Source organism: Methylocaldum sp. 14B (genome assembly GCF_002005105.1).
Classification (GTDB): domain Bacteria; phylum Pseudomonadota; class Gammaproteobacteria; order Methylococcales; family Methylococcaceae; genus Methylocaldum.
The window spans coordinates 1-85,996 of the sequence record NZ_MSCV01000028.1 but is presented as its reverse complement, the minus strand read 5'-3'; the positions used below and the strand labels follow the sequence as shown (position 1 = coordinate 85,996).

Annotated in this window: 64 protein-coding genes and 4 pseudogenes; 49 read left to right on the top strand and 19 right to left on the bottom strand. The window is 58.8% G+C overall.

Annotated elements, in window-relative coordinates; genetic code table 11:
* Together B2A78_RS26395 and B2A78_RS18745 are read left to right on the top strand one after the other, a co-directional pair.
* Nucleotides 1-499, top strand: a 499-nt coding sequence (locus B2A78_RS26395) for an HGGxSTG domain-containing protein (protein ID WP_205780829.1), incomplete at its 5' end; no start/stop codon positions are given.
* Between the two features lie 98 nt (nt 500-597).
* Nucleotides 598-885 carry a hypothetical protein gene (locus B2A78_RS18745; RefSeq protein WP_077731553.1) on the top strand — a complete coding sequence of 96 codons (288 nt, stop codon included), beginning with the start codon at nt 598-600 and terminating at the stop codon, nt 883-885.
* Nucleotides 886-2,379: 1,494 nt separating this feature from the next.
* On the opposite strand, the gene B2A78_RS18730 is transcribed toward B2A78_RS18745, so the two are convergent.
* From B2A78_RS18730 to hsdR, 5 genes are all read right to left on the bottom strand, one after another.
* Nucleotides 2,380-3,255 carry a restriction endonuclease gene (locus B2A78_RS18730; RefSeq protein ID WP_077731550.1) on the bottom strand — a complete coding sequence of 292 codons (876 nt, stop codon included), beginning with the start codon at nt 3,253-3,255 and terminating at the stop codon, nt 2,380-2,382.
* Between the two features lie 148 nt (nt 3,256-3,403).
* The gene (locus B2A78_RS18725) at nt 3,404-4,438 is read right to left on the bottom strand and encodes a restriction endonuclease (RefSeq protein WP_077731549.1); all 1,035 of its coding nucleotides are present in this window, start codon (nt 4,436-4,438) and stop codon (nt 3,404-3,406) included.
* A 179-nt stretch (nt 4,439-4,617) separates the two neighbouring features.
* On the bottom strand, nt 4,618-6,153 hold the full coding sequence (locus B2A78_RS18720) for a restriction endonuclease subunit S (RefSeq protein WP_077731548.1): 1,536 nt from the start codon (nt 6,151-6,153) through the stop codon (nt 4,618-4,620).
* The gene (locus B2A78_RS18715; protein ID WP_077731547.1) at nt 6,150-7,592 is read right to left on the bottom strand and encodes an N-6 DNA methylase; all 1,443 of its coding nucleotides are present in this window, start codon (nt 7,590-7,592) and stop codon (nt 6,150-6,152) included. The genes B2A78_RS18720 and B2A78_RS18715 overlap by 4 nt, the downstream gene beginning before the upstream one ends.
* 107 nt (nt 7,593-7,699) lie before the next feature.
* Complete coding sequence (hsdR, locus tag B2A78_RS18710) at nt 7,700-11,044, bottom strand: type I restriction-modification system endonuclease (protein WP_077731546.1); 3,345 nt, start codon at nt 11,042-11,044, stop codon at nt 7,700-7,702.
* A gap of 891 nt (nt 11,045-11,935) precedes the next feature.
* On the opposite strand from hsdR, the gene B2A78_RS18705 reads away from it, so the two are divergent.
* Entirely contained in the window at nt 11,936-12,847 is a 912-nt protein-coding gene (locus B2A78_RS18705) for a hypothetical protein (RefSeq protein ID WP_077731545.1), read from the top strand.
* A gap of 1 nt (nt 12,848) precedes the next feature.
* On the top strand, nt 12,849-16,436 hold the full coding sequence (locus B2A78_RS18700; protein WP_077731544.1) for a DEAD/DEAH box helicase: 3,588 nt from the start codon (nt 12,849-12,851) through the stop codon (nt 16,434-16,436).
* 1,072 nt (nt 16,437-17,508) lie between these two features.
* Here B2A78_RS18700 and B2A78_RS18695 read toward each other — a convergent pair.
* Nucleotides 17,509-18,396 carry an alpha/beta fold hydrolase gene (locus tag B2A78_RS18695; RefSeq protein ID WP_168175479.1) on the bottom strand — a complete coding sequence of 296 codons (888 nt, stop codon included), beginning with the start codon at nt 18,394-18,396 and terminating at the stop codon, nt 17,509-17,511.
* Between the two features lie 506 nt (nt 18,397-18,902).
* Here B2A78_RS18695 and B2A78_RS18690 point away from each other — a divergent pair.
* From B2A78_RS18690 to B2A78_RS26725, 7 genes and pseudogenes are all read left to right on the top strand, one after another.
* The gene (locus B2A78_RS18690; RefSeq protein ID WP_077731542.1) at nt 18,903-19,310 is read left to right on the top strand and encodes a hypothetical protein; all 408 of its coding nucleotides are present in this window, start codon (nt 18,903-18,905) and stop codon (nt 19,308-19,310) included.
* Between the two features lie 1,056 nt (nt 19,311-20,366).
* Nucleotides 20,367-22,073 carry a methanol/ethanol family PQQ-dependent dehydrogenase gene (locus B2A78_RS18685; protein WP_240502583.1) on the top strand — a complete coding sequence of 569 codons (1,707 nt, stop codon included), beginning with the start codon at nt 20,367-20,369 and terminating at the stop codon, nt 22,071-22,073.
* Between the two features lie 16 nt (nt 22,074-22,089).
* On the top strand, nt 22,090-22,944 hold the full coding sequence (locus tag B2A78_RS18680; protein ID WP_086134850.1) for a substrate-binding domain-containing protein: 855 nt from the start codon (nt 22,090-22,092) through the stop codon (nt 22,942-22,944).
* Entirely contained in the window at nt 22,914-23,300 is a 387-nt protein-coding gene (locus B2A78_RS18675) for a c-type cytochrome (protein WP_077731539.1), read from the top strand. Before B2A78_RS18680 ends, B2A78_RS18675 begins: the two co-directional genes overlap by 31 nt.
* Nucleotides 23,301-23,430: 130 nt before the next feature.
* Nucleotides 23,431-24,045: a guanylate kinase gene (gene gmk, locus B2A78_RS18670; protein ID WP_077731538.1), complete on the top strand. Its 615-nt coding sequence runs from the start codon at nt 23,431-23,433 to the stop codon at nt 24,043-24,045.
* Between the two features lie 45 nt (nt 24,046-24,090).
* Nucleotides 24,091-24,231 (top strand): annotated as a pseudogene (locus B2A78_RS25750) (IS3 family transposase); the annotation flags it as partial.
* A gap of 475 nt (nt 24,232-24,706) precedes the next feature.
* Nucleotides 24,707-24,940, top strand: a pseudogene (locus tag B2A78_RS26725) (IS3 family transposase); the annotation flags it as partial.
* A 51-nt stretch (nt 24,941-24,991) separates the two neighbouring features.
* Here B2A78_RS26725 and B2A78_RS18660 read toward each other — a convergent pair.
* The 6 genes from B2A78_RS18660 to B2A78_RS18630 form a co-directional block, all read right to left on the bottom strand.
* On the bottom strand, nt 24,992-26,335 hold the full coding sequence (locus B2A78_RS18660) for a TolC family outer membrane protein (protein ID WP_077731536.1): 1,344 nt from the start codon (nt 26,333-26,335) through the stop codon (nt 24,992-24,994).
* Nucleotides 26,336-26,338: 3 nt separating this feature from the next.
* The gene (locus B2A78_RS18655; protein WP_077731535.1) at nt 26,339-27,661 is read right to left on the bottom strand and encodes an HlyD family type I secretion periplasmic adaptor subunit; all 1,323 of its coding nucleotides are present in this window, start codon (nt 27,659-27,661) and stop codon (nt 26,339-26,341) included.
* Nucleotides 27,661-29,430, bottom strand: a complete 1,770-nt coding sequence (locus B2A78_RS18650) for a type I secretion system permease/ATPase (protein ID WP_077731534.1) — start codon at nt 29,428-29,430, stop codon at nt 27,661-27,663. Before B2A78_RS18650 ends, B2A78_RS18655 begins: the two co-directional genes overlap by 1 nt.
* Nucleotides 29,431-29,660: 230 nt before the next feature.
* Nucleotides 29,661-32,645 (bottom strand): hypothetical protein, encoded by a 2,985-nt coding sequence (locus B2A78_RS18640; protein ID WP_205780828.1) that lies wholly within the window; start codon nt 32,643-32,645, stop codon nt 29,661-29,663.
* A 619-nt stretch (nt 32,646-33,264) separates the two neighbouring features.
* Complete coding sequence (locus B2A78_RS18635) at nt 33,265-33,891, bottom strand: hypothetical protein (protein WP_077731532.1); 627 nt, start codon at nt 33,889-33,891, stop codon at nt 33,265-33,267.
* Nucleotides 33,892-34,587: 696 nt separating this feature from the next.
* On the bottom strand, nt 34,588-34,836 hold the full coding sequence (locus tag B2A78_RS18630) for a hypothetical protein (protein WP_156881065.1): 249 nt from the start codon (nt 34,834-34,836) through the stop codon (nt 34,588-34,590).
* 784 nt (nt 34,837-35,620) lie between these two features.
* Between B2A78_RS18630 and B2A78_RS18625 the strand changes: the two genes are divergently transcribed.
* The 5 genes from B2A78_RS18625 to B2A78_RS18605 all read left to right on the top strand — a co-directional run bounded on the left by B2A78_RS18625 (nt 35,621) and on the right by B2A78_RS18605 (nt 38,517).
* Entirely contained in the window at nt 35,621-36,667 is a 1,047-nt protein-coding gene (locus tag B2A78_RS18625; protein WP_077731530.1) for an RES family NAD+ phosphorylase, read from the top strand.
* An 80-nt stretch (nt 36,668-36,747) separates the two neighbouring features.
* Nucleotides 36,748-37,434, top strand: coding sequence for a hypothetical protein (locus B2A78_RS18620; protein ID WP_077731529.1), 687 nt, complete (start codon nt 36,748-36,750; stop codon nt 37,432-37,434).
* Nucleotides 37,435-37,770: 336 nt separating this feature from the next.
* Nucleotides 37,771-38,052 carry a type II toxin-antitoxin system HigB family toxin gene (locus B2A78_RS18615; protein WP_077731528.1) on the top strand — a complete coding sequence of 94 codons (282 nt, stop codon included), beginning with the start codon at nt 37,771-37,773 and terminating at the stop codon, nt 38,050-38,052.
* The gene (locus tag B2A78_RS18610) at nt 38,052-38,291 is read left to right on the top strand and encodes a hypothetical protein (RefSeq protein ID WP_077731527.1); all 240 of its coding nucleotides are present in this window, start codon (nt 38,052-38,054) and stop codon (nt 38,289-38,291) included. The genes B2A78_RS18615 and B2A78_RS18610 overlap by 1 nt, the downstream gene beginning before the upstream one ends.
* A 28-nt stretch (nt 38,292-38,319) precedes the next feature.
* A complete protein-coding gene (locus B2A78_RS18605; RefSeq protein ID WP_077731526.1) occupies nt 38,320-38,517 on the top strand; it encodes a DUF2283 domain-containing protein in 198 nt (65 codons plus the stop codon).
* 270 nt (nt 38,518-38,787) lie between these two features.
* On the opposite strand, the gene B2A78_RS18600 is transcribed toward B2A78_RS18605, so the two are convergent.
* Nucleotides 38,788-39,387, bottom strand: coding sequence for a TIGR00730 family Rossman fold protein (locus tag B2A78_RS18600; RefSeq protein WP_077731525.1), 600 nt, complete (start codon nt 39,385-39,387; stop codon nt 38,788-38,790).
* Nucleotides 39,388-39,475: 88 nt separating this feature from the next.
* A complete protein-coding gene (locus B2A78_RS18595) occupies nt 39,476-43,123 on the bottom strand; it encodes a hydantoinase B/oxoprolinase family protein (protein ID WP_077731524.1) in 3,648 nt (1,215 codons plus the stop codon).
* A gap of 115 nt (nt 43,124-43,238) precedes the next feature.
* On the opposite strand from B2A78_RS18595, the gene iscR reads away from it, so the two are divergent.
* The 16 genes and pseudogenes from iscR to der all read left to right on the top strand — a co-directional run bounded on the left by iscR (nt 43,239) and on the right by der (nt 60,280).
* The gene (iscR, locus tag B2A78_RS18590; protein WP_077731523.1) at nt 43,239-43,727 is read left to right on the top strand and encodes a Fe-S cluster assembly transcriptional regulator IscR; all 489 of its coding nucleotides are present in this window, start codon (nt 43,239-43,241) and stop codon (nt 43,725-43,727) included.
* 12 nt (nt 43,728-43,739) lie between these two features.
* On the top strand, nt 43,740-44,900 hold the full coding sequence (locus B2A78_RS18585) for a cysteine desulfurase family protein (RefSeq protein WP_077731522.1): 1,161 nt from the start codon (nt 43,740-43,742) through the stop codon (nt 44,898-44,900).
* Between the two features lie 61 nt (nt 44,901-44,961).
* Nucleotides 44,962-45,285, top strand: coding sequence for an iron-sulfur cluster assembly accessory protein (locus tag B2A78_RS18580; protein WP_077731521.1), 324 nt, complete (start codon nt 44,962-44,964; stop codon nt 45,283-45,285).
* A gap of 809 nt (nt 45,286-46,094) precedes the next feature.
* Complete coding sequence (locus tag B2A78_RS18575) at nt 46,095-50,594, top strand: RHS repeat-associated core domain-containing protein (RefSeq protein WP_077731520.1); 4,500 nt, start codon at nt 46,095-46,097, stop codon at nt 50,592-50,594.
* Between the two features lie 469 nt (nt 50,595-51,063).
* Nucleotides 51,064-51,282 (top strand): annotated as a pseudogene (locus B2A78_RS26925) (RHS repeat-associated core domain-containing protein); the annotation flags it as partial.
* Nucleotides 51,268-51,696: a DUF4329 domain-containing protein gene (locus B2A78_RS26715; RefSeq protein WP_276205409.1), complete on the top strand. Its 429-nt coding sequence runs from the start codon at nt 51,268-51,270 to the stop codon at nt 51,694-51,696. The pseudogene B2A78_RS26925 and the gene B2A78_RS26715, both read left to right, overlap by 15 nt.
* Nucleotides 51,693-52,016 (top strand): YbbC/YhhH family protein, encoded by a 324-nt coding sequence (locus B2A78_RS18560; RefSeq protein ID WP_077731517.1) that lies wholly within the window; start codon nt 51,693-51,695, stop codon nt 52,014-52,016. The genes B2A78_RS26715 and B2A78_RS18560 overlap by 4 nt, the downstream gene beginning before the upstream one ends.
* A 288-nt stretch (nt 52,017-52,304) precedes the next feature.
* On the top strand, nt 52,305-52,727 hold the full coding sequence (locus B2A78_RS18555) for a hypothetical protein (RefSeq protein WP_077731516.1): 423 nt from the start codon (nt 52,305-52,307) through the stop codon (nt 52,725-52,727).
* A 323-nt stretch (nt 52,728-53,050) separates the two neighbouring features.
* Nucleotides 53,051-53,152 (top strand): annotated as a pseudogene (locus B2A78_RS25745) (iron-sulfur cluster assembly protein IscA); the annotation flags it as partial.
* A 216-nt stretch (nt 53,153-53,368) separates the two neighbouring features.
* The gene (ndk, locus tag B2A78_RS18550) at nt 53,369-53,800 is read left to right on the top strand and encodes a nucleoside-diphosphate kinase (RefSeq protein ID WP_077731515.1); all 432 of its coding nucleotides are present in this window, start codon (nt 53,369-53,371) and stop codon (nt 53,798-53,800) included.
* A complete protein-coding gene (gene rlmN / locus B2A78_RS18545) occupies nt 53,775-54,875 on the top strand; it encodes a 23S rRNA (adenine(2503)-C(2))-methyltransferase RlmN (protein ID WP_077731514.1) in 1,101 nt (366 codons plus the stop codon). Before ndk ends, rlmN begins: the two co-directional genes overlap by 26 nt.
* Entirely contained in the window at nt 54,872-55,642 is a 771-nt protein-coding gene (pilW, locus tag B2A78_RS18540) for a type IV pilus biogenesis/stability protein PilW (RefSeq protein ID WP_077731513.1), read from the top strand. Before rlmN ends, pilW begins: the two co-directional genes overlap by 4 nt.
* A 40-nt stretch (nt 55,643-55,682) precedes the next feature.
* Nucleotides 55,683-56,951, top strand: coding sequence for a histidine--tRNA ligase (gene hisS / locus B2A78_RS18535; protein WP_077731512.1), 1,269 nt, complete (start codon nt 55,683-55,685; stop codon nt 56,949-56,951).
* A gap of 15 nt (nt 56,952-56,966) precedes the next feature.
* Nucleotides 56,967-57,614, top strand: coding sequence for a tetratricopeptide repeat protein (locus tag B2A78_RS18530; RefSeq protein WP_077731511.1), 648 nt, complete (start codon nt 56,967-56,969; stop codon nt 57,612-57,614).
* Nucleotides 57,614-58,885: an outer membrane protein assembly factor BamB gene (gene bamB, locus B2A78_RS18525; RefSeq protein WP_077731510.1), complete on the top strand. Its 1,272-nt coding sequence runs from the start codon at nt 57,614-57,616 to the stop codon at nt 58,883-58,885. Before B2A78_RS18530 ends, bamB begins: the two co-directional genes overlap by 1 nt.
* Nucleotides 58,886-58,888: 3 nt before the next feature.
* A complete protein-coding gene (gene der, locus B2A78_RS18520) occupies nt 58,889-60,280 on the top strand; it encodes a ribosome biogenesis GTPase Der (RefSeq protein ID WP_077731509.1) in 1,392 nt (463 codons plus the stop codon).
* Between the two features lie 227 nt (nt 60,281-60,507).
* Here the strand turns inward: der and B2A78_RS18515 are convergent, their stop codons facing one another.
* The gene (locus B2A78_RS18515; RefSeq protein WP_077731508.1) at nt 60,508-63,012 is read right to left on the bottom strand and encodes an AMP-binding protein; all 2,505 of its coding nucleotides are present in this window, start codon (nt 63,010-63,012) and stop codon (nt 60,508-60,510) included.
* A gap of 339 nt (nt 63,013-63,351) precedes the next feature.
* Between B2A78_RS18515 and B2A78_RS18510 the strand changes: the two genes are divergently transcribed.
* From B2A78_RS18510 to B2A78_RS18475, 7 genes are all read left to right on the top strand, one after another.
* Nucleotides 63,352-63,732, top strand: a complete 381-nt coding sequence (locus tag B2A78_RS18510; protein ID WP_077731507.1) for an antitoxin Xre/MbcA/ParS toxin-binding domain-containing protein — start codon at nt 63,352-63,354, stop codon at nt 63,730-63,732.
* A 258-nt stretch (nt 63,733-63,990) separates the two neighbouring features.
* A complete protein-coding gene (locus B2A78_RS18505) occupies nt 63,991-64,614 on the top strand; it encodes an RES family NAD+ phosphorylase (protein WP_077731558.1) in 624 nt (207 codons plus the stop codon).
* A 336-nt stretch (nt 64,615-64,950) separates the two neighbouring features.
* Entirely contained in the window at nt 64,951-66,582 is a 1,632-nt protein-coding gene (locus B2A78_RS18500) for an ATP-binding protein (protein ID WP_156881076.1), read from the top strand.
* Nucleotides 66,583-66,642: 60 nt separating this feature from the next.
* Nucleotides 66,643-67,026, top strand: coding sequence for a VOC family protein (locus tag B2A78_RS18495; RefSeq protein WP_077731506.1), 384 nt, complete (start codon nt 66,643-66,645; stop codon nt 67,024-67,026).
* A 61-nt stretch (nt 67,027-67,087) separates the two neighbouring features.
* The gene (locus B2A78_RS18490; protein WP_077731505.1) at nt 67,088-67,471 is read left to right on the top strand and encodes a DUF427 domain-containing protein; all 384 of its coding nucleotides are present in this window, start codon (nt 67,088-67,090) and stop codon (nt 67,469-67,471) included.
* Between the two features lie 775 nt (nt 67,472-68,246).
* Nucleotides 68,247-69,350: a DNA polymerase IV gene (gene dinB, locus B2A78_RS18480; RefSeq protein WP_240502580.1), complete on the top strand. Its 1,104-nt coding sequence runs from the start codon at nt 68,247-68,249 to the stop codon at nt 69,348-69,350.
* 99 nt (nt 69,351-69,449) lie between these two features.
* Nucleotides 69,450-69,884, top strand: a complete 435-nt coding sequence (locus tag B2A78_RS18475; protein ID WP_077731503.1) for an NUDIX hydrolase — start codon at nt 69,450-69,452, stop codon at nt 69,882-69,884.
* Nucleotides 69,885-70,234: 350 nt separating this feature from the next.
* Here the strand turns inward: B2A78_RS18475 and B2A78_RS18470 are convergent, their stop codons facing one another.
* Both B2A78_RS18470 and B2A78_RS18465 read right to left on the bottom strand, forming a co-directional pair.
* Nucleotides 70,235-70,576 carry a zinc ribbon domain-containing protein YjdM gene (locus B2A78_RS18470; protein WP_077731502.1) on the bottom strand — a complete coding sequence of 114 codons (342 nt, stop codon included), beginning with the start codon at nt 70,574-70,576 and terminating at the stop codon, nt 70,235-70,237.
* A 172-nt stretch (nt 70,577-70,748) separates the two neighbouring features.
* Nucleotides 70,749-71,219, bottom strand: a complete 471-nt coding sequence (locus tag B2A78_RS18465) for a hypothetical protein (RefSeq protein WP_077731501.1) — start codon at nt 71,217-71,219, stop codon at nt 70,749-70,751.
* 265 nt (nt 71,220-71,484) lie between these two features.
* Between B2A78_RS18465 and B2A78_RS18460 the strand changes: the two genes are divergently transcribed.
* From B2A78_RS18460 to B2A78_RS18435, 6 genes are all read left to right on the top strand, one after another.
* Nucleotides 71,485-72,450 carry a CvpA family protein gene (locus B2A78_RS18460; RefSeq protein ID WP_077731500.1) on the top strand — a complete coding sequence of 322 codons (966 nt, stop codon included), beginning with the start codon at nt 71,485-71,487 and terminating at the stop codon, nt 72,448-72,450.
* Nucleotides 72,451-72,642: 192 nt separating this feature from the next.
* Entirely contained in the window at nt 72,643-76,389 is a 3,747-nt protein-coding gene (locus tag B2A78_RS18455) for a chemotaxis protein CheB (protein ID WP_077731499.1), read from the top strand.
* Nucleotides 76,386-76,820: a phosphate-starvation-inducible PsiE family protein gene (locus B2A78_RS18450; RefSeq protein WP_077731498.1), complete on the top strand. Its 435-nt coding sequence runs from the start codon at nt 76,386-76,388 to the stop codon at nt 76,818-76,820. Before B2A78_RS18455 ends, B2A78_RS18450 begins: the two co-directional genes overlap by 4 nt.
* A gap of 30 nt (nt 76,821-76,850) precedes the next feature.
* Nucleotides 76,851-77,096 (top strand): GlsB/YeaQ/YmgE family stress response membrane protein, encoded by a 246-nt coding sequence (locus tag B2A78_RS18445; RefSeq protein ID WP_077731497.1) that lies wholly within the window; start codon nt 76,851-76,853, stop codon nt 77,094-77,096.
* A gap of 127 nt (nt 77,097-77,223) precedes the next feature.
* Nucleotides 77,224-78,399 carry a fatty acid desaturase gene (locus B2A78_RS18440; RefSeq protein ID WP_077731496.1) on the top strand — a complete coding sequence of 392 codons (1,176 nt, stop codon included), beginning with the start codon at nt 77,224-77,226 and terminating at the stop codon, nt 78,397-78,399.
* Nucleotides 78,400-79,250: 851 nt separating this feature from the next.
* Nucleotides 79,251-80,303 (top strand): AI-2E family transporter, encoded by a 1,053-nt coding sequence (locus tag B2A78_RS18435; RefSeq protein ID WP_077731495.1) that lies wholly within the window; start codon nt 79,251-79,253, stop codon nt 80,301-80,303.
* Between the two features lie 52 nt (nt 80,304-80,355).
* Here B2A78_RS18435 and B2A78_RS18430 read toward each other — a convergent pair whose 3' ends face one another.
* A complete protein-coding gene (locus tag B2A78_RS18430; protein WP_133718698.1) occupies nt 80,356-80,757 on the bottom strand; it encodes a hypothetical protein in 402 nt (133 codons plus the stop codon).
* 297 nt (nt 80,758-81,054) lie between these two features.
* On the opposite strand from B2A78_RS18430, the gene B2A78_RS18425 reads away from it, so the two are divergent.
* The 4 genes from B2A78_RS18425 (at nt 81,055) to B2A78_RS18410 (ending at nt 84,700) form a co-directional block, all read left to right on the top strand.
* Nucleotides 81,055-82,074, top strand: a complete 1,020-nt coding sequence (locus B2A78_RS18425) for an efflux RND transporter periplasmic adaptor subunit (protein WP_077731493.1) — start codon at nt 81,055-81,057, stop codon at nt 82,072-82,074.
* The gene (locus B2A78_RS18420; RefSeq protein ID WP_077731492.1) at nt 82,074-83,318 is read left to right on the top strand and encodes an ABC transporter permease; all 1,245 of its coding nucleotides are present in this window, start codon (nt 82,074-82,076) and stop codon (nt 83,316-83,318) included. The genes B2A78_RS18425 and B2A78_RS18420 overlap by 1 nt, the downstream gene beginning before the upstream one ends.
* Entirely contained in the window at nt 83,315-84,004 is a 690-nt protein-coding gene (locus B2A78_RS18415) for an ABC transporter ATP-binding protein (RefSeq protein ID WP_077731491.1), read from the top strand. The genes B2A78_RS18420 and B2A78_RS18415 overlap by 4 nt, the downstream gene beginning before the upstream one ends.
* 207 nt (nt 84,005-84,211) lie before the next feature.
* Nucleotides 84,212-84,700: a low affinity iron permease family protein gene (locus B2A78_RS18410; protein WP_077731490.1), complete on the top strand. Its 489-nt coding sequence runs from the start codon at nt 84,212-84,214 to the stop codon at nt 84,698-84,700.
* A 667-nt stretch (nt 84,701-85,367) separates the two neighbouring features.
* On the opposite strand, the gene B2A78_RS18405 is transcribed toward B2A78_RS18410, so the two are convergent.
* Entirely contained in the window at nt 85,368-85,646 is a 279-nt protein-coding gene (locus tag B2A78_RS18405) for a DUF5666 domain-containing protein (RefSeq protein WP_077731555.1), read from the bottom strand.
* Nucleotides 85,647-85,996 lie beyond the last annotated feature (350 nt).

Here is an 85,996-nt window from a genome sequence, read left to right as displayed (position 1 = left end):
ACAGTACTTAGAGGTTTTGATGACGATCGATAGTGTGGCCGCAGCGTGTGCACATGAAGGGCTCGAGGACTTACCGGCGGAACCGCTTCAGCCGATTGTCACGAACGATCAGGCTTCGGAGTCAAAACCCTGTGGGGCCAAGCTGCGGAACGGCTCGGCATGTCAGCGTCCGGGACTGAAAAACGGCCGCTGTGAGTGGCACGGCGGCCTGTCAACGGGGGCCAGAACGCCCGAGGGCAAGCAGGTGGTCCGCCACGCCACCTGGAAACACGGCCGGCGATCGGCGGAAAGCCGCTTGATCGCGAAAGCCTTGAAGACCAGCGGCCAGTTGATCGAGGCGCTTTACGATCCCAAGGCACCGCCCCGGACGCGCGCCGAGCTGATGCAGCTGATTCATCAGGCCAAAGCCATGGCCGAGGCTGTTCCCGAAGCGCGCCGCCGCTTGGAAGAACGGCGAGCCTATATGCAGGCGCAGGGGAATGAGACTGAATCTTCATAACGCCAGGCTTCCTGAAAGGGCAGCTTGAACGTTGGGGCAAACGGGCGCTTAAAGCCATCGAGACCAACAGCTATCCGGCGGCGGTCGTCGGGCTGCTGGTGAAAGGCGAGCCGATCCGCGAGTGGCGCTTTACGTCCCGCGTACCGCTCGGGGTGCGTCTTCATCAAGATGACACCGCGCGCGTCATGGATAGAGCCATGCGTGATTTGCGGGCCGAGCATCCACGGTGCTGGCTCGTCCTGGCGTTGCATTACCTGCTGCCTTCACGGGATACCGACGAACAGAAGGCCCGGCTGTGCGAAGTCTCGACCGGCGCGTACAGGCGGCTGAAGCATCGGGGCCGGACGTGGCGGAAAGCGGCGCTCAACCATGGGTCTGGACTATAATGCCGCGGCCTCGGTCCTTTACCTGGAGATTCCGCTATGCTGCTCTATGCCCTCTTGATACTCGGCCTATCCGCGTTGCTGATTGGCTTCTTTCTGTACCGACGCCGCCGGGCCATCGAAAATCAAGATGATCATTACTGCATTTGGAGCCTAAAGCCTAAAGGCGACGATCCATATGGGAACCGCACCGAGTTTTTTTGCGTCAGACGGAATCACAGAACCCCCAACGCCGCGCCGTGAACGGCGGAAGAGCGTCTGGGGGGGCTGAGGCTTTCGTCACCGTCCAGAGTAGCGTCATCCGTTTCGGAGAAGGGTCGTTCATCGCCTTCGGGCTTAGGCAAGCCGGGGGTGTCGCCGGCGCTCGACCGCTCCGAGCAGTGCCTTTCCGACCGCAATTCGACTGCTGCGCCAGACGGAGTCGCGACGCCGGGAACCAACTTCAAGCGTCTCTTGCGTCGGCCGCCGATAGCACCTATGCTTGCTTCACTGCTTTGGCCGCGAGCGTTGGAATTGCCCTGACCGGATGTCTTTTCGGGCGCAATTGCGAATGCGGGCTGTTGTCCGGGAACAGTGAAGACGGGTTTGCTCCCTTCCCAAAGCGGCACGAGGACCCCTTTCGTTTTGGCGTGTTCTCTCGCCTGAAAGATCACCCTCGGCGTGACCTCTTGAGTTTAGAGCCTCGCGCGGAGTGAACAACCCCTGGCAATTGGAGCCCGGCAGTCGTACTCCACGCGGGGCTTCTTCGTTTGTTGAATCGATCCTTGGCCATGGACCTCTGTTTAACGAGATTTCGCCAGACACGTAATGTGTTATCGGAAGGCTTCCGTGTGGTGCGCTACTCCCGCTTTGGCTGCAGGGAAGCACCAGACTGGCGCGGGGGTCTTTCTTCTGTCCCCTAGTCTCTCATCGACCACTTGGGACACCCTAGACCGGTTTGACGGGGTTTCACCAGACGCCTAATCTGTGCTGGTCAGCGGAAACGGCTGCCGCTTCCGATTGGGTTGGAACCGCGTCACCGGTCCGCCCGCTGGTCCGTCATGGTGACTCGGCCGCATCCGTGGTTCGCGCGGCGCTCACTTAACAGTCTTAGCAGAATTTGGTTTGATGGGCCGAAAAGGTTGACTAGAGGGTTAAAGAGGGGCAGCTTTATCGAGGGCCCGAGCAATCAGCCGAGGCCCCTTCTTTGGGAAGGGCAGCGCAAGCCGAATCTCCGGGCTTTCTCCTCTGATTAAGAGGAGCCTCGCTATTTCTTTGGCCGTATGTGTTCGTGGTCTCCGGGCCGGCATTTTCCGGAGATACAGCAAAACGGGTCTGCTTGCCGGAAGCAGACGAGCGCTCGCGCCGCTCCCCATTCTCAAAAACCCGTCGCGATCGGTTTACTGGTTTGGTTTCGCGACGGAATCAAGAACGGACGAATGGCCCCGGATATCAATGCCCTGCTGCATTTGATTCCGGTGGAGATTGCAAATTCCGATCTCGATGGAGCGGAATGGCTTAGGCCGCGTTCGGCCGAACACCGCGGCAGTTCGGAAACTGAGAGCACCCCCAGAACGATTGGCCGGCGTTTGCGCCCTTCCGGGCGGTGCGCAGCCGCATCGAAGCCCCACATTTCGGGCACATGGGTGTCGAGCTAACTTCAGCGAGTGGCGAGGACGGCTCCGATAAATCGATTGAGAGCGTTGTCGTTCGGGGATGGGCATCCGCTCGTCGCAGATCCTTTATCATCGCGAACAATTTCTCGCCATCGATCAATTCAATATTTCGGCCGGAGGCGAATTGGCGGGCGTCGTCCGTGAATACGCCGGAGGTTACGATGAATCCACCGACGGCGCCCCGTGCGGCCATGACCCCATAGAGTTCGCGAACGATGTTCACGCTGACCTTGAAGGCCCGCCACTGCTTACATTGGACCAGATAGGTTTCGCCACCACGGGTCAGAACCAAATCGACCCCACCGTCCGCTATACCTCCGGTTTCGGTCACCGCGTAGCCTTGGCGCCGAAAGAACTCGCCCACCAACATTTCGAATTCGCGCCAGCTCATTCCGTTCAAGGCATCGGCTGCGGGCTGTCGAGCGACGACTTCATGCAGGTTGGCCCGTTTTCGCCGACCGATGATCGAGATCAAGGCACCCAGGGAAAAACAGAAGGGAACGATATACTGCCCGAATAGGGCGAAAGTCTTGGTTAATTGCTTCCCGACCGCATCCCCGATACGTCCGGGGACCATCGGCGCGGGTACTTCCATTACCGCATAATGATGAATGGCGAAATACGACACAATTGCCAACAGGAGCGCCAGCCACCAGGGCAACATGGCGGCGAGATCGATCACATCTTCGAGAGCACTGGTGCGGCGTCTTCTAGCCATTGTTCTCCTTTTTCGCTTTGTAAGCGGATTTTAGGCATTCCGGATCACCGATAAATTTAGACTGCTTCCGTAGATTTCGGCCTGATCGACGCCGAATCAGGTCATTGGCCCGGCCTATCCATAGCTGAGTCCAGTTCGAGGGTAAGGCTCAGCCCAAGTCTTGCGCCGCGACGGTCCAGATGCGCTTCAAAGGCAATTCGGCCTTCAAGTCTTCGTCGAGTTGATCGTAGTGAGCAAAGAGGTGTTCCAGCAGTTCCTTTTGGGTCCAAAGCCGCACTTTGAAGAAACTCGCCGCCAGTTCTTTTTGTACGTTGCTTTTGAAGCCGCTCCACGCCACGAACAATCCTTCATGTGCGCCGAACTTGGTGACCGCTCCGAGTAGCTTATCCACCGTCGGCCTGTCGATGGGTGACGCTTCCGATTTCACCTCGACGCAAAGCCGGGGAGCGCCAAATCCCAGTGGTCCTCCACCCGCGAGGATATCGGCGCCGCCGTCGGCTCCCTCCGGGCTGAGATAGGTGGTATAACCCTGAGCCCTGAGAATGGCTTCCACCAGGCGAGTCAAGCCATGGCCCTTGAAACGGGCGGAAATCAGTTGGGCGATCTGATCACGCGCCAATTCTTCGAGATCGGTATTCTCGGCGGCCTCGTTGGTGTCGGAGGCGGTAGCTGCGGTTGCCGCAGCAATCGTTTCCGGTTTCCAGCCGTTGGCTCGCATGGCGTTGATGCGGGATTCGGCATTATTTCGCTGCACCCGGCAAATGGTGAGGAATGCGCCGAAGGTGTAAAGCAGGTCCTTGCCGAAGTGTGAGCGGGGAATCGCTTCCCCAATCCATTTAACAGCTCGCCAGTGAAAATACGGGTTGGGTCCGCTCGATTCGAAATGATAATCGCCGGTCACTTCGCCGATGTTGATGGCAGGTTGCGATTTCAACGGCAGAATCACCAAATCGCCGATTTTGATTTCATGGGCGAAGGGCCATATCTGGCTGACATGGTTCTGAATCGCCTTGGGTTTGGCATCCGGATAACGTTCCGCCATGGCCGCCGATAGCGCGGCACGATTCGGCAACTTGGCCAAATCGACATCCAGATTGTCCCAAGTTACATAAACGCGACTTTCCTGAAGAAATTTTTGTTCGTATTCGCCGTGAGAACCGGCGCGGATTAACCAAATAGCCATTGTTCTTTCGTATTGTTATGACCAAAGTGTTTGTACGGTGTTATTCGACGGTCTAATCATGAGGACCGGTGTGCAAAGCCGAACTAATCACTTCACTGCGGCACGGCCCACGAATTTCATTTGGTTTTTGAGCGCCGCCACATCGAATGCGGCGGCCTGGATTTTGGGCGAAATGCGCATCAGGACGCGACGGCTTTGCGGTTCCGCTTGCCGGGGGCAGACAGTTCGGCACGGGCGGCGCGGATGCGTTCGAGCAATTTTTCCGCCGGCTCGTCGCTGGGGTCCTGCCGCACTAGTTCGCCGCGGAAGGCTTTCGCCAGCAGCGCTTGGGTCAGTATGTCCACCCGTGCCGAAATGGCCTTATATCGCGCTTCGATGCGGTCGGCGAGCGTGAAGAGGGTTTCTACGCGGCGGACGATTTCCGATTGTTCTGCAATCGGAGCAAGGGGAATTGGCACACGCCTAACATCTGCCAAATTTAGTCCTGGCATATCGATTCCACGATAGTGTTCGTGCAGCCATCTTTGCGTCGCCGGCGCAGCTAATACATAGGCTAGAAATCGAGTAGAGATTACTGAGGAGGGTCGGAAACGCGCCGTTCCTTGGGTAATGTTTGCGCCAGTAAGTTCTTCCGGAACTATCGCGACTTTAGTCGCGCGAATAATACCAAGGAGAATGTCGCCACCTGCTAGTGCTGAGCGTGAATATCGATCAGCAATCGATGGGCTTGTTTTCATAAGCTGATCGATCAGAATGCGCCCATTCTCGATATCCATTCCTCGAACATAAGGCACACCGGTTTCCAACTTTGGACCAGGTTGAACTACTCCGTAAACAATATCGGCCCCTGGTTCAACAATTTCGGCACCGGAACCCCATGACCAGGTTTCTGGAAGATCGGTTAGATCGTCCGCATCAACTTTTTCGGGCGGTTTATATCCCGCTGCTAAGCCATCGGCATTTAGAAGGCGTACAGCTTTTCCCTTAACCTTGGTCTGAGTTTGTTCCCATCGACGATAGTGGTCGTATCTGATTCTCTGAAGTAATACTGCCCCCGTTTCACTTATTGGATTGTCCCTCCGCCAATCCTCCGTCAACCGCCCCTCAGTCGCGGCGGCGAGGACGCTTTGGCGGAAACGCTTAAGGATATCCGGCACTCGGGCCAGCCGTGCCCGCGCCCGCTCAACGATGGCTAGGGTTTGGTCGAGTTTGTCGGCGATGCGTTTTTGTTCGTTAAGAGGAGCAATCGGAATTTCAATTGCCGACATTGCCTTTACGGAAATATTCGCAATATTAACTGTCTGGCTAGATCCACGACGAAGTGAACTTTGAACGCTATGCGTTTTTAATATGTAGTATAGGTATTTCCCATTAATATCTGAACACGCTCTTATTGAGGATAAAAAGGCGCCAAAGCTAGCCTTGTAAGGCAAAGTCCTTACAAGTGATACTTTTCCAACAAGCTCATAGCTGTTGGCCATAGACATTAAAATATCACCTTCACGAACAATTTGATTTTCACGTTTAACATATTCAGAGGGAACGAAATACGTATCTGACCAGTCAAGTTCATCTTGAATATTAGAGGTTCTTAGGCAACAAATATTTGAACTGGTCTGTTCATCTTCCTTAACCGATGCGGGAAACGTTATGCCCCTAATTATTTCGCATACTTCACCAAGGTTTGCGTTTGCCCAATTTATAGGAGTACTCATTCCAACTCCTCCACCCCCAAAGCCTCCATCAACTCCTTCAAATCCTCGAACACGCCTTCCAATTCCAGCATGGCCTCACGTGCCAGGGCTTCCGGTTCCGGCAGATCGGCGGCATCGGTGGCGGAATCGTCCTTGAGCCAGGCGATGTCCAGGCTGTCGTCGCGGGCGGCGATATCTTCCCGGCTGAAGCGCCGGAAGTGGCCGGTTTCGCCCTGATCGGTGCGGTCCGCGCGTCCGTTTGGATCGTCGCCGTAGGCATCGATGAATGCCTTGAAATGCTCGTGGGTCAGCACTGTGCGTTTGCCGAACTGCGGCATGTTGGCGCGAAGGTCGTAGATCCAGACGGCTTGCGTCGTACCCTTCGCGGCATCGCTCTTCTTGGTGAAGAACAGCACGTTGGTCTTGACGCCCTGGGCGTAGAAAATGCCGGTAGGCAGCCTCAGGATCGTGTGGAGATCGCACTTGTCCATGAGATCACGGCGAATATCGCGGCCCACACCGGACTCGAACAATACGTTGTCCGGCAGCACCACCGCCGCCCGGCCGCCGGGCTTGAGGCTCCGGTAGATGTGCTGAAGAAAAGCCAACTGCTTGTTGCTGGTGGGATAAGTGAAATCGTCGCGGGTCGGGAGTCCGCCGCCTTTCTTGGTACCGAAGGGCGGATTGGTGAGGATCAAGTCGGCTTTGGGCAGGCTTTCGCCGTCGGACGACAGGGTATCGCCGAAACGGATGCCAATGTCGCCGTCAGCCTCGAGGTCGTGCAGCATCAGGTTCATAAGCGCCAGCCGATAAGCGTCGTGGACGAATTCCATTCCGTAGAACTGACGCTGCACCCGCTCGAATTGTTCGTTGCTGAAGGCGTCGAAATCGTGGTGGTTGTACAGGTAATGGTAGGCGCCGATGAGGAAGCCTCCGGTGCCCGCCGCTGGGTCCTGGATGATTTCTCCGAGTTGCGGCTTCATCAGTTCCACCATGACGTCGATCAAGACGCGCGGCGTGAAATATTGGCCGGCGCCGGATTTCTTCTCGCTGGCGTTCTTTTCCAATAATCCCTCGTACAACTCGCCCAAACCTTCCCGCTTGGCGGAATACCAGTCCAGCGCATCGATGGCCGCCACGAGCTGCGCCAGGGTAGCGGGCTTCCGGATGAACGTGCTGGCTCCGGAGAAAATCTCGCGGGTGATGCGGCTGCCTTCGGTGCCGAGATGGAGCAGCAGTTCCTTGTAGTAGAGCAAATCGGAGGCGCGGGCATGGTCTTCCAGATCGTTCCAGCGGAAACCTTCCGGCAGTTTGTCCTCGGTGCCGGTTTCCTTGGCCATCTTGAGGAACAGGAGATAGGTCAATTCGGTGACGTATTGATGATAAGTCACTCCGTCGTCGCGGAGGATATTGCAGAGGTTCCAGAGCTTCTGGACGATGTCGAGAGTGGTTTGGCTCATTCGTGATGTTCTTAGGAAGATATGGGCTCGGGTGAGGGTCCAGGCCACCAATCAAAAAGCGAGGATTTTACGCGCGGGATTCTGCTGTTTTCCATGGCGGATTGACGTTAGCCGGCTTGGGATAGCCAAACCGCCTCATTCATCTCCGCCAGCAGTTCTTCCAATTGCCCATCGAATATCTTGTTGGCCGTCTTGAATCCCCCGTCCCGCTTCAGTGGCCCGCTGTCCAAGGTTTCCCGGTCCAGCACGGCATTGGTCTTGAGTTGCTTCGCCAGGCGCGCCAGCCACTGCTTTTGCACCGGACTGAAGTTGTGACGGGCTTCGAGCGCAGCGACCGCCTTATCCACCCGTTCGGCGAAAGGAATCAGGGCATCGCCCAGAGCAGCTTGGCGGATATAGCCTAAGATGCCGGCGGCGATTTCATGATTGGATCGAGCCTCCCAGGCGGCATCGAGATTTTTCTCGGTAAATCCGGCCGCATCCAGGGCAACAGCCAGTGCCTTGAGTTCCTTCCGGGTCAGCTCGCAGGGCTTTTGCAGCACGGTGATCAAGGCCGGTAGGGTATTCGCTTGCTCCCGAATGAAGCGCGAGAAATTATCGAGGTAATCCTCGGGGCGGCCGAAGTGATGGCCGACCTCGATGATCTTGTCCTCATGATCGGAAATAAAAATCGGATCGACTGGTCTGCCGGAACGGGTGTCCAGCAGTTCCGCCAGCCAAGGATTCGCGGTGAACCATTCGGCCACATTGGGCAAGGTCATGGTCTTGAGTTGTTTAGCGAAGGCTTTCGGCGACTGGCCGGTCTGCGCCTCGAACAGTGCCTTGGCCGGGTCGGACAGGTGCCGCATTTGCCGCTGGAACTTGGCGACGAACTGATCGCGGGCAAGGGTCTTGGCCTCGTCCGAAAGATCGCCGGCGAGTTCCCCGGCCAATTGGGTGAAACTGACTTTGGGATTGACGACTACGGGCCGCATGCTCGAGACCGCCTGCATGTCGGCGTAGGTGCCCACGGCGTCGAAGATGCGGAACACGTCCTTGCCGATGTCGTCGGCGCGCCGCGTGGCGCGGCCGAGCATTTGCTCGAACAGGATGCGGCTGTTGACCTTGCGCAGGAAGACCAGGCTCGAAATACTCGGGACATCAATGCCTGTGGTGAGCAGGTCAACGGTCACGGCGATGGTGGGCCAAATCTCGTTGCGGTAACGGCGGATGAGTTGCAGTGGCTTATCGCTGGCGCCGGTGATCTTGAGCACCATGTCGTCGGTAATGTCCTCGCCGTACTTTTTCTGGAACGCTTCCTTCAGCAAGCGCGTGACCAAATCGGCATGTAGGTCGTTAACGCAAAACACCAGAGTCTTCTCGGGGCCGAAGGGCGTCAGGTGATCCCTCAGTTCCTCGCAAACGGCCTGATTGAAGGATTCGGTTAAGACTTTTCGGTTGAAATCGGCGACATCGAAGTTTTGCTCGTCGGGCAGCTTGTACGTTTCCACCTTGCCGAGATCCGGCCGGTAAACCGCTGCTTCTTCACCGGCCTTGAATCGGATGCCGGCCTCGGCTAATTGGGTCCGGATGACGATCGGCGGCAAGTGGTCCACCAATACGCCGTCGAGCACGGCTTCCCGATAGGAATAGGTGTAAACCGGCGGCCCGAAGATTTCCGTGGTGTGCAGGGCGGGTGTCGCGGTCAAGCCGATCCGTACCGCGTCGAAGTAGTCGAGAATGCGGCGGTATTTGGAAATGTAGTCGGTCTGATCGCGGAAGGTCTGTTCGGTCTCGGAGAGCTCCTTATCCAGCAGATAGCCCCGGTGGCATTCGTCGACCACGATACAGTCGTAATCGTCCACGTTAAGACCGCGTTCGCTGTCATCGCTGTAAAGGATTCGCTTCACCAAGCCTTGCACCGTGGCGAGATGGACCTTGGTGTCGGCTTCGGGCGTTTGGTCGGTCAGTTCCTTGATGCCGAAAATGTCGGCGAAAGCTTGCAGACTCTCCATGCGGGTTTCCTTGAAGGCATTCGCCGCCTGTTCGCCGAGCGCCGACCGGTCCACCAGGAACAGCACCCGCCGAAAGCGTTGCGCCTTCAAGAGGCGATAAACGAGCGCGATGCAGGTCTTGGTCTTCCCGGTGCCCGTGGCCATCGCCACCAGACAATCGCGGCGACCGGACTTGATGGCTTGCTCCACAGCGAGGATGGCCTCGCGCTGGTAATCGCGGAGGGGAAAGTCGAAGTCAAACCCCAGCTTATCAAGCTTGGTTTCCGCTGCGGCGATGTCCTGTTTGAGCAGTTCCTTCAAGCCTTGGGGAGAATACCAGCCGTCCAGGGGCTTCCGTAGATTCTCCGGGCGGCGGAGATCGCAGAACCAGGTTCCGGAGAATTCCTTGAGCTGATTCAGATAGGGCCGCCCGTTGGTGGAGAAGACGAACGGGGCCTTGTGCTCCTGCCAAGGTCCGCCCACGAGCCTGGCCTCGTGCGGCTCGACATCGCGGGCGTAGCGCTTGGCCTGATCGATGGCGCCGGCAACGTGTTTGTTGGCGCGCTTGGCTTCCACGACACCGACGAAGTCGAGCCCGACGAACAGGGCATAATCGGCGGGGCCTGAAGCGGTCGGCCATTCCGCGATGGCGAGAAAGCGGCCGGGCTCGGGCCGGGTGCCGTTTGCGAAACGCAGATTCACGCTGTCGGCTTCCCAACCGGCGGCGCGTAATTGGCCATCGGTCAGGGTACGCGTGGCGGCCTCGTCCAATTCGACCTTTTGCCCCGCTTTTTGGGCCTGGATGACGAGTTCGTTCGCTTTTTCTTTCGGGGTGGTTTGGGCCTGGGCCTGTAGCGCGTTGAGCGTGGCCTTGAGTTGTTCCTTGGACAATTCGGCTTCGGTAGCCAGGGTTTCCCAGAGGCGGGCTTCTTCCTGAGCTTGTTCCGCGAGCTGCTGGGCTGTCCCGGCTTGCGCCTCCGCGGCGGCAAGGTTGGCTCGATGCTTTTGCAAGGCTTCCTGAAGCGCCGCGATCTCCTGCTTCAGACTTTCGGCTTTCGCTTTCGGTGCTTGTGGCGGAACGAAAGGGCCGGCAGCGTAATGCGGATCTCCGAAGGTTCGGTAAAACCACACCCCGAGCTGACGCGCGACCTTGAGGTTCTCCAGGGCGGTCTTATAGTCGTCTAAGAGCGAGTGACTGGCCGCATTGCCGGCTTTTCGGAGGCTGTGAAAGAGTTGCTTGATTTCGGGACTGAGCGCGCCGCTCTGATCGAGCTTCCGAATCAGATCGAGTTGGGTTTCGGCTTGGTCGGCCTGATACACGCCGAAACGAGCTGCCACTTCCTGGGCCAGCAGTTCGCCAAACTGGCGGAGCTTGAGCAGCGTGGTGTTAGGGTCGTCGCTAAAATAGTGCTCAGCTTTCTGGCCGAGCTTTGCCAGTTCCCGGCTGAGGTCGGCGAGATGGGAAAAATTCGAGTGCATCCGAATGAGGGTTCTGGTCGACCGTTCTAGCTAAGCGTAGAACGCGATCAGTCGGGCCAAGAAACGACAACGGGCTGCCGCACCCGAAAAGTATTGATCGTCCAGATTGGCATGGAATCCCCCCAATTCATCCCCTTTCATCTTCTTAAGATTGTTATTGAATATTCCCTGAAAAATGTAGCACCAGAGTCTTTCCCCGTTAAGCGGACGACGAACCTGACACTGCTGCACCGCTGGAGCTATCGTCACCCGGCGTAAACCATTGTGATTCGGTTACGGAATCATGCCGCACGTGACGCCAGTTGAGCCCTGCCGATTCTGAACTAGACTGAAACTCGGCGCTAGCATTGTTCAATGGCAACATATCGCCGATAGCGCGTCAAATGCCGGCATCAGATATCGGCAGAAATTTCACACCAGTATTTGCCAGGGTAATGCTGCGTGCGGCCTTGTGGACGAATATGAGGATTTGAATCGGCGCCGACAAATAGTGTCTGTTGGGCGAGCCCACTCATCCTTCTTCTCATCACCTACGAATTGATGATGCATATCAACGAACACGCCGCGGTCGACTGGATTCGCCAAAAATCGGCTGGCAGTCGCATCGGCGTTCTAGCGAAGAAGATTCTTCGGAAATACAGCTATCCGAACCTATGGGTTTCTGCAGTGCAACCGGTATTACAACGAGCCGTAGCGCTGTCTGCGGAGTGAATACGCGCGGCAGAGCGGGAAGATTGGCACAAGCCGACAAATACTACATTCATTCATTTGCTATTTTGAACTGAGAAAGCACTGACTGATAAGTATTCCGCCCTTCTCGTCAGGAGCGGCACAGCTCTGAAGTGGAAATTCCACCTAATCAAGAATTAAGAATAACAATCCGATTTCCTAATGATCCGCTTTCGGCGCCTGACCCCCAAGCTTTTGAATAACTGGCTGGTCGATCAACAAGTTCCTACCCCGCATCCACGCTACAGACTTAGGATGTGGCGCGAGAATCGGGCGAGACTAGCCACGATTCAGGATGAGCTCATCGCCTATATCGACGAGGCACTTGAAGATGCACGGAGAAAATTAAGACGCGGTTTCGAAGACGACCTTTCACCATTTAGCGATCCGGCCACTGATCCAGCCGCGAACTATCCCGCACTTCTCCATCGCGTGACGCTACAGGGCTATTTCGGTGAAACGCTCGCCGGAATGGCAGTCGAACACTGGGGTGCGCACAACCATACTGATTGGGTCGTACCTGCATTTCTATTCCGCTACCACTATCAAGAGTTTCAACATTTAGATGAAATTAATGAACGTCTACGGGAAGGTAACCCTCGCGACCCGGATCAAGACGCCGAAAAACGGCCAGGACGCACCGGAGATGACTGCCTAGCCTTCCGCATCAATGAGGAACAAACAATAACCGACGTTCTGACGCTTGAGGCGAAATGCTTAACTCGAAGTAATAACGACATAATCAAAGAGGCGCATGAAAAACTTGTTGCGGGTAAATTGCGACCGTCTGGAATTCACGAACTCATTAGCTTGCTCGACGAGTATGACTCACCCGAAGCCCACGTTTGGCAAGTAGCACTTCTTAAGCTTTGGCAAAGCGGCTACCGTGGTGCCGCACGCCATGATAGCGTTACCTACGCGTGCGGATGCATTCCCAAGCAGAAAGGTCGTGTCGCGTGGATGCCAACGGACGCGCCTCACCCCGCTTATACAGCAACACGGAATCTCGAAGGAATGGAGTTTCAATTTGAGGATCTAAACACCCTCGTCGATATGCTTTATCGGGGAGCCTAAGATGGCTAACCCAATAACCATCGAGGTCGCGCAAGAGGTGCGGTCTACCTTAGCCGGTAACGCGCTCACGGCATGGCAAGCCAAGCTCTACAGTCAACGGCTGCGCCGGGATATGGGGCGCGATGGCCTCGCCAGCTTTGGTCCCGGCGATGTTGATATCTATCTCGACCGGGCCATGTTGTTGCTTCAATGCGCTCTCCTTGAACGTCGCGCTGATCCATCGAGCGGATGGCGCGAAGGGCTCAAGCGCGCGGCGGAGATTCTAGAATGGCTATCCCAGCCAAGTCTGAAACCCGTTGGTGCACCATTGCATCTCCTATCTGCAGCCGCTTACCAGCTTGCCGGCTATCCAGCCATGGCACTGGGCCAACTAAAACGTATGCCGGACGAAGAGCCATCTTCTGCTCTCCTTCGTGAATTTCTCCGTGCGAATTTTCCTGCAACGCTCGAAGCAATCCGGAAGTTCTGGCATCGTCATCGCACCCTTACGGCTACTGGCCAAATCGATTCGACCGACCTGACGACACAGACCTTCACGCACATCATTATGTGCATCGGGACGGTTTGCGCCTATCTTCGGACAGGCAGTGATGGCATCACTGAACGTGCGCTGAAAAAGCTAGAGAATCTTGCAGCCAGTTTGCTCCACAGTCGTGATCCCTATTCATATTTGCTTGCACAACTCACGGCGGCCACATGCCGCCACTTTGTGGAAACTTGCCTTTGGCCGCAAATAAACAAACTCCGCGAATCTTCCAACGAAGCTGTTGGAGAAGCCTTAGTTCAGTTCGCACGATTGGCTTTTGTTAACCGGCGGGCGCTTGTCTGGCCGGCTCAAGCTGCAGGAATCGAACAATTACGTTCAAACACCTCGTTCGTGCTTTGCACTCCTACGGGCTCGGGCAAAACAACGGTGGCGACTCTGGCCGTGGTACAAGGCTTGTTCGCCGATCTCTCTAATGATCCATTTGGCTTGGCCGGCTTCGGGCCTGGAAACTTGGTGCTGTACCTTGTGCCATCACGGGCACTTGCGGCCGAAGTGGAAAGCCGGCTTGCACTGGATCTGAAAGGGATTACAGCGGAACGTATCGTCATAACTGGCCTTTATGGTGGCATTGATTGGGGGCCAACCGATGCCTGGATTCAAACCGATCATGCCACCATCGTCATCTGTACCTTTGAGAAAGCTGACGCGTTGCTGCGCTATCTCGGCGTTTTGTTCCTCAATCGGGTCCGTCTCGTCGTCATCGACGAAGCTCATATGGTTGAACAAGACAAAGCGCGTCTTGATGGGCTGAAGGATGGTTCTTCCCGTGCCTTCCGGCTCGAACAGTTGGGCGCCAGGCTTCTTCGTGCGCGCGATGAACATGGCTTTCGTGTTCTGGCCTTGTCGGCTGTCGCGGCGCGCGCGGCTCCTGCACTGGCTCGATGGATCAGCGGGAATGCCGAGGCTTTTCCGACAGTCTCGTCCTACCGCAGCACGCGGCAAATGCTCGGTCACCTTGAGGTCAGCACAATGGGTCAATACACCATTCGGTACGACCTTATGGATGGTCGGTCTCTAAGATTCGATGATGAGCGAAGGAACGACACACCTTACGTATCGCATCCGTTCCCGCCGTTCCCGAACGGCATCGACACAACCGAAGGTCCTGAAGTAAGCATGCGAGGTCCCACGCTGTGGGCCGCTCTGCAACTCGCCGCAGAGCGACCGGATGGCTCGAAGCCCTCTGTCCTGATTTCTCTTACGCAAAGTGTCGAAGCTTTCTCGGCCACCTGTGCAGACCTCATGGATAGTTGGCCAGAGGAGACTCTGCCTAACTATCGTACCTTCAACGAGGTCGACGATCTTTGGACGCGTTGTCTTGCGAGCGCAGCGGACTACTTCACCATAAACTCCGTCGAATACAGACTGCTGCAGCGGGGAATCGCTGTCCATCACGGTAAAATGCCCGGTTTGCTTGCTCGGCGGCTTAAAGCCGTGATTGATCGCGGCTCTGTGCGCGTGATCATTGCAACCTCGACCCTTTCCGAGGGGGTGAACATTCCCGTTAATTTCTTGCTAATCCCTAACATCTGCCGCGCTAATAAGCCTATTAGCCTACAGGAATTCACCAATCTGATTGGCCGGGCCGGACGGCCTGGTGTTGCAACCGAAGGCAGCGCTCTTGTCGTGTTCCCAGAGCGTATGATGAGGCTTGACCGCTCCGGCGGCAGACTAAGACAAACGCCGAATCGGCAAAAGGAAGGTTATCAAGAGCTAATCAAGCAAATCGAGAAGACGACGGCGGCAGCCGGAAAAGGCGCACCAGAGGACAAGGCATCTAGCCCACTCTCATCTCTGCTCCTCGAGTTAGCGAGGGCATGGGTCGATCTTACTGGCAGCAAAAGCGCCGAAGAATTCGCGACTTGGCTCGAGCAAACCGCGGTAATTAATACTCCTGATGATGCAGGCATAGCTTTCAACCACCTAGACTCACTCGACGCTTTTCTCATCGCAGCCCTCCAAGAGGTTGAAGAGCTGCGACGCGCGGAGCTGACGCCAGATCAAGTGGAAGGTGAACTCACCGCCATTTGGCGTCGTACCTACGCCTTCGCCGCCGCTCACGAGCAGGAACAACTCGCCAAGATTTGGCTGACGCGCGGGCGTGTGATTAAAACCCAGTATCCAGACGCCGGCCTGCGCCGTCGAATATACAGAACTAGCCTAGCGCCGCGCTCGGCAAACAGTCTTCTTCATATAGAAGAGGCTGTTCGCGCCAAGCTGCAAGAGGGCGCTGACTATCCACGCTGGTCTAGTGAAGAACGTTTTGCCTTCATTCGCGACGTTCTTGCGCTCTTATCCCAAGTCGCCGCTTTCCGAATCGATACAACATTGGGGCGGCAAAAGAACTTTAAGGATTGGCCAAAACTGCTCCGTTGGTGGCTCGCAAAAAACACCCTGTCAACTCAACCCACGCCGAAACAGATTACGAGTTGGTACGACTTCGTTGCCAAAAATTTCATCTATCGGGGCGTGTGGGGACTCGGCAGTGTGATAGGTCTTTTGCTTGACACTACCGATGGAGGTCAGCCGGTACAAGCACTCGAGATCGATGATTGGCCGCGAACCGGCCTTCCCTGGATCTCCTTTTGGATGAAGGAGCTCATCAATTGGGGCACCCTTGATCCAGTTGCGGCATTTCTCCTAGCACGCGGAGAGGCCGTTGATCGACCTCAAGCTGAAGCTGACGCGCAAGACTACTACGATGGCCTACCTGAAAACGCCGAAGCCAACGATATTCTTAATCCACGGCAGATACGTGACTGGGTCGCCGCTAGACGCGTTTATATCGAGCAGCCCGCGGCCGTTCGCGAGTTTGTGATTGAAGCTTCGCTTGTCCGGCCTGCAGCCGAATATGTGAAGACTCGCCTCACTGTCGAGCCACTTGATATTGAAGACACCTTGACCTGGATAGACCCAGCTGGCTACACGGTGGCTCGGAGCGAGAAACCAATCAATTGGCCGGATCACCCATCATTGTTCGATTTCGAACTGATAGTCGCAGACTCACTCATTCGGGGGGAGGCATATCTGCGCCACGCGTGAAGGTTATAAAGTGTGCATCATTCAAGCCGCTTTCATTTTATTTAGGATTAACCGGTGGAGGACATGGGACCGCCGTACGCAAGTTGCGAGTGATCCCGACAAGCGAGGAATCAATTAGCCGCTTATGCTAGTCACCTCGAAGCGATGCTGGTTGCCATTACCAGCGAGGGTTTTGATATATTCGAAACTATGAGCAGTAGCGCCAAGCACAATTACCTGTGGGGACTCGAATCGATGGCTAGTGAAATCAGCGAATTGGTGAGAATTGCGGGCTAAGTCTTTTACACCATCCCCACAGACCCGGCTCTGGCCGGGTTTTTGTTGGGTGGCGATCGCTATCGGCGTAAGATTGCCGGACCGGTATCTAAAGTAGCATAACGTGTCATGGCATCTCACTTTTTCTGTGTACCCATGTGTGTACCCACAGAAAAAGCACGGTTATAAAACTTCCAATTATTCAATGGTTTAAGCATTCACTCTAGTTTCAGACGCAATATTGAATGACGTATCGGGATGTTCCCGCATTGGGGACGCGGGAAGGTCTTGCACACAGTCGATTTTCGGCTAAGCTGGAGGGGACTGCACGGAATTGGGGGAAGATTCCGCTAAGAATCACCAAGAAGCAGTCTTGAGTGCCCGGCCTCGGCCGGGTTTCTTTTTTCTACACCTCAAGCCGATGTCGGGAAATCCGGCGTTCACTTGGCGAAAATTCCTCCATAAATAGCCGCATTTTTTTGCGTACTTCAAGTTGGTTTAGGGCTTGTGGGAGCAGGCTTTAGCCCGCGATTGAGCGATTATCGCGGGCTAAAGCCCGCTCCCACACTAATTCCAAATCGCTTTCAATAAGGCATTAATTTTTGTAGGTGGGTTAGGCCGCGAGGCCGTAGCCCACCGAGCGATCCCGAATCGGTGGGTTACGCTTCGCTAACCCACCCTACGATTAATGTTCACTCGAATGCCGAATGGAATAAGGCCATTTACAATCAATCCTTACATACGAACGGAAACTGCTCTGACAGCTGAGTTTACCAACCCAGTTTACGGAGCTATTTCGGCAATTCCGAAGAGGATTTCAAGACTTGAGATGCTTTTCGAGAAATCCCAAGAGATCTTGCCACGCCTTCTCGGTCTCGATGCGTTCAGCCGGTGCCGCGCCGTTCTTCAGGTGAGGTGTGTAAACCAGAAAGCCATGCCGGCAGCGGGGATAAATTTTCAATTTGGCCGGATGCCGGGCTCTGTCCAATTTCGCCTTGAATGTAATCGCCTGCTGGGCGGGTACGATGTCGTCCCGGCCGCCCTGGAGGATCAGCACCGGCGCCTTCAAGTTCGGGATTTGAGCCAGGGCGTGGCGGGTCGAGAAAGCCAGCGGTTTGTCCTCCGGGCCGTCGCCGTAGATTCGCCGGGTCAGTTCGTCGCGGCCCGAGATTCCATTTTGTTGAAGATGGCGCCACCAGGCGTAGATGTCCATCACCCCGTCGGCCGTGACCACGGCATCGACCTCAGACTGCCGCGCGGCTGCCAGCACGCTGATCAGAGCGCCGTGCGAGACCCCGACCATGGCCACTTTCCGGCCGTCGACGCCGGGTACTTGGGCCAGCAGCGGCAGAACATTCAGCACATCCCGCACTTCGCCGGCGGCTACTTCGATGTCTCCTTCCGATCCGTCCTCGCCTCGATAGGACGGGGTGAACACGGCATACCCCGCCTGCGCCAGACGCACACTGGCCCGCATGTGTTCCACGGAAATGCCCGAAACGCCGTCATGGTTGAAGAGAATCAGCGGCAGTTTGTCTTTGGCGCAGGGCAGGAACAGCAAGCCTTTGACCTTCAGGCCATCGCTAGGATAGGTCCAGACCGAGACGGGAACTCCGCCGATTTGGCCAGCCGATTCCTCGGCAACGCCGGGAATTTGAGCCGCGGCCGGACGGTACAGGTCCAGCGCCAAACAAAGGATCGACATCCATCTCAAGACGGCATGGCCGGGATTCGGTTCTCGGACGGCAGGCAATCTGTGCGCCTTGCTTCGATGTTTCCGCCACGTCCTCATTGTCATCAGCGTCACGGATGGGCAGTGCTAAACTGGTTCTGCCGCCGCTACGTCGGCTTGGGTCTTGGCGAGCGGGCTAGGGCAAGCGAGCCACAAGCAATAGTAGCCGAACGTATCGAAGCGAGCGACAAGACGATCCGGAATGTCCGTCATTGATCAATTATCCTAGAAACGGCAGTTGACCGCTTAGATGGAGTAGAAAAGCCCTATGAATTCTGACCGTCCTACCTTCTACCGATTTCACCACTCGGGTGAAGTCGCTACGCACCCGATTGCACGGCGGGCGAGCCGCCTGGCGGCGTTGCTCCTTCTTGTGGGGGACGGCCCCACGGCGGCGTCGCGCCTTGCCAGCCGGCCCGCCAGCCGCACACTTGGCCGCGTCCAACCGCCGTTTCTAGGATTATCAGTAGGGGAAGCGAATGACGAAACATAAGAACGCTATTTTGGCGCTGTTGATCGGATTTTCCACGTTAGCGGTGAACCAGGCCTGGGCGGAGAGAGGGGGCGGCAATGGACGGAAGCTCGATAGACCATCGGGTGGGCAATATCGGGAGCGGTATCAAGATCTTCGGCAGGAGCGAAAAAGTTTTCAGCAAGAATTTCAAGGCGAGGTTCAAGAACGTGCGCGGGACAGGGGCGTCGGGCGGGAGGGTGTGCGTCCGGGCGAGATGGAAGGCAGGCGTGAGCCGCTGATGATGCCGGAGGAGCGTGAGCGATATCAAGACCAGTACCGGGAATTGCGCGAAGAAAGAAAAGGACTGCGGGGTTTGACCGAGGATGCCGGCGCGGGAAGGGGCGGGCGAGGCATGAGGCAAAGGCAAGAATAAATAACCAACCAATCCGGAACGGATAGCGATATAACCCGGCCAGGCATTATCTCAGCCGGGTTTTTACAGCTTCCGATTCCGGCTGTTCCGGCTTATAGGAATAGTTAAGGACACCGATGGTCTTACATCTTACGAAAAAGGCTTGAATCCATTAAACGCTATTCCAAAGTAGCTTATCGGGTGGCCTCTCGTTTCGGTGCTCCGTAACGGTTTCACGACGCTGACGAGTGATGTCCAAACCGCTTTGGCAACCGTAGTCAACTTGGGGTGATTGCGGTATTGGGCGGAGATTCTTGAGGGTTTAGTATTACGAACCGTGGCGAATCGATCGGCCAGGCGTTTATGTAGCGCGGTTTACCCTCGGCTTCTTATGTTGGACGCTGTTCGGTACCGGTATGCCGCAGGAGCGATTTCCCCGTAAAGGGACGTTTGGAAACCTGGCGGGTTGTTTCGCGATCAAACAGACAGTGAATGCGAAGCCAAGATGGAATCGATGTGGGAGATTCGATTGAAAGCTGTCGGAATTTACGGTGGTGTCGTTTAACGCTGTTGGAGCAACGGAAATGAACCGACTTGAACCCTCAATTGCCGCCCGACAGGGGCAAAATGACCGCGCTCCGCCGATGCGGATCATCCGGTTGATTTACGACAGCAGCGGGTTACGGCGAATCATATCCCGCCAAGCAGGTTGCTTTCCCGACTTGGATGTCAAGAGAGCACAGGGAGAGAGCGAAGCGGCATTTCGTAGACGAGCCGGGTTGAACCGCTCCGGTTCGGAGCCGAGCTGAAAGCCTTGGCTTTTGTAAGCCAGGTTTCAGTTTTGGAACGCTCGCCGATCAGGTATGTCTCAAGATAAGACTCCACCTCCCATGAGCAGAAGGAGAAGCTATCTCAGCAGGAGGCTTGATGCGAACGTCACGGAGGCTATGTTCACCATCTTTTCATGAACGGTACGCCTACCGATTCCCCCTGCCGATAATTCTTTTCGCGTTACCGTTGTCTCTGCCTTTCGGCGGAGCGGCATACACCCAAAGAGCCGAGCCTCCGGTCACTGCTTTGCAAAAAGCGTCCGACGAAGACGGGCAATGGCTTATTTCGGCCAAGGATTACGCCAATACCCGTTTCAGCGCGCTCGACCAGATCAAAGCCGAAAACGTCCACGATCTGCGGTTGAACTTCACCTTCTCGACCGGTCTGTCACGCGGCCACGAAGCCGCGCCTATCGTGGCCGACAACACGATGTACATCGTGACCCCTTATCCGAACACTCTTTACGCACTGGATTTGACCCGTCCGGGCGCGCCTCTCAAATGGAAGTACGAGCCGAAGCCGCTGTCCGCGGCTCAAGGGTTGGCCTGCTGCGATGTCGTGAATCGAGGAGCGGCGTACTCGAAGGGACGAATTTTCTTCAACACGCTCGACGGGCAGACCGTGGCGGTCGATGCCAAGACCGGCAACGAAATCTGGAAAGCGCGGATCGGCAATATCAATCTGGGCGAATCCATTACGATGGCGCCGCTGATCGTGAAGAACAAAGTGCTGGTGGGCAACAGCGGCGGCGAGTTCGGCGTGCGCGGCTGGCTTACGGCGCTCGATGCCGGCAACGGCCGCGTGGTCTGGAAAGCGTACTCCACCGGCCCCGACAAGGACGTGCTGATCGGCCCCAGGTTCAAGCCGTTTTACCCCCAAGACCGTGGCGAGGATCTGGGCGTTGCGACCTGGCCGCCCGAGGCTTGGAAAATCGGCGGCGGCACCGTGTGGGGCTTCATTTCCTACGATCCTGCCTTGAATCTGATCTATCACGGTACCGCCAATCCCGGGCCGTGGAATCCGGAACAGCGCCCAGGCGACAACAAGTGGACGGCTGGGGTCTTCGCACGCGATCCCGACACCGGCGAAGCGCGCTGGTTTTACCAGTGGAGTCCCCACGACCTGTACGACTACGACGGCGTTAACGAAAACGTCCTGCTGGACTTGTCCATTAACGGGCAGATCCGGAAAGTTCTGGTCCATCCCGAGCGGAACGGTTACGTGTACGTCCTTGACCGAACCACCGGCGAGGTGCTGTCGGCCACGCCTTTCGTGCATATCACGACGACCAGGGGCGTCGATTTGAAAACCGGACGCCCCATCGAAGTGCATGAGAAAAGGCCCCGGTTCAACACCGTCGTGCACGATATTTGTCCCGCAGCGCCAGGAGGGAAGGATTGGCAGCCCTCGGCCTATTCCCCGAAAACCGGCTGGCTTTACATTCCTCATCAGAATATCTGCATGGACGAAGAGGGCGTCGAAGCCAACTATATCGCAGGCACGCCCTATGTCGGCGCCAACGTGCGGATGCACGCGGGTCCCGGCGGACACCGGGGCGAGTTCACCGCCTGGGACCCCGTTGCGGCCAAGGCGGTCTGGAAGATCAGGGAGAAGTTCCCGGTCTGGAGCGGCGCTTTGGCGACGGCGGGCGACGTGGCGTTCTACGGCACCATGGAAGGCTGGTTCAAGGCGGTGAATGCCCGGACCGGCGAGTTATTGTGGCAATTCAAGTGCGGCTCCGGAATCATCGGCCAGCCAATGACTTACCGGGGGCCCGACGGCAAGCAATACGTGGCGACTCTGTCCGGCGTCGGCGGTTGGTCCGGGGCTATCGTTGCCGGCGAGCTCGATTCTCGTGACGGTACCGGAGCGTTGGGATTCATCAATGCGATGACCGATTTACCGGAGTATACGACGCGGGGTGGGATGCTGTATGTCTTCGCATTGCCGTAGATCCGGGTTCTTCTCGATGCTTGCCTTGCTTGCGGCGTTTTGGCCGGGCATGGCGTCAGCCGTCGTGGATGATCATTCTCCAAAGCGTACTCTCCGCATCTGCTCGGATCCCAATAATCTGCCCTTCTCCAACCAGAGGCAGGAAGGCTTCGAAAACAAGATCGGCGATCTCATCGCCCACGAATTGAATGCCGAAGTCGAGTACACCTGGTGGGCGCAGCGGCGCGGCTTTATCCGCAATACGCTCAAATCCCATCGCTGCGACCTGGTTCTCGGCGTCCCGAGCAACTTCGGGCCCGCACTGACGACGACGCCGTATTATCGGTCCAGCTACGTGTTCGTTTACCGCCTGGACTCGGGGCTGAACATCCGCTCCTTCAACGATCCTACGCTGCACGACGTCAGGATCGGCGTGCAGATCGTCGGGGACGACTTCGCCAACACCCCGCCGGCCCATGCCCTGACCAGCCGAAAGATCATCGATAACGTGGTCGGTTACACCGTTTACGGCGATTACTCCAAGGAGAATCCGCCGGCCAGGATCATCGATGCGGTAGTGGCGGGCGACATCGATATCGCCGTCGTATGGGGACCTTTGGCGGGCTACTTTGCCAAGAACCAAGCGGTTCCGCTCGCCGTCGTGCCCGTCTCGCCGCCGGCCGACCGGTCTCTTCCCTTCGTGTTCGATATCGCGATGGGAGTGAGGCACGGCGATAAACGGTTACGCACAGAACTGGAACGCATCATCGAGCGCAGGAGCAAGGAGATCGAAGCCATACTCGACGAGTATGGCGTGCCCCGGATCGGAACCCGCCTTTCCAGCCGAAACGGACGGTCAGGATGGAAATCGGTCATAAGCTCTCGGCATTAGCCTGTGCGATTGCGGCAGTTCTTCTTCTGAATGCCTGCGATCGCCAGGAGGACCCCGCAGCGGTATCGGTAGCCGGCGGCGATCCCGCACAGGGGAGGGAAGCCATTTCACGGTACGGCTGCGGGTCCTGCCATGTCATCCCCGGAATCGAAGGCGCAAACGGTCTGGTGGGGCCGCCTTTGAGCGGAATCGCGAGCCGCGTCTACATCGCCGGCGTGCTGACCAACACGCCGGAAAATCTGATGCGCTGGATTCAAGATCCGCCCGCTATCGATCCCCTGACCGCCATGCCGAACACGGGTGTTACCGAAGCGGATGCCCGCCATCTTGCCAGCTTTCTCTATACGCTGCGGTAGACGGCTGATTCTCACGACCTCTACGGTATGACATGCTAAGCTAACGGTTTTCGGCCCCTGCTGCGGCATGGGTCGGAAACCGCCATTCGTCGGACAACCGTTAAGACCACTCCGGATCATTTCAAGGCACATGAGTATCGGCACGCTGTTCATCGTTTCAGCCCCGTCCGGGGCGGGAAAAACCAGTTTGGTCAGGGCACTGCGGGAAAACCTCGAGGGGTTCACGGTTTCGGTGTCGCATACCACGCGAGCGCAGCGTCCCGGAGAAGTCCACGGCCGGGATTATTTCTTCGTGAATCATGCCGAATTCGAAGGGATGATCGAATCGGGCGGGTTTCTGGAGCACGCCAGGGTGTTCGACAACTATTACGGCACGGCTCGGGCAACCGTGGAAAAAGCCCTATCCGAAGGACAGGACGTGCTGCTCGAAATCGACTGGCAGGGCGCCCGCCAAATCCGGAACTTGATGCCCGATTGCATCTCCATCTTCATTCTGCCGCCCTCGCGCCGCACCCTGGAAGAACGGCTCAAGGCGCGCGGCCAGGACGATCCTGACACCATCGCCCGCCGCATGCGCGATGCCATCTCGGAGATGTCGCATTACAGCGAGTACGACTATCTCATCGTGAACGACGACTTCGATCGGGCTCTCGCCGAGCTGCGCAGCGTCGTGGTCGCCAGCCGGCTCAAGACGGGGCGGCAGTCCGAAGTTCACAAAGATCTGATCGGCGGACTATTGGCCTAATTCCATTTTGTGTAACGCCTGCGGCAGCGGGCGTTACAGGCCCCGACCGGGGAAGGCTGGCTGTGCCGGGCCAGCCACAAGGACCTGTTTACCGGAGAGATCGTGGGCTACGCTCGCGGGGAACGCATGACGACGGCCTTGGTCAGCCAGTCTTTGTGGCGGGAGGTGTCGGCAAAGCGGCCCGCTCCAGGCAATGCCATTATTAACCCGGCCTATAAATATAGGCCGGGTTAATCCGGGGCAAGGATGCCCCGGCGCGGCGACAAGCCGCGTGAGCCCAGGCCGGGCGTGTACCGGCCTGGGCGGCGGCCCGAAATACCAGGAGGGTATTTACGGGCCTGACTAATAAGTTAAGCCGTCATTCCGGCAGGGATTGCTCACCCCATCCCTGGGGTTCGTCCTACGGACCGTGCTCCGCACGTCCAAATTTGCTCCTGGCAAATTTGTGCCGGACAAATCGGCAGGATGGCCGATTTGCACGCGAAGCGCCCGTAGGGTGCCGCACAGGGACTGTGCGGCATGAATCCAGTGCACAAGGAAGTGATAGGCCTCTGCCGTCCATGGCTTCTGGACCCCGGCATTCCAATCGCAAACGGGCCTTTAGTCGGCCCCTTCCCTGCCGGGGTGACGTTATTCGTCTTAACTTAACGGCATTGCCGCTCCAGGCCTGATTCACCATTCCGGTCAGGGGAGCCAGTGTTGTGCCCATGCCTATCGGGCGTTGCTGGAGCAGTTCGGTTTCAAGCCTCCAAATGCTCCTATGGAGAGCTTTTGGGGCACGCTGAAGAACGAACGGGTCCGTCACCGGCGGTTTGCTACGCGACAACAAACCATCGCGGACATCACGGAATGGATCGAGATCTTCTACAACCGCCAACGGCGCCACTGGCGGTAATGGAGGCCACCTTTGGACGCTGCTCTTCAAACGCGTGCCCCGCTCGCTGAATCACTTCCCGGCCATCCAGCCGTTGATCTCCTCCATGAACGGCGTGGACAGACTGCCGGCCCTGACCTGTAATCCAACAAGCCCGCGGATGTAGTCGTAGCGGGCCTTGGCCTGCTCGACGCGTGCCTTCAGCAGCCGGCGCCGGGCCTCGAGCAGGTCGACGATCGTCGAAGCGCCGAGCTCATAGCCGCGTTCCTGGGCCTCGGCGGCTTTCTCCTGCGCGCGCACTTCCTGGCGGGTGGAGTCGATCCGCGAGTAGCTGGCCATGGCATCCATGTATGCCGTTCGTGTTTCCTGTTCGATTTCTCGGCGCTTCTGCTCGAACTGCTCCCGGGCGATCCGATGCCTGGCTTGTGCATCCCTCACCCCCGCCTGAACCCGGCCGCCCTCGAAGATCGGGACGGTGAGCTGCACGCCGGCGGTGAACACGTTGTAAGGGGGCTGGGAACGGTTATCGAATCCGGTGTCCGCATAGGTCTCGGAGACCTGCAGGGTAAGCAGCGGAGCATGCTCGGCCCGGCTGCTGGTCACCAGTTTGTCTGTGGCGTCGATGCCGTGTTGTAGCGCGGTCAGGGCCGGGTTGTTACGGGTCGCTTCCTGCACCCATTCATCCGGAGCGCGCGGGACGGGGGGAAAGTGCTCCCGGCCGACCGGGTTGACATCCCGCACCGAACCCCCGGCCAGCTCGCGCAGTTTCTCCAGCGCCACATCCTTGGCATTTCGCGCCTCGATCCCGCGGGTGGCCAACGTTTGGTAATAGGCCTCGACCTCGTACAGATCGGTCACCTTCACCATCTGCCGCTCGTGCATCCGCTGCAGGCCTTTCAGCTGGCTTTCCACGGCTTTTGTTTCCGATGCCACGTAGGCGATGTTGTCGGTAGCCTCGACTGCCCTGAGATACCGGTCCACCAGGTCCCCCGCGACAGCGATACGCGCCGCCTCGAGTTCCTGCTCCGACTGCAAAATGACATTTTCGGCGCTCTGCCAGCGATAGAAAGAGGCCAGGTCAAACAAGGCCTGGCGCAACTGCACCGTTCCGCGCAGGCCGCTGTATTGCTGATCGATTGCGGGCAAGCTGCTCAGGCTCAGCGAGCTTTGTCCGGCCTGTTGATGCAGATCGTTGTAAGAGTAATTCCCGACCGCGAAAATCTGCGGCAGCAATTTGCTGAATGCCTGGTCTTTCTGGGCGTTGGCTCGATCCACCGAGTATTCGCGGCTTTTCAGCACGGGGTTGGTTTCCAGGGTGCGCTGGTACAGCTCCAGCAGGGACTCGGCGCAAGAGGCCGAAGGCAGAGCAAGTACCGCCAGGCACAGGAGGCCCTTTCCGAAACCGGCTAATGTCATGGATCAATCTTCGATAAAGGAGCGGGTGACGGTGTTCACGAAGGGGTCGGTCAGATACTCGAACAGGGTGCGCTCGCCCGTATTTATCAAGACCTCGGCCGGCATGCCCGGCACCAGGTCCAGTTTCTGGCGGGCCAGGTCCTGAAGCCCTTCCGGCGTGATTTCCACCCGCGCCAGGTAATAGGAAGTCTGGGTTTGTTCGTCCACCAGACGGTCGGCGGAAACAACCATCAGCTTGCCCTCGATTTTTGGGGTATCGCGGGATTTGAAGGCGGTAAACCGCACTTCCGCCATCTGGCCGAGCTGGATACGGTCGATGTCCTGAGGCGACAGCCGGGCTTCCACGACCAAGCGCTCATCCTGCGGAACAATGTCCAGGATCTTTCCCCCCGGCTGGATGACGCCCCCCAGGGTGTGCACGGACAGACCCAGGACCATGCCGGGCTCGGGTGCCTTGACGACCGTGCGCGCCACTGTGCTTTCCAGGGACTGAATCTTTTCTCGCAACTCGAACAGGGCCGCCTGGACCTCGCCTAGTTCTTTCGCGACCTCCCGCTGCAGCTCCTTCTCGAGCTGGAGGATCTTGAGTTCGGTCTCGCTGATCTGTAATTCGGTGGCTGCCAGCTCAGACGCCAATTCCCCGCGCTGGCCCTCGCTCTGTGCCAGATTGCGCTCCAGTTCCCGCACTTTCTGCCTCTCGGTGTAGCCTTCCTTGAGAAGGGCCTCGAAATCCTCCAGTTCGTGCCGAAATGACTTCACCAGGCGATCACGGCTGGTGATTTGGGCCTGCAAACCCTTGAGCTTGGCGCGGAGCTGTTCGATCTGCCGCCGGTACAGGGAAATCTCGCCGTCGTGGGCCGTCTTGCGGACGGTGAAAGTGTGGTTCTGTATGCGGATGGCGTCATCGATCCGGGGATCGTCTGCATGGGCGAGCAAATCGGGAGGATAGCGGACCTCATTCAGGCCATCGCGTTGCGCGATCAGGCGGGCTTCCCGTGCCGCGGCGATGTAATACTGCCCGCGCAGGACTTCGAGCTGGGCTCGCGGCTGGGTGTCGTCGAGGGTGGCCAAAACCTGGTCCTTTTCGACCGAATCGCCGTCGCGGACCCGGATGGTCTTGATGATGCCGCCTTCCAGATGCTGGACCGTCTTGCGGTAGTTTTCCACGGTGATGACGCCCGGGGCCAGCGCTGCGCTGCTGAGCGGAGCGAGGGCCGCCCAGGTGCCGAGGCCGCCGAAGATGGCGAAAACGACGAGGAACCCGAGCCGGCGGAAACGGCGGTCGTCGGTCAGCAGCGATGGCTGGGCTGAGGTCGTCACGGCCATCAAGACGGATTGTGGACGGGAGCGGCCGCGACGGGGCGGAGGCCGCCGGCCGGCCGCGGCGTCGAATTCTGCAAGCTCGCCAGAACCTGGTCGCGCGGTCCCGACACGGCCACTAGACCTTCCGCCAGCAGAACGATCTTGTCCACCTGGCTCAGGAGGCTCTTGCGATGGGTGACCACGATCACGGTGCACCCTTTGCGCTTCAGTTCGGCCAGGGCGGCGACCAAGGCATTTTCACCCTCCTGATCCAGGTTGGAATTGGGCTCGTCCAGGATCACCAGCTTCGGGTCGCCGAACAAGGCGCGGGCCAATCCCAGCCGCTGCTGCTGTCCGGCGGAGAGGATATTGCCGTGGCCGAGGATTTTGGTGTCGTAGCCTTCCGGCAGCCGCAAGATCATGTCGTGGATACCGGCGGCGCGGGCGGCCGCCACTACCCTGTCGGGGTCGACGGTGCCGAATCGCGCGATGTTTTCGCCGATGCTGCCGTCGAGAAGTTCGACGTCCTGAGGCAGATAGCCGATGTAGTTGCCCAGCGCCTCCCGGTCCCATTGGGTGGTTTCGGCGCCATCAAGCCGGATGGCCCCGTGGCTTACGGGATAAAGCCCCAGGATCGCGCGGAGCAGGGTGGATTTGCCGGAGGCGCTGGCTCCGATCACGCCCAGTGCGGTGCCCGGTTCGATCCGAAGGCTGATGCCCTTGAGCACCGGGGCGGAGGCGCCCGGCGGCTGGACGGCGGCGCTTTCCAGGAGGATTTCACCCCTCGGGGCGGGCAGCGGCATCGGCGGTTCGCGGTATGGGGCGGCGCTGAGCAGTTCGTCGAGCCGCTGGTAAGCGGCCCGCGCCTGCGAAAAACCCCGCCAGGTGCTGATCATCAGGTCCAGAGGCGCCAAGGCGCGGCCCAGCAGTATGGAACCCGCGATCACCAAACCCGGTGTGATCTCCCTGTGGATGGCCAGATAGGCGCCGAGACCAAGGATCAGCGACTGGATGGTCAGCCGGTAAGTCTTCGACAGCGCGGCGATCAGGCCGCCCTTGGCACTGGCCTGGCTTTGCAGCTCGAGCAACAGGGTCTGCTTGTCCTGCCAGCGGGTCCGCATCCGGGGCAGCATGCCCATGGCCTCGATCACTTCCGCGTTGCGCAGATTGCGCTGGGTGAACTGGTTGGACTCCACGGCGTGCCGGTTGGCTTCCTGCAGGTGTTTGCGGGTAGCCGCTTCGTTCCAGACAGCAAGGCCCGCCAGCACGAACGCCGAAATCAGGCCGACTGCCCCGAAAACCGGATGGAACAGGAACATCATCCCCAGATAAACCGGAAACCAGGGGGCGTCAAAAAACGCGAAGAGGCCCGGCCCGGTTAGGAACTGCCGGATTTGTAGCAGGTCGGTCAAAGGCTGCGCGGACGATATCCTGCCCCCGGAAGCGAGGGACTGGGCGAACACCGCATCGAAAACCCGCCCGCCCAGGAGACTGTCCAGACGCGCGCTGGTAACGATCAGAATCTGGGTACGGACCCACTCCAGCCCGCCCATCACGATGAAGAGGAACACCGCGATGAGCGTCAGCATCAGGAGCGTCGACTCGCTGCCGCTGCTCAGCACGCGATCGTAGACCTGCAGCATGTAGATCGACGGCACCAGAAGCAGCAAGTTGATGAAGAAACTGAAGAACCCTACCGACCAGAAGGAGGTCCGGCAGGTTTGCAGCGCCCGGCGCAGATCCGACCGGACCCATGTACCCTGGTGTTGTGGTTGCGGTTGGTGGGTACCCATTCGAATTCCTAAGTAGAGGCTGAACGGATACCCTCAACGCTCCGCATGAAATTAGAGCGGGCAGCCTTCAAGCCGGGCCTTGCGGATCGGGCATTCGTTCCTTCCCGAAACATGAGCGCTCGTGTTCTGACCGGAATCAGGCCGGCTGCGCCTGCCCGGCGCCTTCGGCGGCAAGGCAGGGCAACCGGGCTTTCGCAGGCGAACCGCCATATCGGATCAGAGGAGACCCGCTAGATCAGAAACTCGTTCTGTTGCAGCTCCGCGCCTACGCCCACCAGGCTGATCTCCGGAATACCCAGAGGGGCAATCCCGGCACCCTCCGTGGTCGAACCGCTCACCAGGCTCTGGATCACAACGTTGTCCCCGGTGCCGCCGTCGAGCACATCGAGTCCGGCGCCACCCAGCAGCACGTCGTCGCCGGCGCCGCCGAGCAGCACGTCATTGCCGTCACCGCCGATCAGCACGTCGTCGTCATCGCCGCCATTGGCTGTGAGCTGGATGCTGCCCACCGTCAACCCCGACGCCTCGATCACGTCATCGCCGGCGAGGCCGTTGATCACGAGGCGGTCCATTGTCGGGTCGAAATTCGTGATGTTGATCCGGGCCGCAAGACCCAGCACGGAGACTCCGTTGCCATCGCCCACGACGATTATGACGTCGTCCCCCTGGGTCGCATTGACGAAGATGGTGTCCGCCTGGCCGTCGCTACCGCCGCCGAAAGCGCCGAGATCGATGTTGACTTCGGTCACGTCCGTGCCGGACAGATCGTTGACCACGATGTTGTCGGCGCCGCCCAGCGCCCTGAAATCGATCCGCTCGACGTCGTCCAGGTCCATGGTGACGTTGGCGACGTCGCGGAAGAAGCGCGCGCGGCCGCCGTTGGCGGAGATATCGATGTTTTCGCTGACGTTCGCGCCGTTGAACAGCATGGTGTCGAAGCCGGCCTGGCCTTCGAGGATGTCGTTGTCGTCGCCCGGATTCCAGACGAAGGTGTCGTCGCCCGCGCCCATGATTGCGAGGTCGTTGCCGTCTCCGCCGTTGAACAGATCGTCCCCTTCGCTGCCGAGTAGAACGTCGGCGCCGAGGCCGCCGTTCATCGTCAGTTGGACTGCGCCAGCCTCCAGACCGGTAGCATCGATGACGTCATCCCCGCCAAGACCATTGAGCGTCAACCGATCGTTCGCAACCTCCTGGCCGGAAATGTTCACCTGGCTCGGCAGACCGAAGACGGTAATTCCGCCGGCATCGCCCGCGACGCCGAACACGTCGGCGCCATTCGTGGCGTTCACCGTGACCGTGTCCGCCGCGCCGTCGCCGCCCCCGCCGGTGCCTCTCAGGTCGATGTTGATCTGAGTGACGTCCGTCCCGCTGAGATCGCCGATCACGATGTTGTCGGCACCGCCCAGCGCGTTGAAATCGATCTGTTCGACGTCGTTCAGGTCCATGGTGACGCTGCCGACGTTGCGGAAGAAGTGCACGCGGCCGCCGTTGGCGGCGATGTCGATGTTTTCGGCCGCGTTGCTGCCGTTGAACAGCATCGTGTCGAAGCCGGCCTGGCCTTCGACGGTGTCGCTCCCGTCGCCCGGATCCCACTGGAACACGTCGTTGCCGGCGCCGAGCAAGGCGACGTCGTTGCCCTGCTGGCCGTCGATGAAGTCGTCACCGTCGCCACCCAGGAGGACGTCGGCGCCCTGGCTGCCCAGGATCGTGTCGTTGCCGGCGCCGCCGTCGATCACGAGCTTGATCACGCCCGCCGGGAGGGTGGTCGCAGTGATCCCGTCGTCGCCTGCCCCGCCGTTGATGACGAGCGAATCGTTGGCGCCTTCGCTGTTGGCGATGTTAACCTGCGCCGCCAGTCCGACCACCGACGCCGATGTCCCGGCGCCGAACACGTCGATGATGTCGTTGCCGCCCGTGCCGTTCGTGACCACCGTATCGGCCTGCCCATCGCCCGCCGCTCCGCCGAGCGTTCCGGCGAGATCGATGTTGACTTCGGTCACGTCCGTGCCGGACAGATCGTTGACCACGATGTTGTCCGCGCCGCCCAGCGCCCTGAAATCGATCCGCTCGACGTCGTCCAGGTCCATGGTGATGCTGCCGACGTTGCGGAAGAAGCGCACGCGGCCGCCGTTGGCGGCGATGTCGATGTTCTCGGCCACGTTGCTGCCGTTGAACAGCATCGTATCGAAGCCGGCCTGGCCTTCGACGGTGTCGCTGCCGTCGCCCGGATCCCACTGGAATACGTCGTTGCCGGCGCCGAGGAAGGCGACGTCGTTGCCCTGCTGACCGTCGATGAAGTCGTCGCCGTCGCCGCCCAGGAGAACGTCGGCGCCGTTGCTGCCCAGGATCGTGTCGTCGCCGGCGCCGCCGTCGACAGTGATCTGGATGAGGGTCGCTAGATTGCCGGTTGCGGAAAACGTGTCGTTACCGCCGTTCATGTTGACGACGAGATTCTCGGTCGTGCCGATATCGAGTGCGAAAGGGGCCGGGTCGAGGCGATCGAAACGGACGCGCGATCCGTTGGCGGTTACCGTAAACACCTCGGCGCCGTTGCCGCCGTTCACTTCCGCGGTATCGATGCCGGTTCCGCCCTCCATCAGATCGCTGTCATCGCCCGGGTTCCAGATCATACGGTCGTTGCCGGCCTCGCCGAACATCTGGTCATCGCCGTCGCCGCCGGTCAGCGTATCGTTTTCAGAACCGCCGAACAGAAAGTCGACGCCGCCTTTGCCGAAGAGGACGTCGTCGCCCGCCTGCCCGAAGAGCTGGTCGCCGCCCGAGCCGCCGGTCAGCGTGTCGTTTCCCGTGCCGCCGAAAAGGTTGGCGCGGGGCAAAGCACCGTTTGTTTCGTCGAGCGTGATGGTGTCGTTTCCGCCCAGCCCAAATCCCTGAATCAGGCTCGTGTTGGCGACGGTCGCGGTACCGCCCCCGACCGGAACGGCGCCGCCATTGATGAGAATGGTTCCGGCCGCATTGCGGCTGAATTCGATCGTGTTGTCGAATGCATCACCGAGTGCCGTCAGAACCCCGGTGGAAGGTGTGAACGTTCCGGTGACCGTCTGGGCGGTGATGTCTGCGCTTGCGGTAAGAGCGAGCGGTCGGACATCTTCGGTCGACAGACCGCTCTCCGAGGGGGCTCGGAACGGTAGCTGATCCAATGCAAGCACTTCTGGTGCGGGTACCGGCTGTTTCCGGCCGAGGTTGGACATACCCATGGTTTTCTCCTTAATTATTTTTGATGATCACTCGATAACGCCGTATGAAATTTCGGTGGACTAGGGTTAAGGATTGAACGCCCCGTCCTAATCCGGCTCCATCCGAAACTTCTTATCGGGATTCGGCTCAAAATGCGGTGCCGGATCATCGTTTCGGCCCGCCTCCCGATTTCGCTCGGACTAACTCCGGCGGTACACTCACAAGAACCTGAACGGAGCCATGGCCGATCATCCCTTTCATGGCCCTGATCTCGAAGCGCTTGCCGGTTTATCCGGCCCAGCCATGACATCGCCCGCCGCACCTCCCACTGGCGCGTTGTATCGGTATTTCTCCCTCCGAGCGAGAAAGGTTCAAAAAATCCAGCGTTGCGTCGCGATTTTTTTACGAAACCCTTGTGTGGCATCCCGGTCACCCAAAAGAACCTATCGTGGCGACGAGTCCCGGCGGTCGGCGCACTGGCCGAATCAATCGCAAACGGTGGCGTTAATCGCCACCCCTTCCAAATCGCAAACGTCGCTTTAATCGCGACCTTCCCCACCCGTCTCGCCCGGCCCCAACCACGGGTTCGGATATCGCGCGCAGATGACTCGCAGCGCGTGTGAAGCTTGTTGGTCGAACTTACCGAGCGCGGTTGCGCTGACTCGAACTCCGGCGGCGGAAAACGGCATAGGCCATCATGCCCGCCCCCACCAGCGCCGGTGACGGCGCCTCCGGGACGTTGTTGGTCGGTACGCGGGACCACACGGCATAGATGAAGCTTTCGGAAGTTAGGTCGTCCGAGGGGGAAACAATCAGGAGACCAGAAACGTCGTCCAACGGGCCAAACAGATTTTGTGCAAAACCCACATCGGCCAACCCGCCTACGGTGAGCCCAAAATCATAGGGCGTCAGCACCATGCAAAGAACGAAATCTGAGCACCCCGCGGTTGTATCCGGGGCGGAATCGAAGGCGCCAAAGGCCCCGTCCAAAAAGACCTGGTCCAATAAGGCTTGCGAGGCGGCCAATGCCTCCCCTTCCGTCTTAAACACGAAATCGTTGCTGGAATCGCACCCGCTGAACAACCCGGCACAGGTCCCACCCTGAAATGTGACATCGTATAGCGTGGTCACGTTGTTGACGGTGACTTCGACGCCGGTGGCCCCGGTCAATATGCCGTTAGTCACCTGCAGCGTCGGTAGAGCATGCGCGCTTCCCCAGGCAAGGCACGAAGCGACTAGGCAAACGATTATCCACAGAGTTTTCATTGGTCTCACTTTCCCTAATTCTGCGCTCACGAGTGAGCATGATGGTAAACCGTCGCTACCGCCTCGGAACGACCCCCTAGCACCTTCGAAGTGCCAAGCAGGATTTAGGCCATCGCCTCCAATACTAACCGTAAGACCTTGAAATAAAACTCTTTAGAGTGCCTCGCGCCCAGCGGTTCCCTCTGTATCTTTGGGGCTCTGTAAAAAATCCTGACATGCTTGTAACAGGCCGTACACAGAAACGCCATTTGAAATTGAACGGCCGCTTAGCGGGAGAGCAGAAAAACGAAAGTTTGGACGAATCGGTTAGCGCCTCATCACTCCGCTGTTTCGCTGGACGTGTAGTCATCCTTCTCGGACGCCATGATCTAGCCCTAGTTACCGAATCAGTAACTCTGCGGATATGCTGGGGATGCGTCGCACTTCACGTCGCTGCCGCAAAATGGCCGATTTTTCCAAAGGAACCGACCGTCCACGGAGATTTGGCGACTGGCGGCTTTTGGCCGATTGTGTTGAAAAAGTCATCTAAACCAGCTTATCAGCTCGAATCCGCGCAGATTTGATTTTTTCATCATCGTAGATTCAATGGGTTACGCTCGTGCTGACGCTGAAGTGAGTAGGGTTTTTGCTGCCTGAAGTCCGCGCTCGAGATTGCCATTATCGGTGCCACCGGCGGGAACAGCTGCGGCTGTACTACTAGTTGCCGCGCAAGCCAAACAGGCATTTAAGCCAGCGTTTTGCCGTCGGGGTCAGGCCAGCCTTGAGACGTTGCTCGGCCAGGCGGGGGTTGATTTGCGCCAGGGTCGGGTAGATGTGTATGGTCCCGGCGAGATCGGATACCTTCAGATTCTTGCACATTGCCAAGACGTATTCATGGATCAATTCGCCCGCCTGGGCTCCGGCGACAGCCGCGCTCAAGACACGGCTGTTATTGCTATGGCACAAAGAGCGATTTTCGACAAATGCAGTCCGTAGGATGTGCCGACCATCGGGAAGCGCCCTTCGACTCGCTCAGGACAGGCCCTTCGACTGGGCTCAGGACAGGCATCGTTCGCGATCGATGGGCTGCGCAGGCTCAGCCCATCCTATACCAGCTATCATTGGCATGATTCCACTAAGCTGCCGGAGCAATTAAGCATTTTTCACTGCTATATAGCGGCGCGCCATGGGAAACTGCCCCGCACAAGTCAAAATACAGGCCGATATGACTCATAGAGCGTTTTTCATCCCGATGTACGGCTTCGTGTCGGGCGGGAAGAACGTAGGTCGGCAATCCCTTGCCGACTTATCGGCTCGGCAAAGGATTTTGTCGGAAGGGTCGCGACTAAAGCGACCGTTTGCGATTGGGAAGGGATTGCCGACCTACATATCGGGCTCTCTGACACCGAATCGGAAAATGCTCTAGGCCGGAATAAGCCCTTCGGCTTCGCTCAGGACAGACTCTGCGTTTCCGGCAAAGTCGTAGGTCGGCCATCCATTGCCGGCAGTCGTGTCGGGAAAGGATTCTTGATCTACCGTACTGTTGGGCGAAATGAAAACGCGGTGGGAAACGAACGCCGTGAGCGTGGCGTAAGCAAAATAATAAAGCGCGACTCCTTCTCCCGATTCGGATTATTTGGCCTTCCGGATTAGGTATCACGATTGATGCAAAGCAAAACGTTGGATATTTTCCAATTCCAGATTAGATCTCGTTTTTGAGGTCGACTTTAAGTTGGGCCAAGGAACCTAAATGAGCTTCGTTTTGTGTTCGAACTGCTTTTCCGATCAGGGCCTGAGACTGGATGCCGAACGAATCGGCGACGCAGACGATTCTAAGTGCCAGAACTGCGGTCAAGCTTCCGGGCGAAAACTAACAAAAGAGAGAGTTGAAGCGCTTGCTCATAGGTTTTTCGTGTGGGGAACTCTGCATAAGTGCGACTATGGCGCAGCGCCGATCGTCCAATTCAACGAACATCAGAAAACGAGCATCTCGACTGCTGCTCGGTTTAAGAAGGACATCGAACTGATCAGCAACACGCTCGGAGTCGGCTTCTTCTGCTACGGGCCTCGCTTATGGATGGTGGGTGAGGTTGAGCCTCTCAAGGCGCTTCAGGAGGGGCACTCTCGAGCTGCGATCATCCAGCGGATCATTAACGAGTATCCGTTAGTTGAACTCGATGAGAGCCGCTTGTTCTATCGTATCCGCAAGGCGCCGAAAGTGCCGACTGAGGAGGCGGAATACGACACTCCACCGACAGAGTTCCTGGGCACAGGACGTTTGGACTCCACCGACCTCCCGGTCATGTACGGATCTCAGGACCTTGAAGTATGTGTGCATGAGTGCCGGGTAACGGCAGAGGACGAAATCTACGTCGCTTCGCTAGCGCCGACGAGGACCTTAAAGCTCCTGGATCTTTCTTATGTCTTGCCAGAGGAACATGTCACGGAGTTTGATAGCCTCGATATGGCCGTCCATATGCTGTTTCTGGCAGGAAAGCATTCCTATCCGATCTCCCGAGAAATAGCTAAGGCGGCGCATGTGGCCGGGTACGACGGACTGATCTATTCGTCATACTTTAGTTTGCTCCGAACGGGCAGTATGCCTTTCGAGGCGGCGTATGGAATTTCATATCGACGTTTCCCGCAAATGCGGGAATATGAACAGGCCAAGTCGATCCCGAACTTCGCCTTGTTTGGTCGTCCCATAGCAGGGCAGAAGGTAACGGTCCGCTGCATCAACAAATTGGTATTGAGTCACGTCAATTATGGGTTCCACTTTGGTCCAGTCGGCGTGTAGGCCCAATAATCGCTTGAAGCCGACGCATTCAAAGCAACGCGCGGCTCAAGCAGGGCGTTAGCCGCAAGGGAGAGAAGAAAGTGTCGGACGTAGGCATTGAACTCAACTTCTTCTATATGCATTACAACGATGCGCGGAAGTTCGCGGAGTGGGCTGCTTCGCAGCACGAAGGCGACGTGAATCCAAGCATTTACGTCCGTCACGCAATTATCTCCACTGTATTTGCCAGTGAAGCTCTGATTAACCGTGTTCTCTCGGAATTCTCAGCCGATCCCGTCGTAGCGGAAGCCCTTGAAAAAGCCAGCATTCTTGACAAGTGGTGCATAGCGCCATTTGTCTGCGGCGATGCAGCACAAACCGCATTTGATCGGGGTGCAGAGCCTTTTCAGAGTTTCAAGGAACTGATCCAAATTAGGAACTGGCTTGCGCACCCGAAGGTGGAGATCTTCCTCAAGGGCAAGGCACCGCCGAATTCGACAATTTCAATTAGCGGAAAACCGGAAGAATATCCCTGGCTGGAAATCCTTAAAGGGGAATCGTGGCGACAATCGCGAATTCCAAAGAACCCATTCGAGTTGGATCATACGCACGCAACAGCCGCGCTCTCGATCCTAGACAAGATGATTTTGGAGCTATCGGGGCGTCTTTCTGGACGGTTGACCGACGACTGGCTGAACGAGATCACTGTGAGAGATGCTGAAGGAACAAGAACGTACAAGGCGCCTGTCTATACCATTTGGGGTGGCTATGGTGGTTCACGCAGCTAACACGTGTCAGAGAAGGTGGAGAAGGTGTCAGTGGAGAAGGTGTCAGGCTTTGGTTATTGTGCTAATACCCCATGGCCGGCATGATCTTTTCCGACCGCGCTTTATCGCGTATAGGAATCGCTGTGAGTAACTGAATGAAGTTCACCCAGAGCGAGAAGGTGGCGAGAAGGTGTCAGGCTTTCGTCCTTTGGCTGACGTTCCATAGTCGAATGTTAGTTGATGGCTGCGGTTTGCGTTCTCCAGAAGTTGCATCTTTGATGCTTCAGGCTTGTTAATCTATTCCATATCCGGCGATCGCTTGACGATGCTATTCTGGCAGTTTAGGGAGTCGAACATTTGCGTGTTGTCAGCAACAAGGCTTTACGAGATTTTGCAGCTTTGCACCCTCAGGCGGAGAAGTCTTTGCAGGATTGGCGAAGACGGATTGAATCGAACAGGTTCAGTTCTTTTGCCGAGTTGAAGGCGGTGTTCGGTTCCGTGGATAAAGTAGGGCATTATTATGTCTTTGACATTGCCGGTAACCATTACCGGCTGATTGCCGCTATCCATTTCAATACCCAAACGCTTTACATTCGTGCGGTACTGACGCACAGCGACTATGACCGCTGGAGGCCTTGATGCACGCCACTGAACTTTCCGATGTGATCCGCCACTATCAGGCGATTTGCAATGCCGTTCCGCTCTATCCGATCCACTCGGAGGCCGAATACGACCGCGCGGTGTCGATCCTGAACGAGCTTTTGGACGCAGGCGGCGCCGATGAAAACAACCCGCTTGCCCGTCTGGTGGAGACGCTTGGGCTTTTCATTCATGAGTATGAGAAGGTCAACTATCCCTTGGAGGAATCGACACATTAGCGTCTCTGTCCGATAGGACGTCTAGGTTATGAAGATTATGTACTTTCAGGATACGGACACCCTTTATATCGAGTTGAAGCCCGCCGAGGTTTCGGAAACGCGGGACTTGGACGAAAATACGCTGCTTGAACTGGACCCGCACGGGAATATTTGCGGGATTACGATCGAGCATGCGAAGGAGAGGGCGGATCTCCCGAGCTTTTCGTATGAGCAAGTCGTTGCTTGACTGCCTGTCCCTTTCACTTTCATGCGCCTTTCACTTGAGGGCTGAGGCTCGCCACGAACCGGGGCAGCCATTACGCTCCGGAGCTTCTCAGCGCGTAGCTTTCAATTGAATTCAGGTGTGGCAACCTCGAATCGGTGGGTTACGCGGAGCCTGTCCTGAGCCTGTCGAAGGGCCTGTCCCGAGCGGAGACTAGGGGCTAACCCGCCATCGATGGGTTTCGCTTCGCTCTACCCATCCTACGATTAATGTCCGCTTGAATGCCGAATGGAATTACAGCTGCCTCTCGTCCCGAATCCACGGGATGACCGGTTCGGGCTGATATGCGGCCAGGGCCTCCAGGAGCATTTCCGGGTCGGTATGGGCCAGCAGCCGCCTTCTGCTCTCGGGTTTCATGAAGCCCTCCGCGAGCGCCCGATCGCACAAGCTTAGGAGAGGTTCGTAGTAGCCTTCCGCATCGAGAAGTCCGATCGGCTTACGATGAAATCCAAGTTGGGCCCAGGTAAGGATTTCGAACAGCTCCTCGAAGGTTCCGAAACCTCCGGGCAGCGCGATGAAGCCATCTGCGATTTCTGCCATGCGGGCTTTGCGGGTGTGCATCGAATCTACCACTTCCAGCCGGGTAAGGCTGGTGTGTTCCACCATTCGTCCTGCCACCTCGCGGCCGATCAAAGCTTTCGGGATGATGCCGATCACCCGTCCTCCGGCCGCAAGGCAGGCACTCGACAGAATGCCCATGAGACCCACGGTCCCGCCGCCATACACCAGTTCCAAACCTTTTTCGGCCAGCAGCCGGCCCAAGGTTTCGGCAGCGATCCGGTATTCGGGGCGCTTGCCGGGGTTGGAACCGCAGAATACGCAAATGCTCTTCAAGTGATCACCTCGATGTCCAAAACAGTCGTGAAAACGGCCGTCAACGAGCAGCTGTCCGAGGCCAGGAGGCTATGGGATTCGGAACAATCTAACTTCCATATCCGCCGCCGCCGGGCGTCTCGATGACGAACGTGTCGCCCGCGTCCATGTCGGTTTCGGCCTGCGACCCGAGAATTTCCTGCTCTCCATTGGCGCGGATCACGAGGTTTCGTCCGCATGCGCCAGGGTTTCCGCCGTTGAGGCCGAACGGCGGCTGCAGGCGGCGGCTGGAGACGATTCCTGCGGTCATCGGTTGCAGAAACCGGATCTTTCGGATCACGCCGTCGCCGCCCTTATGCAAGCCCTCGCCGCCGCTGCCCCGGCGGATGGCGAAGGTTTCCAGCAGCACCGGAAGCCGCCACTCCAGTACTTCGGGATCGGTGATGCGGGAATTGGTCATATGGGTGTGCACGGCGTCCGCGCCGTCGAAACCGGCTCCGGCGCCGGCCCCGCCGCAGATGGTTTCGTAGTATTGGTAGCGCGTGTTGCCGAAGGTGAAGTTGTTCATCGTGCCCTGCGAAGCGGCCAGCACGCCCAGCGCGCCGTACAAGGCATCGACGATGTGCTGCGAGGTTTCCACGTTGCCGGCCGCGACCGCCGCGGGATAATGGGGGTTGAGCAGGGAGCCTTCGGGAATCCGGATTTCGAGCGGGCGCAGACAGCCGGCGTTCAGCGGAATATCGTCGTCCACCAGGGTGCGGAACACATACAGGACGGCCGCCTTGCACACGGCGGCAGGGGCGTTCAGATTGTCCGGCTGCTGCGGCGAGGTCCCGGTGAAATCGATGAAGGCCCGCCGGTTTTCGGAATCGACCCGGATCGCCACGCGGATGACCGCGCCCGAGTCCATCGTCACCGCGAATTCGCCGTCGGAAAGCCGTGCGATGACCCGCCGCACCGCTTCTTCCGCGTTGTCCTGCACATGCCCCATGTAGCGCCGGACCGTCGCCAGCGAATAACGTTCGAGCATGCCGCGGAGCGCCTGCATGCCTTTCACGTTGGCGGCGATCTGGGCGCGGAGATCCGCCAGATTCCGGTCGGGATCGCGGGCCGGATAAGGCTTTGCATTGAGCCAGTCGCGGATGGCCGATTCGCGTATGTGTCCGTTTTCGACGATCTTCAGACCCGAGCTCAGAACGCCTTCCTGATCGATGGACGTACTGCGGGGCGGCATCGAACCGGGCGTGATGCCGCCCACGTCGGCGTGATGACCGCGCGAGGCGAGATAGAAAAGGACCGATTCGCCCGTGTCGTCGAACAAGGGCGTGATTACCGTAATGTCCGGCAGATGCGTACCGCCGTGATAGGGGGAATTGATGAGCCAAACGTCGCCCGGTCGCAGTTCGTCCCCGTGACCCGCGATCAGCGCCTTGACGCTCTCGTCCATGGAACCCAGATGTACCGGAATGTGCGGCGCATTGGCGACGAGTCCGCCGTTTCCGTCGAACAGCGCACAGGAGAAATCGAGGCGCTCCTTTATGTTCACCGAATGGGCGGTGTTTTGCAGCGTATAGCCCATGTCCTCGGCGACCGACATGAACAGCCGGTTGAAGATTTCGAGGCGCGCCGGATCGACCGGCTGCTCCGTTTCTTCTGCCTCCGACATGGAATTCGCACAGTCGCTTGCTTCACGAGCGCTGAGGATAAGATGGTTGCGGACGGTAATCTCGCCCTGCCAGCCGGGCTCGATGATCGTGGTCGAGTTCGGTTCGACCAGAATCGCGGGTCCTTGCAAGCGGACCCCCGGCTTCAGGTCCTCGCGCCGATAAACCGGCGCATCGTGATGGTTTCGGCCGGAATATATCCGGACCTTCGCGACCGGTTCCGGAGAAGCGTCGGGCTGTAACGGGTATTCCGGTTCTTCGATGGTTTCGTTCAAGCCGGACAGCTCCACGGTCGCGGTATCCACCAGCAAAGCCTTGTCGGGATAAACGAAGCCAAAGCGCTGGCGGTGCCGGTCCTCGAACTTCGCCCGCATCTCCGCCGAATCGCCGAACGGCACGGCGAACAGGGTGTCGGTACCCTCGTACCGGAGCATGGCCAGGCGAGCCGCGACAATCCGTTCCGGCGGGACCTCCTGGGCGGAGAGCTCCGCGCGTCCTTCGGTTTCCAGTGCGTCGAGCACCGTCCGCAACTCCGGGACGGCGGCATCGTTCAACAGAGCGACGACCGCCCTTTCCTTGATGACGCGGTAATCGGCGAGACCCATGCCGTAGGCGGACAAGACGCCAGCCAGAGGATGCAGAAAAATCTTGGCGATGCCGAGCCGCTCGGCGACCTTGCAGGCGTGCTGGCCGCCGGCCGCGCCGAAGCAGCACAGGACGTAATCGGCCAGATCGTGGCCGCGCTGCACAGAGATCTTCTTGATCGCGGCGGCCATGTTTTCCACCGCCACGTCGATGAAGCCTTCCGCCACTTCTTCGGGCGAGAGCGTTTGCCCGGAGCCGGACCGGACGGTTTCCGCCAGTTCCCGGAATTTGCGCCGCACGATTTCCGTATCCAGAGGCTGATCGCCGGTCGGTCCGAACACTTTCGGAAAGAACTCCGGGCGTATCTTTCCTACCATCACATTGGCGTCGGTCACGCACAGAGGTCCGCCGCGCCGGTAGCAGGCGGGGCCCGGATTGGCACCGGCCGAATCGGGGCCGGCCCGGAAGCGAAGTCCGTCGAAACGCAGGATCGAGCCGCCGCCCGCCGCGACGGTGTGAATATTGAGGATGGGCGCCCGCAGCCGGATGCCGGCGATCTCGGTTTCCTGGCTGCGTTCGAATTCGCCGGCGTAATGGGCCACGTCGGTGGATGTGCCGCCCATGTCGAAGGTGACGATCCGATCGAAGCCGGCGAGACGGGAGACCGCCACCGCGCCGACGATGCCACCGGCGGGACCCGACAGAATGCTGTCCTTGCCCTGGAACCGGTGGGCATCCGCCAATCCGCCATTGGACTGCATGAACAGCAACTTGAGCTTGTGATCTTGTTGCACTTCATGGGCTGGGCCGATGCCCAAGCCGGCGGCGACTTGATCGACATAACGGCGTAATACCGGCGACAGATAAGCATCCACCACCGTGATGTCGCCCCGCCCGATCAATTTCATGGCGGGACTCACGCGGTGGGAGAGGGAAATCTGGGTGTAGCCGATTGCCTTGGCCAGCTTTTCCAGTACGAGTTCGTGATCGGGCGTCCGCCAGGCGTGCATGAGCACGATGGCGATCGATCGGAAACCTTCCCGGTAGGCCCCGGTCAATTGTTGTTCCGCTTCGCCGAGATCCAGCGGCTCCAGCTCCGAGCCGCGGGAGTCGTGACGCCCGGTGATTTCGGCGACCTTTTGGTAAAGCGGTTCGGGGCGGCGGATATTCAGGGCGAAGATATCCGGCCGGTTCTGATAGCCGATGCGGAGGGCGTCGGCGAAGCCCCGCGTGATGGCCAGGACCGTCGGTTCGCCCTTCCGTTCCAGCAGCGCATTCGTTCCCACCGTGGTGCCCATCCGCACGGCCTGGATGTTGGCCTGTTCCAGGGTCGCATCGGGAGCCAGATCCAGAATGTCGCGGATGCCTTGCAGGGCGGCGTCGCGGTAGCGGTCCGGATTTTCCGAAAGGAGCTTGTGGGTCAACAGGAGGCCGTCCGACCGGCGGGCGACGATGTCGGTGAAGGTTCCGCCGCGATCGATCCAAAATTGCCAGGATTGCGAATGCATGATGCCGGTTATCTTGACAGCAAAAACCCTGTGGTGCCTTAATAATTGACTATTTTTCTAGGATATGTGAACCTGAATTCCCACGTATTTAGTGTGAATTTCCGGGAGTCATTCCGTGCGCTTAACGACGAAAGGCCGCTACGCCGTCACCGCCATGCTGGATCTGGCCTATCATAGCGAAAAAAGGCCGGTGACATTGACCGATATCGCCAAACGACAGCACATCTCGTTGTCCTACCTGGAGCAGTTGTTCGCGCGTTTGCGTCGGGCCGGAATGGTCGAAGGAGTGCGAGGGCCGGGCGGCGGCTATCAATTGAGCCGCGACGCCAGCCAGATCAATATCTCCGAAATCATTATCGCGGTCGACGAAACCATCGACTCGACGCGCTGCGGCGGCAAAGCCAACTGCCAGAACAATCAGCCCTGTCTCACCCATGATCTTTGGCTGGGATTGAGCGAGCAGATTCGCGACTATTTGGCCTCCATCAGCTTGCAAGACGTCTTGCAGCGCAAGAACGTGCGCCTGGTCGCCGAGCGTCAGGACAAGCAGGCGTCCGGCGTTCAGGGCATCGATATGCTGTTGCGTCGGGAAACGCATATTTAGCGTTCTGACGAAATGATCTACTTCGATCACAATGCGACCACCCCGCTGGATGAGCGGGTCTTGGACGCGATGGTGCCCTATCTGGGCGCCTTTTACGGCAATCCGTCGAGTCTTTACCGGATGGGGCGGGTCTGCCGCGGCGCGGTCGATACGGCCAGGGAGCAGGTCGCTGCCCTGGTGGGCGCGCATCCGTCCGAGGTCGTGTTTACCAGCGGCGGGACCGAAGCGAATAATTTGGCGCTAAAAGGCTTGGCCTTTTCTCGCGAGTCGGGCGTGATCGCTGCGGGCGCTACCGAGCATCCCTCGGTTTCGGAGCCTTTGGAGTTCCTGAAGGCCAGAGGCTGGCGGGTCGCAACCATTCCGGTGGACGGGAATGGTATGGCCGATGCGTCGTTTATCGAATCTTTGCCGGCCGGCGAGCTTCGATTCGCCACCCTCATGATGGCCAACAACGAAACCGGCGTGATTCAGAATATCGCGTCCATCGCCAATTGGTTCCGCGAGCGCGGCATCGTTTTTCATTGTGACGCAGTGCAGGCGGCGGGCAAGATTCCGCTCGATTTCAAAGCCTCAGGCGCTCATCTGATGTCCCTTTCCGGGCACAAGATTTACGGTCCCAAAGGCGTGGGCGCGCTGATTCTCGACAAAACCGTCATGCTAGAACCCCTGCTGCATGGCGGCGGACAGGAGCAAGGCCTACGCGGCGGCACCGAAAACGTGGCGGCCATCGTCGGTTTCGGTAAAGCGGCGGAGTTGGCTTTGTCCGAATTGGAGGGACGACGCGCTCAGCTGCTCGGTCTGCGCAAACGGCTGGAGGTCGGTTTGGAGACGATTCCCGGAGCGATCTTGTTCGCCAAACATGCGGAGCGGCTGCCCAATACTTTGCAGTTCGGCATCGACGGTTACGACGGCGAAGCCCTGGTCATGAACCTCGATCGGCAGGGCATCGCGGTGTCCAGCGGTTCAGCTTGCGCCAGCGGCGCGGGGGAGCCGAGCCCCGTGCTCATCGCCATGGGCGTTGAGCCGGAAGTTGCCAAGAGCGCGATACGCGCAAGCTTCGGCAAGAGCAACACCGAGGCGGAAGTCGACCGTTTTCTGGAGGTCTTGAAAAACCTCGTGGGCATACCCACGTCTGAGAGCCGGGGAGCGATACCGGTGATGCCGGTCATTTAAAGATTATGCCCCGAGCGTTTATAAGCTTTTTGAATCAGCGATCCGACAGAGATTACGTATTATGTCCATTACCTTAACTGAAAAAGCGGCGGAGCAAATCGCCAAGCAATTGCAAAAACGCGGCAAAGGGGTAGGGCTTCGTCTGAGCGTGAAAAAGTCCGGCTGCACCGGTTTCGCCTATGTAGTCGATTACGCCGATGCGGTGGAGCAGGGCGATGCCGTATTCGAACAGCACGGCGTGAAAGTCGTCGTGAGAGACAGCGATCTGGCTTATCTCTCGGGCGTTCAGGTGGATTATCGCCGGGAAGGAATCAACGAAGCGTTTCGATTCGACAATCCCAACGTCAAGGCGACCTGCGGCTGCGGGGAAAGTTTCGCCGTCTAAGATTCTCTCTTCAATCGGAAGAACCGATACATCGGCATCCCGGTGATCTCGTGAGGCTAGCCGTTCACCGCCTGCTCTTGGCCGGCCGCGCCTAGGCAGTGCAATGCTGGAGCCTATCTCAGTAGGCCTTTCGTCCTGAGCGTGTCGAAGGGTTTTGTGACCTACTGGGGTAGGCTCCTAGTCGGCGAGCCGCGTCCTTTTCCTTGTCGCAACTAGCGAGCAAGATTCTGCCACACCGACAAATCGGCTCATCCGGAAGACTTGCCTGTCCCGGCCGACCTTCGCGCTAGAGCATTTTCATACCTACTGTACGGGCACTCGCGAGTAGGTCGGGAATCCCTCCCAATCGCAAACGTCGCTTTAGTCGCGACCTTCCAATCGCAAACGGCGTCTTCGGGAGCGCCGAAGCCCCCCTTCCCGACACCACGTCTTGGCCGAGCGTCTTCGTCGGCAAAGGATTGCCGACCTACAAATGCTTGAATCAATTCACCCGAGCCGAAGGCGCCAACGACGTCCGCCAAGCCGGTTTTGCCGTACGAGCGCGATGAAAACGCTCTAGTCGACCTACCGTATCGTTCGGCTTTCGTGCGTGGGTGTTTCATCGGAAGCGAACGGTCGGACTCACGCATCTTCTACTCCGACGAATTCTGCCGTTCAGCTCGGCACCGGACATCGGTGATCGGGGACGTGTTTTCGTTTTTGCGACGTTGGTTACAAACCGACTCCCGAATCGCTGCTTAACTTCAGCGGCGAAGCCAGCGCCGGACGTTTCAGCGGCGACGGTAAAACACGTTTTCGGGAGATCTACGATGGAAAAACGATGGGGGGCAGGGAGACGATTCTGTGCCCTGGTTGGGAACACCACGGGAACATCGCGCATGCTCGTTTGCGCGCTGCTGGTTCTGAATCTTCTTGCGGCCGGCGCGGCCGACGCCTGCTCGCTCAGCTTCACGGCGCCGGCTCGCGGCAGCACGGTGGTGACGGCCCAGGTCGGTGTCGCCGGTACCGGCTCCGGGACCGCCAATCAGGGGGATGTCGGCCAGGTCACGGCCACCCTGAATGGCGTCCCGTTTTTCCAGCAGTCCGGCACCTTCACGACCCTCATCAACTTCCTCGGGTCCGGCGCCGCCTCGGTGACGCTCCAGCCTGGCCCCAACGTTTTCGAAGTCCACGGCAGCGTGAACGGCTGCAGCGCCTCGGACAGCATGGTGGTCTACTACGCCCCACCCCCGCCGCCGGCCCAAAAGAACGCGGGACAACCTGAGGCCTGCAACGGCACCAATCCCGTCAACGGTGCCACCGGCAACAAATTCCAGGCGGAATCCGACTATACCGGAACTGGTCGGCTGCCGCTGGAATTCAGGCGCTATTACAACAGCGCCTACCCGGAACATCGGACCCTGGGGTTACGCTGGCGCCACAGTTACGATCGCCAGTTGGCGTTGACCGCGAACGACATTTATGTCGTGCGTCCTGACGGCCGCGCCTATCGCTTTGCCAAGGTCGGCAGCGAATGGCGGCCCGACGCCGATGTCACCGATACCCTTGCCCCGCTCAGCGAGGCCGGCACGATCACGGGCTGGCGCTATTCCTTCGGCGAGGACGAGACTTCGGAATACTACGATGTCACCGGCCGATTGACCGCGATCGTCAGCCGAGAAGGGCTGGCCCAGGATTTGGCCTACGACGGCCTGGGGCGGCTTTACCATGTGACCGATCGCCTCTCGGGCCGCCAATTGCTGTTGGCGTATGACGCCCAAAATCGGCTGAGCACCGTGACCGACCCGGCCGGCAACGTCTACACCTATCAGTATGATGTGCTCGGACGCCTCGGTACGGTTCTGTATCCGGACAGCACCCCCGAGACCCTGTCGGACAACCCGAAGCGGTTGTACACCTACGAAGATATCCGGTTCCCCTATGCCTTGACCGGGATTATCGACGAAAACGGCGAACGTTTCGCGACCTTCGCCTACGACGAACAAGGCCGCGGTATCCTCACCGAACACGCCGGCGGCGCGGATAGAATGACCCTGACCTATCAGGCCGACGGCTCCAGCACCGTGACCGATCCGCTCGGAACAGCCCGGACCTACGGGTTCCAAACCATTCTGAACGTCGCCCGCAGCACCGGTGTGACCCAGCCTTGCGGCAGCGGCTGCGGTCAGCAAGCCAGTTCGGCCAGCTATGACGCCAACGGCAACGTCGTCAGCCGCACCGACTTCAAGGGAGTCACTACCACTTATCAATACGATCTCGCCCGCAACCTCGAGACCAGCCGCACCGAAGCCGTGGGGACGCCCGAAGCCCGGACGATCACCACCGAGTGGCACCCGGCTTTCCGGCTGCCGACCCGGATCACCGAGCCGGGGCGGACCACGAGTTTCGCCTACGATGCCCACGGCAACCGCCTCACCAAGACCATTACCGCGGGCGGCCAAAGCCGCACCTGGACCTACACTTATAACGACTTCGGCCAAGTCACCAGCGTCGACGGTCCCCGCACCGATGTCGGCGACGTGACGACCTTGACCTACGATGTTCAGGGCAACCTGACTTCGGTCACCAATGCCCTGGGGCACGTCACCACCTACGGCGCCTACGACGCCCACGGCCGGGTCGGTCGCATCACCGATCCCAATGGGCTCATCATCGATCTGGCCTACGACGTTCGAGGCCGGCTGATCAACCGCGCCGTGGGCGGCAAGAGCACGACGTTCGAGTATGACGGCGTCGGCCAGTTGACCAAAGTCACGCCGCCTAACGGCGCGTTTCTTGAGTACACCTACGACGCCGCCCACCGGCGGACCGATATCACCGACGCCTTAGGCAATAACATCCACACCACCTACGACCTCGCCGGCAACAAGACGAAAGAAGAGGTATTCGATCCGTCCAACACCCTGGTCCGGCAACACCAGTGGGTCTACGATACCCTCTCGCAGCTTACTCAATCCATCGGCGCCGCCGGTCAGACCACCACCTACGCCTATGACGCCAACGGCAACCGGACCAGCGTCACCGACCCCCTCAACCGGGTGACTCACTACACCTACGATGCCTTGAACCGCCGGGTCTCAGAGACTGACCCCTTAGCCGGCAGCACCGGGTACAGCTACGATGCCTTGGATCATCTTCTCGCGGTCACCGATCCCTCGAATCTCACCACCACCTACACCTATGACGGCTTTGGCGATCTCCTCCAGGAAGCGAGCCCCAACACCGGCACAGTTCTCTATAGCTACGACAGCGCCGGCAACCGGCTCACCCGACAAGATGCCACCGGTGCCACGGCGATCTCCAGCTACGATGCCCTCAACCGGCTCTTGGGCATCGACTATCCCGGTACGGTCTCGGATGTAAGCTATAGCTATGACCAGGGACCCCATGGGCTAGGCCGGTTGACCGGCCTGACCGACGGCGCTGGCGATACCGCCTACCAGTACGACGTTCGTGGCCGGCTGACGACCCAAACCGTAACGATCGATGGACTGTCGTATACCACCCGTTACGGCTACGACGACGCGGACCGTTTGGTGAGCCTGACCTACCCGTCTGGGCGGGTGATCGGTTATCCGCGGGACAACACGGGACGGATCACGGAGGTCCGGAGTACCAGTCAGGGGCAGACCGAGGTGGTAGCGACCGGCCTCAGCTATCGGCCGTTTGGTCCTCTGGCGGAGCTCACCTTCGGCAACGGTTTGATCCTGACGCGCAGCTTCGATGCCGACGGGCGCCTGACCGAGCAAACCGTGGGTACGGTGCAGCATCACGCTTACGCGTTGGACGAAGCAGACAATATCGTCGGTATCACGGACTGGCTGGACATGGGCCGCAACCAGAATTTTACCTACGATGCCCTGGACCGACTGATCGGCGCCAATGGGCGCTACGGCAGTCGCGGTTGGAGTTACGACGAGGTCGGCAACCGCCTCCTCGAAACCCGCAGCGCGGGTCAGACGGCATACCGCTATGCCCTGGATACTCATCGGCTGCTCGCGGCCGAGGGGCTGGACAACCGCAGCTTTGCTTATGACGAAGCCGGTCGCATGGTCGGCGCGGGCAGCTACCAATTCGGCTATCGTGAGGACGGCCGACTCACAACGGTCAACCAGGAGAGCCTGCCCCGGGCCGCCTACCGATACAATGGTTTGGGACAGCGCGTACAAAAAACCACCTTCCAGACTACGGGCTACCACTACGATGCGGCCGGGCACCTCATTGCCGAAAGCGGCGAAGCAGGCCAGCCCCTGCGGGAATTTGTCTATCTCGACGATCTGCCGCTGGCCTTCATCCGCTCTCCCGAGGGTCGCGAGCAGGACTTCAACCGCGACGGGGTCATCGACCGGAGCGATGTGGACATCCTACTTCAAGCCCGCAACCAGCCGGTTGGCCCCGGCGACCCCCGCGACCTCGACCGCGACCATTGGATTACCGTCCTCGACGCGCGCCGGCTGGTCTTGCGTTGCGGTTACCCGACCTGTGTCGGCGGCGCCCCACCACAAAGCGAACCCGCCGTCTATTTCGTTCAGGCCGACCACCTTGCTGCGCCGAGGCTTCTGACCGATCAAAATCAGACCGTAGCCTGGTTTTGGGACTCCGATCCTTTCGGGGGCGGTCGCCCCGAGGAAGACCCGGATGGCGATCAACAGCCCCTCACACTCAACCTGCGCTTCCCGGGCCAGTACTACGACGGCGAGTCGGGGCTACACTACAACTACTTCCGCGATTACGATCCGAGCCTCGGGCGGTATCTGGAGAGCGATCCGATCGGGCTCGTGGGTGGTCTAAATACCTATGCCTATGTCGGGAATAATCCGGTCAATTGGATTGATCCATTTGGATTAGAAGCCGGTGTAACGATCTGGCAGCCGGTTGGATGGGGCAGCTCGTCGTTCGGTCATGCATCTGCCGATGTTAACGGCACCACTTATTCTTTTGGTCCGAGCGGGATGACCAATCTTCCTACATCCGAGTATGTAGACAAAAATGGTTTTCGAGATGGCACGCGAGTAAATTTAAAGTTGCCGCCTGAGAAGGAGGCAGTATTTGAGGCGTGCCTTCGGAGATCGCAAGGTGGATATAATGCGCTAACCAATAACTGTGCATCCCCTGTGCAGCGATGTCTTCGAGAAGCGGGGTTAAATGACTTTTTTAAACATGGAGAAACAACTTTGGGCATAAATGGAAACCACGTCTTACCAGTAGATCTTGGTAATGGATTACTTTCTTCCGAAGCGGCCAATGGAACGACGAATTATCCTGCTACTCGATCAAGCGATGGGACTAGTGCTCCATGGGCAAGGTGATGATAAAGCTCATGACAAAAATTGTTGGCGTGGTTTTTATATTTCTACTCATATATCTTATTTCTCGTGCATCTTCCAGTTATAGGCACGGATACTCGTGGCGAGAAATGGACTGGAATCAAGACGGGACAACCTCAATTGCCGAGGTCATATATGGTAGTGATATTGGTAAGCGCGAGGTTATTAGAAATCAGAAAGCTTGCGTCGAATACTATGCTTACAAAGATGGCCTACCCATAAAGACAGTTTGCCCTCAATAAGCTGGATAAGCAAAGCTCGCGTAGGATGCGGTGACGCAGGAACCGCATCGTTCGAGTTTGTGATCGATGCGCCTCCTTCGTCGGCACATCCTACGCGGGCTGAAAAATTGGCAAACATCCCATCCCCATCTTTTCCGTAAAAAGGTTTATAAACAGCCGGGACTTGATACCTACCGCGCTGGTTTTGGGACTCCGACCCGTTCGGTGTCGGTCGCCCCGAGGAAGACCCGGATGGCGATCAACAGCCCCTCACACTCAACCTGCGCTTCCCGGGCCAGTACTACGACGGCGAGTCGGGGCTGCATTACAACGTCTTCCGCGATTACGATCCGAGCCTCGGGCGGTATCTGGAGAGCGATCCGATCGGGCTCGTGGGTGGTCTAAATACCTATGCCTATGTGGGGAATAACCCGCTGAATTACATCGATCCATTTGGGCTGGAACCCTACGCAGAGTATCCGAGTGCTCAAGCTGCTGGGGAGCAGGCCGTTAGGGATATTAATCCGCAATCAATTAAGGATGGCGTCGAATATGCCGGTAGGCTGTGTACTTATGCAAATGGAAGCTGTTTTTATACACCTCCCAATAAGGGTGGAAAAGATTGGTCATATGATGGGGTATGTCCCACTGGTACCAAAGCTGCCGGAAACTATCATACCCATGGCAGTTACGATAAAAGATATGACAACGAGAACTTCTCAGAGGATGACAAGAGAAATCTTGACAAAGATAATCTTCCAGGATTACTCGGCACTCCTCAAGGACAGATAAAAATGTATACACCGTTACCAAATAGCCCACTTCACGGCACCGTCCAAACAGTTGGGAGCGGAGCCAAATGAGTCAGCGGATAAGTCGTGTCTTTTTTATATTTTTTTTAATGGTAGCTGAAAGCTATAGCGTTATGGCGCAGGAACACTCCTATGTTCCTGATGAAGGTTTTATTCCCGACGAGATGACGGCCGTAGTCGTGGCGGAGGCGATTTTAAAACCGATATATGGTGTGGAAAATATTGATAGACAAAAACCTCTAAAAGCGGTCCTTAATAATACCGTTTGGGTAATAAAAGGAACGTTACCAGAAGGACTAATGGGTGGAGTGGCCATGATAGAAATATCAAAAAGAGATGCAAAAGTTATCCGAGTTAGTCACGGTGAATAATCTGCTCATTTAGCTCGCGTAGGGCGGAATAGGGTACTCCCGTATTCCGCCGCATGAATTCGGCCTTTATTCGGCGCAATACGCGAGTACGCTATTGCGCCCTACCGCGCTTTGGGCAGACCTAACGACTAAAGGGCAATGGGCTAATCATGTTAGGGATTATAGCGCTGATTATGGCCTTGGAATTCCTCTGTTATATGAGCGTGGTAAGGGCTTGACCAATGTCAATAGACTTTACAGTGGTGCAGGTGTCATAAAATCGTTCAAATAACCACCCCTTATAAAGCAATGGCGGTAAAGAAAGGTTTATTTTTCATGGTCCTGGGCCTAAAAACACGATATGGCCCGTGGTGGCTCGGCAGAAAGAAACTTTTCTATTATTTACCGCCATCGCTTGCCCAGCTAAAGGCGTTAGCCAAAGCGCGTAACGATATTGCTCTCAAGGAAAGTGACACAGGCAGCAGGGCGGAGAAGGGCACTTTAGTATTTGACCCTATGGGGGATATTCCAGGAAAACTATTTTTATCAAAAAGTCATTTGATGACAAAGAATTCCGACGAGAAGACTTTAAAATGGATGATTGAAATTGCCACGCAACTCGGCGGACGCGTTAAAGATAACCGAAATAGGACTTATCGCTCCTGTGACGATTACTATGTTGATCCCGCGGATGAAGAGGCGGCAAGGCACAATGCAAGTCTGAGCAGTTAAAGGGTGATCGTTAAATTAGATTTTTATCCAGAGCCATATGATGCGCTGAACGAGCGAAGGGGTCAGACTTTGGTTATTTGCTTTTAATTTTGAATCAGTCCACCTCCCTGCGGGAAGCAGCGACGCGTATCGCGCCGGGGGGCGTCGGTGAATCTCTGAAAGCGGGTTATGCTCTGCTAACCCACCCGCGCCGTTGATACTCCGTTGGCGCGGTCATGGAAGTCAAACAACGAAAGCCTGCGCCCTTCTCCTGTCGATTTGGGAATGATAATGATAAGTTTCCAGGGTGGCCGGAGTTCTGGCCCGGCGAGTTGAGTCTTCAACTTCGGGTGGATTATCGCCGGGAGGGGATCAACGGAGCGTTTCGCTTCGACAATCCCGACGTCAAGGCGACCTGCGGTTGCGGGGAAGGTTTCGCGGTCTAAAGGCCGGCTTCAATCTGCCGTGCGACGCCATGATGCTGCTCATGGCGTTTGAAAACGGGTTCAAGGGCCGGTATTTCTTATCATCGGCTCAATTTTCCAGTAAAATCCCAATGTTTTATCTGCCCGTATCTGGGCGGCGAACGTTTTTCCGAAAGCCGAGAACGCTCGGTTTTCATTCACTACACAACACCGGCGAATCCGAATCAAGGAGATCCAATGGCGGTCGAACGCACCTTGTCCATCATCAAACCCGACGCTGTAGCCAAGAACGTGATCGGCGAAATTTACAGCCGCTTCGAGAAAGCGGGGCTCAAAATCGTCGCGGCTAAAATGCTGCATCTTTCCCGCGAGCAAGCGGAGGGATTTTATGCGGTCCACAAGGCAAGGCCGTTCTTCAACGATCTGGTAAATTTCATGATCACCGGTCCGGTGATGGTGCAGGTCCTGGAAGGCGAAAACGCCATCGCCAAGAACCGCGAAATCATGGGCGCCACCAATCCCAAGGAAGCCGCACCCGGCACCATCCGTGCCGATTTTGCCGTCAGCATCGACGAAAACGCGGTGCATGGTTCCGACGGACCGGATACGGCGGCACAGGAAATCGCATTTTTCTTCAAAGAGAATGAGCTCTGCCCCCGCACCCGTTAATTCCGGCGAAAAGCTGAATCTCCTCGGCCTAGACCGGAAGGCGATGGAAGCCTTCTTCGTCGAGATCGGGGAAAAACCTTTTCGTGCGACGCAGTTGCTGCAATGGATACATCAGCGCGGCGTCGCCGATTTCTCGGCGATGACCAATTTGAGCAAGTCGCTGCGGATGCGGCTGGCCGAACGTTGCGAAATCCGCGTGCCGGAGATCGCCTATGCGCAGAAATCCTCGGACGGCACCTGCAAATGGTTGCTGCAACTGGATGACCAAAACCGCATCGAGACCGTCTTCATTCCCGAAGACGGGCGCGGCACCTTGTGCGTATCGTCCCAAGTGGGTTGCGCTCTGGAATGCTCGTTCTGTTCCACGGCGCGGCAGGGCTTCAATCGCAACCTGAGCGCCGCCGAGATCATCAGCCAGCTCTGGGTGGCGCGGCGCGAACTCGGCGAAGGCCGAGTGACCAACGTGGTCCTCATGGGCATGGGCGAGCCGCTGCTCAACTTCAACAATGTTGTCGCCGCCACCAGCCTGATGCTGGACGATTTCGCCTACGGGCTCTCCAAGCGCCGGGTGACGCTCAGCACCTCAGGCATCGTTCCGGCCTTGGACAGACTTGCCGAAGTGTCAGATATCGCCCTGGCCGTGTCCCTGCACGCCCCGGACGACGAATTGCGCAACGAATTGGTGCCGATCAACCAGAAGTACCCGATCAAGGAGCTTCTGGCAGCGTGCAAACGCTATGTCGGGCGAGAAAACCGCCGCAAAGTGACGTTCGAATACGTGATGCTTGACGGCATCAACGATACGCCCGCGCATGCCAGGGCCTTGATTCGCCTATTGAGTCACGTGCCATCCAAGGTCAACCTGATTCCGTTCAATCCGTTTCCGGGTTCCAATTACCGGTGCTCCGGTCCGGAAACCATACGCCGGTTCAGCGACATGCTGCACGCCGCCGGATTGATCGCGACCACCCGCAAGACTCGCGGCGACGACATCGACGCGGCCTGCGGCCAGCTGGTGGGGCGGGTGAACGACCGTACGCGCAGGCACCACCGCTTACAGGTTGTACAGTCATGAAATTCCGGGTTTTGATCGGTCCGATAGTGTGTGTGGCGCTCGCGGCCTGTGGATCATCGAAGACGCACAATACCCGTCCTAACGATCCCTATGGTTCGCTCAGCCAATCCGACATTTATGTTCGAAAGGGCATCCAATACATGGAAGCGGGCAACTACGAGGTGGCCCTACAGGATCTGACCAAGGCCGCCGAACTGGACGGACGAAACAGCGAGGCCTACAACGCGCTGGCGGTGCTCTATCAGCGGCTGGATCAGCCGGCCGACGCCGAGCGCGAGTTCAAGAAGGCCTTGTCGGCGAATTCCGAAAACTTCGGCGTCCGCAACAACTACGGCCGGTTTTTGTGCGGGCAGGGCCGGTACGCCGAAGCCATGAGCCAGTTCCGGGAAGTCATCGGTTCGAAGCTCTATAACTCGCCCTGGATCGCGCTCACCAATGCCGGGATTTGCGCCCGGTCGGCAGGTCAAAATGGGGAAGCCGAGCAGTATCTGCGTCAGGCGCTGGAATACGATCCCCGCTTTGCGCCGGCGTTGATCGAGATGGCCGAGCTGAGCCGCGAAACCGGTCAGGGCATGTCTGCGCGCGCGTTTTTGGAGCGCTATCACGCCGTGGCGGAACCGGATCCGAGATCGCTTTGGATCGGCGTCGAGACCGAAGCCGGTCTCGGCAATTTCCATGCAGCCAGAGACTATGCGAAAACCCTGCGGTCGAAATTTCCAAATACCAAGGAAGCCGTGCAGGCCAAGCGCTACATTTCGGTAGACTGACTCCCGCTTCTTAAATAACCCCACGACAACCCTTTCGACTATGGAAAAGATTCAGGCGATTCGCGGCATGCACGACATACTGCCCGATCGCACGCCGCGCTGGCAGCATGTCGAGTCGGTGGTGCGCCGTGTCATGGCGAGCTACGGCTATGAGGAAATCCGTCTGCCGTTGGTGGAAAGGACCGAACTGTTCAAGCGCTCGATCGGCGAAGTCACCGATATCGTCGAGAAAGAAATGTATACCTTCGAGGATCGCAACGGCGATTCCCTGACGCTGCGTCCGGAAGGTACCGCTGGCTGCCTGCGGGCGTGCATGGAGCACGGCCTGCTGCACAATCAGATCAACCGGCTGTGGTATGCGGGACCCATGTTCCGCCACGAGCGTCCGCAGAAGGGCCGCTATCGCCAGTTCCACCAAGTGGGTGTCGAGGCTTACGGCATGGCGAGCCCCGACATCGATGCCGAGCTGATTTTGCTGAGCTCCAGGCTGTGGCGGGAACTCGGCATCGCGCACAAGCTCGAACTGCAAATCAATACCCTGGGAACGGCCGAAGAGCGGCACGGTTATCGCGCCAAGCTGGTGGATTACTTCCGTGCGCACTATGGGAAGCTCGACGAAGACAGCCAGAGGCGCTTGGAATCCAATCCCTTGCGCATTCTGGACAGCAAGAATCCGGATATGCGCGAGCTGATCCAGGCGGCGCCGGTTTTAACGCACGAACTGGGCGAGGAATCCAAAACACATTTCCAGCGATTGAGGGAGCTTCTCGACGAAGCCGGTATTGCTTATTCCGTGAATCCCACGCTGGTGCGCGGCCTCGATTATTATTGCCGCACCGTTTTCGAGTGGGTCACCCACGAACTGGGCGCTCAGGGGACGGTTTGCGCCGGCGGACGTTACGACGGCCTGATCGAACAATTGGGCGGAAAAGGTTCCGCCGCAACCGGATTCGCTCTCGGCATGGAGCGCCTGATCGAGCTACTGGAATCCCCGGAAAAACTGGATGCCGCGGCGCTGCCCCATGCTTATCTGATCCGCGTGGGCGAACACGCCGAACGCAAGGGCGCCGTGCTGGCCGAGGCTTTGCGCGATGCCCTGCCGAACTTGAGGCTGGTGGTGAATTGCGGCGGCGGCAGTTTCAAGAGCCAATTCAAACGGGCGGACAAAAGCGGCGCAATACTGGCGCTGATCATGGGTGAAGATGAGGCGCGAGATCAGCTGATCGGCATCAAATACTTACGCACCGAGGCCGGCCAGACGACCCTTTCGCAATCCGAGCTGATCCCCTTTTTGCAAGCACTCATTTAACGCGACGAGGTTCGAGTGGAAACGTATTTGACAGAAGAAGAGCGCTTAGAAGCGCTCCAGCGGTGGTGGAAAGAAAATCGGCAATCGCTGATTCTCGGTGTTCTTCTGGGCGTCGCGCTCATCATCGGCTGGAACATGTGGCAGGGCAATGTGCGCAGCCAAAACGAGCAGGCTTCCAATCTTTATCTGCAAATGCTGAAGGCGTCGGAAACCAAGCAAACGGAACCCGCGATCAAATTGGGCGAGCGGGTCATCGCCACGTACCCGTCGAGCGCCTATGCCGATTACGCCCGGTTGCTGCTCGCCAAGCTCAAGGTCGATTCCAATGATTTGCCTGGCGCGAAGGCCGTTCTGGAAGAGACGCTTGCAAAAACCAAGGACGAAAACTTCAAGCATATCGCAAGGCTCCGTCTCGCCCAGGTGATGCTGGCTTCGGGAGAAACCGGTCCGGCACTGAGCCTTTTGGAGCCGTTGACCGCGGAACAGATGGGCAAGTTTGCGGGTCTTTACCAAGAGCTCAAAGGCGATCTGTACGCGGCCGCCAACCGGCCCGACGAAGCCCGTAGAGCTTACGAAGCCGCGAAAGAATTCGGCGAAGCTTCCCCGCTGCTGGAGCTGAAGCTTAACGATCTACCGGCCGCGCCGAAACCAGCCGGGTCCTGATGCGCCGTTTTCTGGTCTTGTTTTTGTGCGGTCTGCTGCTGACCGGCTGTAGTGCGCTTGGTCCACTGAAAGAAGCAGCCTCCGGTATAGGAGAGTACTTCGGAGCTTCGGATAATGCCGACCCGCCCGCGGAGCTCAAAGATTTCGAGCCCGCGGTCAAGATGACGGTGCTTTGGGATGTCGATATCGGCAAAGGTTATGCCGAGCAATATGTGAACCTGGTTCCCGCCGTCACCGAAGACAAGATTTTCGCGGCCGACCGCAAGGGCGAAGTTCAGGCGCGCAGCCGTCTCAACGGCGACAAGCTGTGGTCCGTGGATATTGAGCTGGCCGTTTCCGCCGGACCCGTGGCGGGTGAGGGCAAGCTCATACTCGGCACCAGCAACGCCGAGATCGTGGCGCTGAATGACGGCGACGGTTCGGTGCTTTGGAAAACCAACGTGTCCAGCGAGATTCTCGCCTTGCCGCGCGTCGAAGGCGACACGGTGGTGATACGGAGCAGCGACGGGCGCATTACCGCGCTCGACGAAAATACCGGTGGGACGCGCTGGTACCATGACCGGACGATACCGGCACTTTCGATTCGCAGCCGTGGTTCGCCGACAATCGCAGACGATTTCGTGCTGGACGGTTATGGCAGCGGCAAGCTGATCGCCCTGAATTTGACTGACGGCAAACCGGAATGGGAGGCGACGATTGCGTTGCCCCACGGTCGCTCCGAAATAGAGCGTTTGGTCGATATGGATTCCGATCCGATCGTGAAAGGAGACACCATCTACGTGACGGGTTATCAAGGCGGCGTGGCCGCCGTATCGTTAAAAGACGGCGACGTGCTCTGGCGCCAGGCCGAACTATCTTCTTACACCGGCATGGCGGCGGCCCGCCGCTCGCTGTTCGTAACCGACGCCAGCAGCGATGTTTGGCAATTGGACGTGCGCAATGGCGCCGATCTGTGGAAACAGGACGAGTTGCACTTCCGGCGTTTGACGGCTCCCGCTTTGGTCAAGGACTATGTCGTGGTAGGTGATTTCGAGGGCTATCTCCATCTGCTTTCCCAGGAGGATGGCAGCTTGGTGGGCCGGGTCAGGGTGGACAAGAGCCCAATCGCGGCGACGCCAGTCGTGTTCGACGACGTCATCTACGTTTATACCAGCGGCGGCACCTTGGCCGCCATCGCGGTGGAAGGGTCATCCGGGAACTCCCCGGATGACCGTTTGCGATTGGAAGGGGCATCCGGGCGCTCCCCGGATGACCGTTTGCGATTGGAGTAGTTTATGTTGCCCGTGGTCGCCCTGGTGGGCCGCCCTAATGTAGGCAAGTCCACCCTATTCAATTATCTGACCCGGACCCGCGACGCGCTCGTGGCGGATTTCCCTGGCTTGACCCGAGACCGGCAATACGGCCGGGTAAGGCGCGGTCAAAAGGACTATTTCGTGGTCGACACCGGCGGTATCGTCGAGACCGAACTCGGCATCGACGAACAGGCTATGCGCCAGGTTAGTTATGCGCTGGAGGAAGCGGACCTGATCCTGCTGCTGGTCGACGCCCGTCACGGCCTCAATGCCGGCGACGAAGCCATTGCCGAACGCTTGCGCAAGACCGGAAAGCCCGTTCTTCTGGTGGTGAACAAGATCGACCGGGCGGATTTGGCGGTCGTGGCGGGCGAGTTCTACGCTCTCGGCCTCGGTGAGCCCCACCCCATCTCGGCGTCCCATGCGATCGGAATCGATACGCTGCTGGACGAGCTGGAAGCCAAGTTGCCGGCTCCGGAAGAGCCGGAAATGACTGAAGAATCGCCCGGCATTCGCATCGCCGTGGTGGGGCGTCCCAATGTCGGCAAATCGACCTTGGTGAATCGCATTCTGGGAGAGGAGCGGGTAGTCGTCTACGATCAGCCCGGAACGACGCGGGACAGCGTCTACATTCCCTTCGAGCGTCACGGCAAAGCCTATACCCTGATCGATACCGCCGGCATCCGCCGCCGCGGGCGGGTCTCGGAAACCATCGAAAAGTTCAGCGTCATCAAGGCCCTGCAAGCGATCGAAACGGCCCACGTGGTGATTTTCCTGATCGATGCGCGCGAAGGCGTGACCGATCAGGACGCCAATCTCCTGGGCATGGTTCTGGAAATCGGCCGCGGGCTCATCATCGGCCTGAACAAGTGGGATGGGCTCAGTCCGGACCAGAAAGACAACGTGCGGCGCCAGATCGATTTGAAACTGCCGTTCCTTGATTTCGCGGAAAAGCATTACATCTCAGCACTGCACGGCACGGGCGTGGGCAATCTGCTGGATACGGTGGAAGCCATTTACGAGGCTTCGACGCGGGATTTGTCCGCTTCGCGGCTAACCAAAATCCTTCAGGACGCCCTGGTCGCGCACCAGCCGCCCTTGGTCCGCGGCCGGCGCATCAAGCTCAAATACGCCCATCAGGGCGGTCAGAATCCGCCGGTCATCGTGATCCACGGCAATCAAACGGAAGAAGTGCCGGGGGCGTACAAACGCTACCTGATCAACGTCTTCCGGGATACCTTGGACATACAGGGAACGCCGATCAAGCTCGAGTTCCGGAGCAGCGAGAATCCGTTCAAGGGCAAACGCAACATTCTTTCCGCCCGCCAGGTTCGAAAGCGTCGGCGCCTGATCAGGCACAAGAAAAAGACCTGACAGTGCTTCGGATAGAGCATTTTTGGTCTGCGGTAGCGCCCGCTCGCAAACGGCTGCTTTATTCGCGAGCCTTTCCGCGATCCAGCGGGTTTGTCGGCAAGGGATTGCCGACCTACGAGCCTGGGCCGTCTGGTAGGTCGGGAATCCTTTCCCGACATCTTGGTTTGGGTCAAACGATGTCGGGGACAAGGACTCATCGCCGGGAGCCGGTGCCGGAAACGTTGCGCTTATTCCGGCCTACGACGAGCTGATTCGCGGTTTTCCCGATCTTCAAGTAAATGTCGCAGATGCGATTCGATACTCGCAGTCGCGTCGGCGTATTCCTGTCCTGCCAAATTCAAGGGCTTTCCGAAGCGGACGCTCACTTGATCCCGCCTCTTCGGCACGAGGGTGTCGGGAGGGAGGATTTTCTCGGTGCCTTGAATGACGAGCGGTACGACGGGGACGCCCATTTCGACGGCGACCACGCCGGTGCCGCCCTTCAAATCGAGCAGCGGCCGTTCGGACCGATTCAGCCCTCCCTCGGGGAAAATCAGAACGTTCCAGCCGTCGTCGAGCATGCGGCCGATATAATCGAGCCCCGGCCGGATGTTTTCGTGGGTTCCGGTGGGAAACGGGAAGGCATTGAACGCGAGTTCCGCCAGCGGCGCGAACCAAGGGTATTTGCCGTAGAGAACCTCGGTGCCGGCCGCGATGCCGAGGCGCGAGCGAATAACTTCTGGAATCGTCCAGGTCGCGATGACCGGATCGAGAAAACTGCGGTGATTCGCCATGAACAGCACCGGTCCCTGAAGATTCGTCAGGTTTTCCTCGCCGCTTATGCGCAAGCGGCAGAAGATCGAAAGCCACCAGCGGAAGACAACCTGATTTACCGCGGGCCGCAATCGGCCGGCCCAAGCCGAGTTCGACCAGCGTGGATAACGCCCCAACTGGGGCATTCGTCCCTTTTGGCCTTGCACAAGCGCGTCCAAATCGGCGACCGTGAGTTCCGGCGTGATCTGCATTTCCTCGATATAAACCCCGAATTCGTCCTCGATCCGCGAGACCAGCTCGATTCGCAGCAGAGAATCCAGGTTCAGGTCGGCTACGATCCGCGTCGAATCGTCGATTTCTCCGATCTCCGTTTGCGTCACCTCGACCAAGAGCCGCTTGAGCGGCGTGATCCGCCCGCCTTGAGACGGCCGGCCGGCCGGTTCGCTGCCGAGTCTTTTGATGACTTCCTCTTTTTTAACCTTGCGCGTGACCGAACGCGGGAAATCGGGCTCGGGCCAAACAGACCAGCTCGTGATTTGCTGGTGCGGCGCCAAATGCCGGTTGGCTTCGGCCACGGCGCCGGCGGCTCGGTTCGGCTCACAGAGCAGCGCGGCATGAACGACGGTCCGGCCGTTCCTCGGCAAGCCCACTACGGCGCTGTCGATGACGCCGGGAACCCGGCTCAGTTCGGCTTCCAGATCCTCGGGAAAGACGTTTTCGCCGCTCGGCCCCAGGATCATGTATTTCTTGCGTCCGAAGACGTACAGGAATCCGTCCTCGTCGAAGCGTCCGGCATCGTCGGTCTTGAACCAGCCGTGGTCCAGAACGGCCTCGGTGCGTTGAGCATCCCGATAGTACCCCTGCATCACGATCGGGCCTCGGACCAGGATTTCGTTGTCCGGAGCCAACCTGACCTCGACCCCGTCCAGAGGCTTTCCGACCGATCCCGCGCGATGGGCGGTGGAGGTGTTGGTACTGACGACCGGGCTCGTCTCGGTGAGTCCGTAACCCTGCAAGACTTCGAAGCCCAGGTTCCACCATTTGTCCTCGATCGTCGGATCGAGCGGAGCGCCGCCGCAAACGATGGTCCGGAGTGTCCGGGAGATGCGGGAACGGATGCGGTCGCGCAGCGCGCGCCGGAGGAAACCGGGGATTCGGCCCAGCCGGCTTTCCAGACGATCCATCATGGTCTTGAGCACTTCGGGCACCACGACCAGATGAGTCGCCGGCGTGTAGGTCAATGCTTCCCGAATGGCGCGGGTCGTCGGGGCGGCGATATAGGTGACCGAGCATCCGCTGTACAGCGAGCACAGGAGGCTCGTCATTTGACCGAACACGTGAAACAAGGGGAGCAAGGTGAGGATATGATCGTCGGGCGTCAAGGGCACCGCTTTCATCACGGCGTCGAGATCGGCCAGGAGATTTCCGTGAGAGAGCATGACGCCTTTCGGATCGCCGGTCGTTCCCGAGGTGTAGATGATTTCGGCGAGCCCGCCGGAGTTCTCGAAGACGGCTTTGTCCCGCATGGCCGCGGCTTCGTTCGCCGAGTAGGACGAGTCGGCCGTCGGCAAGCACGGCACGGCCTCGTCGGGCCAGGCGAGCGAGGGGGATAGCAGGGCCAGCTTAGGCTCGGCGGATTTGCTGATCCGGTCGATCTGATCCGGAGTGCTTTTCGGATTCAGAGGCACCACCACGCCGCCGCGGGCCAGGATGGCGAAGAAGGCCGCAACCCAGTGTGGCGAATTTTCCGCGCAGAGAGCGACCCGATCGCCCGTTCCGATGCCGTGTGCGGCCAGCGTTTGTGCCAATCCGAACACGCGCTCGCCGAGCATGTCGTAACTCCAGCGAATGGTGCGGTATCTTGGCCTATAGCGAACAGCTTCCCGAGATCCGTGACGCCGGGTTTGCCGTTCGAAGAACGCGGCTAGCGAGTCATCGGGATGCCGGCCTTCTTGAGCTAGGAGGGTGTTTTTCTTCATGTCGGTTTGGGGCGGTCGGTCTTTTTCACGTCCTCGTCGGCTGGATCGCGACTTCGAAACTCATCAAGCCCTTTCGTATAGGTTTGACCACACCTTCCGGCCGATTACGCACGCTTGCTTTCATGTTCGACCTTCGGAACGGAGAGCCGAGCTTAGGATTGTCCGCCAACCGAATATTTTTCGCATCGAGAAAGTGGATCAGGAGTGATGGATCGACGAAATAATCGTCTCGGTAGATCTGGCGTGCATCCGGCTGTTAACGGATATTCACACGGTGTGTTTTATGATAGGGTTATTCAGTAGAATAAACACGTTGGCAAGCAAGCGAGGAAAGACCCCATGACACACCCAGCTTCAGCCCCCGCCACAGACCGCTCGCGCGTCCTCACCGGAGCAGTGATCGAGGCCGCTCGCCGCCTGGGATTGGGGCCCAGCGATCTGAAAAGCATTATCGGCGCCAGCCAACCGACCGCGTCCCGGCTGTTGAACGGCCGATACGCTCTTCCGGAAGGCGGCAAACCCTGGGAGCTGGCCGCCCATTTCGTGCGCCTGTATCGTTCCCTGTCATCGCTGGTCGGCGGCGACGACGAACTGGCCCGAAGCTGGCTGAAATCGGCCAACCGCGCTTTCGACGGACAGCGGCCGTTGGAGGTCATCAAGCGGGTCGACGGCCTGATTCATGCCTGTGAGTACTTGGATTCTCACCGTGCTCACGTCTAAGAGGTTGTGAAAAAGCCTACTGCGCGGCCCGAGTCCGCACCTGCGATGCTCAACGTACACTCTCGTACGCCTCCGCTTGTCATGCCGGACCTCTCTGTCCGGCACCCTATGGGCGGCACCCGCCGTGCAAATCAGCCCTCCTGCCGATTTGTCGGCACGGACTCGGGCCGCTCGCGACGGTTTTTCACAACCTCCGAGCTCCGCCCCTGGCGGGGCAGCGGCTGGCGGGCAGTCGAGGCGCAGCATCGGGTTGCCACCATGCACCTCGCTTCGGGCAATCTGGACGATCAGACATTGCTGGAAGACATCCTCGACGAGGCCAAGCCGCGCCTGCCCGCTGACGCCCAAGGCTTGCACTGGCTGCTGGCGACGCCGTTCCGCTATTGGCCGCTGCCGGGCGGTTCGCGATTTCGCCGGCGCACCGACCCCGGCGTTTTTTACGGCGCCGAGGATCGCCGAACGGCCACAGCCGAATGCGGCTACTGGCGGTTGCGGTTCTGGCTGGACAGCGAAGGCCTGTCAGGCCGTCCGGCGAGCGTCGAGCTGACTCTGTTCGAATTTCATGCCGCCGCCGATAAGGCTATCGACCTTTCGAAGCCGCCCCTGGTGTCCCATCGGGAGACCTGGACGCATCCTTCCGATTACGCCGGCACGCAGCTGCTGGCGGAACAGGCACGGGAAGCCTGGGTCGGCCTGATTCGTTACGAATCGGTGCGCGCGCCGGGCGGCTTCTGCCTGGCCGTGCTGAATCCCCAACCCTTCAAATCGGTAAAGGAGCCGTACCGCAACAATCAGCAAACCTGGACCTTATTGATCCAGCCGCCGCGCCGTATCGTGCTGCAGCGCCAGTTGGACCGGGAAAGCTGGGCTTTCGAGTTCTGACGGGCAGGAAAAAAAGAAAACATTGTCCGAAAAAAATGGTCGAACTTGCGGATTCTTGCCATTCAGTTATCAATAAATACCGATGCGTTCGGTTTCGATTCCAGATTAAAGGAACACGATAAACCTTCCGGGCGGCGAGAGCGCGATACGACCGACCCTTGGGATCTCTTCGCGATCGCGTGATAAGGTTTACACGCGGGCCTAAATCGAAGTTTTGTTTACGTCTGTGAAGTTGAGCGTCATGCGCCCCTAATCCCTCTCGTTCTTGCCATCGGGCCAGAATGGTGAGAAAGGCCACAAGCCTGCCTTGTTTCACTGTGACATGATTTCGTATCAATGATTAATACGCCCTTAGCCCCAATCCCCGACAAGGCAAAATCCGCGTTACTGGACTTATATCGCCACGCTCTCGACGCAGACGAACCTAGATTGTACTCCGCGGCTATCGAGGCGGCGGTCGCAGTGACGGACAGTGAAGTCGGCTACTTCCATCTGGTCAATGAAGACCAGGTGACTATCGAACTGGGAACCTGGTCGGCCGCAACCCTTCGCCAGTGCCAAGCGGTATATCAACGCCATTACCCGATAAGCACCGCCGGTATTTGGGCCGACTGCGCCCGCCATCGCAGGCCCTACGTTCACAACGATTACCAGGGGCTCAGTCGCAAGCAGGGCTATCCGGAAGGTCATGTCCATCTGGTGCGCCATTTGGGGGTGCCGGTCGTATACGATGATCGCGTGGTGCTGCTGGTCGGTGTCGGCAACAAGACAGTCGACTACGATAACGAGGATCTCGCATCCCTCCAGGCGATCGCGGATCATGCCTGGTTCCTGATTCGTCGATTCCGCCAGCGAGTCGCGTTGCAACTGTCCGAGGAGCAACTTCGGGATCTCCAAGCGCTAGCTGCCATTTGCGTCTGGCAGTGGGACCCGGTGGATCAGAAGCTCTTGTGCGACGGAAACATCCGCCGCATTTTTGCCGTGGATCCTTTAAGCGACTTTCCGTGCAATCTTGAGGGATTGCTGCAGTTCATCGACCCTCAGGATCATGCAGCTGTGCTCGACGTGCTGCACACCGCATCCGCCGATTCGGCTTTTGACCTGGAACTGCAGGGCACTCGTGCCGACGGAATTTTCGTAACTTTACACTTCCGGGGCGCGGCTTACCCGCGCTCCCAAGGCCGCGGCATCATTCTGCGCGGCATCCTCCAGGACATTACCGAGATCAAACGCGCGGAGGAAGCGTTACGCGAGGCCGACCGCCGGAAGGACGAGTTCCTCGCCATGCTGGCCCACGAGCTCCGCAACCCTCTGGCGCCGATCCGCAACGCCGTTCAAATCATGCGCAAATTGGGAACGGAGGATCCCAAGCTTCAGTGGACGCGGGATGTTATCGATCGGCAGGTCGAGCATTTGGCCCGGCTGGTGGACGATCTCTTGGACGTATCCCGCATCACCCGCGGCAAGATCGAACTGCGCAGGGAATTGCTGGTAGTGGCCGATATCGTGCAGCGCGCGGTAGAAACCAGCCGTCCCCTGATCGACGCGCGCCGGCACGAACTCCGCGTGCAACTGCCTTCGGAAACTATCCACGTCGAAGGCGACTTCGTGCGGCTGGCGCAGGTGGTCTCGAATCTGCTCAACAATGCCGCCAAGTACACCGATGAGGGAGGGCAAATCCGGCTGAGCGTCGAACGCGAAGGCGACGAGGTCGCCATCCGGGTCCGCGATAACGGGCGCGGCATCGATCCGGCGGCGTTGTGTCATCTGTTCGATCTCTTTTATCAGGTGGACCGGACTCTCGACCGCACCGAAGGGGGCTTGGGGATCGGCCTATCGCTGGTCGAAAGTCTGGTGGCGATGCACGGCGGCACCATACAAGCATTTAGCGAGGGCCGGGGAAAGGGTAGCGAATTCGTTGTCCGACTGCCGATCAGCGAGATCGGTGATTCGGCGAAGCCGGGTTGAACTGCTTGACCTTGCGTTCGGTCACAAAGCTAACAGACTTGGCGTCAGGGAGCATCGCAGATGAGCGTACAGCTCAATCACACCATCGTCCCGTGCCGGGACAAGCGGAAGTCGGCGACGTTCTTCACCGAAATTCTCGGCCTGCCAGGGCAGAAACCGTTCGGACCTTTCCTCGTCGTTGAGTTCAGCAACGGCGTTTCGCTCGATTTCTACGAGACCGACGGCGAGATCGCCTGGCAGCACTACGCTTTTCTGATCGGCGAAGACGACTTCGATCGGATCTTCGGCCGCATACTCGAGCAGGGTCTCGAGTACTGGGCCGATCCCGGCCAGCACCGGCCGGGCCAGATCAATCGCAACGACGGCGGCCGCGGAGTGTATTTCGAAGACCCGGACGGTCATCTTCTGGAGATCATCACCCGTCCCTACGGCAGCGGCCGATAGGCATGCGGGCCGTAGAGACTGCCTTTGACATCGATCATGGCCAAGAAGCCAGGAGGTCAGCATGAAAAAATCGCCAGGACACCAAAAATGGCCAGAGCATAAAGTGCAAGAAAAGCATCTCGGTCAAAGAGTGCAAGTCAAAATCGACAACGAAGTGATTGCCGACTCGCGCGACGTGATCGAAGTCGACGAAGACCAACATCCTGCGCGTTATTATTTCCCGCGTTCCGACGTCAGGCTGGATCGGCTCGAACGCTCGGATACCACGACAGAGTGCCCGTTCAAGGGGACCGCTCATTACTTCGATCTGAAGCTCGGCGAAACGAAACTCGAGGATTCGGTCTGGACCTACGAAGACCCCTACGAAGAGCATCGTGAACTGAAAGACCGGATCGCCTTTTACGACGACAAGTTTTCGGACATTCGTGTCGAAGTTGGAGCCTAGGCAGCATGTCGAAATTCGGGGGTAAGTAGGTCGGCAATTCCTTCCCAATCGCAAACGGTCGCTTTAGTCGCGACCCTTCCAATCGCAAACGTCGCTTTAGTCGCGACCCTTCCAATCGCAAACGTCGCTTTAGTCGCGACCTTCCAATCGCAAACGGGAACTTTGGGAGCACCAAAGTCCCCCTTCCAATCGCAAACGGCCGTCCTGGGAAGGGTCTGGCCGGCGCTCCCGGCCAGACCGTTTGCGATTGGAGCGCCAGGACGCCCCTTCCGACAAAGCTGTCTCGCCGACAAGACTTGACACCGACCGACGACCGCTTTTAGCGCAACGGCCGCCCGGCGGGATACATCATTTTGGATGAGATCGAGGTCCGGGTATCCTTGGAGCTGTTTCTATTTCCAGGTATTGATTGCAATTGATCTTGCCGTGGGAGCGGGCTTTAGAGCGTTTTCATCGCGCTCGTACGGCAAAACCAGCTTGGCGGACGTCGTTGGCGCCTTCGGCTCGGGTGAATGGATTCAAGCATTCGTAGGTCGGCAACCCTTTGCCGACGAAGACGCTTGGCCGGGACGTGGTGTCGGGAAGGGGGGCTTCGGCGCTCCCGAAGACGCCGTTTGCGATTGGAAGGTCGCGACTAAAGCGACGTTTGCGATTGGGAGGGATTCCCGACCTACTCGCGAGTGCCCGTACAGTAGATATGAAAATGCTCTAGCCCGCGGCAGCCGGCTCGAGACTGCAGTCCGACAGCAGCCCTAATGAGACCCGGTGACCCTATTTGAACGGCTCTGATCAAGTTCCGCCGCCCCAACGCCTCCGAAAGATCATCCACATCGACATGGATGCCTTCTACGCGGCGGTGGAGCAGCGGGACTTTCCCGAATTGCGCGGCAAACCCGTGGTGGTCGGCGGCGCCCCGAACTCACGAGGGGTGGTGGCGACGTGCAGCTACGAGGCGAGGGTGTTCGGTATCCGTTCGGCCATGCCTGCGGCCAAGGCTTACCGGCTGTGTCCCGAGGCGGTGTTCATTCGGCCGAGGTTCGACGTGTACCGGGCGGTCTCGGCGGAAATTCGTGCCATCTTCCTCGACTTCACGGACCTGGTCGAAGCCGTCTCCCTGGACGAAGCCTATCTGGATGTCACGGCAAGTCCGATTCTCCAAGGTTCCGCCACGCGAATAGCCGAGGAAATCAAGCGGCGCATCCGGGAAGCGACCCAGCTCACCGCCTCCGCGGGAGTTTCCTACAACAAGTTCCTCGCCAAGATCGCCTCCGACCGCCACAAGCCCGACGGGCTTTGCCTGATTCCGCCGGAACAGGGGAGGGCCGTCATCGCGGAGCTCCCCATCGGCGCCTTCCACGGCATAGGCAAAGCCACCGAAGCGAAAATGCTCGCGCTGGGCATTCGTTGCGGCCGGGATCTCGAACGCCTGGCGCTGGCCACGTTGACACGGCAGTTCGGCAAGGCCGGCGAGCACTACTACCGGATCGCCCGCGGCATCGACGAGCGGCCGGTCGTCCCCAACCGCCCGCGGAAATCCTGGGGCGCGGAAACCACCTTTCCCGCCGACCTCTCGGACCGGGCCGAAATGTGCCAGCACCTCGCCAAACTCGCCGAAGGCGTTCTGAAGAAACTGGCCCGGCACGGCCTACAAGCTCGTGGCCTCACCGTCAAAGTCAAATACGACGACTTCGAATTGGTCACCCGCGCCCGAACCCTGGATCGGCCCTTTCGCGACATCCGCGATGTCCGGCCCCACCTTGCGGAACTCCTAAATCGCACCGAAGCCGGCCGGCGCAAGGTCCGCCTGTTGGGCGTCAGCTTTTCAGTCCTGGAAAACGCGCAGCGTCCGGTGACGTTGGACCTGTTCGCGCCGGACTGACCTTGTCCAAGGGGACCATCCAAGCCACGCCCGACTTTTCTCAGAACTTGGATTTGATAAAGTGTCTATCGGATCAGGCTTGAACGACAGGAAAACGCCATGCCGCGACCGATGACTCCCGCCCTTGCCGCCGACGCTATCATCGAATTGACCGACCGGCCCGGCCGGCCCATTGTCTTGATCGAACGTGCCTTTCCGCCTCAAGGCTGGGCTATTCCGGGCGGCTTCGTCGATATCGGCGAAACCGTGGAACAGGCTGCCAGGCGCGAAGCCCAAGAGGAAACCGGGCTGGAGGTTCGCCTGATTGCCCTGCTGGGGATTTATTCGGACCCCAAGCGAGATCCTCGAGGCCATACCGTAACCGTCGTGTACGTCGCAGAGGCTAGCGGCGAGCCGATAGCCGCAGACGATGCCAAGCATTGCAGTGTGGTGATGCCGGATGAGCTGCCGCAGCCCCTGGTCTTCGACCATGCCCAGGTGCTAGAGGACTACCGGGAATTCCGGGCGACCGGACGAGTGGCGCCGCTGCGATGAACGAGAGCCGGAATCGATAGAGCCTGTAGGCCGGGATGGAAGCTTTGCGAAATCCCGGCGCAATTCCATTCGGCATTCGAGTGAACATTCATCGTAGGATGGGTAGAGCGAAGCGAAACCCATCGATGGCGGGTTAGCCCCTAGTCTCCGCTCGGGACAGGCCCTTCGACAGGCTCAGGACAGGCTCCGCGTAACCCGCCGATGGAAGGTCGCTCGGCGGGTTACGGCGCACGCGAAGCGCAGTGATCGGCGGTCGGTTGGTGCTGATGTGCGCCTAACCCACCCTACGAAAATGAACGCCTGATTGAAAGGGATCTGGAATCAGAGCGCTATCGGTCAAAAGCGGCTTATCAGACCTTCTTCAAAAAGCAGGCCTTCAGCATGAAATTGCCGTTGTCCAGCTTGCAGTCCACTTCGTGGTCGCCGCCGACCAAACGGATGCTTTTCACCTTGGTGCCCATTTTGAGCGTGATGGACGAGCCTTTGACTTTCAGATCCTTGATCAGCACGACCGTGTCGCCGTCGGACAGAACATTGCCGTTGGCGTCTCTAACGACCGCATCCGCGTCGTCGTCGGAGGCCGCGGTTTCCTCGATCGGCCATTCGTAGCCGCAGTCGGCGCACACATAATTGTCGCCGTCCGGGTAGGTGTTTTCTAAAGTGCACTGGGGGCAAGCTGGGATAGTGGACATGATTCCGCTCAAAAATAAGTTGGGGCGTGCATTATAAGGGATCGGTAACCGCCCAAGAACGGAATGCATGTGCAACAGAGAATCCAGACCGGCTACGTCGAAGCGGAATGACGGTCATCGCCGTGAACGGCTCCGTCCGGCAAGGCGGCGAAAAGCTCTCTCGAAGCGAGGGTTAGCGCCTCAAATGCTGAACCAATCCGCGCAGCGGCAGGCTCAAAGCCAACGCGCCGAAAACCGCCGCCAGCGACTTGCCCGATAAGCGCTTCTCGTATCCGGGCGTTAGACGCTCGGGGACCAGATGATAATCCGTCAGATAGGCAAGGCCCGCGACTATCGCTCCGCCCGTCAATGCTCTGGCGACATCGCCCGACTCGGCGGCTCGTCCGAACCAGCGTTCGTAGAGACTCGCCCACAGAACGGCCGCGGCGTGATTGAGCACGAATCCGGTACCCGTGTATTTGAGACTGACATCGTTCTGCCGGGCGGCCTGGTCGCCCCAAGTGACGTGACTCACGGCGTTCAAAGGCGCCACGGCGCCGGAACGCTCGGCCTTGCCGCACGCTGCCGCCGCGAGCGTGGTGGCAATACCGACGATCGTCCCGGAAATCAGTGCATCGAAACTGCCGTTGCTGTTCGTACGCATTGCTATCTCCCGCCGGCTGTCCGGCTTCCGTGCGATCCTTTCCCGAATTGCTCGCCGTTCCGCTCTACTTCCCTACGAAACGGCAGTTCGCCCCTTATGAAAAATGACCTTCCGGGCGAACCGGGGTTCCTTCCCGGAGAAGAACGGCCGGACAAACCGCGGCGGGGGCTGCTCGATCGATTCAGGGATAGGAACCGCATCGACAAGCAAATGCGCAACCACGGCCATCTAATAAAGTGCATCGGCCGGTAACGGGATTATCGACATGGCCTTCAACGTCATCGACGTCTTCCTTCTTCTGCTGATTCTGTTCGCCGTCTGGGGTGGATGGCGGCGCGGTTTCATCCTGGGTTTTCTCAATCTTCTGCGCTGGCTGGGCAGCTTGCTTGCGGCCTGGTTCTTTTATCGACCGGTGGCGGATTTACTGGGTTCGAAAACCGGTTTGTCGAGTACGTGGCAGCAGCCTGCCGCGTTTCTTCTCATCGTTCTGCTCACCAGCTTGGCCATCGGGCTGCTCGGGAATGCGCTGCTCAAACGCTTGCCGCATGGCATTCACCGACGGCCCTTCAATCACCTGTTCGGCACGCTTCCGGGATTGGCCAACGGGCTGATAACGGCAGCCATCGCCGCCGCCTTGTTGTTCGTGGTCCCGCTGCCGGGCGATCTACGCGAGGATGCCCGCGAAAGCGGGACGGCGAACCGCTTCGCGGTTCTGGTGGAACGGCTGACCACGGCTCTGATGCCGATTTTCGAAGATGCGCTTACGCACGGGCTGAACCGCCGGCTTCCGGTTTACCCGGAATCCGACGAGCATATTTCGTTGCCGTTCAGGGTCGGAGCCCCGCAGCCGAGACCGGCGCTCGAGGAGCAAATGCTTGGACTCGTCAACCGCGAGCGCGCCACGGAAGGACTTTCGCCGCTGAAGATCGATCCCGCCTTGACCGAAGTGGCGCGAAGACATTCGTCCGACATGTTCGCCCGCGGTTATTTTTCTCATTACACTCCGGAAGGCAAAAGCCCGTTCGACCGAATGCGCGAATCGAATGTCGGTTTTCTGATCGCCGGCGAAAACCTGGCTCTCGCCCCCAGCGTTCACATCGCGCACGCCGGCTTGATGAACTCGCCCGGCCACCGCGCGAATATCTTGCGGCCGCAATTCGGGCGTGTCGGTATCGGCATCATGGACGGCGGCGTTCACGGCTTGATCGTGACGCAAAAATTCCGGAATTGAGCGGCCGGCAATTCAAGCAGGTGCAGACCAATCCGTGTAGTGTACTGTTAAAGATTAAAGAATCGGGCAGGCGTGCGGACGCCGTCGCTCGCCACTCAAGGCGGACCTTTGTTTTAATCGGACTTGGACATCGCCGTACCGGATAATGTCGAATATCGAGACAGAATTTCTTACTCAGGAGTATGCAGCTTGATGGCGTTTCCAATTGTAGGCATCGGAGCTTCCGCCGGCGGACTGGAAGCATTGTCGGAATTTCTGGCCGACCTTCCCGCCACCAGCGGTATGGCTTTTCTGTTGGTCCAACACCTCGACCCCCACCACGAAAGCGTCCTGACGCAGATCCTCTCGACCAGAACGGCCTTGCCGGTCCAGGAGGCGACGGAGGGGCTCGCGGTCGAACCCGACCACATCTATATCATCCCGCCCAATGCCGTCATGACCCTGGTCCAGGGCCATCTGGCTCTCGCTGCCCGCAACGGGCTTCCCGTGCCGCCCATGCCCGTCGACCGCTTGTTTTATTCCCTCGCGCAAGAGCAGGGGGCCAATGCGGTCGGGGTCATTTTCTCGGGCACGGGCTCGGACGGCGCGCTGGGGATGCAGGCGATCAAGGGTTCCGGCGGTATCACCTACGCCCAGGATCAAGGCTCGGCCAGATTCAACGGCATGCCGAAGGCGGCGGTAGATCTCGGCGTGGTCGATCGGGTGCTGCCCCCGCGCGAGATTGCCCGCGAACTCGCTCGCCTCGGCGGCCATCCATACCTGAAGGTAGACAGCACCGCCTCCGCCGGCGAACCTCCGCCCACGGACGAGGAAACGCTCAACCGGCTCTTTCGTCGCCTCCGCAACGTCTCCGGCGTGGACTTCACGCACTATAAGCGCGGTACCGTGCAGCGGCGACTCGCGCGCCGCCTCGCCCTGCACGGGCTGGATACGCTGCCGGAGTACCTGAATTTGTTGGAAAGCGACACGGCGGAAACCCAGGCCCTCTTTCAGGACCTGCTGGTCCAGGTGACCGATTTCTTCCGCGATCCCGAGTTGTTCGAAGAGTTGAGCCGAACCGTCTTTCCGCGCTTGTTCGAACGCCGTCCATCTCAAGCTCCGCTGCGGATCTGGGTCCCGGGTTGCGCCAGCGGCGAGGAGGTCTATTCCATCGCCATCTGCCTTCTGGAATTTTTGGGCGAGCGCCTGACCCAAACCCCGATTCAGATTTTCGGCACCGATCTCAGCGAGTCCGCCATCGAGAAGGCGCGTACCGGACTTTACCTGGAAAATATCGCCCGCCACGTCTCCGCCGAGCGGCTCCGGCGCTTCTTCGTCAAGGTCGGCGGCCACTATCAAATCACCCGCACGATCCGCGATTTGTGCGTATTCGCCCGCCACGACGTGGCCCGCGATCCTCCTTTCTCGCGGCTGGATCTGGTGAGTTGCCGCAACGTGTTGATCTATCTCGAGCCGGCTTTGCAGAAGCGGGTGATTCCGCTGTTCCATTACGCCTTGAATCCGGGCGGATTTCTCGTGCTGGGACCGTCCGAAACCATAGGCCCCTTCTCCGAGCTGTTCAGTTCCGTCGACAAGCGGCTCAAGATCTATTCCAAGGCGATCCTGCCCGGACAGAAGAATCACCTGGCGTTGCTGGAGGAGTATCCCGCGTTGCCGGACCGGTCCCGCCCGAAACAGTTGGCTCTGTCCAGCGAACCCGTGGAGGCGGAGCGCCTGCAACGGGAAGCCGATCGCTTGGCCATGGCCCACTACGTTCCGCCGGGCGTTCTATGCGATTCGGAGATGAACGTGCTTCAGTTCCGAGGCGAGACCGGCCCGTACCTGACGAATCCGACCGGTCCTCCCACTTTCAAGCTGCAAAAGCTGGCCCGTCCGGGCCTCCTCGTCGACCTGAGCAGCGCCATCGAGCAGGCCCGCAAGGAAGGGGCTCCGACACGGCGGGAGGGCGTGCGCGTGGAGGGGTCAAACGATACGGAGTCGGTAAATATCGAGGTCATGCCGATTCGGATCGCCGGGGCGGAAAACCCGTGGTTTCTAATTTTTTTTGAAGCGCAAGCCTCCGCGGTACGGGACCAAGGCGCGACCATTGTCGGGGAATTTTGGAGTTCGTTGCGGAGCCGAATGCGTTCGGGGAAACGCGCGGAAAGTTTCCGGCCGGAAAGCGAAAAGGATCGCCAGATCCAGAGGCTTACGCAGGACCTCGAAGCGGCTCGCGATTACATTCGGGCCATGCTGGATGCACACGAGACGACGGTGGAAGAACTCAAGGCAACGGAAGAGGAACTGCTATCGAGTAACGAGGAGTTCCAGAGTACCAACGAGGAACTCGAGACCGCCCAGGAAGAGCTGCAATCGAGCAACGACGAACTGCGCGCCCGCAACCGCGAACTCAACGTGCTGAACGACGAGATGCGGCAATCGCGCGATTTCGCGGAGGCTGTCGTCGAAACCATGCGTCAGCCGCTACTCGTGCTCGACGGCAATCTCCGTATTCAGCAGGCGAACCGCGCCTTCTACCGGAACTTCAAAACCACGCGCGAAGCGACCGAGCAGGTCCGGCTCTACGAATTGGGCCATGGGCAATGGGACATTCCCGCCTTGCGCCGGCTTCTCGAAGAGGTTTTGCCCGCCCAGACTGCTTTCCAGGATAAGGAGGTCACCCAGATTTTTCCCGAGCTCGGAGAGCGGACGATGCGTCTCAACGCGCAGGTGTTGCGCTGGAGCGATCAGGAGCGCATCCTCCTGGCGATCGAGGATATCACCGAGCAACTGGCGGCGCTGGACGCGCTCAAAACGGTCGATCGGCGCAAGGACGAGTTCCTGGCCATGCTCGCCCACGAGTTGCGCAATCCTCTGGCGCCCATCCGCAACGCCCTGGAAATCTGGCGGCGCGGCGATGCCGGAGAAGCGGCGGAGAAGCAGGCCCAGGCCATGCTGGATCGCCAGCTCCGCCTGGAGGCACGGCTGCTCGACGATCTCCTCGATCTGTCCCGCATCACCCGTGGAACAATCGTGCTTCAGAAACAGCCGATTGATCTGACGCACCTGGTGGCGCAGGCGGTCGACGACGCCCGCTCTCAGCTCGACACGCATCACCATCGGCTCGGCTTGTCGCTGCCGGAGCACGGCCTGTCGGTCGAAGGCGATCCGGCCCGATTGCAACAGATCGTCTCGAATCTTCTGGGCAATGCCATCAAATATACGCCGCCCGATGGTGATATCACCCTGACCCTGACACACGAAGGGCAGGAAGCGGTGCTCAAGGTCGCCGACACCGGTATCGGTATCAGCCCGGAACTTCTGCCTTCGATCTTCGACCTCTTCGTGCAAGCCGACAAATCCCTCGATCGTGCCCAAGGCGGCCTCGGCATCGGGCTCACGCTGGTTCGCCGCCTGGTCGAATTGCACGGCGGACAGATAAGCGTACACAGTGCCGGGGTGGATGAGGGAAGCGAGTTCACGGTCCGTTTGCCGGCCTTGCCGGAAACGGCCGTCCCTGCCGCTCCGGCGGAAACCGAAGCGGCCCAAGCCATGCCCCTCATGCGCTACCGTATCCTGGTGGTCGATGACAACATGGACACCGCGGAGAGTACGGCGCTGTTGCTGCAACTCGAAGGTCACGAGGTGCAGACGGCACTCGATGGTCCGAGCGCTCTTGAAGCCGCGACGATGTTTCACCCCCAGATCGTCCTGCTCGATATCGGATTGCCGGGTCTGGATGGCTACGAGGTGGCCCGCCGTCTGCGGGCGCTGCCCGAGTTGGAGGGGGCGTTGCTGGTGGCGATGACCGGCTATGGACAGGATGAAGACCGCGACCGATCCCGGACCGCCGGATTCGATGGGCACCTGGTCAAACCGGTCGACCTCGACCGGCTCAAAGCGTTGATGTGGGCCTACCCACGCCGGAAGAAGGCGAACGACGCTGAGGAAACCTCGTGAAAGTGCTAAGAACCATTGATAGCGCTGAAAAATACATCGTCTACGTGCTGGTTTTCTTGCTGCTGATTTCCGTGATTTTGGGGACCCTCGAGCTCAGCCGGGTCGTCATCAAGAACATTATTGAGTCTTCTTTCTTCTTGGTTGATATCAATCGCTTATTCGAATCATTCAGCCTTTTTCTCATCCTGGTCATCGGGTTGGAGCTCCTCAAGTCCATCAAAAGCTATCTCGTGCAGGGCTCCATCAACCCGGCCTTCGTGGTGGAAGTTGCCATCATCGCGTTAGGCAACAAACTCATCACCCTGGACCTAAAACATGCAGAGCCCGGCCTACTCATAGGCATTGGAGCTATCCTCCTGGGATTGTCGGCGACCTATCTGGTTCTTAAAAAAGCATTCGGCCCCACGGACGTTCAGACTGGAAATCAATAACTCGATTGACCCGGGTAAACGGGAGGCTCTATGGAAGTGATGTGGTATGTATTGATTGGCCTGGCGGCCGGTTGGCCGGCGGGGCAATTGGTCAAAGGCGGCGGGTTTGGCGCCATCGGAGACATTATTGTCGGGGTGTTCGGTGCCGTGTTGGGCGGTGTTCTGTTCGATGTGCTGGGTTTGTCCGCCGGGGGCGGCAGGCTTGGGAGCTTGATTATCGCGACGGTTGGCGCCGTAGCCTTCTTGCTTCTGTTGCGTCTGATCAGAAAGGATTAGGTGCCGGCAACGTCAAAAAGTCGCCTGCGCACGCTGGCGACACGGTGCAAAACCTTCCCGGTCGTACTCGCTCTAATTCGATGAAGGACTAAACATGTTATTCCCCCCGTTTTTAGGATAGGGATAGATGATTGATGGATTGCTCAACATTCCCGGATGGGGACTCATTGCCATTACCCTGGGCCTGACCCACGTCACCATTGCCAGTGTGACCATTTTCCTGCATCGTCACCAAGCGCATCGCGCTCTGAATCTCCATCCTGTCGTCAGCCATTTCTTCAGATTCTGGCTGTGGCTGACCACCGGTATAGTCACCAAGGAATGGGTGTCGATTCATCGCAAACACCACGCCCATTGCGAAAGCCCGCAAGACCCTCACAGCCCCCGCGTCTTCGGCATTCGGAAAGTGCTGTGGGAAGGCGCCGAGTTATACCGGGCCGAAGCCCGCCACGTCGAAACGCTGGACCACTATGGCTATGGCACCCCGAATGACTGGATCGAACGGAACCTTTACAGCCGCTATCGAGGCGGGGGCGTTGCCCTGCTGTTCGTCATCGATGTCGTGCTATTCGGCCTGTATGGCATCACGGTGTGGGCGGTGCAAATGCTCTGGATTCCCTTTTGGGCGGCGGGCGTGATCAACGGCCTGGGCCACTACCGGGGCTATCGCAATTTCGAAACCCCGGACGCCTCCACGAACCTGTTTCCCTTAGGGCTCCTCATCGGCGGCGAGGAATTGCATAACAATCACCACGCGTATCCGGCCTCGGCCCGTCTCGCCCATCGCTGGTGGGAATTGGACATCGGCTGGGTCTACATCCGCCTGCTGCAAAGGTTTCGGCTGGCCGAGATCCGCCGCACGGCGCCTCGAATCCGCCTCGAGCGCGCTCCCAAACCGATCAACCCGGCCACGGTCCAGGCCGTAATGCGCAACCGCCATCATGTCCTGGCTTTGTACGGGCGTCGCGTCGTGCTCCCGGTACTGCGGCACGAGTGGAAGGCCGCTCCTTCCGCCCACCGGCCTTTGCTGCATAAGGTAAAAACGCTTCTGGTCCGGGAGGGCGTCGAACTCGATGAAGCGGCCTGCCAAACCTTAAAACAGGCGCTGAACTTGAGCCGGACGCTCGAGACGATCTACCGTTCCAAACACGACCTGAAACAGCTCTGGATCCGATCCGCCAGCCATTATGAAGCCCGCGTGCAATTGCTCGAGAATTGGTGCCGGCAGGCGGAAGACACCGGCATCGAGGCCTTGGGCGACTTCGCCCGACTACTGCGCCGATATACGCTCCCAAGAGCCTAGGCCGTTTTCATCTCGCTCGTACGGCAAAACAGGCCTGGCAGGAGTCGTTGGCGCCTTCGGCGACGGTAAATTGATTCAAGCCTTCGTAGGTCGGCAATCCTTTGCCGACGAAGCCGTTGGCCCAACTGCACTGTCGGGAAGTGCGGCTTCGACGCTCCAATCGCAAACGGTCATCCCAGAAGCGCTGGGATGACCCTTCCAATCGCAAACGGCCTGGCCGGGAGCGCCGGCCAGCCCCTTCCCGAAGACGCCGTTTGCGATTGGGAAGGAATTGCCGACCTACTCGCGAATGCCCGTACAGTCGGTATGAAAATGCTCTAGCCTGGACAGCGTTCGAGTCCTTGGCTTGACGCGAAACGCGCGGATATGCGAGCGCTTGGAGTGATAACGATTGAGTTTGATATGCCGAAGCCAAAGAGGTCGTGGGTTAGCTTAGCGTGTGTGCGAGAAGCTACTGCACGGCCTGAGGGCAGCCCCTCGACAAGCTCAGGACGGACCCTTCGACGGAGCTCAGGACAGGCTTGCCTTCGGGCCGCGCGTGACGCTTTCTAAACACCCTCTTAGACTACCAAGGGCTTTGGAGAACGACAGGGCTCGACCTTTCCTTATCTTTTACAGTGAGTGAAGAAAGCAATGCCAGTATTACCCGTCATTCCGGCAGGGAGTGCCGGAATCCAGAGGCCAAGGATGGCCGGCCCTCTACATCCTTGTAACCTGGATCCCGGCAGTCCCAATCGCAAACGGGCCTTTAGTCGGCCCCTTCCATGCCGGGGTGACGATGTGGTTTGACTTTCGTTACGAACAGTAAGCGGGTGGTGATTGGGCATTTCCAGTCGATCTGAGAAAACGACGTGCTGAGCGAAAACCGTGTCGACCAGTGGGCCGGCTTCGCCGTAGTCCTCGTATTGATCCTGGGCTGTTTCGTCGTGCTGCGTCCGTTCCTTTCGGCGATCCTGTGGTCGGTCATCCTGGCCTTTTCCACGTGGCCGGTTTATCAAAGGATCGAATCGGCCGTCGCGGGCCGGAAAGGATTGGCCAGTGGACTGATGGTCCTGATAGTGGCAGCCGTCTTGATTGTCCCCTTGGCGCTCCTCGGCACCAGTTTGGCGGAAGACGTGACCGCGCTCGTGGAGATGGCACGGCAACTCCTCAGTGAGGGACCGCCGACCCCACCCGCGTGGGTAGCCAAGCTGCCGGTTGTGGGTTCGCGTCTGCACGACCACTGGCAAGAGATGGCGGGGAGCGGCGCCCGCTTGACCGAGGCGTTGCTGAAGTACCTCATGCCCCTGCGAGATTGGGCGTTGCGCAGTGCGGCAAACTTCGGAGAAAGTCTCCTGTACTTAAGCCTCAGCGTGTTCATCGCGTTCTTTTTGTATCGGGACGGTGCCGCGTTATCCACAAGGCTGGCCCCCTTATTCACCCGGGTCGGCGGCCAACGGGCGCCGGCATTACTCCATGTGGCGGGGGACACCATCAAAGGCGTCGTTTACGGCGTTATCGGTACCGCGTTGATTCAGGGGATTTTGGTTGGTATCGGGTTGTGGATCGCGGGCATCCCCCGCGTCCTGTTGCTCGGCGTGCTGGCGTGCGTTCTGTCCTTGATTCCCGTCGGTCCCGCATTAATCTGGTTACCCGCGGCCATCTGGCTGTTCGGAAAGGGTTCGACGGGGTGGGCCGTCTTTCTCGTGCTCTGGGGACTTCTAGTGGTGGGGCTCGTCGATAATTTTCTTAAGCCCTATTTCATCGGCAAAGGGAGTCATCTGCCATTCATCCTGGTGTTTCTCGGAACTTTGGGCGGGGTGATGGCCTTTGGCTTCCTCGGCATATTTCTGGGTCCGACCTTGCTCGCCATAGCCTATGCCTCGTTTCAGGAATGGAGTGCCCGGGAAAGAGCTTTAAGTTAGGGAACGGACCCAGCGAAATAGTGGCGTCGAATCCCTTGCAGGAAGACTCAATCTACAGCGAGGGCGGCGACGCGATGATCATGCTCAACCAATAGGTATCGGTCTTGTAACAATGCCAGAGTTGTGTTTCCTCGGTGAACCGGGCGAAGAGTTGGCCATTGGCGTAGACCACTCCATCGGCAACGGAGATTTCATCGAACGGGCCGAAGCTTTCCGAGGTGTTTGCCAGCGCATCCTCAAAATGGATCGACGTCCGGTCATGGCAGGCGTACTGGGTGAAGTGCTGCTGGCCTTGCATATCCCAGAAGTGATTGCTGAATTTGGCGACCACTGTCCCGTTGGGCCCTTGGCTGATGAAATTGCCGGTGATTCGGAAGAAAGGCGCCGGTGCAAGCTTGGTGGTTTTCGCTAGCTGCTCGGATTCGAAGATCAGACTGATCATATCTTGGCTCATCCGCATAATGCTTTCATTTCGATTAGACTGCCGAGGTTTCGTCGGTTCATGCGGCAATCCGATGAAGTCGCAGAAAGTTCTCGAAGCGGCACGGGTGATCGTCGGGAGCATCGACAAGCCGACCGCGCTTCGTCATCTCGATGTCGTTTAAAATGGGAGCATGTTTCCTCTACAAGAACCCGATGCGGGCGAGTCTGGCAGTCTCGACAGGGCCCGGAACCGGGCCGCCTTTCTTGCTATAACAATTAACCAGCAATAGACCCACCATCGACGACCGTCATTCTCCCCTTCCGAACAATGCAAAGAAAGTGGATCTGGATTCTTGCCATCGGCGTGCTCGCTGCCGCCGGCGGAATTTATTGGTGGCGCGAAGGTCCTGTCACGGTCACCGTCGTGACGCCGACTCGCGGGCCCGCGGTGGAGGCGATTTACGCGACCGGCACCGTGGAACCGACGGTCATGCTGCCGATCGCGGCGCGGCAGGCAGGCCATTTGGTTGAACTCAACGTCGATGAAGGGAGTCAAGTGCGTAAGGGACAGGTACTCGCTCGGCTCGACGACGCGGATTTGAGGAACACGGTCGAGGAACTGGCCGCCCGCGTGCGGTTCGCGCGCACGCAGTATCAGCGCTTGCAGGAACTGGTGCGCCGCAATGTCATTGCCAAAGTCGAACTGGACCGGGCGCGCTCCGATCTGGAAGCGGCCGAGGCGGCGCTGGAGCGCGCGCGGGCTCAGCGTGATTTCATGACTCTCACGGCGCCCGCGGACGGCCTGATCATCCGGCGCGACGGCGAGATCGGCCAGTTCATTCCCGCCGGACAGGCCCTGTTCTATCTCTCTTGTTGCGCGCCTTTGCGGGTCACGGCCGAGGTGGACGAAGAAGACATTTTGCGGGTGCATGTGGGGCAGAAGGCGGTGTTGCGCGCCGACGCGCTGCCGGACGAAGTACTCGACGGCGAAGTCAGCGAAATCACGCCCAAGGGCGACCCGATCGCACGCAGCTACCGGGTTCGCATCCGGCTCGCCGACCCGGAGAAGTTGCAGGTGGGCATGACGGTCGACGCCAACCTGATCGTTTCCGAACGGGAAAATGCCCTGCTGGTACCGTCCACCGCGGTCCAGAACGGCACCATTTGGGTGGTTGAGGACGGGAGGCTACACCAGCAGCCGGTGCGGACCGGCGTAACCGGCGCCGTTCGTACCGAAATCGTCGAGGGACTGTCTCCGGAGGCCCAAGTCGTCGAGACGCCTTCGGAAAACCTTCGCGACGGACGCGCCGCCCGTATCCGTTCGTCATCTCCCGTGCCGGTGTCCTGATGCGCATCCAGCTCCAGGTGGCGCTCACGCATCTTACGGGTCGCACACGCCAGACTTTTGTTTCGCTTACCGGAGTCATACTCGGCGTCGCCTTCTTCCTGGCGGTGTCGTCCCTGATGCGCGGTTCCGAGAAGGACTTCATCAAGCGTCTCATCGACAACAGCCCGCACATCACGGTCTACGACGAATACCGCTTGCCCCGGACGCAGCCGGCGGAGCTGCGCTGGGCGGGCGGCGCGATCCGGATCAGCAACGTCAAGCCGCAGACGGAAACGCGCGGCATCCGCGGTTATCGCGAAAAACTCGAATTCGTCGAGTCCATGCCCGGGCTGAAGGTCGCGCCGGTACTGGTCGGTTCGGCCGTGCTCGTATTCGCCGGCCGGGAGGAAAGCGTCACCCTCTCGGGCGTGGTGCCGGACAAGATGAAGACGGTGTCGACGCTCGAGGAGAAGATGATCGAAGGCTCGATCGACGCGCTCGCGGCCAATCCGAACGGAATCGTCATCGGCACGGGGCTGGCGCAGAAATTCAATCTCGGCCTGGGCCGCAACGTGAACGTGGTCGCCGCGAACGGCGCCAGCCGTCCGATGAAGGTGGTCGGTATCTTCCGCACCGGCAACGCGAACTACGACGAGACCCAGACGTTCACCTTGCTGAAGCGCGCCCAGGTGATGTTCGACCGGCCCAATCGGGTTAACCGCTTGATCATCCAGCTCGACGACCCCTACGAGGCCCGCGATGCCGCCCAGCGAATCGAAGCGGTCGCCGGCTACAAGTCGGTGTCGTGGATCGAAGCCTCCGAGGACATCTTGAGCGTGCTGATCGTACGCAACATCATCATGTACAGCGTCGTGTCGGCGATCCTCATCGTGGCGTCCTTCGGGATATACAACACCCTGTCGACCATCGTGATGGAAAAGACCCGCGATATCGCGATCCTGAAATCCATCGGCTTTCACGCCCGCGATGTACGCCTCATCTTTTTGCTCGAAGGGGTCATCATCGGCGTGGTGGGCAGCGTATTCGGCCTGGTTCTGGGGGCCGGACTCATGAAGCTGCTGTCGACCATCGAGTTCAGGCCGCCCGGCATTACGGAAAAAGTGCAGATGCCGATCTGGTGGGGACCGGAACAATTCGCCATCGCCACCGCTTTCGCCCTCGTCTCGTGCATTCTCGCCGCCTATCTGCCGGCGCGCCGCGCGGGCCGCGTGCATCCCGTGGAGATTCTGCGGGGCGCCGCATGACGGCGGTCCTGCGAGCCGAGCATCTCGGGCGCACGCTGGCCGGGGAAGTTCCGGTGACCCTGGTGGAGGACATCAACCTCGATATCGAGCGGGGCGAGTTCGTCTGCATCATGGGGCCTTCCGGTTCCGGCAAGTCCTCGCTGCTCTATCTGCTCGGTCTGCTCGACGTTCCCACCTCGGGGCGGGTGTGGCTGGACGGCGAGGATACTTCGGCGTACGGCGAGAACGAGTTGGCGAACCGCCGGCTGGAGAAACTGGGATTCGTGTTCCAGTTCCATTTCCTGCTCGCCGAGTTTTCGGTGCTCGACAACGTTACGCTGCCGATGCGGCGGCTCGGCAAGCACGGCGATGCCGCGATCCGTTCGCGCGGCATGGAATTGTTGGCTCGGCTGGGCGTCGCCGAGCAGAGCGCGAAACATCCGCACCAGCTCTCGGGGGGGCAGCGTCAGCGCGTCGCCATCGCCCGCGCGCTGGCCAACGATCCCCTGGTCGTTCTGGCCGACGAGCCGACCGGCAATCTCGACTCGGTATCGAGTGCCACGGTGCGGCAGATTCTCCACGATCTGGCTCACCAAATGGGCAAGACGGTGGTCGCCGTGACCCACGACGCTGAATTCGCTTCGGCCGCCGACCGGCGCATCGGCCTTGTCGACGGCAAAATCAACGCCGACTGGCGGCCGGCGTAGTTTCAGTCGAATTCTCTTCTTCTATTGCCGGATCCAGGCCGATTTACCAAAGCCGGCCGCCGAGATTGATTTCTTTCAAAACGCCTCTGGCTGTCCACGCGGCAAAACCCTACACTGGCTAGTGGGCCGCTCGGTCGTGTTCAAGCTTGGTCCGATCGATCTAAAAACAATGAGCTACAAAGATCCGAAATCTGGAGGAATGCCGCGATGTCTTGGTATATCCGTATGCTTGCTTTTCTAGTCAAATGCGCCGCCTGGGCTAAGAAGAACCTCGAGAATACCGCTTACTGGAACGCCAAGTTCGACCGGTTCGCGAGACTGTTCTCTCGCTTGTCGGGGCGGCCCTTGGCTTTCAACATCGCAATGATCGTGATCCTGGTATGGGTCGTCAGCGGACCGATCTTCGGATTCAGCGATACCTGGCAGCTGGTGATCAATACGGCGACCACCATCGTGACGTTCCTGATGGTATTCCTGATTCAGCACACCCAGAACCGGGATACCGAAGCCCTCCAAGTGAAACTGGACGAACTCATCCGTGCCATCGAAAAAGCCGATGACACGCTGTTGGATTTGGAAGAGCTGGAAGAAGAGGAATTGGCGATACTGCGCAGCAAATACGTGACCCTCGCGCGCGTGGCCCGCGAAAAGGCGAGGACCGAAACGAAAGTGGATTCCTCCGCAGGCAAGCCATGAGGAGCTAAGTACATTCCGCAAATATTTGCGGAATCTCGACTGATTGGCTTGATTGGCGGGGTTGTCCTGCAGGTTGCCTATGCCGCAAGACTTCCCTGAATGTACTTAGAGCGTTTTCATCTCGCTCGTACGGCAAAACAGGCCTGGCAGGAGTCGTTGGCGCCTTCGGCCAGGGTAGATCGACTCAAGCTTTCGTAGGTCGGCAATCCTTTGCCTACGAAGACGCTCGGCCGGGACGTGGCGTCGGGAAAGGATTCCCGACCTACAGGGTGCTACATTCGTAGGTCGGCAATCCTTTGCCGACAAACCCGTTGGCCCAACGGCGGCGTCGGGAAGGGCGGCTTCGGCGCTCCCGAAGACGCCGTTTGCGATTGGAAGGGTCGCGACTAAAGCGACCGTTTGCGATTGGGAAGGGATTCCCGACCTACGCGCGAATGCCCGTACAGTAGGTATAAAAATGCTCTAGCTTGAACGACGCGGTAGTGCCGAGCTTTCCGGTCGGCTAGGGCGCGGTTATATCCCGCGTGGCCGGATTCGGCAGGAAATCGTTGCCAATGTCGGAACTACTGAAGCCGCGCCCTGGCTGATCATAACCCGGCTCAAGGCCAATTCTCGCGGGGCCGGCTTCAGGTTTCTCCAAGTCCATTGGCATATGAAAGGGGTTCCGTTACTTCCGGCACTTCCCCGGCTTTTCGGTTTCAATCTCCTCGACCGAGCCTCCCTCGTACTCGACCTCCACGCAAGCTCCAACCACCAGAGGGCCGTCGTCTTCCTCCAACTTGGTTTTTTCCGTCACCACGACCTCGCGACCGCCTATCATCCAGGTGCCGACCTTGCCTTCGGGACGCTTTTCAATGGTGCCGTAGAACTCTTCGCCCGCTTGAATGCTCGGCGATACCGAGAGGACGGCGCTGGCTAGCAACAGCATGCTTATCAGGTGTTTCATCGCTCGCTCCTTTTTTGAATGGTCCAGTTTTTTTGGACAATCATCGCGTACCGATAATTCGTCCATCCGAGCCAGGCCGAGCATCATGACGCCGGCATTATGGCCGGACAGACCGAATTAGAGCATTTTCCGATCCGGTATCAGGGAGCCCGATATGTAGGTCGGCAATCCCTTCCCAATCGCAAACGGTCGCTTTAGTCGCGACCCTTCCAATCGCAAAAGGCCGTCCTGGGAGCGCCAGGACGCCCCTTCCCACAAAGTCCGTTGCCGAGCCGATAAGTCGGCAAGGGATTGCCGATCTACGTTCTTCCCGCCCGACACGAATCCGTACACCGGGTTGAAAAACACTC

What these genes read in the sequence shown, in the direction of transcription:
- B2A78_RS18715 (WP_077731547.1), bottom strand. Translation starts at nt 7,592, where the DNA reads ATGAGCCAAACCACTCTCGACATCGTCCAGAAGCTCTGGAACCTCTGC.
- B2A78_RS18440 (WP_077731496.1), top strand. Translation starts at nt 77,224, where the DNA reads ATGATTGATGGATTGCTCAACATTCCCGGATGGGGACTCATTGCCATT.
- hisS (WP_077731512.1), top strand. Translation starts at nt 55,683, where the DNA reads ATGGAAAAGATTCAGGCGATTCGCGGCATGCACGACATACTGCCCGAT.
- B2A78_RS18475 (WP_077731503.1), top strand. Translation starts at nt 69,450, where the DNA reads ATGCCGCGACCGATGACTCCCGCCCTTGCCGCCGACGCTATCATCGAA.
- B2A78_RS18610 (WP_077731527.1), top strand. Translation starts at nt 38,052, where the DNA reads ATGCACGCCACTGAACTTTCCGATGTGATCCGCCACTATCAGGCGATT.
- B2A78_RS18465 (WP_077731501.1), bottom strand. Translation starts at nt 71,219, where the DNA reads ATGCGTACGAACAGCAACGGCAGTTTCGATGCACTGATTTCCGGGACG.
- bamB (WP_077731510.1), top strand. Translation starts at nt 57,614, where the DNA reads ATGCGCCGTTTTCTGGTCTTGTTTTTGTGCGGTCTGCTGCTGACCGGC.
- B2A78_RS18660 (WP_077731536.1), bottom strand. Translation starts at nt 26,335, where the DNA reads ATGACATTAGCCGGTTTCGGAAAGGGCCTCCTGTGCCTGGCGGTACTT.
- B2A78_RS18585 (WP_077731522.1), top strand. Translation starts at nt 43,740, where the DNA reads ATGATCTACTTCGATCACAATGCGACCACCCCGCTGGATGAGCGGGTC.
- B2A78_RS18420 (WP_077731492.1), top strand. Translation starts at nt 82,074, where the DNA reads ATGCGCATCCAGCTCCAGGTGGCGCTCACGCATCTTACGGGTCGCACA.
- gmk (WP_077731538.1), top strand. Translation starts at nt 23,431, where the DNA reads ATGAGTATCGGCACGCTGTTCATCGTTTCAGCCCCGTCCGGGGCGGGA.
- B2A78_RS18490 (WP_077731505.1), top strand. Translation starts at nt 67,088, where the DNA reads ATGAAAAAATCGCCAGGACACCAAAAATGGCCAGAGCATAAAGTGCAA.
- B2A78_RS18725 (WP_077731549.1), bottom strand. Translation starts at nt 4,438, where the DNA reads ATGGCTATTTGGTTAATCCGCGCCGGTTCTCACGGCGAATACGAACAA.
- B2A78_RS18680 (WP_086134850.1), top strand. Translation starts at nt 22,090, where the DNA reads ATGCTTGCCTTGCTTGCGGCGTTTTGGCCGGGCATGGCGTCAGCCGTC.
- B2A78_RS18605 (WP_077731526.1), top strand. Translation starts at nt 38,320, where the DNA reads ATGAAGATTATGTACTTTCAGGATACGGACACCCTTTATATCGAGTTG.
- B2A78_RS18700 (WP_077731544.1), top strand. Translation starts at nt 12,849, where the DNA reads ATGGCTAACCCAATAACCATCGAGGTCGCGCAAGAGGTGCGGTCTACC.
- B2A78_RS18460 (WP_077731500.1), top strand. Translation starts at nt 71,485, where the DNA reads ATGGCCTTCAACGTCATCGACGTCTTCCTTCTTCTGCTGATTCTGTTC.
- B2A78_RS18695 (WP_168175479.1), bottom strand. Translation starts at nt 18,396, where the DNA reads ATGTCGATCCTTTGTTTGGCGCTGGACCTGTACCGTCCGGCCGCGGCT.
- B2A78_RS18650 (WP_077731534.1), bottom strand. Translation starts at nt 29,430, where the DNA reads ATGGGTACCCACCAACCGCAACCACAACACCAGGGTACATGGGTCCGG.
- B2A78_RS18580 (WP_077731521.1), top strand. Translation starts at nt 44,962, where the DNA reads ATGTCCATTACCTTAACTGAAAAAGCGGCGGAGCAAATCGCCAAGCAA.
- B2A78_RS18575 (WP_077731520.1), top strand. Translation starts at nt 46,095, where the DNA reads ATGGAAAAACGATGGGGGGCAGGGAGACGATTCTGTGCCCTGGTTGGG.
- ndk (WP_077731515.1), top strand. Translation starts at nt 53,369, where the DNA reads ATGGCGGTCGAACGCACCTTGTCCATCATCAAACCCGACGCTGTAGCC.
- B2A78_RS18505 (WP_077731558.1), top strand. Translation starts at nt 63,991, where the DNA reads ATGCACCTCGCTTCGGGCAATCTGGACGATCAGACATTGCTGGAAGAC.
- B2A78_RS18560 (WP_077731517.1), top strand. Translation starts at nt 51,693, where the DNA reads ATGAGTCAGCGGATAAGTCGTGTCTTTTTTATATTTTTTTTAATGGTA.
- B2A78_RS18515 (WP_077731508.1), bottom strand. Translation starts at nt 63,012, where the DNA reads ATGAAGAAAAACACCCTCCTAGCTCAAGAAGGCCGGCATCCCGATGAC.
- B2A78_RS18455 (WP_077731499.1), top strand. Translation starts at nt 72,643, where the DNA reads ATGGCGTTTCCAATTGTAGGCATCGGAGCTTCCGCCGGCGGACTGGAA.
- B2A78_RS18655 (WP_077731535.1), bottom strand. Translation starts at nt 27,661, where the DNA reads ATGGCCGTGACGACCTCAGCCCAGCCATCGCTGCTGACCGACGACCGC.
- B2A78_RS18510 (WP_077731507.1), top strand. Translation starts at nt 63,352, where the DNA reads ATGACACACCCAGCTTCAGCCCCCGCCACAGACCGCTCGCGCGTCCTC.
- B2A78_RS18640 (WP_205780828.1), bottom strand. Translation starts at nt 32,645, where the DNA reads ATGGGTATGTCCAACCTCGGCCGGAAACAGCCGGTACCCGCACCAGAA.
- B2A78_RS18625 (WP_077731530.1), top strand. Translation starts at nt 35,621, where the DNA reads ATGAGCTTCGTTTTGTGTTCGAACTGCTTTTCCGATCAGGGCCTGAGA.
- pilW (WP_077731513.1), top strand. Translation starts at nt 54,872, where the DNA reads ATGAAATTCCGGGTTTTGATCGGTCCGATAGTGTGTGTGGCGCTCGCG.
- B2A78_RS18705 (WP_077731545.1), top strand. Translation starts at nt 11,936, where the DNA reads ATGATCCGCTTTCGGCGCCTGACCCCCAAGCTTTTGAATAACTGGCTG.
- B2A78_RS18430 (WP_133718698.1), bottom strand. Translation starts at nt 80,757, where the DNA reads ATGAGCCAAGATATGATCAGTCTGATCTTCGAATCCGAGCAGCTAGCG.
- B2A78_RS18635 (WP_077731532.1), bottom strand. Translation starts at nt 33,891, where the DNA reads ATGAAAACTCTGTGGATAATCGTTTGCCTAGTCGCTTCGTGCCTTGCC.
- B2A78_RS18410 (WP_077731490.1), top strand. Translation starts at nt 84,212, where the DNA reads ATGTCTTGGTATATCCGTATGCTTGCTTTTCTAGTCAAATGCGCCGCC.
- B2A78_RS18675 (WP_077731539.1), top strand. Translation starts at nt 22,914, where the DNA reads ATGGAAATCGGTCATAAGCTCTCGGCATTAGCCTGTGCGATTGCGGCA.
- B2A78_RS18415 (WP_077731491.1), top strand. Translation starts at nt 83,315, where the DNA reads ATGACGGCGGTCCTGCGAGCCGAGCATCTCGGGCGCACGCTGGCCGGG.
- B2A78_RS18425 (WP_077731493.1), top strand. Translation starts at nt 81,055, where the DNA reads ATGCAAAGAAAGTGGATCTGGATTCTTGCCATCGGCGTGCTCGCTGCC.
- B2A78_RS18690 (WP_077731542.1), top strand. Translation starts at nt 18,903, where the DNA reads ATGACGAAACATAAGAACGCTATTTTGGCGCTGTTGATCGGATTTTCC.
- B2A78_RS18495 (WP_077731506.1), top strand. Translation starts at nt 66,643, where the DNA reads ATGAGCGTACAGCTCAATCACACCATCGTCCCGTGCCGGGACAAGCGG.
- B2A78_RS18595 (WP_077731524.1), bottom strand. Translation starts at nt 43,123, where the DNA reads ATGCATTCGCAATCCTGGCAATTTTGGATCGATCGCGGCGGAACCTTC.
- B2A78_RS18405 (WP_077731555.1), bottom strand. Translation starts at nt 85,646, where the DNA reads ATGAAACACCTGATAAGCATGCTGTTGCTAGCCAGCGCCGTCCTCTCG.
- B2A78_RS18470 (WP_077731502.1), bottom strand. Translation starts at nt 70,576, where the DNA reads ATGTCCACTATCCCAGCTTGCCCCCAGTGCACTTTAGAAAACACCTAC.
- B2A78_RS18445 (WP_077731497.1), top strand. Translation starts at nt 76,851, where the DNA reads ATGGAAGTGATGTGGTATGTATTGATTGGCCTGGCGGCCGGTTGGCCG.
- B2A78_RS18730 (WP_077731550.1), bottom strand. Translation starts at nt 3,255, where the DNA reads ATGGCTAGAAGACGCCGCACCAGTGCTCTCGAAGATGTGATCGATCTC.
- B2A78_RS18555 (WP_077731516.1), top strand. Translation starts at nt 52,305, where the DNA reads ATGGCGGTAAAGAAAGGTTTATTTTTCATGGTCCTGGGCCTAAAAACA.
- hsdR (WP_077731546.1), bottom strand. Translation starts at nt 11,044, where the DNA reads ATGCACTCGAATTTTTCCCATCTCGCCGACCTCAGCCGGGAACTGGCA.
- B2A78_RS18720 (WP_077731548.1), bottom strand. Translation starts at nt 6,153, where the DNA reads ATGAGTACTCCTATAAATTGGGCAAACGCAAACCTTGGTGAAGTATGC.
- der (WP_077731509.1), top strand. Translation starts at nt 58,889, where the DNA reads ATGTTGCCCGTGGTCGCCCTGGTGGGCCGCCCTAATGTAGGCAAGTCC.
- rlmN (WP_077731514.1), top strand. Translation starts at nt 53,775, where the DNA reads ATGAGCTCTGCCCCCGCACCCGTTAATTCCGGCGAAAAGCTGAATCTC.
- B2A78_RS18500 (WP_156881076.1), top strand. Translation starts at nt 64,951, where the DNA reads ATGATTAATACGCCCTTAGCCCCAATCCCCGACAAGGCAAAATCCGCG.